Source organism: Paenibacillus sp. sgz302114 (genome assembly GCF_056120345.1).
Genome location: NZ_JBVYOI010000008.1, coordinates 1 through 115,343, shown reverse-complemented (window position 1 = coordinate 115,343; position 115,343 = coordinate 1). Strand labels below are relative to the sequence as shown.

Genomic DNA, 115,343 nt, shown 5'->3' with positions numbered 1-115,343 from the left:
TGCTGAGCAGAGGCGGCTCTCCATCGGTTGTCATTGCCTATGATTCACGCAATAACTCGCCTGAGTTTGCGCTTGATGCTGCGCTCGTGCTGGCTGCGAATGGAGTAACGGCGCATGTGTTCAAGGCGCTTCGTCCGACTCCTCAATTGTCCTACGCGGTGCGCGCGCTTGGCGCGACTAGCGGCATTGTCATTACGGCAAGCCATAACCCGCCCGAATATAACGGCTATAAGGCCTATGGCTCTGATGGCTGTCAGCTCGTACCGGCAGATGCCGAGCAGGTCATTGCTGCGATTCAGCAAATAAGCGGCTTCGATCAAGTTCGGAGGATCAGCCGTGAAGAGGCGGAAGCGAAGGGTTTGCTTAACTGGCTGGGTGAAACAGAGGATCGTGCGTATATTGAGACGGTTGCTGCTCAAAGCTTGAATAGTGAGAGCTTGAAGAACGGCCTCGGCGAGGCGTTGACGGTTGTCTATACGCCGCTGCATGGTGCTGGCAATATGCCGGTACGTGAAGTGCTGAAGCAAGTAGGCTTATCCAATCTACATATTGTAAAGGAGCAGGAACAGCCAGACGGCTATTTCAGCACGGTGAAGTCACCGAATCCGGAGGAGCGCGAAGCCTTCACGTTAGCGATTAAGCTTGGCCAAGAGATCGGCGCCGACATTATTATCGGCACGGATCCAGATTGCGACCGGATGGGCGCGGTTGTCCGTAATAACGAAGGCGAATATGTCGTGCTGACAGGCAACCAGTCTGGTGCGATTATGGTCAATTATTTGCTCAGCTCGCTTAAGGAACGCGGAGAGCTGCCTTCGAACGGCGTTGTGATCAAGACGATCGTAACGAGCGAGATGGGTGCGGATATCGCCGAATCTTACGGAGCGGAAGTCATCAATACATTGACAGGCTTCAAATATATCGGTGAGAAAATGACCCAGTTCGAGCAGAGCGGGGAGCGGACTTTCCTCTTCGGCTATGAGGAGAGCTACGGTTATTTGGCAGGTACTTATGCGCGTGACAAAGACGCGGTTATCGCTTCGATGTTGATTTGCGAAGCAGCTGCTTATTATAAGAGCAAGGGTCTGACATTATATGACGTGTTGAATGAGCTTTATGCGAAGCACGGCAATTACCTCGAGCACCTGGAAAGCCGTACGCTGAAAGGTGTAGACGGGGTACAGCTGATCGCTGCGATTATGGAAGACTGGCGCAGCAATCCGCCGGTTGAGCTGGCGGGCGTTCGAGTGAAGCGGGTACAGGACTATTTGCCAGGCTTAGGCGGCCTGCCGCCGGAGAATGTGCTGAAATATTTGCTTGAGGACGGCTCATGGTTCTGCTTGCGTCCGTCAGGTACGGAGCCGAAGATTAAAGTGTATTTTGCCGTTTGTGCGAGCTCGCAGCCAGAGGCGAAATCAACGGTAGCCCGTCTGGCGCAGCAAGTTATGGAACGCGTAGATCAACAGGCTTAAACAGAGAGATTAAGGAGTGGAAGGTGTGCTTCAAAAGTGGCTTCAATGGAATCGTAAAGCAACATGGGTACTATGCGTGCTAACTATACTGGGCGTTATTTCAGCAGTGCCGATCGGTGCAGAGCGTTGGAAGGTGGAGAACACCTCCAAGCATGTGGAGTTCGTGCTTGACTACAGAGACCTGCTGCAGGTTGCAGCTTATAAGGTTCATCCTCAGCAATACATTCATGATGAATTGAAGAATATCAAAGCAGCCGGCATCAACTCGATGGCTGTGTTCGAAACGTCGCTGCAAGAATTGAGTTGGGCGGGGCATCTCTCGCTCTACTCCTCGACAGGCGTTATGCAGCTGCAAGGCAAGCCTCTGAACGGTGACGAGAACTATACATACATCCTGTTCGCAAGCGAGAAGGATGATGAGGCGCTTCGTTCAGTTATAGAAGCAACGTTCCGCAAGTGGAACATTCCCATCTCCAGTTGGGAATACGCCGGAAACAAAGGCATAGTCCTGGAGACGCCAATTGAGGAAGCCATATTGAAGGCGATGGAGCCAGATCCAAGCGCTCTTGAAATGATTAAGGACGCGGGCCTCAACATCGTACCGCGCTTGTCTGACCGGATTCCGTTCGATGCGGCAGAAGTGGACAAGATGATGGCATCTTATGAAGCGATGGGTGTCGACCGGATCTTGTTCGATGGAGATTCCGTGAAGGGTTATGCGGATAATGCAGAGCTGCATAGCATTAACGCATTCGCGGACATTCTGAACAAACATGGAATTGGAATCGTTACAATTGAGAATTCTAATCCTCAGAAGGGTCTGGCTACTTTAAGTCATCTGACCCACTATAATGTTGTTCGTCTTCTTTCGCTATCGGATGCAAGCGCGTATTCGATGAAGCCAGAGGAGATTACGGATCGCTTCCATCTGGCGGCGAAAGACCGCAGCATTCGGATGTTCTACATTAATGTGTCACCAATAAGCAAGGTGGCGAAGTCGATCATCACTGACCCGATGCAGAACATCTATGATGCGATGCAGAATAAGGACGGCATTCTCGACAAAATGAATGACCTAGGTTTGACGGTCGACCGCGCTCAGCCATTTAAGTATGATTCGCCAGCATGGCATAAGCCGTTTAAAGCGATTACGGCGCTTGGCGCAATTGCCATTATTGCGCTTCTCGTTAGCGCGTATATCCCGGGCTCAGCCATTCCGGTCTTTGCAATTGGACTCGTAGGCAGCGCTGGTTTGTATGTGCTGTCGAAGTCGATGTTCGAGCAAGGCTTGGCGCTCGGCGCAGCGATTAGCGCGCCGACACTCGCGGTTATCTGGGCAATCCGGCGTGTACGGGCGCATACCATTGGCAACCGCAGAGCCGTTAGCGGTACAGTGGACAATGCCCGCAATAACGATGGCGGCATGCGCTGGGTCTTCCCGGGCCTTAGCGCAGGACGCCGCTTCACGATGGCGCTTACGCTCTTCGTGATGACATCTATTATTTCGTTATGCGGCATCGCGTTTATTATTGGCTTGCTCAATAACATTACGTACCAGCTCGTGCTCGAGCAGTTCCGCGGCGTAAGCCTGCTTCATCTGGCTCCAATTGCGCTTGTGGCGATTTATCTGTTCCTGTACACCGGCGAGAGCGTTGTCGGCAACATCCGTAAGCTGCTTTCCATGCAGATTACAGTGCTTTGGGTTGCCGTTGCGGCTGTGCTCGGCGTTATGGCGCTATACTACCTGTCGCGTACGGGCAATGCGGGAACAGCTTCCTCAGCGGAGTTGATGTTCCGCAATGTGCTGGAGAATACATTCGGCGTCCGTCCACGGACGAAAGAGTTCCTCCTGGCGCATCCACTCTTCTTCTTGGGATTGTTCCTGGCGCTTCGTTATCGCGCGGCGTGGGTATTGTTTATTGTAGGGACAATTGGGCAGCTATCCATGGTGGATACTTTCGCGCATATTCATACGCCAATTCCGATCTCGCTTATTCGTGACGTGCTCGGCCTCGTATTAGGCCTGATTATCGGTCTTGTTCTGATTGGTATTTGGCAGGTAGGGGAAGGGGTTTGGAAACGATGGGCACCACGAATCGCGCAGATGAAACAGGGCTACAAGTCCGGCGTATAGTTATTTCCGGTTACTATGGCTTTCGCAATAGCGGCGATGAAGCCGTATTGAAGTCGATCTTGTTCGCGCTCGAGGAAGAAGGCGTGAAGCAAGGACTTCGCATCGTGCCCATCGTGCTGTCTGTCGATCCAGCTTGGACTACTGAGATGTACGGCGTAGAGGCTGTACATCGCATGAAGCTTGGTGAGCTCGTTCGTGCAATTCGCTCGAGCGATGGTCTCATCAGCGGTGGAGGCAGCCTGCTGCAGGATGCAACAGGCGTCAAGTCGATTCCTTATTATACGGGCGTCATGAAGCTGGCTCAGCTTCTAGGCAAGCCCACATTCGCATACGCGCAAGGCATAGGCCCTGTGAATCGCCGGTGGATGGACCGGCTGATTCGCGGCGTCATGCGCCGCAGCGCGTATGTTTCTGTGCGCGACGCCGAATCCGCCGCTTTGCTTGGGCGGATTGGCGTGCCGCGCGACCGGATCAACGTTGTGCCTGATCCGGTCATGGCGCTGCCGCTCCCGGCAGAGGCTGCGCCGCCGCATGAGCGTGCAGCGGCGGAAACGGCGGCAGCAGCGGCTGGGGAGCCTGCTGCTGCGGGCACGCCGGTGCAGCAGGTGATCGGCGTGTCCTTGCGCCACTGGCGCAAGGACAGCGACGATCTGGCGCGCGCAGCGGACGCGCTTGGCGCGCTGGCCCGCAGCCGGGCAGTACGGCTGCGGTTCTTGCCGTTCCACACCCCATCAGACGCGGAGGCGTCGCGATGGGTGATCGAACGGCTCGGCGATCTCGGCGGCGCGAGTGTAGCCGAAATCGCCGAGGCTTGCGACGACCCGCAGCAGATGCTGCTGGAGGTCAGTCGCTGCGATGTTTTGTTCGGCATGCGCTTGCACGCGCTCATCTATGCCGCCAATCAGTCCGTGCCGATGGTTGGGCTGTCATACGATCCGAAGATCGATCAATTCTTGAATCGGCTCGGTCTTGCGCCAGTCGGCACGACAGAAGCGCTTGATTCAGACGCCTTCGTTGCTGCAATTAGCAAGCTGCTCGACGATCCAGCTGCGTGGCTGGCTAAGCACCAAGCTGCGATTGAACAATTAAAACAAGAAGCGCGAGAACCAGCGAAACAAATCGCTTCGATATTACGTTAATCAATATGTAGATATTCTTTCTCCCTGACAGCGTTTGCAGACACGATAGGGCAATAGTCCCGCCGAAAAAGGGTAACAAAGTGCTGTGAGAGAAAGAAAATGTCGGAAAACCACGGCCAAGCAGCCGAAAAGGGCGAAATTTTCCTGAAAACTGCTTGAAAATGGGGATGGTGTTTCTTTTTCAAAGAGCGTATAATTCAATCCGGCGATAGCTATGAAAGGGAGATGGAGATGAGTCAGGTCGTTCTGTATACAATCGGATTTATCATTTCACTGTGTCTTGCACTTGTACTTACCCCGTTCGTGATCAAACTCGCGAACAAGATTGGGGCAATTGACAAGCCGAATCATCGTAAAGTTCATACAAGAATTATGCCGCGACTTGGCGGACTAGGCATATATGGCGCGTTTATTGGAGCATACTTTGCGCTGCAGCCTTTCATTCCGGAAGGTCTCTTGCGCAGCTACGATCTTAAACTAATCAACGCATTGCTGGCTGGCGGTTCGATTATCGTCGTTATCGGCGCACTCGATGACCGTTTCGAGCTCTCTGCGAAAGTAAAGCTGCTCGGTCAAATCATTGCAGCTTGCGTAGTCGTTTTTGGCTTCGGCGTTAAGATCGACCTCGTTAACATCCCGTTCGGGGAAGCCATGCAGCCGGTTGGGGCATGGATCAGCATCCCGCTTACGATTCTCTGGATCGTCGGCGTAACGAATGCAATTAACCTGATTGACGGCTTGGACGGTCTTGCCGCAGGTGTTTCCGGTATTGCAATCGGCACAATTCTCGTTATGGCTGCAATATTGGGCTTTGCACCCGTTATTCTGCTCTGTACGCTTCTGCTTGGCGGAGTCATTGGCTTCCTGGTGTATAACTTCCATCCAGCCAAGATCTTCATGGGCGATACGGGCTCACTGTTCCTTGGGTTTGCCCTAGCAACACTTTCGATGCTTGGCTTCAAGCAGGTGACAATGGTTTCCTTCGTCACGCCGCTACTAATCATTGGTGTACCGCTGTCCGATACGTTCTTCGCAATCGTACGCCGCTGGGTCAACAAGAAACCAATCTTCGCGCCGGACAAGGGTCATCTGCATCACTGTCTGCGTGAACTTGGCTTCAGCCACCGCCGCACAGTTCTGATCATTTACGGAATTGCTTCGATCTTCGGTATTTGCGCGATTCTGCAGTCGACTGTCGTACGGTCTGACGCAGCGAACTGGGTGACGTTCGGTGTTATCCTCGTGCTAGTCTTCGTACTCCAGATCGGCGCAGAGCTGATCGGTATCGTCGACAAGTCCCGTCGTCCGGTTATTCACTTCTTGCAGCGGATTATTCTTCGCACAGAGCAATCTCGTTCGAAATAATATCAGATATGCGTTAAGCCTTGGTTCCAGTCGGAGCCAAGGCTTTTTTTGTTTCCATCTGTTTCCTCGCGTGTAATAGCCTAAACTTTCTTCTGCTTCCGACCGATAACTAAGGTACAGAAATGACTGAAACAGTTCACATTTTGGAGGAGGCTTACCGTGAGTAAGAAACTAGGCATAATACTAATGATGCTCGCACTATTCCTCCAGCTGATTCCATCGCTCGGCACTTCGAAAGTAACCGCAGCACCAGCTGGAAGCTTCGTATTTCCTGATGCAAGTTATGATCCCCTTCACCCGCGTACAACTTCCGACGAACGGATTAATTTAACCGGCTCCATCAATGGGGTTAATCCGACTTCGATAACGTATGGTGTCTATCAGATTACGAAAGGCAATCTGGACCCCAATCTGGAAGATATCACTAACAGACGTGAGAATCTCACAAGTAATCTGTATGTGAACGGCAACAGCATTCAGATTTATAACTTGCAGCTGTTCCCAGGAATTAACCGGATTACGTTCACCGGTATCCAGGGTGGCAGTATCGTATCCAGCTCGATTTATATTGATTATCGGAACGGTCCGCTTTTCTACAACTTGACAGCAAGCCTGGATGGGAACAACTTTCCCATTAAGGAATCAGGGACGACGGTGGTAGAGTCGCAATATTCCCGCGGCCGCTCATCGGCTGACATCAGCATTACCGGTAACGCGCCTAACGCCAGCCAAGTTACGGTAATTGTTAATGATAAGAGTCGTACCTATGCGGTTAACAGCACGAATAATAATTCCTTCGCCGCTTCCCCGATTACGTTGCAGAAAGGGAAGAACCTCGTAACGATTAAGGTTTCGAACCAGAACCAAACGATTGAAACAACGCGCGAAATTGCTTTCTACAACGGTGATGTTACATTCTATGATGTCACCATTGGACAAGACGCGAACGTGAGCGCACTTGAGAAAAGCCCGAAGTTTCTGAAAGGCAAGAACGCATCGACGTCATCGGTAGTTTTCACCGGTAAGGTAATTGTGCCGAACAAACGGTATGAAGTGAATGGAACGATTGAGCCGCATCCGAAACCTGATGATCCGCTTCCTATCACATTCAAGCTGGAGAATCTGGATGCTGATCCTGCTACTCCGGATGTAATTGGTGACAGTGTCAGTGTTGTAGGCACGCTGGTAGGCGTAGCTGATCCGACTGCACCATTCTTTACTTATGAGTTCGCACTTGATGAGAATACACTGGCGCATCCGTTAGACTTTGCCAAGTACAAACTTACGTTCTCGGCAAAGAATGAAGAAAAGACTTACTTGTCGAATTCGGATGTAATAGAAGGAGCGAGCTTCAGATTCGATGTACTTGACGGAAACTCGCCTTACATCTATCAAGTCAACTACCTACCCGGCTATAAGCCTGGTACCGACTACGATAACATTGAAGGCGTTGAATTGAATGGCAAGAGCTTGTACACGATGCCATTTGCTATCGAATTTTTGATTGGCAATGATCAGGGCATAACGCCTGCACTGATGGATATTACGGATGTTAATGGAAAATCTGCCGATGATCTAACCAATGGCTTCCAATGGGCTCCTCTGCCAACCACAGTAACAACCGAAGAAAAGTACATTGACGGTGTGTTGACCTCATTTACGCGTCTCGTTTATGAAGTAACCAAGATGCCGTTTGAAGGCACGCAAACGATGTCCTTTTCATTGGACGGCGGTACTACCATTACAAAAGCAACCCCAACGCTACTGTTTGGCCCATATGTAAGCTACACATCCGCATACGATAACATGAAAATCGAGGACGATACGACGGCTAGCGGTCGCGAGAATGCGATCGTACTCGATAAACTGAGCAACTTGGCAGGCCATATTGAGAACATTAGCAACCTGTCGGATATACACTATGATAACTTGACACAAGGACAGCCGCAGACGATTTTCCTATACGTGAACAATACTCCGATTACGTTGATGCAGAACAGTGAAGCGGATGTTAATGGAGGCACGGCAGCAGACTTTATTCCGGCTGATGCTAACTCTGCACAATACAGCCAGAGCGTCTTCGATGCACTCATGTCTGGCGAGAATACGATTCGGTTTGTTTATCGGGGAACGAAGAGCTCTTACGAGAAGACCATTAAGATTTACTTGAACCCGACGAATCTGCCGGAAATTCCTGCTGAGGATTCGACTTTGGGAGTGTTCCCGTTCAGTGTGGATAGTTTGACGCCTATCGCGGATGATCCTGCTTTCCCGCTTGAAGGCAGTATTTATACGACGAAGAAATCGCAGATGAAGGTTTTTGGTACGTTTGACTTTCTTGATTTGGGTACGGAAGTGGATGCCGCTGCAACTGCGGTAGATTTAATCGACCACGACCTGAGAGCCAATTACATTCTCAAGATCGAAAGCACCATCAATCCAAAAGACGCGATTTATTGGAATCTGACAAACAAGCTCCATATCTATGACAGCACGAAACCTGATGTGGCTCCAGTAGATATAGGTGAGGATTCGGAGGCAGACGGTAAAGTATCAGTAAGTTACGATGTCAATACGCAGACATTCTCGTTCTTGTTGCCAACGCAGGCTCTGCTTCCGAATGGCAGTTCGAGCGTATACAATTTCTACGTATACAACAGCGGGTTGGCTGGTCCGCGTGCTAGCTACCGGTTGGAAGTTGACCCGACAGCATTGCCGTACGATATCATTCGTCCGTTGCTGCCTTCGAAAAGTATCATAAACAAAAACTTTGTTGAAGTTGTCATTAAGGCTCCAAGTGCGGAATCGGTTGTCATTAACAAAGTAACAGCGGAGAAGATCAAGTATGACGCTGATAACAGCGGCGGCGGTGATTACGATGCGTTCCGTGCGACCGTAGAAGGTCTGAAGCCTGGTGTTAACAAGATTAGCTTCACGATTCAGAGCAAGAATGATAAGACAACAGATTACTTCAATATCACGTATTCCCCGACGAATATTCCTGGGGCAGAGCTGATGCAGCTAATGAAGAATTCGCATAAAGTGTTTGACAATGCGTTGTCACTCACGTTCCCGAAAGGCACAACGCTAACTCGCAGAGATTTCAACGTGCCTGATAAGTTTAAGAATCAGATCTATACTGGACATAAGCTGTTGTTCGCCATTGCTAACGGTGAAGATGGAGTCGTGGATCGTCATGAATTCGAAACCTTGCCAAGCAACTTCGACAGAATTCTGGAGAGCTTCGGTACACGCTTCAAATTCTCGTTCCCGACTCGTTTCACCAAAGCAAGCCCGGTTTATTGGATTGATGCTGGTCTGGCAGATGACATGAGCTCGGCTGACAAATATGATCCGCAAACGATGGGCGTGGATCCTTATCAGTTCCCTGGTGCGATTGGCACAAATGGAACGAAGCTTCCTACTTATGACGAGCGCCCGGACGATCGTGAGCTTATTACATCTAAGATTGGTTCGCTGACGCTGTCCTTTGATCCAAGTATGCGAGACTCTGTTGGTACGATTGTTACCGTTTATCGTTATGACGTGAAGAACAAGTACTGGGAGAACCTCGGCGGCGTTGTCGATAACAAGAAGAATACAGTTACAGTTCCGTTCAATCAGTTTGGTTACTATGTTGTTGCGAAGATGGTATATGGATTTAACGATGTGAGCGATCACCCATATGCACGTAACTACATGGAAGCCATGTACGCAAAAGGAATTATGAATTCGGCCGGTCTTGACGAGTTCGGTGCGAACATCTACGTTTCCCGTGGAGAGTTTGCACGGATGCTAGTTAAGGCGCTCGATGTACCGCTCAACTATGAGCTGGGCAAGTCCCACTTCGATGATGTGGCGTCCGTTACGAATCCGGATGCGCTATGGGATTATCGTTACGTAGAAACGGCGGCTCGAGAGGGCATTATTCGAGGGAAACAGCCGCGCACATTCGCACCATCCGATAACTTATCACGCCAAGAAGCGGCAGTTATTCTTGCAAGAGCACTCGACTCGAAGCTTGATACGGACGCGAATAAGATCAATAAAGCGCTAGAGAAGCAGTTCAAGGATTATGGCGAAGTCGATTACTATGCTAGAGCAGCTGTTTCGGCAATTGCCAAGAAGGCTTACATTCAAGGATCCCCTCTTGATTCCAAGGACCCTAAGAAGGGCTTTGCGTTTGAGCCGCAATCGAGTCTTCTGCGCTCCGATGCAGCTATTATTCTAGGTAAAGTACTAGCAGATCTGAAGCGTCTGCCTAAACTGAACTAATATGGTGACATCAGGCTGCTCGGGAAATTCCCGAGCAGTCTTCTTGTTCTTACAAGTGCTTCTATGGATTGCTAGAGTTATCTTTACATGGCAAATGTTCTCTGGTGACGAATCTAGGACATTCGGTCTATAATAAGAGGCGTGGTAGACGAGTTGTCCTAGTTCATGATACATAACGAAAGATTCGGGATCGTAACGTTGCCGGGAAAAATTAAAAACTTTTTTCAAAGACTGCGCAACTTTTCCGAAACTCATGCGTTTAAATACATGAACGTTGCACAACGGAAGCGCTTCTAGCAAGATAAGAGCTTTTGGAACTAATTATGAAATAGCTCTTTACGCTAGAAAACACCCATTGTATAATGTTAAAGTGGTGTTTAGACTCTACCAAAATTTTCTTCTATTCATCAGTTTACAAGTTTCTGCGACAAGTTCCTACAAGGGCGCACTTGCAGACATTATTATACGAACTCTGCTCAACTCGTGAAAGGGGGTGAATCGGCCAATGAGACAAACGAGCAAAACATATTCTAAACAAAACTCTCAAGAACCACAGGTATTTAGAGGAGGAGACAAAAAGGTTATGAAGAAAAGTTTATCCCTTATCGTAGCAGCAGCTATGACACTTACATCTGCATCCGCAGTATTTGCAGACAACGCTCCAGCGTTGGACGCACAAGGCAAGTTTGACGCACTTAAAGCAGCAGGTATCGTTAGCGGTTACCCAGGCGGTTCCGCAGGTCTTGACAAAGAAATGACTCGCGCTGAGTTCGCGAAAGTACTTACACTGGTAGCTGGTCTGACTCCAGACGCAACAGCTGCAACTTACTCCGACGTTCCTGCAGCTCACTGGGCAGCTGGTTACATCGGCGCTGCAACTAAAGCAGGCCTTCTTAACGGTCTTGGCGGCGGCAAATTCGGTCCATCCGGTAAAGTAACAATCGAACAAATCGCTAAAGTAGCTGACCTGTTCGCTAAAGTTGCTATCGATGAGAACGCAACTGTTGCTGGCGCAGTATCTGCATGGGCTAAAGCTTATGTAGCAGCAGCAATCAAAGCTGGTTTCGTTACAGAATCCAGCAACTACAAAGCTAACGCAATCCGCGAACAGCTTGTAAACGTTGCTTACACACTTTACGGCGCTACTCAAGTAGCAGTTAAATCCGCAGTTGTTGTGGATTCCAAGAACATCGAAGTTACGTTCACTGATGGTGGCGTAGTTAAGAAAGCTCTTGACACTGCACTTGTTGCTGGTCAAGCAACTAAAGTATCCGTTGATTACAACGGTAAGTCCTACGAAGTTGAAGTAACTCTTGCAGCTCTTACTGTTGATGCTAAAGCAACTGGCGCTAAGAAGATTACAGTTACTTTCAACCAAGCAGTTGATACTACTAAGGCAGCAATCACGCTTAGCAAAGGCACTGTATCTACAAACGTAGATAAAGTTACTTTCGCTGATGACAAGAAATCTGCAGTAGTTGAAACAGTGTCTAACCTTTCCAAAGGTGACTACACAGTTAAGGTTGCTGGTCTTTCTGAAACTGCAGTAACTAAAGTCGTTGCAGTTGAAGACGTGAAAGTTGCACAAATTAAAGTGTTGACTACAACTGCACCAATGAATGCTGAAGATGCTACATTTGGTGGAGTGAACTACGAAGCGAACGAGTCTGCATTCGTTCAATACGAAGTTGACAACCAATACGGTGAGACAATGTCTAACCAAGGTATCAACTGGACTCAATCCACCGGCGGTAAAATTGCTGATTCCGGCGATGGTAAATTGACGATCGGTAACACAGCTTCTGCTGGCGTTGATTTCATTCCTGGTAACAAAGTATTCATCACTGGTGTTCATACTGCTAGCGGTACTGTTGTAAATGCACAAGTTGAAATTGGTCTGGCTTCCAGAGCTGACGCAGTTACATTCAAAGGCGTATACAACACTGCAACAAGCAAAATCGAGTCCCTGCCAGCTGGATTCGCAGCTGATAAATATGTACTTCTTTATGAAGTAAAAGACCAATATGGCAACAAAATCGGCAACCCTGATTTTGATGACTTGGCTACTACTTCAAACAATCCTTTGTATGTAGCGGCACCGACTACAGCTGGAACAGATGTAGTTGTTGACGATGTAACATACGAAGCTCTTAAATTGGCTCCTGGTACAGCAGTAAACAAAGGCGGTACAGCAACGATCCAATTGATCTCTAAAGTTACTGGTAAGTCTTCGACATACACAGTAACAGCTGAAGCAAAAGCGGCAGTTAAATCCTTCACAATTTCAGCTCCAGAGAAAATTGTTGCTGAAACTGAGAAAGTAGAAATTCCTTTCGCAGCTGCTGACCAATACGGCAATGCAATCACTAAATATGATGATCTAGTAGACAGCGTTACATTTGCAGCTCATCTAGCTCTTGAAGAGCAAGCTGACGGAACAGCGAAGTTGTTCTATACAGCTGATGGCATCAACGCTACTGAATCTGCAGATGCACCAGTTTACCTCACTTCATTGGTAGCTGATGGCGGCAACTTCTCTAGCATCATGATCAACGTTAAAGATCTTGCAGTACCAACTACAATCGTTGGTGTTGATAGCGATGTAGCTACAACGCTTGCAAGAGGCGGCAAAGTTGAAATTAAAGCTGAGAACCTGGCTGTACAAGATCAATACGGTCGCACGGTTGCTGATGCTGACGTTAAAACTTGGGTTGACAACGGCGACAACGCTATCGTAGTAGCAACTGACGCTGCTGCTGCTTCCCCAGTAGATGCTGCAGATGCAGACGAAGATGGTGTAGTAGTACTTGGTGCTAGTGGTGACAAGCTGGTACTTACAGCTAAAACAGAAGGTACTTTGAATGCGTCTGAGAAACTTGTGTTCTCATTGTCGACTGCTGAGGAACCTACTGCAATCGCAACTAGCTCGAAAACAGTTACATTTAAACTTGCTGAGCAATCTGAGTTTAAATCTTATGTAGCTGACGATCTGGGTACTATGTACAACGACACTACTGCTGTAGATGCAGATCACGACAAAACAGTTGCAGTATACGGCGTGAAAGAAGACGGCACGAAAGTTCTTCTTCCAGTTAGCAAGTACACTGTTTCAACAGATGGACTGCTTGAAGTTACAGACAATGTAATCGCTGATGTTACAGCTGATGGTTACACTGACGCTGACTTCAAAGATGCTAACAACGCATACACTGATGTGACAGTTAACGTTCTTATCACTGTAAACGATGATAACGGTGCTGCTGCAGCGATTGTTGAGAAAACACTTCTTGTTTCCAACAAAGCTCCAAAAGTTGCTGTAATCGGCTTGAACGGCGACAACGTAACTAACGGTAAAGCATTCATCGCAAGCGGTGATCTTGCAGCTGCAGATCTGAAAACAAACTACATCAACACTGATGAAGTTAAAGACCAATACGGCGTTGTAATTGTAGCTACTCCAGTTATCACAATTACAAACCTCGTAAAAGTTGACGGTTCTGAACTGAAAGTACTGAGCAACGGAACAGCTGGTGCAAACATCACTGGCGCTAAAGCAGGCGATAAGTTCACAGTAACTTACAAGTATGCAAGCGGCAAAACAGCTACGGTCCAATTCACAGTAACTGCAGTTGAAGCTTAAGTTATCCTAAGCACTAATTAATATCTTCAGAAAACAGGACCGAGCAATCGGTCCTGTTTTTTCTACATGAAACTTTTTGCAGCCGTATTCGTCTATATCAATAGATTCTACAAAAAGGATGATGATTAGATGCGATTGATTCAGCGTACGGGCCTTTTTCTGCTAATAGCTTCAACAGTAATAATCCCAGTGACAGATATTCTTCAGCCCGTTAATGTATTTGCAGCATCGTCGAGCTCGACAGCTTCTGCAAGCGCGATTAAGTCGTTTAGCCTTGGCGGCGGCAGCTACGCGCAGGTTACGGATCTACAATTCTTGTATGGCGATTCAGATAAGACGGCTTACTTTACGGTATCCGTGTATAACAATTCTAATAGCGAATTAGATTTCAGTGATTACTGGGTCGAGATGTGGACCAAGAGTGGAACGAAATATACGATTAAGATGAACGATTCAGATGCTAAGAATAATAAAGTTGTTGCTAAGACAACGACGGAGTATCATTTTACAGCTAAGGTGAACTCAAAGCTGAGCTTGTCTGACTTCTCATTTAAGCTAGTGAAATGGGATTTCAGCCAGCCGGATTACACAAGAACAATCGGACAAGTCTCTGTTCCAACAAGCTATAACCCCGTTATTGCAGCAGGATCAGCTAAAGTCGTGAAATATAATAGTCAGAAGATGAGTAGCGTACTAGCAAGCTCACGCTTTGCCGTAATTGGCGGGCAGCTTGAAGGTGTGCTTGTTTATCGTTTGACCAATTACAGCTCGCAAAATATAGCACTCGGTAATTTGAACTACTACATAAAACGTTCGGGCGGTCTCCTCAGCAAGCTAAATGTCGATGTCTCGCCAGATGAGCAGCTTGCGCCTGGAGCTACGAAAGATATTCAACTCTACGGAAGCCTTCCAATTACGAAGGTGGACCCGAACATGCAGCTAGTCGTAACAGGGGCCGTTGGAGAAGCCAAAACAGAAACTCCTGTTGCCACCTATTCTATTAAACCGGTTATCGCAAGCTCTATCTTTGTAAAGCCGGGTTCTGCAGAGAAGCTAACTATTGATAGTACACCAGTGGATTCGAAGATCCGCGATGTATTCTATAGCCGCGATAATGTGACGCAGTCGGTGTCGATGTATCTTAATTTCAATAACAAAGGCAAGAATTCCGTAACTCTACCGAACTATAGCTACTATCTTATGACGAGCAGCGGTTCGCTCTACCCAGCCAAACAAACACAAGGACAGGCTAGTAGTGTCGATCTATCACCGGGCATTGAGAGTGATCAATACTTGCAATTCTCATTACCATTATCGGTGAAGAGCGATGGCCTCAAGCTTGTTGTTCGTAAAACGAACGATACAAATAAAAAGGGCTACGTGGTTGGTCTTCTCCAAGTTCCTACTCAATCTGGAGGCCAGACAGGACTGAATACGGTTGTACCTGCCGGAACAGGTAAGATTGTTAAATTGGGTAACTTGAAAATGAGCAGTATCGTTGCTCGCTCCCGCTTTAATTTGATCGGCGGACAGCTTGATGGTGTCGTCATTTACAGAGTGACCAATTACAGTACTGAGAGTATTCCACTATCGAACTTGAATTATTACATCAAGCGCACAGGTGGTACTTTGACGAAGTTAGGCGCTGAGATTTCAGCGGATGAGCAGCTTGCACCTGGGGAATCGAAAGAGATTTTACTATATGGGGCATTGCCAATCACAAAGGTTGATCCGAACATGCAACTCGTTGTAACCGGCACGAATCCGGATACGAAGCTTGAAGCGCCAATTGCGAGTTATGTCCTGAAACCACTAGCTGAAGCGAGCACATATGTCAAAGCAGGCGGTGCCGGTAATTTGACTGTTGATAGCATGCCTGTAAAAACGCAGATTAAAAATGCATTCTATGATCAGAACAGCGATACCCACGTACTGTCCATGTATGTGAACTTCAATAACAGCGGAAAATCGACAGTTACACTGCCGAACTACAGCTATTTCTTGATGACAAGCGACGGTGCGCTCTATCCAACGAAGCAAGCGCCGACGACAAATGTAGAGCTATCGCCTGGTATTGAGCGGGAGCAATACTTACAATTCACATTGCCGGAGAAAGCCAACATGACTGGCTTGAAGCTGGTTCTTCGCAAGACAAGCGACACGAATAAGAAGGGCTACGTTACTGCGCTCTTCCAAGTTCCTGCTCAATCGCAGCAAAGCGGAACGGAACGAACAATTCAATATGTTACACAGCAGGGATTATTCGAGTTCTCGGTTCTTCGCGCAGAGCGATTAGCATGGGGCAATCAAGATATGATTAATGCGGTCATCTCTGTTCGCAACCCGCAGTTTGCGACAAAATCTATGCCTAATATCAAAGCATCTATTCAACTAAACGGTTATACTGTCGATGATAAAGATATCCAGCTCATAAAGACTGATCAATCTGTTGCGATCGCAGGCGGAGATTACACACTGTATATTGTAAGCACGAAGGTGCCGTATACATTCGCCTCCAGTGATATTACGATCTCACTCTCTGAAGCAGCAGGTGCTAACGGTGAGGCTTCTACGCCAATCGGCCAATTCCAGATTGGCAGCAATAAAATGCAGCTTCCAGTTGTGAAATCAACGGAGAGCATGAGTGTTAAAGGGGTCGGGCGGTCAGCTACTCTGAAGATTGACCAAGTTGGAACGTACTTGGATGAAGACAATGATTCGAAGCTGCTGTATGCGGAGTTTGATTATTCGAGCACTGAATCGAGGTTCTCTAACCTTGCTAATCTGCAAGCTTATTTCAAGACGAAGGACGGTAACTTTGTTCAAGCGGAGTTCCTGAACGTTAAGGACAAGGCGAGCCCGAACAAGACCTCGCTCGTAATGGCTTACGCAAGCTTCCCTGAGGATTATGATTTAACGGGTGCGCAGCTCGTTGTTGGCCAGGGCATTACGCAGAATCAGTTTACACCATCGGGTGGTACGGCTGATGGCATGGTAGATGCTGTTCAGTACGAGATGCCGTTAGAGCAGACGGCGGTGAAGACGAATTTCGAGAACTTGATGATCAATCCTTACAAGATCTCGGTTCGCAAGCTTGTAGCATCGCTCGCGGATTATCACAAAATCAACTTTGACTTCGAATACGATCTTGCCAAAAACACGGATTATGAGAAAGTGGCGGGAACGCATCATTTGGTATTTGAACTCGTTGACCAAGGTAATAAATTCGAACAAAGCTTTAGTCTGGAAGAAGGAGACAACGCTTTGAAGCTAGGCACTACACTACAAGGATCTGTTTCATTCGATGATGAGTTGCTATTTGGTGCTATTTTCCGAGATACGACCCTCAATATTTATGATGAGTTCCAAGGTCATAAGAAGCTGATTGCGACTCAGAACCGGATGGCGAGCGGGTACTGAAGTTAAGAGGTGAACTGCAGTTTGAAAAAGAGAACAAAACTGGCCGTGCTCAGCTCCGTTGTGGGTATTGGTTTAGTAGTGGTCAGCGTGGTTACTACTCAGGTTAGGGGTGACGGGGACACCGTCGTCCCTGGCTCTGTCAACGACCCTGTCGTAACGAAGAGCTACATTGATAAGAAGGTAAGCGACCTCGTGAAGGCAGAGCTGGCCAAACAGCAGGGCGGGCTGGATGATACGCAGCTGCAGAAGACGCTCGACGAATTCCGTGCCGAGCTCGAGCAGAATAAAGGCGGTCAGAAGGTAGAGGTTGTTTCGGTACCTGTTGGGAAGCGACTCGTGGCGAAGGATGGCGCTGAGTTTATTGTTCGCGCGGGTAAAGCGATGGCTTACAGTGTAGACAGCAATGGCATCTCCGACTTGACAGACGGTACGGATATTACTAACGGCAAGCCTGTACCGAACAACCATCTCATTCTGTTTCCCCGCGGTGGGCGCGGCGTTACAGCGCAGGTTGGGCAGACAAGCGCGTTAACTGTACTTGTTCGCGGTGATTATGAGCTTCAAGCGCAGCAATAGTTATTTTTACCCGAACTGACAACATGTTATCCGCTTCGAATGTACGGACCCGGCACACAATATAAGCATCCCATTAGGAGGTGCTTATCTGATGTCCAGAAGTAATCGCAAAGTTGTTCCTGAATGTGCTGGGGCGCTGAACCAAATGAAATATGAGATCGCAGCTGAGCTTGGCTTAATAGCAGGCGGGTACGCAGCTGGTTCTGGGGATACGGAGTTTGCTTCTGAATTAGGTGGTACGGGTGGATCGAGCGCCAGCGGTCATGTAAACTGGGAGCAAATGGCCACGAGAGATGTCGGCTCGATTGGCGGCAGTATGACAAGGCGTCTGGTAGCGGAAGCCGAGCGCGTGCTTAAAGGTTTGTAAAGCATGGCGCGTATCCATTGACACAAAGCGACAGTTTCGGTATCATACTTTAGAGAGTTATTAATGAGACCTTTTCCAATTGGAAAAGGTTCATTTTTTGGAATCGAAACGTTCAGCGTTAGATCCCGTATGGGACAGACGATTTCTTATAGAGTCCCAGCAAATTGTGCATTATATGCATCATACTTAACAATTTAGAAGCAGTAGGAGGTTGGTATTAGATGTCACTTAAAGGACGTCACTTGTTCACATCGGAGTCGGTTACTGAAGGCCACCCAGATAAGATATGTGACCAAATTTCTGACGCGGTATTGGATGCCTTTCTTGAGGTAGATCCTTACGCGCGCGTAGCATGTGAAGTATCCGTTGCAACAGGCTTGGTACTCGTTATTGGTGAAATCAGCACGAAAGCGGATTATGTCGATATTCCATCGATCGTTCGCCGTACAATCAAGGAAATTGGTTATACTCGTGCCAAATACGGCTTTGACTCCAGCACATGTGCGGTTCTTACATCCCTGAACGAGCAATCCGCGGATATCGCGCAAGGCGTCAACGCAGCGCTTGAATCCCGTGATGGCGTAGACGTTCGCCAAGAGAACGAAGATATCGGTGCAGGCGACCAAGGCTTGATGTTCGGTTTCGCATCGAACGAAACACCTGAGCTTATGCCGCTGCCAATCGCTCTTGCGCACCGCATTTCGCGTCAATTGGCGGAAGTTCGCAAGAATGGCACTTTGGATTACCTCCGTCCGGACGGTAAGACTCAAGTAACTATTGAATACGTAGACGGCAAGCCGGTACGCGTCGATGCAATCGTTGTTTCGACACAGCACGCGGAAGAAATTACGCTTGAGCAAATCCAAGCGGACATCCGTAAGCACGTTATCGCGCCAGTTGTTCCTACAGAGTGGCTGGATGAAGAGACGAAATACTTCATCAACCCAACTGGCCGTTTCGTAATCGGCGGACCGCAAGGTGACGCTGGTCTGACCGGCCGTAAAATCATCGTTGATACGTATGGCGGTTACGCTCGTCACGGCGGCGGTGCTTTCTCCGGTAAGGATCCAACTAAAGTTGACCGTTCTGCAGCGTATGCAGCACGTTATGTGGCGAAGAACATCGTTGCAGCAGGCCTTGCTGACAAATGTGAAATCCAACTTGCTTACGCGATTGGCGTAGCTAACCCGGTTTCCATCAACGTTGACACTTATGGCACGGGCAACGTAGACGAAGAAGTGCTTGTTGAAGTGATCAAGAATAACTTCGATCTTCGTCCTGCAGGCATCATCAAGATGCTTGATCTGCGTCGCCCAATTTATAGCAAAACAGCTGCTTACGGTCACTTCGGCCGCACAGACATCGATGTTCCATGGGAACGCGTTGACAGAGCGGAAAAACTGAAGGCTGACGCACTGCGCTAATTATATCGTTACGATAAACCGTCTCTGCTTGCAGAGGCGGTTTTTTCATGCGAATTTTGACTCATACGTCTTCATTTCGAACCGCTCCTGACCGAAAAATATAGTACGAGTGTCATTTATTGGGGAGTGAATTGGATTGATCCGAAATCGTAGATGGATATCTTTCTTAATTGCAACATTATTAGTGGTACAATTCGCAGTTGGCGGACTCGGAGCTCTGCCTAAGGCATCGGCAGCATCGACCGGACCTGTTATGTTAAGCTCCTCGCCATCGAACAACGCGACCAGTGTGGCTATAAACACGAAGCTGATTTTATCTTTTGATGAGAATGTGAAAAAAGGTACGGGATCAGCTGCCATTCAAATCCATAAGCAGCTCGACAACGCAGTCGTCGCAACGTTTGTTGTCGCAACCGATAGTAAAGTGGTCGTTAGCTCTACCAACCACAGTATCGTTACGGTTACGCCAGCGACGAACATCCTGCAGAAGAACACGAGCTATTACGTGACGATAGACAGCGGCGCGTTTGTGAACGAAGGCAATGGTGCCAACTATGCAGGCTTAACAAGCGCGGTTGATTGGACCTTCGCGACAATTAGCGACGAAGATGCGGATCCTCCGGTCCTGTCCGAGGCGGTAGCGCCGCTAACGCCAGCTCTAGGAGATATGGCGGGTGTGAACACGCCGCTCACGATCGTCTTCAGTAAGCCTGTATTCGCAACGAGCGGCAATATTACGATTCAGAATTTGGCTACTGCTTCGGACAAGCAAAGCATCCCGGTCAACTCGCTGTACGTTACGGGAAGCGGGACAGATACGATTACGGTTCAGCTGCCGAATTCGCTTAAACCTAGCACGGCAGATCGACAAGTGACTTATGAAGTAAGGGTGCCAAACGGTGCTTTCCAAGACGCTTCCGGACATAAATTCGCGGGCATTGGTGCGGATGCGTGGCAGTTTACGACGTCCCAGCCAGCGCTAGGCGATGTATCGTTGCAGCCACATGATAATGAGTTTGGCGTGCCAATCGGCTCGGACTTGGTGCTCAGCTTCTCAGCGCATGTCGTTGTGAATCAGGTAACACCAGCGAAGACGATCAAGATTCAACGCATTTCGGACAATAAATTGATTCAATCGATCAGTGTAAAGTCCAGCAATGTAACGACTGCCGATAATGATAGGGGCGGCACGGATATCATTATTAATCCAACGGATGATCTAGCGCCGAATACGGGGTACTACGTTCTTATCGAATCCGGTGCGTTCATCGATGATTTCGAGTCGTTGTATGAGGGGATAACCGATGCAACGACTTGGAACTTTACAACGAATCCAGGCAATGACGTAACGGCACCAACGCTGAAGACAGCGAGAGAGCCGCTAGCTAATCAGCCATCAACAATCGTTAAGCTAGTAATGAATTTCGATGAGCCGGTTTATCAAGGGAGAGGATTTATTACAATTCGCAACTATCCGTCGGGCTCCGTGTTTGCTTCGTATGATGTGAGATCGAGCAATGTAAGCGGCGGCGGAACAGCGACAATTACAGTAACCGGCGATACTGCGCAGAAGTTTGTAAACGGTCAGACTTATTATGTAGAAATCGACAGCCAAGCCTTTGCTGATGCAAGCGGCAACTACTATAGTGGATTGACAGGCCAGACCGGTTGGAAGTTCAAAGTGACCAATGACAGCGTGAAGCCGTTGATGGTTACGCAGACACCTGCCACCTCGGCCGTGGATGTGCCTGTTGCAGGCGCTAAGTTCGAGCTGCTGTTCAATGAGGCGATTCTGATCGCGAATCCCGATGGAGTTACGATGAAGCGTATCTCGGGAACCGGAAATTCACCGGTAGCGACGTCGCTCTCGATTGATCCGAATAACAATAAGAAGCTGCTGATCACCGTTACCGGATTAATGGCGGTTACGACGAATTATTATGTGGAGATTAAGGCAAATGCCGTGACGGATGTGGCAGGCAACAGCTTCGACGGCATTCTGAATATGTACCAATGGACATTCAAGACATCAACCAGCACGTCAGGCGCGCCTACCGTTTCGAAGGCAGAGATGGTTAACGGCAACAAAATCGCCATCACGTATAATGAGAACTTGGACACGAGCACGGAGACAACTCCAGCTCCGGCGAACTATTTTGTAACCGTGAACGGCACAGGACGAGCAGTTACTAAGGTTTCAATTAGCGGCAAAGTCGTGACTCTGACGCTGCAAAGCAGTGTGTCCTACAGTGAAATCGTTAAACTATCTTATACGCCGGGAGATTCACCAGTTAAGGATTCGACAGGAACGTTGGCTGCGAGCTTATCGAACTATGCGGTAACGAATGTGCCAGATACAACAGTTCCTAAGCAGCTGGAGGGCTCGCTGACCGGCAATATGATTACACTTACGTTCAGCGAAGAGTTAGCCAGCGTCAGCCCTTATTCATACTCGCAGTTCACGGTTAAAGTAGGCGGCGAAACGCGTGCTGTAACGCAAACCGTAGGTGCGGGCAATGTGATGTATTTGACCTATGCCGGGAACACGGCAGCATCTGGCCTTGCTGTGACATTATCGTACTCGTCGGCCGGCTCATACCCTGTGAGGGATGTGGCGGGTAATGCGCTCGTATCATTCAGTAACTTCGCGATTCAGAATGGCGAGGATCTGAGAGCACCGGAGCTGAAGACGATTACGGCATCAGGTACAACCATAACGCTTACCTATGATGAAGAGTTGGATACTTCCAAAATACCGCTGGCATCAGCGTACTACGTAACTGTAGGAGGCGTGCTTCGTCCTGTATCCTATGTACGCATTAGTGGCACGCAAGTCCTACTTACCTTATCCACTGCTACAACGGCAAGCGATAAGGTGCTCGTCACTTACCTGAGCGGTACACCGGCAGTTGTTGATCTTAACGGCAACTATGCCCCGGCGTTTGGCAGCATGGACGTAAACGGCAATACTGGCGCTACAATGACGCTTAACGGTATCATTGCCAAAGGCGGAAGTGTCACAGCGACGTTCAGCGAGTCTCTGAATACATCCTATCAGCCTTCGACCTCGATGTTTGAAGTGAAGGTGAATACGGTGGCACGTCCAGTCTCATCGGCTGAAGTAAGCGGCTCGACCGTCGTGCTGTCGCTTTATACGCCTGTTGCGATCGGCGACACTGTAACGGTGAGCTACAGCTCCAGCAGTGTCGGCATTCGGTCGACGTCAGGCTCGACTGCGCCATCCTTCTCGGGAGTGAGTGCAGCGAACCAGACGACATGGGATGATAACGCGGGCGGCGATTATGCCCCTGATCCAAGCGGCGGCCTCGCCATCAACACGTCAGCAGCAACGACGTCGAGCGGAGTGTCTCCGTCGGGCAGCACAGTGAATCAATTTGCGCTTTCAGCGGAGAAGGTCAACAACGCCTACAATACGATTCGCAAGACAGGCGGCATGGAGCCGAAAGTTGTCTTCACCGTTCCGGATACAGAGAGTGCAGCAATAGTAGCCCTCCCGTTAGCGGCGCTTGAAGATGTGAAGAAGGCGACACCGAATGCATCGTTCGTCATTGCGTTTCAGAATGTGACTTATGAAATTCCGCTTAATGCGCTGAACTATACGCAGCTCGGCCAAATGATGAACGCGGCAAGCGCTGTTGGCCAGTTGGTCGTATCTATTGATACGGATACAGGCACATTGGCGACGGCGCTGAACAATAAGCTAAGCGCTGCGAATGTTCAAACGCTGGTTAGTCCGGTCAGCTTCGATCTCGCGGTGAGCAGTAACGGTCAGACGAAGCATTTTGATGATTTCAGCGGCTATGTGACCCGTACAATCAAGATTTCTGACGTCGTGGATGGCAGACAAATCGCGGTAGTATGGTTAGACCCGCAAACCGGCAAAATCTCTTATGCACCGACGCAGGTGACCACTCATGAGGACGGCCAAAGCGTCGTTAGCTTCAAGCGCAAAGGGAATAGTGTCTATGCCGTTGTGAAAGGCTCCGTGAGTTACACCGATATTACGAAACATTGGGCCCGCAACGATATTCTTCTATTGGCAAACAAATTTATTGTCGAAGGCAATACGCTGACGACCTTCGCGCCGAATAAGGCGATTACACGCGGCGAGTTCGCGATGTTCATTGCGAAGGGGCTTGGCCTCACCGGTGACCGCAGTGCAGCGGCGAAGTTCAAGGACGTGAACACGAACACGATCCTTGCCGCTTACATCGGCGCGGCGAGTAAGGCGGGCATCGTCCAAGGGTCGACGGACGGTACCTTCAAGCCGAACAATCCGGTGACGCGTGAAGAGATGGCTTCCATGATGGTTCGTGCAGCAAGCTCAGCAGGTGTCCAAATCGTACCGCAGCAAACAACAGCGGAGGTGCTGAAGAAGTTTACGGACCGTGCCAAAATCGGTACGTGGGCGCAGACAGATGTAGCGAAGGCTGTTGAAGCGGGCGTCATCAACGGCATGTCCAATGGTGCGTTCGGCGGTAAGAATAACGCGACGCGCGCAGAGGCGGCCGTTATGGTGAAGCGACTGTTGAACTACTTGGAGTTCATTAATATTTAAGGTAATCCAAAGCTATATTCCAAAGCTATTCCAAAGCTATTCGGTCCTTAGGACTCGGATAGCTTTTTTTTGTCGGTCGAATGATGTCGATAGCATTCTTCTATCAAACGTAACTTTCCACTAGTTTCATAGTCTATACGTATAGATAGATTTATAGATGGGAGAGTTGCGGGAAAGATGCACAGGAAAGAGAGACTTACTAGGAAGCCGCAGATGCGCATTAAACGGGAGAAGAAGAACGCGAAGCGGCTGCTTGTACTGTCATTGGGAGCATCACTGCTCATCCAGCCGTTATCCGTCGCTTTGCCTGCATTTGCGCACGCAGCGGGCAGCGATACAGGAGTAACAACGGAACAATCGCAAGCACAACTCGTGCGCCTCGGGGAAGAGATTCTGACGGCAGGCGCGAAACGAGTCGATTATACATGGACAAGCAAGCCTGGCGCAGGCGCGGTTTTGTCGAACGTGCATGTCATAGAAGTAGATTTAACGAATCCGTATGTATTGCTCGATGTCATGAATGGCAAAAGCGGGTCAGTGACGGGCGTAAGCTCTGTTGGCAATATGGTGAAGAACTCCGGTGCAGTAGCCGGTGTGAATGGCGACTATTTCAATACTGCGAGCAGTGGCAAAGGCGCGCCAATTGGTGCAGAAGTATCTGGCGGAACATTGGTTTCGAGCCCATCTAAGCTGACGGGGATGTATGCTTTTGCCGTGACGAAGGACCGCAAGCCGCTCATTGATATGTTTGGCTTCGATGGGCAAGTGAAGGCGGCAGACGGCACGACGTTTGCTCTGACCGGCATTAACAAGGCGGCCTACCGAATGGATCCGGATGATGCGTACAGTCACGTGAATGCGATGTACATCTATACAAGCGCATGGACACAGACGCGGCCTGACAGCACGGATAGCGCGACGACGCCGACAGAGGTGCTCGTGCAGAAGGGTGTTGTCACAAAGTTTGCGGACAATAGCATGATTACAGGCGCGATTCCGGCAGACGGCTACATTCTGCGTACGCACGGCAAGGCAGCCCAATATGCGCGCGAGCATCTTCAAGTCGGCCAGAAGGTAACGGCTAATTATAACCTGGTTGCCCAGTCGACTGGGGAGAAGGTCAACCCGGATTCGCTGCAAATGCTCATCGGCGGTCATACCATTCTCGTGGATCAAGGCGCAGCTGCTGCGTATTCGCGCAATCCAAGCAGCATCAGTCCAAACAGCGACCGTGCACGTACGGCTGTGGGATATTCGAAGGATGGCAAGAAAGTATTTATCATTACTGTCGAAGACAGCACAGCAAGCCAGGGCGTGACACTGCCTGAGCTGCAGCAATTGATGGTGCAGCTGAATGTATGGCGTGGTGTTAATCTCGACGGCGGCGGCTCGACGACGATGATTGACCGGCCTCTGGGGGATACAAGCACGCTGCTTGCGTTCCCGACGGAGTATGGCATAACGCAGCGACAAGTGACGAATGGCCTTGGTGTTTTCACTACCGCGCCGAAAGGACAATTGAAAGGCATTATCGCTAAAGGCAGCAGCGTCCTCTTTATCGGACAGCAGGCGGCATACGATATGACCGCGTATGATACATTCTACAATCCGCTTGATCCAAGTGCATTAACGAAGACATGGAATATAGACGATGCGCTCGGCGCTTTCGCGGGCAATACGTTCACAGCGGCGAAGGCAGGCAAGGCGTCTGTCACGGTGAAGTCCGGCGCGATTAGCGGCAAGCTTCCGCTCGAAATTATCGGGAGCGCGCAGATAGCCTCGATGAGCGTAGATCCAAGCGCAGCCGTTCTTGAGGCAGGCAAGTCACTGTCGGTTCCAGTGCATGTGACACTGGCCGATGGCCGGAAGATGACAGTGCCGGCAGCTTCACTACAATGGGAAATGCGCGGATTTACAGGCACGATGAACGGCGGTACGCTTGCGATCGGCACGGTGAACGCAGCGGCGAAGGCTGGGTATTTGATCGCACGTTATGACGGTTTTTCTGCGATGGCGGTACTCGCTGCGGGCGCCGACAAAAAATTTGAAGATTTTGAAGCAAAGACCTACCCAATTTCGTTCCAAGGTACGAATGGTGTAGTGGGAACTTCTACCGTTGCACCGGGATTGCCAGGCACGAACACGACGAATGTCCTGCAGCTCGCCTATGATTTCACGGGCGGGACCGGTACGAAGGCGGCTTATGCGGTGCTGAATGGCAGCGGGCGCAAGGTAGAAGGCAATCCTTCGTCGATGACGCTCGACGTTATGGGCGACAACAGCTTGAACTGGGTTCGGGCTGAATTCATCGATAGCAAAGGTGCAGCCCAATTAGTAACGATTGCAAAACAGGTCGACTGGACGGGATGGAAGAAGATCAAGGTGTCTCTGCCAGCCGATCAGATGGCGTATCCCATTACCCTCAAGCGTCTTTACGTCGCCTCACTGGCGGACGGTCAGGATGAGCGCGAGCTGACAGGCACGATTGGCTGGGATAATCTATCCTTCCAATACCCTGCGGCCACGCCAGAGCCGGAGCGGGTGCCAATTGAGCTGAAGCTCGGTTCCAAGAGCGCGATGGTGGACAGCAAGCCATACCAATTGGATGTCGCACCGTTGCTGCTGAAAGGAACGACATACCTGCCGCTTCGTTTCATAACGGAAGCAATGGGAGCTCAGGTGAGCTGGGATCCGGCGACGAAGCGCGTATCCGTGCTTCGTGGCGACGAGCTGCTGGAAATGTGGGTTGGTCAAACGGACTTCTTGCTGACTGGCGTTCGCAAGCAGGCAGAAGTAGCGCCGATTACGCGCAGCGGACGGACGCTCATTCCAGTGCGGCTCGTGTCCGAGCAGCTAGGTCTGACGGTCGATTGGGATCAGAAATTGGGCAGGATTACCGTTTCGTAACATGCCCGCCAGTCTACCGTTATGTGGTATGATAGAATTAGTAGAACTTGTAGAAAGTGGGCCGTAAGAACATGGATTACCGCATTAACGACATAGATCGTGTAATTAAAAACGCGGTTCTTGTGATGGAGGACAGCAAATATCAAATCTTCGAAATTTGCGAGTCTGCACGCAAGGAAATGTTTGCCCTAGGCCAAGAATTGAACCAGGTTATTGCTGAAACAGGAGCCGTTATCGATAAGGTTGATAAGCTGGAGCTGGATTATCGTAGAGCGCGAATCCGCTTGACTGAAGTAAGTCGCGACTTTGTCCGATACAAGGAAGAGGACATCAAAGCGGCCTACGAGAAAGCGACGCAGCTACAGCTCGATCTCATGGTATTCCGGGAGAAAGAGACCTACTTGAAGTCTCGCCGCGACGAATTGCAGCAGCGTGTGCGGGGCGTAGAGAAGTCGATTGAGCGAGCGGAATCTATTGCCTCTCAAATCAACGTCGTGCTTGAATATTTGTCGGGTGACCTCACGCAGGTCACTCGCATTCTCGAATCGGCTAAGAACAGGCAGCAAATCGGTTTGAAAATTATTTTGGCACAGGAAGAAGAGCGTAAGCGGATTGCTAGAGAAATTCATGATGGTCCTGCCCAGTCGCTTGCAAATATAGTTCTTAGGGCGGAAATTGCTGAAAGAATGCTAGTTAAGCAGGAATTTCAAATCGTCCAGGAAGAATTAATAGATCTGAAGAGTCAAGTGCGCTCCGGCATCGAAGAAATCCGCAAAATCATTTTCAATCTGCGACCTATGGCTTTAGATGATCTAGGACTTGTGCCAACACTTCGTAAATATATCCAAGATTTTGAGGAAAAAAGCAAAATTCGGACGATGTTCGATACGATCGGCAAAGAGATTCGTCTTCCATCGGCAATGGAAGCTGGCGTATTCCGCTTGGTTCAGGAAGCATTCACGAATGCATTCAAGCATGCGAATCCATCCTTCGTCTCGCTCGAAATTACGTATCAAGGACAAATGATGAAAATCGTCGTAAGAGATAATGGTGTCGGTTTCAATGTCGAAGCGTTGGAGTCGCGGGTAAGCGACAGCAACCACTTCGGGCTGATTGGCATGCGCGAGCGCGTTGAGCTGCTCGAAGGAAGGATGGAGATTGAGTCTAAGAAAGACGATGGCACTAAAGTAATTATTCACATCCCGATGAGTGCGGATCAAAGAAAGGAGTAAATAACGATGGAAAACAATGCTGTAAACGGCAAGCGCAAGATTAAAGTATTGATAGCTGATGACCACCAGCTTTTCCGCGAAGGCTTAAAGCGGATTCTAAATATGGAAGAAGATTTAGAAGTAATCGGCGAGTGCAACGACGGCATCCAGGTGCTTGAATTCTGCAACCAGATCAAGCCGGAAGTCGTCCTGATGGACATTAATATGCCGATTGAGAACGGGGTCGTCGCAACCGAGCGGCTGCGCGATATTTTCCCGGAAGTGAAAGTTATTATTCTATCTATTCATGATGATGAAAGCTACGTATTCGAAACGCTGCGTAAAGGTGCAAGCGGTTATCTGCTGAAGGACATGGAGGCAGAGGCGCTGGCAAATGCCATTCGTTCAGTTGTGAGCGGTTACGCGTACATCCATCCGAAGGTAACGGGCAAGCTGATTAATCAGCTGCGCCGCATGACGTACCTCGATGAAATCGGTGCAACTTCAGGAGCGGCTGCAACACGCGAAGCTGGCGTGAAGTTCGTCGCAGGCGATAACAATCCTCTGACCCGTCGTGAAGCCGAGGTGCTTCGTCTGATGGCAGAAGGCAAGAGCAATAAGATGATCGGCGAGTTCCTGTTCATTAGCGAGAAAACGGTCAAAAACCATGTCAGCAGCATTCTGCAGAAGATGGAAGTAGATGACCGGACGCAAGCCGTTATTAATTCGATTAAACTTGGCTGGGTTACGCTATAAGCTGCCGCATACATAGTAAAGTTAAGAAGCTTCCGCTTGATGGCGGAAGCTTTTTGTATGTCAGCCCCCCAAAAAAAGTTTGCACGGAGTGCAGGGGTAAGCGAGGGCAGAAACGTCTATTCTTCTGTGAGAGGGGGGAGAGAGATTCGAGACGAGGCGTTAATTGCACAAATTAGAGATGGGGATCGGGAGGCGTACAGGGAGCTTGTAGCGCGATACCGGGACGAGCTGTACCGGCTGATCTGGAGCGTGCTGCGGGATAAGGCAGATGCGGAAGATATGCTGCAGGAGGCACTCGTCCGAATCTATCTCTCCCTTGGGAGCTATCGGGGTGAAGGATTTAAGACGTGGGCGGCGCGGATTGCAGTTAATCTTGCGATTGACTGCAAACGGACCAATGCCCGCAAGGCGGAGCTGCTGCAGCGAGAAGCCGCAGCCAGCGCCGGAACGTCGGCGGTTCAGCCTCATGCGCTGCCTGCCGAGACGGAGGCATTGAAGCGTGATCGCAGACGCAGAGTTCGGGCGTTGGTCGGTGCGATGCCCGAGGGCTACCGCAGCGTTGTGCGGTCCTTCTTCTTGGAAGATCGGCCGCAGAAGGAAATTGCCGAGCAAGAGGAATTGCAGATCAAGAGTGTCGAATCGAAGCTGTACCGCGCGAGACAATGGATGCGCAAGCATTGGAAGGAGGAGGATTTGGAATGAACCATCTTGATGAAGCGATCCTAAGTGATTATGCGGAGGATCGGCTGCCGGAGCAGGGGAGACTGGAGACAGAAGTACATTTGGCGGAATGTGAGCTGTGTTTATTGCGCTATATGGACCTGCTGACGAGTTCGGATGCGGATGGCCAGCAAGTGCAAGTCGAGCATTTAAGCGAGCAGGCGGCGGATGCCATTACGGCTCGAGTCATGGAGCAAGTGAGAGCGGTAGAGCCAGTGCCTATGATAATGCCGGCGGTGGAGCTTGCGGCGGTCCATTCCCCTCCCCAGAATCATGCAGGCGAGACCGTTCAACGGCGCAAGAAGGTAAGCAGAAACAGTCGCAGGCAGACGCTCATTCATTATCTCATTGCGGTATGTGTTATGCTGCTGCTCATGTCGGCAGGGGTATTCCAGCGGCTTGCCGATCAGCCAGAGCATTGGGAATCGCAGCAACTTAGCAAGCGTGAACCAGTAACGACGTCAATTATGGAACGGACTTCAGCCGTTATTGACTCTTTTGTAGCAAGACCGGGTAAATAATTATGAAAGTAAAGGAGAGAGCTTTTGTGGTCAAAAATCCAGTTCTGACTCTGTTTCTGGGCTTTCTGCCGGGAATCGGACACTTCAAGGTCGGACGCTCGGCGCGAGGGATGATGTACCTTTTATTATGTATCGGCTTTGTAATCTTTGGAATTGCGGCAGGATTCGCAGACGATGAGGCCTTTCTTGTGTTGGGGCTAATCCTCTCCGCGTTCATTTGGCTCATTAATTTCTTGGATCTCATCATCTATCTCATCCGTCATAGCGGAGCCAATCGGGTTGCCGTTCCGCCGGTGCATCCGATGTATCTATCGGACCAAATTGACGGCGTCATGTATGCAGCCGGGTCCCCTGAGGAGATGGAGAACAGGTCCAGGGAGAAGTTTTACACGATTCTGTTGTCGTTTATACCGGGGCTTGGCCATTTGCAGCTGGGTCTTATGCAGCGTGGGCTGAATCTGATGATAGGCTTCTTCGGATTGTTCGCGATGATCGTATTTGTAGCGGTTTGGGCCGATCAACCGGGATTCCTGACGTTTCTCATAGCGCTGCCGATTATTTGGATCTTTGGCATGTTTGATGCGATTCGCCACGTGCATCTGAAGCAGTCTGGCGTGCCGCTGCAGGATAAGTCCGTTCTTGAAGATTGGGAGGAGCACCGTCAAGGCGGCAAACGCAGCAAATGGCTGTCGACCGTGCTGTCGATTATGCCGGGAGCGGGCCACATGTATCTCGGTCTGCAAAAAAGAGGGCTTCAGCTCATGGCAGGCTTCCTCTTGTCGATCTATCTGCTCGACGTGCTGCAGCTGTCGTTGTTTCTGTTCATCGTACCGATACTTTGGTGCTTCTCGTTCTTTGATGCGCTGCAGCAGCAATCCCGTCTCAACAGCGGGGAAGGCGAGCTTGAGGATGTGCCGATTGTCGATTGGCTTATTCATCAGCAGAAATGGCTTGGCATCGGACTGATGGCGCTTGGCCTGTATTACATCGCCGATCGAATGCTGCTCGAATATGTACAGCGTGTTTGGGGAGATTGGCAGCTTTCCGAGGACATTCGTTATTATTTCAAAACGGGACTAACCGCGCTGCTGCTCATCGGGGCAGGTATTAAGCTGCTCTCGGGCAAGAAAGAGGTGAAGCCGGAATGAGACAATGGCGCGTTGGAACATGGTCGATGGGGACGGCTCTCATCGCAATGGGCGTCATGCTGCTGGCTTCCACTCTTGGCGGTGTGCAGTGGCTGGACCAAGGCATCGTCTGGTGGCCCATGCTTCTTATTTTGCTAGGAATTGAGATCGTCATTTATCTTTGGCGAAGCAAATCCGAGCAGCAGGCAGTGATGCTTCGCTATGACTTGTTCAGCATCATCGTTGTAGCGGCGCTCGGCGGGTGCTGCTTAGTGTTTACGACCGTAAGCGCAGCCGGGCTGCTCGATGATGTTCGAGGCAGCATTGGTGCGCGTCAGGCTCGTGTAGAGGCCCAAGCGGTGTCGGAGCGAATTGCATCTGACGTGAAACGGATCGTGGTGCAAGGAGAGAGCTATTGGAACGGCCGCGTGCATCTTGATGCCGACGGCAGCGGTGCGGGTCGGCTTCAGGCGTTTGGGGCGTGCCGCTACGACCTTCGGAAGGACGCTGCAGCGCCAAGCTCGCCGGAGCTGGTAGAGACGCGTCAGGCAGGAGATACGTTGTACTTAACTGTGAAGCAGCCGACGGTAGAGCGGCATATGCTGGACGATAGCGTGCCTTCCTGTGATCTTACGATTGTGCTGCCGCGCGAGAAGACGGTTCATGTTAGGCCAGAGGCGGGGATCATGCTGCCGCTTGGGTCGAAGCTGCCGGAGGGATGGCAAGTGCTGCGGTAATATTTTTAGGCTGACAGGCAAGCCCCTTTTTGCGACTTGTCCGTGAATGACCGTCACCCCTGGGCGCTTCGCGGCATATGATGTCACAAAAAAGGAGGTGGCTGCCTTGATTCCAGTACTATTATGGATCTTCGGTTGTTACGCCTTGGCAGCGGCTGCCGTGCATGCCGCATACGCGCTTACCTGGAAGCGACAGCGTGTGCAGCATTACGTGCTAATCGCGGGTAACCACCAGCTGCAGATGGAGTGGTATATGCGATCGCTTAGGCGGTTCTCTCATTTTTCCGGCACAGAAGTGAAGGTGACTGTCGTTGACCGCGGTTCACAGGATGATACGATGGGGATCGCGCGATGCTTTGCGAGGATGGGCATGCATGTCGATTTTCACTCCGGTATCGGGCAAAATGAGCATACTGGCACTGTACTGGATACACGTGGAAGGTTCGCACCTGTAAGAGGACGCGCTGCCGCGAGTACAGCCGAAGAGCGTAGTGGGCAGGGAGCATTAAGTTCAAGCGATCCACTGAAAACGGTGCAGACAATTGACATGAATGGGCAGAAGCCTGATACAAGTCACGGGCACGGACTTTCAAAATGGCAACGCTTCCGTGTGAATCTCTGGAAAGCACGCAAACCGAAAGCGAAGAAACAGCCGGCTGCTGTCGAGCCAACGAATCTGTTATGGATGCTCCAGGCTGAAGGCATTGTTTCTTCAAAGGATCATGCGGTATTGATTGATCTGCGGAATCCGGCGGATTTGTCGAAGCTGCCGTATTGACTGAAGGCAGTGTGAAGGAAAGACGAAGACACAGTGCGACGACAGTGCGAAGGCAGCGCGAAGGCAGCGCGAAGGCACAGTGCGACGATAGTGTGAAGGCAACGCGTAGCCAAGATGAAGATACTGTTCCTAAAATGCATTGCTGTGCTGTGAAGCTCAGTGTATAATTTTAACAGATAAATATTGAACGAGTGAAGCACACCCGTAGAAGCTGCCTTGGCAGTTTTGGGGTGTGCTTTTTTGTTGTGGGGATTGGGGTGCGGGGAAGTCGGTTGGGAATTGAGCAAGAAGGGTAACAGGTACGCTACATTGGCGAAATTGGGTTGGAAATTGAGCAAGAGGGGTAACGGGTACGCTACATTGGCGGAATTGGGTTGGAAACTGAGTAAGAGGGGTAACAGATACACTGCATTGGCGAAATAGGATTGGAAATTGAGTAAGAGGGGTAACGGGTACGCTACATTGGCGGAATTGGGTTGGAAATTGAGCAAGAGGGGTAACGGGTACGCTACATTGGCGGAATTGGGTTGGAAATTGAGTAAGAGGGGTAACAGATACACTGCATTGGCGAAATAGGATTGGAAATTGAGCAAGAGGGGTAACAGGTACACTACATTGGCGAAATCAGATTGAAAGGGGTGGTGATGGTATGAAGGTTGTTGTGTATGCGGTATTGGCAGAGGAGGAATCGTGGGCGAGTTGGTCCGTGTCGCCTGAGGTGGATTATGCATACTGGCTGCGAAGCGGGTATAGGGAGGCAGCGGTGCAAGCTGCTTTGCAGCGGGGCGTTGCAGCAGATTGGCACGGAGGAGTCCATACCGAGAAAAAGGTTAGGGAAGCTGGTAATGTACAAGCAGTTATAGCATGGTCGGTGCCGCTACCGCTAGGGCATGCCGTTCAAGTTGCGGAACGGTGGTCCGGCAAAGCTCGGGATGAGCAGGGGCTGCGCGAGGAATTGACGCGCCTCGTTCGAGAAGCATGGGCATTCGATGTCCGCTTAGGCTTGCCGGTTCAGGAGCGGGAGGATGCCTATGCGGTGCAGGCTGCCGCGTCCGGAGGTACGGCGGACGCGATGGAGCTTGCTGCGCGAGCTTGCCGCGCAGCTTCGCTTTTGCAGGGCCGAGCGCTGCTCAGCGGCGAAGCGCTCGCCCTGCTTGGGGCCGCAGGCGCGGCCGAGCCGGCCGGCGCAGCGCCGCAGCCGTGGAGCGCGGCAGCTCCCGCGCTCCAGCTGGCCGCGCTGCTCGGCCTGCTGCGCCTAGGCGGCGCAGTCGCCCCGCAGCCGCAGCCCCGGCTGCTGCGGTGGCGCGCGGCGCTAGGCGCCAGGCCGCGCCTGCGGCTCCGCTGCCAGCGCTGCGGCAGCGGCACGGCGCGCATGCGCCGCACAGCATGCGCGGGATGCGGCCGCGCATGTGCGTACTGCGAGGCGTGCCTCACTATGGGCCGCAGCCGTGAGTGCGGCCTGCTCATCCTTGGCACGCCAAGCTCGCAGGTGAGCAGCGCCGCTAACGCGTCAAGCGCCACCTGCGCGCCAAGCGCAGCCTGGGCGCTAAGCCCCGCCCAGGCCGAGGCGGCAGCCGCAGCGCTGCGTTACATGGCTGCCCCTCCTACACGCCACCGGAGCGCCCAGCGCAAATCCCTGCTATCGTCATTTAAGTGGCTGGCACCGCCTGCCGCCCTTAGCGCCCCACGCAGATTCCTGCTTTGGGCAGTCACCGGAGCAGGCAAGACCGAGATGATCTTCCCGCTTATCCAAGCCGCGCTTCTGCGAGGGGGCAAGGCGTTAATCGCAACTCCTCGTCGAGACGTTGTGCTGGAGCTAGATCCTCGCATTCGCAAAGCGTTCCCAAATGCGAGCGTAGTCACTTTATACGGCGGGAGCAAGCAACGCTGGGAGCAGGGAGACATTACAATTGCAACGACACATCAGCTGTTCCGTTTTCAACAGGGGTTTGATCTGGTCATTATTGATGAAATCGACGCTTTTCCCTATCATAACGATCCGATGCTTCAATATGCCGCCGATAAGGTATGCAAGCCTGGCGGGGTGAATGTGCTGCTCTCGGCAACGCCGCCGGCCGACCTTCGACGCGCGGCAAAGGAAGGTCGGATCGCTCATGCGCGCGTGCCTGCACGGTTTCATCGGCATCCGCTGCCGGTGCCTAAGCAGCATGTCATCCCACCTGTGCATAAGCTTCTTAGCCAGCGCCGCTTCCCACGGAGGCTTGTTCAAGCCATTCAACAATCGCTTAATCGCGGCGCTCAGCTATTCTTTTTCGTTCAGCAGATTCGTGAGGTCGATCCGCTTGTCCGGAAGCTCCGCGCCAGCTTTCCTGGCATTGTCATTGAAGGCACCTCATCCAAAGATGAGGATCGCGCGCAGAAGGTCATTCGGTTTCGTGAACGAACGATAAGGCTGCTCGTCACGACTACGATTCTCGAGCGCGGTGTCACGATACCGAAGAGTGATGTGTTTATTCTAGATGCGGGCGGCAAGCTGTTCGACGATGCTTCTCTTATCCAGATGGCCGGTCGAGCTGGCCGCTCCAGCGACGATCCGGCAGGCAAGGTCTACTTCTTCAACTCCTCCCGAACGCACTCCCAGCAGTCTGCGATCCGGCAGATTAAAGCGATGAACCGAATCGCCCATCGCAAAGGCTACCTACTAACCCCAAAAGAAAGGCGATGATTGCCCTGCCTGGTGTCCTCCCTATTCTCATCCCTGCCAAGCTCCGCACGATCATTACAGCGATGCGGCAGTCGGTTCAGCTGCTCACAGCTACATCCAGCGCTTGTCTAATTTGCGGCAACACAGATAACAGGGCGCGTCACCCGAAGTTCACTTCATTGTGCACGCCTTGTTTTCGCCAAATCCCGTGGATTACCCGCATCGAGTGTCAGGTTTGCGGCCGTCCCGAATATTGTCCGGATTGCCCTCGCCGCAGCGATGCCGCTTTTCTCTGCAACCGTTCTGCCGTGAGATACAACACTCGCATTCGGGAATGGCTCGCGCTTTATAAATATCGGGGGCATGAAGCGCTTGCTCCGTTGTTTGGCGAGATGCTGACAGCTGCATATCACGGTCTCGTGAAGGGGCTTCGTCCCCGGGAGGTCCAAATGTATCCGATCGATGCTTTTATTCCGGTCCCCGTAAGCAGCGAGCGTCTAGCGGAACGCGAGTTCAATCAGGCGGAGAGGCTTGGCGCCTACCTCGCCGAGCGCGTACAGATTCCGCTTCATCCTGTTATGCTGCGAACACGCCATAGCGGTAAGCAGAGCTACAAGACTAGAGGCGCGCGTTTACGCGATACGCATAATCTCTTTACAGCAGATCCGGCACTCACCGCCAGCATGCTAGCAGGACAAAATCAATCCCATATCCGTCTCCTTATTGTCGATGACATTTACACAACGGGAAGTACAGCGAATGCCTGTGCAACTGCACTTGCAGAGGAGATTCGGCGGCAGCGGCCTGCTGACTTCGTGGAACTGTTCATTCTCACGCTTGCGCGCTCATAGGACAATAGAATCATTTTTAGTGCATTACGCCCTAAACTTACTAAAAGATGTCGAAAAAGGTGGTGATATTTGTCCCTTTATGAGTTAATATGAAGTCACCAATGGATGAATGAAGGGAGCAGTGAAACATGGATCTCGGTAATTGTCCTCGCTGCGGGAAGCTATTTGCCAAAAACTTTCGCGATGTATGCGGGAATTGTATAAAAGAAATTGATCAGGAGTATACGCTTTGCTCCGATTATCTTCGTAAAAATAAAGGTACAGATATTAACGAGCTCGCTGATGCAACCGATGTTTCCATCAAGCAGATTACGAAGTTCATTCGTGAGGGCCGTATATCGCTCGTGAATGCTCCGAATTTGATGTACCCTTGCGAAATGTGCGGCATATTGATCCGAGAGCATACGAAGTGTGATAGCTGCAGAGCCAAGTTGCTGACGGAAGTAAACAAATATCGCCAAACTCAGAATGCAGCTGCGACTGCTTCCAAGACACCTGAGAAATCATCAACATCCGCTGCTTCTGCCTACCGGAATTTGGACAGAGGCGAATGATTGCGGTTTACTTTGCAATTCCTATAAAATATTAACGTAATGTGCCGATAATACTCTTAGATAGAGTTATCGGCTTTTTTATTTGTTTGGAGGGATTATGATGAAGATCAATCAAACGCATCGGATTAATGCGGTAAATCCATATCAGAAGCAGAACGACCTGCAGGCAGGAACGGCTAGCCGCAAGCGCAAGACAGATGAGGTGCAAATTTCAGCAGAGGCGCAAGAGATGCTTTCGGTGAGTCGCGTGAGCAACACCGACCGCAGCCAGCTGATTAACAACTTGAAGCAATCGGTAAGCTCCGGCACTTATCATGTGGAATCCGGCAAGATCGCTGAGAAGCTGCTTCCTTTTTTGAAAAACTAACGACAAGATAGGTGAGCATCGTGAATGTAGAAACAATTATCGCAACGCTTGAGCAGCAGGCAGATGTCTACAGTCAATTGCTTGCTCTCGCGAAAGAGAAAACACCGTATCTTGTCCATAACCAAGTGGAGCAGCTTAATGCTGCGATTCAGAAGGAACGGAAGCTGGTCAAGATCGCAGAGGATTTGGAGCAGCAGCGCATGAGACTGTGCGGCCAGTACTTTACGAACCTCGGACTGCTTCGCTATAAGGGCGGCAAGATCAGCGAAATGATTCGGACCGTAACTTCGCATCAAGACAAGAAGCTATTGACCGACCTTCATACAACTTTAACGGGCCTACTGGATGATTTGCAGGTGACAAGCAAGCTGAATCAGCAGCTTATTGAGCAGTCTCTTAAATTTATAGATTACTCCATCGACCTGATGGTGGACGATCCGAACAGTGATGTCGTTTATCAGCATCCTCACAGTCCTGGCTACGGCAACAATATGCGATCTGGTTTATTCAATACAAGGGGATAAGGAGGCACTTAGAGCGCGATGACATCAACCTTTCATTCCATAGAAACAGCTAAACGCAGCTTGTTTGCGCAGCAAACAGCAATTAATACCGTTGGCCATAATATCTCCAACGCCAACACATCGGGCTACTCCCGCCAACGGGTTGCATTAACGGCAAGCAAGCCGATGGAAGCCTATGGAATCAATCGTTCCACATCTGCAGGCCAGTTGGGCACTGGGGTTGAGGCGACGGCAATCAATCGGGTACGGACTTCATTCTTGGACGACCAATTCCGTAATCAGAGTAAGTACGTAGGAACATATTCTGTGCAATCGGACACGCTGAGCAAGCTTGAGTCTATTGTGAACGAGCCCTCCGACTCCGGTATCCGTTCCGTATTGGATAAGTTTTATCAGGCTTGGTCGGATCTTAGCAAAGACCCGGAGAATGTAACTGGCCGCAAAATCGTTCGTGAAACATCGCTGGCACTGACGGACTCCTTCAACCAGACAAGCAAGCAATTGTCTGATCTGAGAGATGATCTGACGAGCAGCATTGAAGTGAAAGCAACGCAGGCGAATACGCTGATGGATACAATCGCTTCCCTGAATACAGAGATTCGCCGAATCGAATCGCTCGGCGATGATGCGAATGACTTGCAAGATCAACGAGATCTGTTGACAGATCAGCTCTCCCAAATTGTAAACGTTCAAGTAACCAAATCACCTGAAGGCTACAATATCTCCATGGGCGATATTAACCTAGTCAGCGGCAGCACTTCAACACCGTTAACACGTGAAGGCTTGGAATCGGCCTATGCAGGCGGTCAGCTCACGAATGGTGAAGTGTTCGGCATGATTTCTTCACGGGATGGTTATGTTGCCGATTATATGAAACAGCTGGATACACTGGCGAATACGCTGGCTAATGGCGAATTTGAAGTTACCGTTCCAGCAGGCTCGGTTCTCCCAGGCACAACAACGCCACTAACGGTGGACACGAAGATGACGGTCAAAGGGATCAACGGCCTTCACAAGCTGGGCTACACGATGGATTCCCCGGCAACCGGCGCAACCGATTTCTTCACCTTTAGTTCAGGTACAGGAATAACGGCAGCGAACATTCAATTGAATCCAGTCATTGCTAGCGATACGAATAAAATCGCAACTTCAATGAGGACAACATCAACCGGCGGAGCATCGACAGTCGTTCAAGGGAACAATAGTCTAGCGCTGCTTATGTCGCAGCTCGGCGACGTGAAGTTCGCATTCGACCAATCCGCAACCGGCAACGGTATTCCGGAATCGACGATTAGCGACTTCTACAGCTCGATGGTTGGCGCACTCGGTGTTCAATCGGAAGAGGCGCAGCGTCAGTATCAGAACTCCGTCGCCCAGTCAGATCAGGTCGAGAGCAGCCGTCAGTCCGTCAGCGGCGTATCGCTTGATGAAGAGATGTCGGATCTTGTTAAATATCAGCATGCCTATAGCGCTGCCGCTCGATTTATGACGACGTTCGACCAATTGCTTGAGAAATTGATTAACGGCACCGGCGTAGTCGGACGCTAAGAATAGGAGCTGACAGACATGTCTTTACGTGTGACGCCAAGTATGATGCATTTGCAGCTGTCGCGTAACTTGAACCGGAATTTGACTCAAATGGACAGCTTGCAGGATCAACTAACGACAGGCCGCAAAATTAACAAACCATCCGACGATCCAGTCGGCATTACATATGCCCTAAGATACCGCACGGAGCTTGCTTCGAACGAACAGTATCAGAAGAATGCAGATTCTGCGCATTCCTGGCTTGATTTTAACGATACAGTGCTTGGTCAAGCGGGCGATGTCCTTCAGCGTGTTAAGGAGCTTACCGTTCAAGGCTCGAATGGAACCAATCCGCAGGTTGCGCTTGATAATATCAATAACGAGCTGACAGAGTTGAAAGGGCAGCTCATTGATATAGCTAACAGTAAGGTTAACGGTAAGTATGTATTCAACGGCCAGACGTTTGATAAATTACCTTACGATAAGAGTGCGCCTGGCTTTGACGCCAAGGCAGTCGTAACGGATTCCGGAGATATAACTTATGCAGTTGGCGTGGGGGTAACCCTTCCTGTGAATGTTTCCGGCAATCAAGTATTCGGCAACCCTGGGGATAAGGATAATGTATTCGCAGTTCTTGACAACATTATTAGTAATTTTGCTAGCGGGGATCAGGCTGCTGCATCTGCTCAAATGGACAACTTAGAGGCCAGTATCAGCAAAATACTGAATGCCCGTTCAGAGGTTGGCGCTAAAGTGAATCGGGTTGAGCTTATGCAGAACCGTCTTGACGATCTCGAAATCAACTTGACGGATATGCAGTCGAAGACGGAGGATGCCGACTTCGACAAGCTGCTTATTGATTCCAAAGTGAATGAGAATATCTACCAGGCTTCCCTTTCTGTCGGGGCGAAAGTCATATCCCCAACCCTTGTTGATTTTCTGAGATAGTAGGTGTGCGTAGATGAAGCTGCCGTATATTCAAGCACAATCTCAAAAAGGGCTTATTGGTATCGAGTCTCGAATGGGTCAATATGATATCCAATCGAAGCCTGCTGATATCGAAGTACATTCAACACCTACCTCCATTAGCGCGCCAACTCCAATGCCGGAGCTGCATCTCAATCAGGATCGGATGTGGGCGGCATTTAACGGGGGAAAGCCGGAGGCATTCATTAATCGGATTTATTCTCAGATGCCATCTATTGCTCAGCAAGGAATCGCTAAGATTGTCGAGAAAGGCAATCAGATGGGCGATTTGCGGATCAAGCAGAATCCGTTTCCGAATATGGCCTTTCGAGAAATTTCGCAAGGGCCTCCACAGGTTCAAGTATTTGGTGCTGCAACGGCTCATAATGTGGATATCGAATTTAAAATTAACCGGCCAGATGTGAAGGTGAATGTCGGAAGCGTGGATATTCAAGTGCAAACGCATAAACCTGAGATTAACTATCAGCGCGGTGACGTAAGTGTCTATATGAAGCAGTATCCGTCCGTTAACTTCAGTGTTGCCGAGATGGACGTGCGTGTATAGATTTACCATAACATTGGATGCTATAGATAGACCGGCTTCGGTTCTTTCTATAGCTTTTTTCTTACAGTAAGCAGTGGAAGTATTCATTTAGGAGGAACAAGTGGGATGGAAATCCAGACAAGCCGATTTGGCGCGCTGTCCATTACGGAAGAGGAAGTTTACACGTTTACGAAAGGATTGCCGGGCTTTGAGGAAGAAAGCTCATTTATTATTGTATCGCCGGAAGAGGACGAGCCATTCTCATTTTTACAATCGACCAGAACGGCTGAGCTCGTATTCATCATTGCAGATCCGTTCCTGTTCTATTCGGAGTACGAGTTTGAGCTGCCCGAATCGGCAGCTTCAGAGCTTGAAATCGAGCATGCGGATCACGTCATCATTCGCTCCATTATTAATATGTCTGGGGATCTCGATGCAGCCACGATTAATCTAGTTGCGCCGGTTATCTTCCATGCCGAGAAACGTAAGGCAAAGCAAGTCGTTTTAGGTCAAACGAAGTACGCCGCAAAGCATCCTTTATTTGCCGCCGCAGGTACGAGGTAGGAGGGAGAACAGACATATGTTAGTGTTGTCGCGTAAAAAAGGCGAATCCATCATCATCCAGGACGACATCGAGATTACGATACTCGAGGTCGGTGCAGACACTATCAAGCTGGGTATCAAAGCTCCTCGGGAAGTCGAAGTGCTGCGTAAGGAGCTTCATTCTATGATAAAGCAGTCTAACCAGGAAGCTGCATCGTCGCATGCAAGCCTGTCGGAGTTGAAAAATAAATTAAAAAAAATGATGAAAAATGATGAGCAGCTATAAACGTATTCCAAATCTCTGCCGATAAACTGAGTATGACCGGTGAAGGGCGGCCGACCTAGACCCGGTAAACCACACGGATGTGGGAACTAACAACCATTTCAAGGAGGAAATATCATGCGTATTAATCACAACATTACAGCTTTGAACACTCACCGTAACATGGGCCTTAACAACGTTGCGGCTGGCAAATCCATGGAGAAACTATCTTCCGGTCTTCGTATCAACCGTGCTGCTGATGACGCTGCAGGTCTTGCGGTTTCCGAAAAAATGCGCGGTCAAATCCGCGGTCTTGAGCAAGCTCAACGTAACGTTCAAGACGGTATCTCCTTCGTACAAACAGCTGAGGGCGCGATGAACGAAGTTAGCTCCATGCTTACTCGTATGAAAGAGCTGAACGTTCAAAAGTCGAACGGAACTTACGGTTCTTCCGACAAAGCGAACATCGACAGCGAGCTTGACGATCTTGGTAAACAAATCGACAGCATCATGACGAACACGAAGTTCAACGGAATTCACATTACTTCCGGTGTAACAATCGCAACTGACGATGCTTCCGGCACAATCGCAATCGACAAGATCGATACAGGTGGCTTCTCCGGTTTGTCGAGCGCATCGACAACAGCTGATATCGAAAAAGCAATCAAAAACACTTCGACTCAACGTGCTATCTTGGGTGCTAAGCAAAACCGTCTGGAATACACTTCCAACAACCTTGGTACTACTGTTGAGAACCTGCAAGCTTCTGAATCCCGTATCCGTGATACAGATATGGCTTCAGAGATGGTTAATCTCACGAAGAACAACATCTTGCTTCAAGCTTCCCAAGCGATGCTGGCGCAAGCAAACTCGCAGCCGCAAGGCGTGCTGTCCCTGCTTCGTTAATTATTGCTATAAGCGAAGAGACCTTAGTTTATCTAAGGTCTCTTTTCTTTTTATTTAAACAAATTTACGTATTGTTCGTTTAAGAACTAATATTGCAAGAAAGAACATCCGATATAAGAGATATGAATATCTTTGAATCGGGGTGGAGAAATTGACAAGCATTTCATCAGTTAGCAATTCATCGCTATCCATGAACAGCACGCCAACACCAGCACCAACGACAACGGGATCAGATGCTGCTGTGGAGCAGATTAAATCCGTATCTGCTTTGCAGAAAGCGGAGCTAAGCGGTAAGAAAGTAATGATCGGTGATGAACAAGTAATTAAGAATATAGAGCGCGCGCTCAAATCCATTCAGGGACCTGATACGATGTTTGAGATGTCCATGCATAAAGAAACGAAAACAATCGTTGTGAAGGTACTGAATAAGGACACTGGTGAATTGATTCGTGAAATTCCGCCTGAGAAAACACTAGACTTGGTTGCGAAGTTTATGGAGATAAATGGGATATTAATTGACGAGAGAGTCTGAGGTGATAAGGTAGATGAGGATTTCAGGTTTAGCATCCGGCATGGACATTGACAGCATGGTTAAGGAACTGATGAAAGGCCGCCGAGCTTCACTTGATACGCTAGTTCAGAAACGTACGGTTGTGCAGTGGCAGCAGGAAGATTATCGTGAAATGAGTACGAAGATCGTTGACTTCCGGAATAACAAAATCGCCAGTTACAATCTGTCTAGCGCAATCAACGCGAAGAGGGCCGAAGTTAGTGATAACGCCAATGCGCTCACTGTTAACGCTACAAGCTCATCAGCGAGCGGATCAATGGATGTCAACGTGCAGCAAGTCGCTCAAGCGGCACGAACGGTGTTTACTTTCGACCCAGACAGTGATGGTGTGGCGGATAGTACGACAGGAAAGACGCTGATCGATTTAGGTTTTGATTCATCGGTCCCGCTGATGGTAAATGGTGCTCAGATCGATTTCGATAGCTCGGATACTATTAAATCGCTAGTGTCGAAAATTAACAACAATAAGAATGCAAAGGTAACTGCGATGTATAACGAGGCCACGGGCCAGCTGTCGATTACGAATTCGCAGGTGGGCAAGGGTATCGGGGTTGACGGATCCAATGCTCCCGATGGTTCGGTTAGCATTACAGGCGGCATGTCAGCGATGTTTACAGAAGCAAAAACAGCAGGCAAGAACGCGATTGCGCAAGTTAACGGCATTACGTATGAACAAACAAGCAACCGCTTTGCTGTGAATGGCATTGATTTTACAGTAAAGGCGGAGTCCGGCACTAGCGGCTCGACGACAGTTTCTGTTACTACGGATACAGACAAGATCCTTAATACCATTAAATCATTCGTTGCGGATTACAACAGTATTGTTGATACCGTGAATGGTAAGATCGGTCAGGAACGTTATCGGAGCTATACCCCTCTCACAGATGATCAGCGGGAAGGGATGACAGATAAGCAGCAAGAGCTTTGGGACGCGAAGTCGCACAGCGGTTTGCTGCGTAATGATACCATCCTAAGCGGAATGCTGAGCGATCTGCGCACAGCTTCAACGTCCAGCTACTCGGGAACGACAAGCATTCAGTCGATTGGTATTACGACAGGCAGCTGGTACGACAAAGGTAAGCTCGTTATTGACGAGAACAAGCTTCGCAGCGCGATTGAAGAGAATCCGGAACAGGTCGTTAATATGTTTAGCAAATCGGGGGATGACTCCAAGCCAACGAACCAGAATGTTGGTATATTTGCTAAAATGTCGAGGATCCTTTCGAATACTCTGAAGTCTCTAAGCGAGAAGGCGGGTACTTCGACAACGAGCACGGATACGACGTTCTCATTCCTGCCGAACTCCATGCTTAGCAGTCAAATTACCGATATGCAAAATAGAGAGAGTAGTATGGCGGATCGCCTTGCAGATGTTGAGAATCAGTACTATAAAACGTTTTCCGCTATGGAAGAGGCGATGAATAAGTACAATTCCCAAGCGTCCAGTCTTTCCAGCTTTAGTTAAAGGAGTGATTGAAATTGTTGAATACGCCGCATCAAGCATATCAGAGAAATTCGGTACAGACCGCTTCTCCTGCTGCGCTTATCTTTATGCTCTATGACGGAGCCATTCGCTTTACGAAGGCGGGTATTGAGGGCATTAAGAGCCGCAAATACGATGTCGCGAATACGAACCTTAAGAAGGCGCAATCTATCGTCCATGAGCTTATTGCTTCGCTCAATTTCGATTATCCGATTTCAAAGAACCTCGCTCAGGTGTATGAATACTTGCTTCATCAATTGATTCAAGCGAACATGAAGAAGGAGCCCAAACACGCTGAGGAAGTGCTAGCTCATCTGGAAGGCTTGCGTGATACCTGGAAACAGGTAGCCGGCAAAACAGGCGCCCCTACAGAGCTTGCGTCGATAGGTCGCTAAGGATGAGTGTTCAGCTGCAGGAGCTGTACAAGGCTACGAGCGAGTTGGTAGCACAGTTGCACGATGCGAATCAAGAGCAGTTTGAGCGGCTTCTGGCTATGAGAGAACTGGTTATTGAAGGGCTTCGCACCTCGGAAGCAATTAGCGCTGAAGATAAGCGATTAATTGGAGAGCTCAGTACATTTGATAAGGTTATTCGCGAGCGAATGACTGATATCAAGGAGGAAGCGAGAGAGGGCATTCAGAGGCTAAATCAATCTAAAATGCAGAAGAACGGTTATGAACAAAGCTATTCGGCCGGCAGTTATTTCATAGACAAGAAGAAATAAAGTGAAAATAGGTCGAATTTTGTATATGATTACCGCTAGGATTATTTTCCTAGCGGTATTTTCTTATTGTTTTTGTCGAAAATTCCGATATATTAGATAAGGAATTTAAGGGGGAATCATCGTGTCGGGACAAGCTATACAAACGACGGAAACTATTGAAGAGGTTAAACTATTTTTACCTCGTCTTATACAAGCATGCGATTCCATCTCGGAGCTTTTTTATGTAGCCATTACCGATGAAACTTGGCAGCTGTTCGGAGAGCTTGTTCAAGGGATGGATGATTTATATAGAACGTTAAAGTCAGTGGTCAGCACTGCTTCTACTGATGAGCAGAAGATGGTCATGCTTGCAATTATGGAGCGAACTATCGTTACTTTCGAGAACGCATTTGCAGAGCTCAACAGCTATATGGATCAGGAGCTTTACGTTGCGGCTGGCGACTGCATCCGCTATGAATTAACCAATCTGTTCAAAGAGCTTGCGACACATCTTGGTGAAGAAACGAGCTTGAAAGAAGAGCGTTTTGCAGCGAACATGCAATTCTTGGAACGAGAATATGCAAACCTGTATACACAGCTCAAAAACATCAAAATCGACGAGCAGAACTATGAGTCGGTTTATGCGACTAATGGCGCTCCCAATCTGATTGTGCATCGCGACACAGCAGATTCAGTCTATCTGTACAGCACCTATGATCCGTTCTTTGAGGCTGAGCGATGGGTCGAGTCGCTTGTTGACACTGTCAGCGGTAAATCAAATATCGTGATGTACGGATTCGCATTTGGTTATCACGTCAATCGACTTGCCGAGATTTATCCCGAACAGATGCTATACATTTATGAGCCGAATGAACAGATCTTTCTAAAGATGATGCATGAGATAAGTTTGGAGAAGATGTGTACCAGACTGAATATCCAGGATATCGTAGTGGGCACAGGAAAAGCGATGAGAGATCAATTCTTCTACAGGATGTTGAAAAAAATTAAAGGTGAGACAGCTATCGTCTCCTTATCCGTTTACGATCGAATGGATCTGCAAGCGAAGAAGGAATTTGCCGAAGATGCTAAGGCGGCTATATTGACATACGCCTCTTCTAGAAGCATCTATAACAGATTCGGAATCCAATGGACACGAAACCAGCTGTTCAATACGGCATTCAACATTACAACTCCTTCGCTTAAAGGGTTGAAGGGCAAATTCGAGCATTTGCCTGCTGTCATCGTTGGCGCAGGTCCGTCCCTGGAGCACGATATTGAAAACTTAAAGCAAATCAAGCAGCGTGCACTCATTATTGCTGCAGGCTCCAGTATTCAATCGTTGACCCATTATGGAATTGAGCCGCATTTAATTGTTTCGATGGATGGAGGAAGCGGCAATCATCATGCGTTTAAGAGCGTAGAGACTTCGCACATTCCATTCTTATATATTCCACAAATCGATTACCGTGTCGTAGATAAACAGGCGACCAATCTTATTCATGCTTATTTTAACAATGATATTATTTCGAGATATGTAATGGGTGTGTCCGGTATAGAGGATCCTGTATTCGATTCCAACTTGTCGGTAACAGGTACAGCCGTTCAAGCAGCGCTATATTTGGGTTGTAAGGAGATTATTTTTACAGGCCAGGATTTATCTTATCCGGATGACAGCGTCTACGCTACCGGCGCTCAGCATGCAAGTGACAACTATAAATCGAAAGTGTTAAAGGCTGCAACGTTAACGGTAGAGAATGTTAATGGCACTAGAAATCGGACGACTAACGGATTGAAACAAACGTTGATTGATATTGAGGAAACGATAGAGAAATATCCATCCGTTCGCTTTATTAATACGTCTAAGCTCGGTGCCAGAATCAAGCATACGGAGTCGCTTCCAATGGAAGAGGTTTGTTTGCAGCTGAAGGATTGGAAGCTTGCGCCGGATGTGTTCAGGGAAGCTGTTCATCTACATTTGAGTCTACTTGAAGATTCACGGATATTGGAGTCCATGGATAAAATATCCAAGCTTCAAAACGAGCTTAATCAGGTTGATGAGAAAGTGAAACGAATCCAGAGAACGCTCAATAAGCTGCCTGAATTAAGCCGGACGAAGCCGCTGAAATGTCTTAATGCCATGGTCGACATTGAGGAGGATTGGGCAGTCATTACCCAAACCGTTGCGTTTAACACGATCTATATGACAGCTGTTAAGAATGAAATTCTGGAGTTTGACCGGAAGCGTTCCGAGCTAGCCGATGAGAACAATGTCATGATCAAATCCGAGCTATTTGGCGACGTGCTCGGTACATTAGTAAATGCGATTAAAGAACAGAGTCCGAAGCTGAAAGAAATCATGGATGAAGCACAGGAACGGATTCGGGTAAGTCGCAGCAGAAGCTTGTCTGAGCAGCTAGGTTAACTAGAGGGAGTCGAGGAATGTGAAAGGTTTCTATACGAATAAGAAGATATTGATTACAGGTGGCACAGGTACGATCGGACAAGCCCTTGTCAGACAGCTTCTGCTCGATAATCCATCCGTCATTCGGATCTTTAGCCGGGACGAGTACAAACAATTTGAGATGCAGCAGTCACTTAGCGAATATGCAGGATCTCTTCGTTATCTGATAGGCGATGTGAGAGATGCAGATCGAGTTTCTCGTGCAATGGAAGGGATAGACATTGTTTTCCACTTGGCCGGTATGAAGCATGTACCTGCTTGTGAATATAATCCTTTCGAAGCGGTACAAACGAATGTGATTGGAACTCAGAATATCATTCAGGCTGCACTTCGAGCTAATGTAGGGAAAGTGCTTTTCACGAGTACAGATAAAGCGGTATCCCCGGCCAATACGTATGGTGCGACGAAGTTAACGGCTGAACGACTCATCTCTGCGGCAGGCTATCAGAAAGGGTCGAAATCAACGATTTTTGCTTCGGTACGCTTCGGTAACGTGATGGGCTCACGCGGCTCGGTCATTCCGTTATTCAAGACTCAAATTTTGGAGCGAGGCAAGATTAGCGTTACGGATATGCAAATGACCCGTTTTATGATGACGCCTCTCCAGGCAATCAGCCTCATGCTTGAAGCGAATGAAATCTCCAAGGGCGGAGAGGTTTTTGTTCTTAAGATGCCGCTCGTTAAGCTGTCGGATTTGGTTGAAGTTATTATAGAAGAAGTGACCAGCCGCCATCAATTGATGGGGGAGGTAGGGGTTGAGGAAATTGGATTGCGTCGAGGCGAGAAGATGGACGAAGAGCTGATGACGACTGATGAACGACATAAGATGCTGGAGAAAGATTATATGTACATCATTCCGCCTATTTATACGGGTTCGAAGCTGATCTATGAAGCCTCTAAGTATAATAGCGTGCATGGGGACGATGACATTGGCTATCGCTCAAATGAAGTCATTGGTAAGGAAAAATTGCGAAAGTGGCTTATAAATGAGGAGCTGCTATAGCGATAGCGAGTGGGGGATACAATGAGATATCAAATACCGGAGCCAGTCAAGCAATTGAGCGGTCCGATTGTCATATATGGTACCGGAGAGATCGCGGAGCAGTACTATGAAGAACTGAGAGCGTTGTCGATGCAAGAGCAAATTGCATTCTTCATGAATACCTCGCCGTCCATTACTGAGTTCAAAGGCAAGCCAGTATATGCGCTGGAAGAAGTTTGGCAGATGCCGCAACGAGGCGAGTATACGTATCTGATTGCTTCGTATGGGACGGCGATGGTGCTTGCTGAGAATTTGTATGCGATAGGTATGACGAGCAGCTCCGTCCATTTCCCTGTGCCGGTTGCGCTTTCGGAGGAAGAAAGCTTTCTTCCTTTGCTTACGAAGCCGGTAACACATATTTGCTTCTATCCTCCGGTAGAAGACTCCGCTGTTTTAGAAGATTTGCAGGCGCGTGTCCACTGGTATCTTCCGAACTATAATGACCTTACAATACTGCTGCCAGAAGCGGCGAATTGTAGCAAAGCGGAGCTGGCCTCAAACTTAAAGAAGTGCGATTTGCTGCTGGTATGGAATAAGGCGAATCTTGCTGATGAAGCCATAAGAGAGTACAAGTTTAAGATGGCATGCGTAGATCCTAAATATTTCGTGACAAGAGATGCGGATATTTATCGGAGGCTCTACTATTGGACATTGTCGGCTCAGGATAAGAAAGGTTATGTTGAGCAGTCGGAAAGCAACTTTGCTTCCATGCTGAAGAGAAATGCGGATAAGAAAAAAGCTTGTGTGTTCGGCACGGGGCCATCGCTTCAAACGGTATATCAGTATAAGTTTGATGATTGCTTCAAGGTCGTCGTCAATGGAGCGGTAAAAAGCAAAGAACTGCTTGCTCATATTGAACCCGATATTCTAGCAACCTCTGATGCGCTTAACTTCAGCTATTGCAAATTCGGAGAAGTATTCAGACAGAATGCGATGTCGTTAATGCAGCAAGACAAGGTGTACACAGTCATTCCTGATATTTGTGTGCCGCTCATGTCTGTGCATTACCCACAAATGAAACATAAATTCATTGGGCTTGCGATGTCGAGCGATCTGTACCATTTCCCGGCAACGGATAAGCTAAGTGTCAAAGAAACTTGGAATGTAGTAACTAGATTTGCCATTCCGATTGCATCGGCCGTCGCTCAAGAGATTTATATTATGGGTTGTGACGGAACAGACAAGTTCGAAGAGAAGGTCTGGGAGCATAGTAAAAATGTCGAGCATGACGAGCTTCTAAAGGTTGCTTATGACGCTCATACTTCGCATTTCGAAATGCATACCTCGCTTAAAGCGTATTTTGATAATCACTGCCGAATGATGAACGAGCTTCTTACGTACGGCGAGAGCTGTGGTAAAAAGTACCTCTCTCTTACGGCATCACATATTCCTGCATTAGCTCTTAGATATGATAAGCTCGAAGAGCAGCAAGTGAATTTCTAAAAATTGATACATAAGGGCGAGGCTATTATGCTTGATACATCTAACATGATTCCGATTATTGTAGTTACGGATGACAACTATGCTCAACACTTAGGGGTTATGCTAACGTCTTTGTTTGAGAATTCTGTTCAGTCCGAGCGTGTTCAAATACATGTCATTACTGCGGGTCTCTCCGATAATAATAGGTCTAAATTGCTGGAGATTACAGGATTGTATGGGGCGAATATCGAGTTTCTGACCGTGGATCCGGCGCTCTATTCCGGGTTTGGCGTACGTAACCGAATGAGCCATGCAGCTTATTACAAGCTTGCAATCCCAGAGTTGTTTAGTGCTCGGTTTGAAAAGTGCATTTTTCTAGACTGTGACATCATCATTAAAGCGGATATTGAAGAGTTATGGAATACAGATGTGTCTGGCACAGCGGTTGCTGCGGTTAAACAGCCGTTCTTCACTCGTCACGATCAGCTTAATATTCCGGATGGCACCAGCACGTTCAACTCCGGTGTTATGGTCATTAATTTGCGACAATGGGTCGAGAGTCGTGTGAAAGAGCGTGCTATAGAATTCCTCAAATATAACTCGCATCGTATTGTTTTTCATGATCAAGATGCCTTAAACGCCGTGTTAAACGATAACTGGACCGAGGTCCATCCAAGATGGAATCAGTTAACATCCTTCCTATATGCAAATCACGAGGAGTTGGGCTGGTCGCCGGAGCAGTGGAGCGAGGTATTTAATTCTCCTGCCATTGTTCACTATTCCAGTACAAAGCCTTGGTATTACCTTAACGATCATCCCTACAAGCAAGATTATTATGACTACTTAATAAAGACTCCATGGAGTAACTATATCCCGCCGGATCAAGAGCCGGCGCTCCAATTGATGAATAAAAAAACAATTGTCGTATACGGAACGGGTAGCGGGGGAGACCGTGTGCATGCTCTGTTAAAAGAGCGCGGACGTTCCATTTCTTACTTTGTGGATAGCGATTCGACCAAATGGGGGCAATCGTTTCACGAGAAGACGGTATGCTCGCCAGAAACACTATTAAAAGAAGATCTCTCAGATTTGGCGATCTTTATTGCAAGTTATAGCTACTACACGGAAATCTCCAATTCACTTAAAAGTATGGGATTCCTTGAGAACGAACATTATCTTGCAGGTTTCGGCAGACGATAGAGAGGGGCATACATCGTATGAAGGTCATCATACTAGCCGCAGGGATTGGTTCCCGCTTAGGCAAACCCCATCCCAAGGCACTAACATTGCTGAGTAATGGACGCAGCATCATGCAGAATCAAATAAAAGCATTACTGCGATATGTAAGCATCGATGATATTACCGTCGTGGTGGGCTTTAAGAAAGAGTTGATTATGGAGGCATTTCCAGAGCTGCTCTTTGTCTATAATGATTACTTCGATACGACCAATACCTCTAAGAGCTTGCTCCGCGGACTGAAGAAAGCAAGAGGTCATGATGTCATATGGATCAACGGTGATGTTGTGTTTGATCATGTTGTGCTGGATCGGCTCATTCGCGAGAAACACTCTTGCATGGCGGTTAATACGGCGGTCGTTGGTGAAGAAGAGGTAAAATATACGATGCAAGAGAACGGCTATATTGCGGAAGTATCGAAACTGGTGACCAATCCGGTCGGAGAAGCTGTTGGCATTAATAAAGTAAGCCAGGAGGATGCCGCTCTGCTGCTCGAAATGCTAGAGCAGTGCGGAGATATGGACTACTTTGAGAAGGCGATTGAAATGGCAATCCCGAGCGGAATGAACGTCGTTCCTGTTGATATCTCTGACGTTATCTGCACGGAAATTGACTTCGAGGAAGACTTAAGGCGAGTTAATGAACTGTTAGGGAAGTGAAGTGTACGATGCTCGCAGCACTTATAAATCGTTATAAGCGATTCAAAAGCAAATATGTCGTAAGGCAGAGAAGGCAGCATGAGTACTTGATAAACAGGTACTACGCACATCTCATTGATCCGTTCTTTACGAAGCTTGTTTATGATTTAGGAATGAGTCCTAACGTGGTAACGGTAATAACAGGGGCGCTCGGCGTATTCGTCGGGATTTCGTTCCTCCTGCACCAATGGGTGATTGGGGCTATATTGCTGCAGCTGCATCACTTCTTTGATGGAGCAGATGGGAATTTGGCTCGCCTAACGAACCGCTGTACTCCTTTTGGCGCGAAACTGGATCAATTCTGTGATCAAATTGTACGGTTGGTGTTGTTCATTAGTTTGCCTATCGCTGTAGAGTCACCGCTCTGGGCGAAGCTAGCATTGCCAGCAACCATGTTGTTTGATGTGTGGGTCATCCATAATGTTGTGCTTCCTTTTGCCAGAAAACATGGACTGCATCGAGCCCGGTGGAAGCAATGGGTACTTGCCCGAGGAATTATTCCTGGCGTCGATATTTTTACAATCTTCTTTATTATTTCAGTAGCGGCATTAAGCGGCTGGTTAGCGCAAGCGGTCTTTATTATCATCGCACTAAAAAATCTCGATTGGATGTACCGGGTATGGGAATGCGTGAAAACGGATATTCGGCGTAGAAGCCTTAAAGGCAACGAGGAGGAACTAACTCGGACATGAGCAAACTGAATATTACAGTGATCGGAACGGGTTATGTAGGACTTGTATCGGGTACTTGCTACGCCGATCTTGGTCACCACGTTACTTGTGTGGACAAAGACTCCTCGAAGATTCAAGTGCTTAATGAGGGAGGCGTTCCCATCTACGAGCCAGGGCTTGCAGATGTGGTGGAGCGCAATATTAGAGCGGGAAGGCTGCACTTTACGACTGATCTTTCTTCCGGCGTACAGGCAGCTGATTTTATTATACTGGCGGTAGGAACGCCTTCGATGCCCAGCGGCGAGGCAAATTTAAGTTTTATTGAAGAAGCAGCCATTGAGATCGCTCCTTGCTTGAAGCGAGATGCCATCGTGGCTATCAAGAGTACGGTACCTGTAGGAACAAATGAACGAATCAGGAAAGTCATTCTTCAGCATACGAAGCAGCCGTTCTATACCGTATCGCTTCCTGAGTTTCTTCGTGAAGGTACGGCGCTTCAAGATACGTTTCACCCGGATCGGATTATCATTGGAACTGAGAACGAGCATGCTGCTGCTCTTATGACCGAGCTTCATAAGCCGCTCGCTACACAAATTATAGTCACGGACATTCGGAGCGCAGAGATGATTAAGTATGCATCCAACGCCTTCTTGGCAACCAAGATTTCATTTATTAATGAAATTGCCAACATATGTGAGAAGGTGGGGGCTGATGTGAATGAGGTCGCCAAAGGGATGGGCCTCGATAAACGGATAGGGCCGTCCTTCCTTCAAGCAGGTATTGGGTATGGCGGTTCCTGTTTCCCTAAAGATACCGATGCGCTAATTCAGATTGCTGGAAACGTTGAATATGATTTTAAGCTTCTAAAGTCTGTCGTTGAAGTGAACCAAATGCAGCGGTGGGGCGTCATTGATAAACTCTCACATGCGCTTGGTTCTCTGAAAGATAGAAGAATTGCTATTTGGGGGCTCTCCTTTAAGCCGGGAACGGATGATGTGAGAGAGGCGCCTTCCTTGCAAATCGTAAATAGGCTTCTGGAGATGGGGGCGAGCTTACACTTATATGACCCTATTGCCATGCAAAATTTCAGTCAGCATATTACACATCCGAATATCGCTTGGTGCCAGAGTGCGATGGAGGCCATCAAGCAATGTGATGCGGTTTGTCTGCTGACAGAATGGGATGAATTTGTTCATATCGATTTAAGCAAAGCTTCACAACAAATGAACCGCCACCCGGTCTTAATTGATGGACGTAATGTGTATCGTTCTCATACCGTTGTACAGGCGGGATTTGATTATTATCCAGTCGGCCGTTCATACTCCAAATCAGAGGTAATGAGATGATAAAGATCATTATGTATGGTGAGGACCTGAATGATCGCGAGCAGATTGAGGCAGCCCTTGACTTGCACCGTGTCCAAGTAGTCGGCTATGCAACGGTACCTGATGATGAGCAGCTGCTTGATCCTCAGATTGATTATATTGTGGTCTCCCAAAGGCCGCTAGGGACATTATTTGAACAGCTAATTGCTTTTGGTGTAGACAGAATGAAGATCGTTAGTGCTTGGAATATCTACAAGAGCTTCTCTGCCATTAGCCAAATACGGACAAGAGGTTGCATAGACACAATCATTACAGGGCTTTCTTATACGGTTGGCATAAGAGAACAATTATTGCCGAATGCTGCATTAAACTTAGCCTTCTCAAGTCAGGATTTGCTGCTTGATTATTGCATCGCCCGGTATGTCATTCATCAAAGGGCAGAACAGTTGCCGAAGTTCGCCATTATCGGAATAGCTAGCTACAGCTTCAATTATGAGTTTATGATGACAAGAGGTTCGCAGGACAGCAATGCGATGAAGAGTAGAATGATAAACTGGCCTGGACTCATCGGCAGGTTCTCGCGGTTATTGGATTATAACGACACTGTCGTCCAGACTGACTTGAAAGAGCATGCTCTAGAAGAGGTTGGCCACTACATGAAGCAAACCGAATTATTCCAGTCACCGTTGGGGCCAGCAAGCTATGAGCAGATGGTCAATTTAAGCGCTGCTCAGCGAGGAGGCATCGTGAAGCGGGTTATACCCGCTGAAGGGCCCAAACACGTCGCTGAGAAAGTGTCTATGAAGTACTATGCGGGCTCAACGGATAGAAATTCGAAGATACTGCACAGCTATTTAGAACTGCTGACTACGCATAAAATCAAACCGATTCTAGTCGTTCATCCGCAACATCCGGAATATGTGCGCCATTTCTCGCCGGCATTGCGAGCGCAATTTCATGAAATCATCGGAGAGCTTCGCGAGCAGTTTGAGTTTCAGCTCATGGATTGCTTTGATTCCGAGCTAGCCGGAGTCGGTGATTTTAGAGATCAGGATCATCTGGATACGGATGCGGAAGACCGGTTTGTTGAATATTTAAATCAAACCATTGATTGGCAGGTGTGGAAGTGACGCGTACAATACTTTTTACTTCCATAGGGAGAAGGGTTCAGCTGGTCCGCCACTTCATTGAGAATGGCTGGGATGTGATCGGGGCGGATGCCGATCCATCTGAAAGCGCGGCGAGCCACTTCGTTCGAAATGTATATAAAGTACCGTTATTCCGGGAGCCAGGTTACTTCGAGGCATTACGCGAGCTATGTATTCGCGAGAAGGTTAGCGTCTTGGTGCCGCTGTATGAGCCAGAGTTAATCGGCATGGCGCAGCGCAAAGAAAGCTTCCGGGAAATCGGAGTTCAAGTGCTGGTATCGGATGAAGCTGCATTGGCACGATGCCTGGATAAATACGAGCTTGCTCGGTTTTTAACCAGTAACGGAATTGCTACGCCAGCAACTTACCCAGATCTCTCTCGCGTTGACAGTGAGTCGAAATGGGTAGTAAAGCCGCGCACGGGCATGGGGAGTAAAGATGTTTATATTACCGATGCTCAGGATGCAGCATCCTGTTATAACAAAGTAAAAGATCCGATCGTACAGCGATTTGTGCAGGGGCAGGAATATAGTATTGATGCTTTCGTCAATGAGCAAGGACAGATCTTGTCTATCGTTCCAAGGAAGAGGCTGGATGTTCGGGCTGGCGAAGTGGCGAAGTCGGTTACAGTCGCTGATGATGAGCTAACACGTCTAACTGCGGAGCTGCTCGGTCACCTGCAATTAATAGGGCCATTAACCATTCAAGGCATTAAAGAAGCATCGACAGGGACGTTTTTCTTTATCGAAGTCAATCCGCGGTTTGGCGGAGGCGTTCCGCTGACGATCCAATCTGGTATTCCTTACTCCCATTTTATTGCTGGTCATTATCCTTCTGAGACGGTGGGCTTGCAGCCCTATCAAGCGGGATTGAAGATGCTTCGTTATGATGAAGCTGTATTTGTAACCGAGTAAGGCAGGGTGAGACTTTGAAGAATGTACTGGTGTTTCCGTGCGGTACCGATGAAGCGTTAGAGATCAATCGGGCACTCGGACCAATGAGGCAGTTTCAATTATTCGGTGCGGGAGCGCAGTCTGATGATAGGGGGGCTCTCGTGTATGCCAATTATATCGGTGAGCTTGATGTCACATTACCCCAATTTATTCGTGATTTGGAGCGATTCGTAGACGAGTATCAAATCGATCATATATTCCCCGCGAGTCAAGAGGCGATGAGGACCTTATCGAGGTATGAGGGCATTCACAATGCTGTAGTGGCAGCTCCTGATAATCGGGCGTGGTTGATAGCCGACAATCCGGATGAGTTGTTTCGCGAAATAGATTCTATGTCATTGCAAGAGAATGAGGCTGCAGCGGTTCCGACTAGCGCTTTCAAGTACCGTATTCATTGTTTTACGGATCATGCGGGTGTGCTGAAGTATGTAGGCATCCTAGACTGTTCAGCCAAAAGCGAGATCGCGCTGGTTATTCCCGAAGTGGTGCAAAATAGCATGGGAAACCTTGCAAATGCCATTAATGAGCGCTTGCACGCGCGAGGTGCTTGGTCGTTCGCGGCTCAGCTGAATAGCGAGGGGATATGGAGCCTCGATGATTTACGGTTGGGCATTTCGCCTGAGATGGCAGTCCACCGTAACAAAAACGTTAATCTCGCCGCTTTAAGCCTATTTGATCGTATGGGACATGCTATTGAGGTGAAAGAGAGCCCAATCGTGCTTTCTCTAAAACCTGATTTTGCAGCCAACCGATATCGATGCCATTACGAGTACGATGTCGTTTACGTCGATTTGGATGATACGATTATCATTCATAATCAGATCAATCCCATGATGATTGCCTTTCTCTATCAGTGTCGTAATCAAGGGAAGAAGATTCATCTCATTACGAAGCATGCCTATCAGTTAGATAAGACACTAGAGAAGTTTAGATTAAATGCGATTTTTGATTCCGTAATCTGGTTGGACCGGGCGGATGAGAAATATAAACATATGACACCGCATAAAGCGATCTTTATTGACGATGCATACTTGGAGCGCAAGCAGGTCGCTGAACGTCTTGGCATACCAGCTCTCGATGTGACGGCGGTAGAGAGTCTTCTTGATTGGAGACTATAAGGCAAACGTAAGCGCGTGAACCGAATTCTTAAATAAGGGAGCATACCTATGAAACAACAATTCCAAATTGCCGGCCGGCTTATCGGCAGCAATCATAAACCGTTCGTTATTGCGGAAATGTCGGGCAACCACAATCAATCATTGGAGCGGGCGCTCGCCATTGTCGATGCTGCAGCGGACGCCGGCGTTGACGCCTTGAAGCTGCAGACGTACACGGCGGACACAATGACGCTTGATATCAGTGAGGGAGATTTCTTCATCAGCGACTCTGCAAGTCTATGGAAGGGCGCTTCCTTGTATAAGCTCTATCAAGAAGCGTATACGCCCTGGGAGTGGCATGAACCGATCTTCAATCGCTGCAGAGAACGCGGAATCATTCCATTCAGCACGCCGTTTGATGAAACGGCTGTTGATTTCCTGGAAAGCTTGGATGTGCCAGCTTACAAAATCGCATCCTTTGAGAATACGGATCTTCCTCTCATTCGCAAGGCAGCGAGCACAGGCAAACCGCTTATTATCTCGACAGGAATGGCTTCGATTGCGGAACTGGACGAGACGGTGAGAGCTGCTCGTGAAGCGGGCTGCGAGAATATCGTACTGCTGAAATGTACAAGCACGTACCCGGCATCTGCATCCAACTCGAATCTAATGACGATGCCTCATTTGAGCGAGCTATTCAATTGCCACGTGGGCATCTCTGATCATACGCTTGGCATCGGGGTCAGTGTCGCAAGTGTAGCGCTTGGCGGTTGTGTCATTGAGAAGCACTTCACTCTCTCCCGCGCGGAAGGCGGCGTTGACTCCGCATTCTCACTCGAACCTGCGGAGATGAAGCTGCTGGCCTTGGAGTCTGAGCAGGCGTGGATGAGCTTGGGCAAAGTTCAATATGGTGCGACCGAGGCTGAGAAGCCTTCGATGAAGCATAGACGTTCCCTTTATATCGTGAAAGATATGAAAGCTGGGGAAGTGCTGAGTAAAGAATGCGTGCGCGCGATTCGTCCCGGTGCCGGCATGGCTCCGAAATATTTCGATTTAATACTAGGCAAAGCTGTAAAACAAGACGTGAAGCAAGGGACGCCTCTTCATTGGGAGCTGCTTCTTTAATTGCTTGTTTGGATGAACAAACTATTTCGTTAGGGGAAGCCCGTACATGAAGATAGCAATTATTATACAAGCCCGAATGGGCTCCTCCCGTCTACCAGGTAAAGTATTAATGCCGCTCGGGAATAGCTGCGTGCTTGATTATGTGGTGAGTCGTTGTAGACAAGTTGAAGGCAGTGTGGAAGTCATTGTCGCAACTTCAAGACTTGAGCAGGATGATGTGATCGAGAGATGGTGTGACGAGCATGAAGTGGCTTGTTACCGTGGATCAGAAGACGATGTACTGTCTCGATATGTTGAAGCTGCCGCATCATCGATGCCGACCTATGTAATGCGGGTGACGTCCGATTGTCCTTTCGTTGATTTCCATCTTGCAAATGGAGTCATTGCTGAGATGGCTGCTCAGCCTTCGGATCTCGTCGTTGTAAAGGGGAGCTTACCGCGGGGGTTGGTTGTTGAGCTTATCTCCTATGAAGCATTGTTGCGTATTCATGAAGTTGGTCTAGAGTCTCGCCATCGTGAGCATGTTACTTACTATGCCTATGAATACCCGGGAGAATTCACTCGCACCGAGTACGAGGCAGAACGAGCGATTCGCTATCCTGAGCTGCGCATTACATTGGATACGGAAGAGGATTATGAATTGTGCAAGGCAGTTGCGAACGCGTTCGAGGGTGATAAGCTGGTACCTTCGAGAGAAGTGGTAGCCTATCTGAACCAGAACCATGAAGTTGCCAAGCTTAACGCGCATATTGAGCAAAAAGCGGTGGTGTAAAACAGTGAAACAGATCGTGTTTCGTGTAGATGCTTCTTCTGCCATTGGTACAGGTCATATGATGCGCTGTCTGACGCTTGCGGATGAGCTTAGCAAGGCCAGCTACAACTGCCGCTCTCTATTTATTTGCCGCCGTTTGGAGGGTCATCTTGGAGCTTATCTGTTGCAGCGCGGCCACGAGGTAGAATGGATTGATGATGAGCGGGCTCTCCAAGCCCAATCTTGGGCAGATGACGCAGACCGTACGATCCATGTTCTGAAACAACGGGATGCGGATTGGCTGGTCGTTGACCATTATGGAATCGACAGTCGCTGGGAGGAGGCCGTAAGGCCATACGTCAAGCGGGTTCTGGTTCTAGACGATCTTGCTAACCGCCCCCACTGCTGCGACTTGCTGCTTGATCAGAATGCTTATGTCGATATGTATACGAGGTATGAGAATCTGGTGGAGCCGGAGTGCAGACTTCTGCTCGGACCGAAGTATTTGCTGCTTCGCCCTATGTTCTATACCATGCGGCGATCCATGCGGGAGAGAACGGGTAAGGTGCAGAGATTGCTTCTATTCTTCGGAGGCAGTGATCCTACCAATGAAACCGTAAAGGCGCTGAAGGCTGTCGATGACCTCAGGCTGAGGGAATTGCAGATCGATGTTGTCATTGGCGAAGCAAATCTGTTTAGACAAGAAGTCATCGGGCGGTGTGACAGCATCCCGAACGTAACTTTACATGTTCAAGTGGAGAATATGGCCGAGCTCCTGGTTGGGGCCGATTTCGCGCTAGGGGCGGGAGGAATCGCAATGTGGGAACGCTGCTACCTTGGATTGCCTTCCGCCGTGACGGTTGTTGCGGATAATCAGATCGACAGCGTTGAAACGGCAGAACAAGCCGGGGCTATATGGGCTGCCGGGGGCCATGAACAAACATCTGCGGCCCTTTATGCCGATATGATACATAAGGCCAGGCATTCGCCTGAAGAGCTTCTAGCCATGAGTCGCCAAGCTTTCGGGCTAACCGAGAGCCGAACCGATATTTCTGGCAATCAGGCCGCTTCAGTCATGATGAATCATGGCGAATGACATTCATGGCATGACTACGAAATACTTACATTAGGGGTGTAGCAGTTGAATATCCTACTTACCGGCGGGGCCGGCTTTATTGGCAGATGGGTTGCGAAGCAGTTGCTCGAGGATGGACATCAGGTATGGATACTTGATGATCTATCGAATGGACGAGAAGAGAATATTGAAGAGCTCCGGAATCATCCGGGCTTGAAATCCTTCATTGAAGGCACCATCTTGAATGAGTCGCTTCTGGAAGAGCTGTTCGATGCACATCGTTTTGATATCTGCTACCACTTGGGTGCTTCTATTAATGTACAGGATTCCATTGATGATCCAGGCACAACTTTTAATAACGACACAATCGGTACGTTTTATATATTGGAGCAATGCCGCAAGCATCGTACGAAAGTCGTGTTTATGAGCACATGTATGGTCTATGACCGCTGTACCGATGCTTCCGGGATTACGGAGGCGCACCCGATTAAGCCTGCCTCTCCATATGCAGGTGCTAAGATTGCCGCGGAGAATATGGTGCTTTCTTATTACCACGCCTATGGATTGCCGGCGGTTGTCATTCGTCCATTCAATACGTATGGTCCGTTTCAAAAAACAGGTGGCGAAGGCGGCGTAGTCGCAATCTTTATTAAAAATAAATTGGCAGGCCGTCCGTTAGCGATCTATGGTGAAGGTACGCAGACGAGAGATCTGCTTTACGTATCCGATTGTGCCCGTTTCGTGGTGCAAAGCGGATATACGGATCGTGTAGACGGTGAAATCGTGAACGCGGGTTTAGGCCGTGATATTACGATAAACGACTTGGCAAAAACCATTGTAGGTGACGAGTCGCGAATCGTTCATGTGGAGCATATCCACCCGCAGAGCGAAATTCAGAAGCTGCTTTGCAATTCAGATAAAGCCAATCGCTTGCTGGATTGGACCCCAACTGTTTCGCTCGAAGAGGGCATTCAGTTGACCGAGGAATGGATTCGTACGACAAACTTAATTTAAAGGGATCAAACAGGCGCAGCCGCTTCATGAAGTGGCTGCGCCTGCTATACAATGCTTAAGTGAATTCGGCGTAATAGTCGTTGAAGCGGCCTGAAGGTAATGGATGAAAGGTGGATCTTACAATGAGTGAAAGCTTACCAACCCGGGAAACATTATTGCCGTATGGCAAACAGTGGCTGGAAGATGATGATATAGAAGCAGTCATAAATGTGCTAAAGAGCGATTTCATTACACAGGGCCCACAGATCGAGCGATTCGAGCGAAAGGTTGCCGATTATGTAGGAGTCAAATATGCGGTTGCATTCTGTAACGGCACAGCTGCACTTCACGGAGCGTGCTTTGCTGCCGATATTAAACCTATGGATGAAGTCATTACAACACCAGTTACCTTCTTAGCTAGCAGCAACTGTGTGTTATATATGGGAGGGAAGCCGGTATTTGCTGACATTGACTCGCAGACCTACAATCTTGATCCGGCTCAAATTGAAGCAAAACTGACAGATCGGACAAAAGCCATTATTGCGGTTGACTTCACGGGGCAGCCAGCCGAGATGGATCGTATCGAAATGATAGCAAGAGATCACGGCTTAACCATCATTCATGATGCCGCACATTCGCTCGGGGCCTCCTATCAGGGGCGTAAAGTAGGCAGCTTCGGCGATATGACCATGTTTAGCTTTCATCCGGTCAAGCATATTACGACCGGCGAAGGCGGCATGATTGTAACCGATAATGAGAAGCTGTATAAACGTCTTCTCTTGTTCCGTAATCATGGCATGACTCGTGATGCTGCTATGCTAGAGAAGAATGATGGTCCATGGTATTACGAAATGCAAGAGCTAGGGTTTAATTACCGGATGACGGATATCCAGGCGGCTCTAGGTGTATCGCAGATGGATAAGCTTGATCAGTTCGTTGCAAGAAGAAGAGAAATTGCCGAGCAATATCAGGTGGCTTTTGGTGAGATGGAGGGACTAATCATTCCGAAGCAGCACGAAGCTGCAAGCTCGAGCTGGCATCTCTACGTGCTTCGCTTTCACTTAAACCAATTTAAAGTGGGTCGCAAAGAGCTCTTCGAAGCGCTCCGAGCAGCGAATATCGGGGTTAATGTCCACTATATACCCGTCTATAAACAGCCGTATTATCAGAAGCATGGTTATTCGGAAACATATTGCTCCAATGCCGAAAGTTACTATAATACGACGATTTCGTTACCTCTTTTTCCGAAGATGACAAGAGAAGATGTAGAGAGCGTTATAGCAGCGGTGCTGAACGTGTATGAGAAGTATAAAGCTTAATGGCTAGCATCGCGGCCCGTTGCCAAATACTTCCCGTTAATGACCGCAAGGTCTAGTGCTATACTCGGTTCATAGGCCCTTAAGGAGGAGCGATTTCACTGAATACAGCATGTTACTTATGCCATAAGGAACAGATTGTTCAACGACATGACAGAGTTCGTGACAGTGCGGATATTAAAGTCATGGAATGTCAAAGCTGCGGACTCGTTTTTTTATCTTCCTTTAATCATATTAACGATCAATTCTATGAAGATTCTTCTATGCTAGGGGGATCCGTCGATTTAAGGAAATATAGAATTAATTCATCCAATGATGATTTAAGAAGATACCAAGCGCTTAAAGAATCGATCTTGAATAAGCGAGTGCTGGACTTCGGCTGCGGTGGGGGAGGATTCCTGAAACTTGCGCAGGAGATTAGCCAGTCCGTTAGCGGGGTCGAGTTGGATAGCACCATTCGGCAGGCATTGAATGAAGTCGATCAAATTCAAACGTTTAGATCAGTGGAAGAAATAACGGGCGAATACGATTTGATCACACTGTTTCATGTATTGGAGCATCTGCCTGATCCAGTGGCAATGCTTAAACGATTGAAAGAGTCTCTTTCAGCCAATGGGAAGCTGATTATCGAAGTGCCAAGTGCGAACGATGCTTTACTTACGCTATTTGATTCGAAACCGTTCGCCGATTTCACATACTGGAGCTGCCATTTATTCTTATTTACACCGGAAACCTTGAGTAAAGTGGCTGAGCTTGCCGGGTATAAAGTTCATTACATTAAACAAGTACAGCGGTATCCATTGTCCAACCATCTGCACTGGCTGTCGGAGAATAAGCCAGGCGGACATCAGGTTTGGGATTTTATGAATGCCCCTGAGTTACATAGCGCTTATGAGAAGCAACTGGCAAGCGCGGGTATGTGCGATACGCTATTTGCATGTATAACACGATAAATCACCTTGCTAGTACACTATCTTAAAGGAGAATTTTTATGCGACCTAGAGTAATTGCAGAGATCGGATGTAATCATAAAGGTGATATGGAGATCGCGAAGGAATTAATTATGACCGCTGCTGTCTTCTGTAAAGTGGATGCGGTTAAGTTTCAAAAGAGAAACAATAAAGAGCTGCTAACGGCAGAACAATACAATGCTCCACATCCTAATCCACATCAATCATATGGTTCCACTTACGGGCAGCACCGTGAATTTTTGGAGTTTGATGTCGATCAGCATAAGCAATTAAAGGCTTGGTGCGAGCAGTACGAGCTTGCGTACAGCACCTCTGTTTGGGATTTAACTTCAGCGCAAGAAATTGCTGCATTGAAGCCGCAATTCATTAAGATCCCATCCGCATTGAACTTGCATTTCGATATGCTGGGTTATCTATGCAGCGAGTATGAAGGAGAGATTCACCTCTCTCTGGGGATGACGACAAAGCAGGAAGAGAGAGATATTATAGACTTCTTCGTTAAGAATAAGCGGGCGAAGGACGTTGTGCTCTACAGCTGTACTTCCGGTTATCCTGTCCCATTTGAAGATATTTGTTTAAGAGAGATTTCTAGACTCCGTGAGTCCTATGGAAGCATTGTGAAAGAAATTGGATTCTCTGGTCATCACAATGGAATTTCAGTAGATATTGCTGCGTATACGCTTGGTGCGACAACCATTGAGAGACATTATACATTGAATAGAACCTGGAAAGGTACGGACCACGCAGCTAGCTTGGAGCCAGACGGCTTGCGTAGATTAGCAAGAGACTTGCGTGCGGTTCAAAAATCGCTTACTTATAAAGAACAAGATTTACTGGAGATTGAAATCGAACAAAGGGACAAATTAAAATGGAGAAACCACTAGGAACGGTAGCCTTTATTCCTGTAAGAGGCGGTAGTAAAAGTATTCCGCTCAAAAATATTAAGCCGTTTTGTGGGAAGCCGTTAGTCTATTGGACCGTGGCGGCTGCCGCTGAATGCGAAGAAATTGACTGTGTATACGTTGCAACTGATGATAGCCAGATTCGAGAAGCCGTAGAAAGCTTCGGTTTCTCGAAGGTCGTTGTAATTGGTCGGAGTGCTGAAAGCGCCCATGATACGGCATCGACGGAGATCGCTTTGCTAGAGTTTGCCGAGAATACGAACGCAGAGCGCATCATCCTTGTGCAAGCGACATCTCCGTTGCTGGAATCGAAGGATTTGCAAGGCGCACTGCATAAACTCGCTCAGTCGCAAGCAGATAGTCTGGTTTCTGTCGTCCGACAGAAGCGGTTTATATGGTCAGAGGAGTCGGGGCATGCTGCGCCTGTTAACTATGATCCGAATCAGCGGCCTCGCAGGCAGGATTGGGATGGTTACTTGGTGGAGAATGGCGCATTTTATATGACCAGTCGGGAAAATCTGCTTACTTCTCAGTGCAGAATTTCAGGGGATATCACGGTATACGAGATGGCTGAGGAATCCTACTTTGAGCTGGATGAGCCAACGGACTGGATCATTGGCGAACAATTGAAGTTGCTGCAGCTCAAGAAAAAGTTATCGGATGAAGAGTCGGGAATGGATAACATAAATCTTCTGATCTCGGATGTTGATGGTGTACTAACCGATGCTGGTATGTACTATTCAACAGATGGACAGGAGCTGAAGAAGTTTAATACACGTGATGGCAAAGGTATTGAACTGGTAAAGCAAACCGGAATGAAAGTAATGCTTCTAACCGCAGAGGACATCGAGGTCGTTCGGGCAAGAGGCTTGAAATTGAAAGTCGATTATCTGTTTATGGGTGTTAAAGATAAGAAAGCATTTTTGGATTCATTTTTCCGGGATAACCCGCAATTCTCCTTCCGATCAACAGCATATATCGGCGATGATGTCAACGATTTGGATTGCTTACTTGAAGCCGCAGTATCGGCATCACCGAAGGATGCACATCCAGATGTACGTACAAGAGTATCATACGTTTGCGAGCTTGGTGGAGGCCAGGGCTGCGTGAGAGAGCTATGCGACCTTCTCCTTAAAACAAAACAATTATCGGCATAATTCAGAATAAGCCTATTATTTTGCTGGGATGAGCAAATAATAGGCTTATTTTAATTAGAAGCGGGTCAGCATTACAGTGGGAATAGTCAGTAGAGAAGATTGCAGAACATATGGAAGAGTTAAAATGTATTCGCTTACAAAACAACTATTGACAATATTGTGAATGCGATGGTATATTCGATTTGTAGGCCACGCCTAGTGATCCTACAGCTATTTGAAGATGAAGGGAATGTTCTGAATGCAAGGTAAAGTTAAATGGTTCAACGCTGAGAAGGGTTATGGTTTCATCGAGACTGAGCAAGGCGGCGACGTATTTGTTCACTTCTCCGCAATCCAATCCGAAGGCTTCAAAACACTTGAAGAAGGCCAATCCGTTGAGTTCGATATCGTCGAAGGCGCACGTGGTCCTCAAGCAGCAAACGTAACTAAACTGTAATCATCCCGCTGTTAAGCGGCCACATTATAATTGGTTTTCGCTTAACCGAATGTGAACAGCAACAGCCCCGGGCAACCGGGGCTTTTTGTTGTTTCAAGCCACAACAGCTTCTCTCATTTTATCTAGCATTCGCCGATTCTACCAAAATAATTAAATATTCAAAATAAACTGAAAATATCTTTGAGATTGGGTTAATAGAGTGTTATAATAAGAACATGTAAAAGGAGGAATGCCACATGAGATACAACATTCGAGGTCAACACATCTTGGTGACTGACGCCTTGCGCGATTATGCTGAGAAGAAACTTAACCGCCTGGAAAAGTATTTTGAAGAGCCGATTACCTCCGAAACAAATGTTACAATGTCCGTCACGAAAGGCAAGCATGTAATAGAAGTGATGATCCCGCTAGCGAGCGTTATACTTAGAGCCGAGGAGAAGAGCGAGGATATGTACGCTTCGATTGATTTGGTTGTGGACAAACTCGACCGGCAAATTCGGAAACATAAAACGAAATTAAACAATAAATTCCGCAGGGAAAGCGGTATACGCACGTTGTTCAAGGACGACGGCGCAGCAGTTCGCGTACTTGATGAGGAAGAGGAATACGAGCTTGTAAGGACGAAGCGCTTCTTATTGAAGCCGATGGATGTTGAGGAAGCCATTCTTCAGATGAATATGGTTGGACATTCCTTCTTCATGTTCGCCAATTCCGAGACGAAGGAAGTGAATGTCGTCTACAAACGCAGTGACGGCAAATACGGATTGATTGCAGCGGATTAGGACAAGTCACAGACCCTGGGCAACTGGGGTCTTTTTCTTTATATCGGTAAGCATTCGCGCAATTTGGCAAATTTGACTAACCCAGCTTCTCCCTAAGGGGGCCAACATTGCGAGAACTGCCGCAAACTGATACAATTTATGCAAACAGGCGTTACACACGAAAGGGGAAGACCATGCTCGGACTTGTTAAAAAATTATTCGGAGACGCCAACGAACGAGAGATTAAGCGTCTTATGCGAACTGTTGAGGAAATAAATGGGCTGGAGCCGCAAATCTCACAATTATCGGACGAAGGGCTTCGAGATAAGACAGCTGAATTTAAAGCTCGTCTTGAACAAGGAGAAGATATTGACTCCCTGCTCCCTGAAGCGTTCGCTGTTTGTAGAGAGGCATCCAAGCGGGTGCTGGACAAGCGTCATTATGACGTTCAATTGGTTGGCGGTATGGTGCTGCATGAAGGCCAAATCGCTGAAATGAAAACGGGTGAAGGTAAAACGTTAGTTGCAACCCTTGCGACTTATTTGAACGCACTTCAAGGTAAAGGCGTTCACGTTGTTACTGTCAATGACTATCTGGCGACTCGTGACAGCGAGCAAATGGGCCAGCTATATAGGTTTCTCGGCTTGACTGTAGGTTGTAACCTGCACGGTCTTTCGCATGAACAGAAGCAAGAGGCATATGCTTGCGATATCACTTACGGAACGAACAATGAATTCGGTTTCGATTATCTGCGTGACAACATGGTGCTGTATAAGGAACAGATGGTACAGCGACCGCTTTATTATGCCATTATTGATGAAGTTGACTCCATTCTCGTCGATGAGGCGCGTACACCGCTTATTATTTCCGGTCAAGCTGCGAAATCGACGGAGCTGTATTTTGCTGCGGATCGTTTCGTACAGCGTATGAAAGAAGAAGAGGATTACACCGTTGATATTAAACTTCGCACAGTAACGATGACTGAAGCTGGCGTGGAGAAGGCGGAGAAAGCATTCAGCATCGAGAACTTGTTCGATCACGTGAATGTAACGCTCAATCATCACATTCAACAAGCACTCAAAGCGCATATTATTATGAAGCGCGATGTGGACTACGTTGTACAGGACGAAGAAGTAGTTATCGTTGACGAGTTCACAGGCCGTCTGATGGCTGGACGCCGCTACAGCGATGGACTTCACCAAGCTATTGAAGCAAAAGAACAGATCAAGGTGCAGAACGAGAGCATGACGCTCGCGACAATCACCTTCCAGAACTACTTCCGGATGTACCGCAAGCTGTCTGGTATGACAGGTACAGCGAAGACAGAGGAAGAAGAGTTCAAGAAGATCTACGGTCTTGAAGTTATTACAGTACCGACGAACAAGAAGAACGTTCGTGAAGATATCGCGGATGTTGTCTATAAGACGGAGAACGGTAAGTTCAAGGCAGTTGTTGAGGAAATCGTCAAGCGCCATAAGAACAATCAACCGGTGCTTGTCGGTACGGTTTCCATCGAGAACTCCGAGAAGCTCTCTGAGCTCCTGAAGAAGAAAGGCGTCCAGCACAAGGTCCTCAACGCGAAGTACCATGCAGAGGAAGCGGAAATCATCTCGCGTGCGGGTCAAGCAAACGCAGTTACGATTGCGACGAACATGGCTGGCCGTGGTACAGATATTTTGCTCGGCGAATCGGTTAGCGGATTAGGCGGTTTGCACATTATCGGTACGGAGCGTCATGAGAGCCGTCGGATCGATAACCAGCTGCGTGGTCGTGCGGGACGCCAAGGCGACCCGGGTTCATCGCAGTTCTATCTATCGCTTGAAGACGAACTGATGCGCCGTTTCGGATCTGAGAACATTATGGGCATGATGGAGCGTCTGGGCTTCGAGGAAGACCAGCCGATTGAGAGCCGTCTCATCTCCCGTGCCATTGAATCCGCTCAGAAGCGGGTTGAGGGCAACAACTTCGACCAACGGAAGATCGTTCTTCAATATGATGACGTTATGAACCAACAGCGTGAAATTATCTACAAGCAGCGCCGCGAAGTATTGTTCTCTGAGAACATTCGCGAGATCGTACTTGAGATGATTAAGCCGGTCATTACGAAGATCGTTGAAGCACACTGTCCGACGGATGACGTTCCAGAGAACTGGGAGCTTCAAGAAATCGTCGACTACGCGGAAGGGAACTTCCTGCATGAAGATATGATCACGAAGGATGATCTATGGGGCAAAGAGCCTAACGAGATCATCGAGTTCCTGTTCGAGAAGGTCGTTGCGCTATACGATCAGCGTGAAGAAGATATCGGTGCAGAGACAATGCGTGAATTCGAGAAGGTTGTCGTGCTGCGTGCCGTAGACAGCAAGTGGATGGATCATATTGATGCGATGGATCAGCTTCGCCAAGGTATTCACCTTCGTGCATACGGCGGTACGGATCCGCTTCGCGAATATCAATTCGAAGGCTTCGAAATGTTCAAGGAAATGATTGAGCATATTCAAGAGGAAATCACGAAATATATCATGAAGGCGCATGTCGAGAACAACCTGGAGCGTCAAGAGGTTGCCAAAGGCCAAACCGAATCCGGTGGCAGCAGTGAAATGGCACAGAAGCGTCCAGTTGTTAAAGAAGAGCGCGTTCGCCGGAACGATCCATGCCCTTGCGGTAGCGGTAAGAAATATAAGCAGTGTCACGGACAATAGGACCGCTATCTGCATAAGGTAGGGCAACGAACTTATTTTGAGGTGAGCGACAGTCATGATAGATACAGAGGTCAAACAAGACCTGCGTGAAATGGCGAAGCGTCTCCAAGAACTCAGGGGGTCTCTTTGACTTAGATATTAAGCAAGAGATGATCGCGAACTTCGAGGAGCGCATGAGCGCGCCGGACTTCTGGGATAACAACGAGCGGGCGCAAAGCACCATTGCAGAGCTAAATGCCGTGAAATCCGTCGTCGACCAGTATACGCGGATGCAAAGCGAGCAAGAGGATTTGCAAACGATGCTGGAATTGGCGGAAGATGAGGACGACGATGAGGAGCTGGCTGCGGAGTTGAAGAAGAGCGTATCCGAGCTTATGGGCAAGGTGAGCGAATTCGAGCTGCAGCTGCTGCTGAGCGAGCCATATGACAAGCTCAACGCCATTCTGGAGCTTCATCCAGGCGCTGGCGGCACCGAGTCGCAAGACTGGGGCCAAATGCTGTACCGGATGTATACCCGCTGGGCAGAGAAGCACGGCTTCAAGGTCGAGCTGCTCGACTACTTGGCAGGCGATGAGGCGGGCATTAAGAGCGTATCCTTGTCGATTAAAGGCCATAACGCATATGGCTATTTGAAAGCCGAGAAAGGCGTGCACCGCTTGGTGCGCATCTCGCCCTTCGACGCTTCTGGCCGTCGCCATACGTCCTTCGTATCATGCGACATTATGCCGGAGATCGACGACGACATCGAGATTGACATTCGTTCCGAGGATTTGAAGGTGGACACGTACCGGGCCAGCGGCGCGGGCGGTCAGCATATCAATAAGACGGAATCGGCGATTCGAATCACGCATGTCCCATCGGGAATCGTGGTATCGTGCCAAACGCAGCGCTCTCAGATTCAGAACCGCGAGCGAGCGATGCAGATGCTCCGTTCCAAGCTCTACGAACGCAAGATCGAAGAGCAGCAGAAGCATCTGGCAGAGATCCGCGGCGAACAATCGGACATTGCATGGGGCAGCCAGATCCGCTCCTATGTCTTCCATCCGTACAGCATGGTCAAGGACCATCGCACATCGGTGGAAACAGGCAATGTCGGCGCAGTGATGGATGGCGATATCGATATGTTTATCGACGGCTATCTGCGCAGTAAAATTCGCCATGAAGAACAATGAAGTTAAGGCTGCTTGCATAGCCTAGGGAAAGAGTTCCTACACTGAATGTGTTGGAACTCTTTTTTGCGATCATTATAAAGGAAATGACATACATACACAGAGGACGGATCACACAATGAAAAAACATCAAGAACAGCATTCATTTGCGAAGCATAAGCCAAATAGCCGCACGAGAAAGCCGATGGGGGCGAAGGCAGAGAACGCAATCAGTGTAGCGCTGCTGCTCATTGGTTCATTTCTTATTGCGATCAGCTTTAACTTATTTCTAGTACCGCTTGGCATCGCGTCCGGCGGCGTATCCGGCATCTCTATTCTCGTTCAGCACGAATGGGGCATTACACCGGCGTATACGCAATGGGCGCTGAATATACCGCTATTCCTGCTAGGCCTTTGGCTGCTTGGGAAGAAGTTTGCACTGAAGACAGCGCTCGGCTCATTCCTGTTGCCGCTGCTTGTCCTGTTCACTTCGCACTGGCATGCTCCAACCGATAATGCGATGCTCGCTTCTATTTATGGCGGTATTGGCGTAGGCGCTGGACTTGGCCTCGTATTCCGCGGCAAGGCGTCGACAGGCGGCCTTGATCTAGCGGCGCAGCTGCTGCATCGGTTCACGGGCATACGGCTCGGCTTAGCTGTAGCATGCTTCGACGGGGCGGTTATCGCAGCAGCGGGTATCCTAATTGCGCCGGAGAATGCTCTCTATGCGCTGGTCGGCTTGTTCGTGACGAGCAAGACGATTGATTTTGTCCAGACAGGACTTGCGACTTCGAGGGTGGCGTTCATTATATCGGACAAGCCTGTGGAAATTACGAACGTCGTGCTGCATGATTTGGACCGGGGCCTCACGAAGCTCGACGGCCATGGCGGGTATACAGGAGAAGCGCGAACCGTACTGATGGTAGTCGTTGGACAGAACGAAGTATCGAAGCTGAAGAGCCTCGTGCGGTCAGCGGATCCGTATGCTTTTGTCATTATTAGCGAGACGGCAGAGGTGCTTGGAGAAGGGTTCAAATTGCCTTAAAAACGTTCGAAAAATCCACAAATTTTGCGTTGTATTTATATGAATACGTATGTATAATAATACAAAGTGTTATCTATTTCCTCTATCCTCCTGTTCGTGTAAAATGGATAGTTAGGAAATAAAGGATGGGAGAGAACAGGTATGAGTACATCAGTAAAGGCAGCAATTATCGGGTCAACCGGATACGGCGGCGTTGAGCTCATAAGGCTACTAGCCAGCCATCCGAAGGTGGAAGTGACCTCGGTTATTTCATCTTCCAGCGCGGGAGCGCCGATTGCGGAAGGGTTTCCGCATCTGACAGAAATTCGCACAGATCTACTTGATGATGTCGACCCGGCTTTGATCAAGAGCAAAGCGGATGTCGTATTTATAGCTACACCAGCAGGCATTGCAACAAAGCTAACGCCTTCCCTGCTCGCGGCAGGCCTGAAGGTTATTGATATTTCTGGCGATCACCGGCTGAAATCTCGCGCGGAGTACGAGACTTGGTACAAGAAAGAGGCTGCAGAGCAGCAATACTTGGATCAAGCGGTGTATGGTCTTGCGGAAGTGTACGGGGATGCCGTACGCGGCGTGGATCTCATATCCAATCCTGGCTGCTTCCCGACAGCGACGCTGCTCGGACTGATTCCGGCGGTGAAGGAAGGATACATAGATCCGGCAACGATTATAATCGATTCGAAGTCCGGTGTATCCGGCGCAGGCCGCGGCGCGAGCCTCGGCACGCATTACTCCGAGCTGAATGAAAACTTTAAAGCTTACAAAATCAACAAGCATCAGCATATTCCGGAAATCGAGCAGGTGCTGACGGACGTAGCTGGCAAGAAGGTTGTCACAACGTTCACGACGCATCTTGTACCGATGACGCGCGGCATTATGAGCACGATGTATGCAACCGTTACGGGCGATCATAAGCTCGAAGATTTCATTTCGCTATACCGCAATTATTATGAGGGTCGTCCGTTCGTCCGCATTCGCAGCAATGGCACATGGCCGGCGACGAAGGAAGTTTACGGCTCCAACTACTGCGATATCGGATTTGCCGTCGATGAGCGCACAGGGCGGATCACGATTATCTCGGTTATTGATAACCTCGTGAAGGGCGCTGCTGGGCAAGCGATCCAGAACTTGAATCTAATGATGGGCTGGGACGAGACGGAAGGCTTGAAGTTCGTGCCGGTATATCCATAACAAGTGATGCGAAGAGTGCCGGAGGACGGTATGGAGTCGGAACAGCGTTAGCGGACGCCTAGGCGAAATGATAGGCGTTGCCACAGCTACGCATATCATTTGCGCCTTTGTAGCTGGATTTCATCCAATTCAATGTCTATAAAATCAAAGAAATCCAGATACAACAGCGAGTGAAGACCCATGCCGTCCGTAGGTGCGCTTCCCGCCACACTTTTACTAATAAGGAGACGCGATTGAACGATGGGACAGGGGAACATTGCAGCAACTTATACGGTCGTACCGGATGGCTCCGTCACGACACCACAAGGCTTTAAAGCAGCGGGCTTGCACTGCGGCTTGAAGAAGACGACGCGCCATGATCTTGGCGCTATCGTGTGTGAAGTGCCCGCGGCAGCAGCAGGCGTGTACACGACGAATGTATTCCAAGCGGCACCGATTCATGTGACGCGCGAGAGCATCGGCGCGAGCGGCAAGCTGCGCGCAGTGATCGTGAACAGCGGCAACGCGAATGCTTGCACAGGCAAGCAGGGCGAAGCTGACGCGTATGAGATGCGCAGCGCGTTCGCGGAAGCGATCGGCGTGCCGGCGGAGCAGGTTGCAGTCGCGTCGACAGGCGTCATCGGCGAGCTGCTCAAGATGGACCGCGTGCTCGGAGGCATCGCGGAATTGCCGGCGCGGCTCGGCTCCTCGTATGAAGCGGCGGATGATTTCTGCCAAGCGATTCTGACGACGGACCTCGTGAAGAAAGAAGTGTGCGTCTCCGTTGTAATCGACGGCAAGACGGTACATATCGCCGGCGCTTCCAAAGGAAGCGGCATGATTCATCCAAACATGGCGACGATGCTCGGCTTCGTAACGACGGATGCGGCGATCGGAAGCGAAGCGCTGCACACGCTTCTCCGTCAAGTGACGGACCTCACGTTCAACATGATTACCGTTGATGGCGATACAAGCACGAACGACATGCTCGTCGCGATGGCGAGCGGATTCGCGGGCAACTCCGAATTGCATGCTGCTCATCCGGATTACGCAGCATTCGCGGAAGGCCTTCGCTATGTATGCGAAGTGTTGGCGAAAGCAATCGCGCGCGACGGCGAAGGCGCGACGAAGCTTGTGGAAGTACAAGTGCGCGGCGCAGAGTCGGATGCATCCGCACAGGCGATTGCGAAGACGGTTATCGGCTCTTCGCTCGTGAAGTCCGCCGTATTCGGCGCAGACGCGAACTGGGGCCGAATCATTGCGGCGGTCGGACGCGCAGGCGTGGCCGTCAACCCAGAGACAGTCGATATTGCGCTGGGTGACATCGTGACGCTGACACAGTCGCGTCCGGTCGCTTTTGACGAAGAGGCTGCACTGGCGTATTTGAAAGGCGACACGGTCGTCATTTATGTGGATTTGCATATGGGCGAGGGCTCCGCTACGGCGTGGGGCTGCGACCTGACGTATGACTATGTCCGCATCAACGCGGCATACCGCACATAAGAGACAGCGGCAGACTAACGCCGCTTTCGGATAGAAGGAGAACGGACGAACGATGGAACAGCGGTTTGTAATGAAATGCGGAGGCAGCACCTTAGCGGCGCTGCCGGCCTCTTTCTTCGAGGATTTGCGCGACCTGCAGGAGCGCGGAGTGAAGGCGGTTATCGTCCATGGCGGCGGTCCGGCGATCTCCGAGACACTCAGCAAGCTCGGCATTGCCAGCGAGTTCGTGAATGGGCTGCGCAAGACGAGTGATGAAGTGCTTGATGTTGTCGAGATGGTGCTCGCAGGGCGAATCAATAAGGAGATCGTTAGACGCATCCAGCAAAGCGGCGCGAAGTCGCTTGGACTGTCCGGTGTGGACGGTGAGCTCATTAAGGCACAGCCGGTTGCGAACGCAGATGAGATCGGTTTCGTCGGCGATGTGACGGATGTGAACGCGGAGATTATCGAAGGCGTGATGGGCATGGGCTACATTCCGGTCATTGCACCGATCGGTATTGACGCGGCAGGCCAGAGGTACAACATTAACGCGGATACGGCGGCAGGCGCTGTCGCATCTCACCTTGGTGTGGAGCGGATGATTGTCGTCACCGACGTGCCGGGCATTATGAACGGACAGAAGCAAGTGCTGCCGACGGTTACTGTAGCAGAGATCGAAGCGATGATTGCAAGCGGTGAAATCTACGGCGGCATGATTCCGAAGGTGCGCGCAGCGATTGCCTGCATCCACGGACAGGTGAAGGAAGTTGTTATCGTGAATGGCGATGTGCCTGGCGTACTGAGCAAAGCAGTTCTCGAAGGCGGCATCGGCACGCGTATTGTGCAAGCTTAATACCATTACTATTTAGCGGGGTGAACGAATGATGAGCGATATGAACAAAGTGGCAGAAACAGCAAGCAGCTCTCTTTTTCCAACGTATGCAAGATACCCGATTGCGCTCGTGAAGGGCGAAGGCAGTTGGTTGTGGGATGATCAAGGAAACAAATATTTGGACTTTATGTGCGGCCTTGCCGTTACGAACCTTGGCCACGCGCCGAAGCAAGTGAAGGAAGCGCTCGTGAAGCAGCTTGATGAGCTGTGGCATGTATCCAACCTGTTCCACATTCCGAATCAGGAGGCGGCGGCGAAGCTGCTGACCGATAACAGCCATGCAGACGCGGTGTTCTTCTGCAGCACCGGCGCGGAGGCGAATGAAGCGGCAATTAAGCTGGCCCGCCGTTACCATCAGAAAGTGAAGGGGAACGGTCGCAACGAGATCATCACGTTCGCCCAATCGTTCCATGGACGTACGCTCGCAACGCTGACGGCAACAGGCCAGGAGAAGGTAAAAGAAGGCTTCGGTCCACTGCCGGAAGGCTTCCGCTACATTCCTCTGCATGACTACGAGGCACTCGAAGCGGCGATTACTGACAAGACGGCGGCGATCATGATCGAGATGATTCAAGCCGAAGGCGGCGTGATCCCTGTAGAGCCTGCATTCGTGCAGCATTTGGCGAAGGTATGCAGGGAGCGCGGCGTGCTTCTCATTATTGATGAAATTCAAACAGGGATGGGCCGTACGGGCAAACTGTTTGGTTTTGAGCATTACGGCATTGAGCCGGATATCTTTACGCTGGCAAAAGGACTAGGAAGCGGCTTCCCGGTCGGCGCAATGCTTGCAAAAGGCGAGCTGGCCGAAGCGTTCAATGCAGGCAGCCACGGCTCGACGTTTGGCGGAACCCCGATTGCTACAGCTGTCGTGAAAGCGACGATTGAAACGCTGCTCGAAGAAAAAGCGGCAGAACGCGCTGCTGAGACGGGCGAATATCTCATGAGCCAGCTGCGCGAGAAGCTTGCCGGCAACCCATTCGTGCAAGAGATTCGCGGCAAAGGACTTATGATCGGTATCGTATGCAACGGCCCGGTTGGTAACATTATTGCGGAAGGCCAGAAGCGCGGCTTGCTCGTTGTAACGGCTGGCCCGGATGTGGTGCGTCTGCTGCCTAGCTTGCTCATCTCGCGCGAGGAAGCAGATCTTGGGGTGAGCATTCTGGCTTCGATTTTTGCGGACCAAACGGCTCCGGTATAGATAGCTGTAGAAGAAAGGGAGAACAAACTTATGACGAATCTGTTAACGGAAGAAATGGCGCTTAGCCTAAAAGGCCGCGACTTTATTGGGCTCGCGGACTATTCGCCTGCTGAGGTGCGCTATCTGATCGATCTTGCGATTGATCTGAAGCGCAAGCAGAAGGCTGGCGAAGTATATCACCCGCTGAAGGGCAAGACGCTCGGCATGATTTTTGAGAAATCATCGACGCGTACTCGTGTTTCGTTCGAGGTGGGCATGTACCAGCTCGGCGGACATGCGCTGTTCCTGAGCCGCAATGATCTGCAAATCGGCCGCGGCGAGCCGATCTCCGACACGGCGCAGGTCATGTCGCGCTATGTGGACGGGATTATGATTCGTACATTTGCACACCGCACAGTCATTGAGCTAGCGCGTGCTGCAACGATTCCGGTCATTAACGGCCTTACAGATCTGTCTCACCCTTGTCAGGCGCTCTGCGACTACCAAACGGTACTTGAGCATAAGGGCCGCCTTGAAGGGTTGAAAGTTGCGTACATCGGCGACGGCAACAATATGGTCCACTCCTTGATGATGGGCGCTGCCAAGCTTGGCATGCACATCTCGGTGGCAACGCCGGAAGGCTACGAGCCGGACGATGAGATCATTCGCTTGTCGAAGGAGAATGCAGCGGAGACGGGCTCGCGCATCGTCGTTTGCCGTGATCCGAAGGAAGCGATTGCGGATGCGGATGTTGTTTACACGGACGTATGGGCGAGCATGGGCTTCGAAGCGGAGCAAAAGGAGCGTGAGCTTGCTTTTGCAAACTTCCAGGTGAATGAAGAGCTTGCGCGTTATGCGAAGAGCGATTACTTGTTCATGCACTGTCTGCCTGCGCATCGCGGTGAAGAAGTGAGCGAAGGCGTTATCGACGGTAAGCATTCGATTATATTCGATCAGGCGGAAAACCGTCTGCACGCACAGAAAGCGATTATGGCTGCCATCATGTAATGGCGTTAAATAACTGAAATTATAAATAAGGAGCGTTAACGAACTCATGGCGAAGGAAAAAATCGTACTTGCATACTCGGGCGGTCTGGACACGTCCGTTATTTTGAAATGGCTGAAAGAAACGTATGATGCGGAGATCATCGCATTCACGGCAGATATCGGACAGAAGGATGAGCTTGACGGCCTGGAAGAGAAAGCACTGGCGACAGGCGCTTCCAAAGTATATATCGATGACCTGCGCGATGAGTTTGCACAGGACTTTATTTATCCGATGTTCCAATCCGGCGCGCTGTATGAAGGGCAGTACCTGCTCGGCACGTCGATTGCGCGTCCACTGATTGCGAAGCGGATGGTTGATATCGCTCGCGCGGAAGGCGCTACTGCAATTGCGCATGGCGCAACTGGCAAAGGCAACGACCAAGTGCGCTTCGAGCTGACGGCTGCAGCACTTGCGCCGGACATCGCGGTTATTGCGCCATGGCGGCTCGAAGAGTTCCGCGAGCAATTCCCGGGACGTGCAGAGATGATCGCGTACGCGGAGAAGCATAACATTCCAGTGCAAGCATCGGCTGCGAAGCCATACTCGATGGATCGTAACCTGCTGCACATTAGCTTTGAGAGCGGCATGCTGGAAGATCCGTGGTTCGATCCGAGCAGCGATGAGAACAAAGGCATGTTCGTTCTGTCCGTATCCCCTGAGGATGCGCCGGATCAATCCGAATATGTAGAGCTGACGTTCGAGGGCGGTAACTGTACGGCAGTTAACGGCAAAGCGCTTAGCCCGCTCGAAGTGATGGAGAAGCTGAACGAGCTTGGCGGCAAGCACGGTATCGGCCGCGTCGATATGGTCGAGAACCGTTTCGTCGGCATGAAGAGCCGTGGCGTATACGAGACGCCAGGCGGTACAATTCTGTTCACCGCGCACCGCAAGATGGAATCGCTCACGATGGACCGCGACGTCATGCATCTGCGTGATTCGCTCATTTCCAAATACGCATCGCTCGTATACAACGGCTTCTGGTTCGCGCCTGAGCGTCTTGCTCTGCAAGCGTTGGTGCTGGAAAGCCAGAAGAACGTAACAGGCGTCGTTCGTCTGAAGCTGTACAAAGGTAATGTCATCGGCGCTGGGGTGAAGAGCCCAGTCAGCCTGTACAACCCAGATATCGCGACGATGGAAGCAGATCCGTCCAAAGCGTACGATCAAGGCGATGCAACCGGCTTTATCCGCCTCAACGCGCTGCGTCTGAAGGTATCCTCCGGTGTGGAGCAAAGCAAGAAGCAATAAGAGAGCGACTACAGAGCGACCTCTTGCGAAAAATAAAGGAGTGCACCTACTGTGAGTAAATTGTGGGGCGGCCGGTTCACGAAGAAAACCGACCAACTGGTAGAAGAATATACGGCATCGATTATGTTTGATAAAGAGCTTGCTGAAGAAGATATTCAAGGCAGCTTGGCGCATGTCACGATGCTCGGCAAGCAGGGCATTCTGCCGCTTGATGATGTGGAGAAGATCAAGGATGGCCTGCACCGCGTCCTTCAGCGCATCAAGCGCGACGATATTGAATTCTCCATCTCCGATGAAGATATTCATATGAACATCGAGAAGACGCTGATCGACGATATCGGTTCGGTCGGCGGCAAGCTTCATACCGGCCGCAGCCGGAACGATCAGGTTGCAACCGATATGCACTTGTACCTGCGCAAGCGCGTCGTCGAGTTCGTCGACTTGCTGCAGAAGCTGCAAGCAGCGCTCGTGGAGCAGGCGAAAGCCAATGTCGACACGATCCTGCCGGGCTATACGCATCTGCAGCGTGCGCAGCCGATTCTGTTCGCGCACCATATGATGGCGTATGTGTCCATGTTCGGCCGCGATATCGAGCGTCTGCAAGATAGCTATAAGCGCGTGAACACGCTGCCGCTTGGCGCAGGCGCGCTTGCGGGAACGACGTTCCCGATTGACCGCCATTTTGTAGCGAGCCAGCTGAAGTTTGACCGCGTGTACGAGAACAGCCTTGATGCCGTCAGCGACCGCGACTTCATCTTGGAGTTCCTGTCGCACGCGTCGATCATCATGATGCATCTGTCGCGCCTCAGCGAAGAGTTCATCATGTGGTCGAGCACAGAGTTCCACTTCGTCGAGCTCGATGATGCGTTCTGCACAGGCAGCAGCATTATGCCGCAGAAGAAGAACCCGGACGTTCCGGAGCTTGTTCGCGGTAAGACAGGTCGTGTCTACGGCAATCTTGTCGGCCTCTTGACGGTACTGAAGTCGCTGCCGCTTGCGTACAACAAGGACATGCAAGAAGACAAAGAAGGTATGTTCGATACCGTGAAGACGCTGCAAGGCGCGCTTCAATTGTTCGCGCCGATGGTAGCGACAATGAAGGTAAACAAGGAGCGGATGCGCCAAGCGGTCAACCAGGATTTCTCCAATGCGACAGACATTGCAGACTTCCTCGTGAACAAAGGCTTGCCTTTCCGCCAAGCGCACGAAGTCATTGGCAAGACCGTATTGTACTGCATCCAGCAGGACAAATATTTGCTCGATCTGACGCTGGACGAGTTCAAACAGTTCTCTACGCTGTTTGACGATCGCATCTATGCCGTTCTGCAGCCGGAGCAGGTCGTTAACGCCCGCAACGTCTACGGCGGCACTGCGAAGCCGCAAGTGACGGAAGCAATTGCTCGCGCTGAAGTGGAGCTTGCTGCGACAGCGGCATGGGTCACGGAATACGTGGAGCGCAGCCTCTAATAAGTGAAAGCCCGTTCGAGTCTCACCGCTGATCGATGATCAGCAGTGGGGCGCGAACGGGCTTTTTTTGGTCCTACTGCCCAACCCCATCCTCCAGCAGCGGCTTCTCCTTGTCGGCCCCGCCGCCATGCAGCTTCGCTTGCTCTGGCGACACTGCATAGACGACCGGCTGCGCCTTGTACACATCCCGCGAGATTCGCGTGCGGGACACTTGATTGCCGCCGGCCTTCTTGATGCGGTACGTCTCGACGACATAGCCGGGCTTGCCTTCGGTCAAGAGTTGACGCTCACCGCGTACAAGTCCCACCTTAGCAATTTCCTTCACCGGCGGCACAACGGTGCCGATCGTCGCTGACTCCAGCGAGTAGGACACGCCCTGCGGCATCGTGCCGAACAGCTTCACCGTCAGCTTGCGCCCTTCCACCACGGTGCGGATGAGCAGATGTTTGCCGGTCGTGTTCTTGAAACGGAAGTTTATCGCATCATCCGCGTAAGTCGCATCACGCCCCAAGGGCAGGTAGGCGACCGGCAGCGAATGGTTGCGGCGCTCAACCATATCGAGCCCTGCCAGCAGCGCTGCATTATAGAGCGTGCTCGACACCTGGCAGATGCCGCCGCCAATGCCAGGCACGAATGCGCCGTTCAGAATGACCGGCGCCTGGCGGTATTTATACTGCTTGTTCGTCTGCTTAATTACGGTGCTGTAATCGAAGACCTCACCAGGCGCCAAATCCCAGTCGTTTAGCGTACGCGCTGTCATCGTCACATTATAAGCACGTCCCGCGCCGCTGGTCGCAAACTCTGTCGTGAAGGCGACAAGCAACCGGTCGACACCTTCGCCTTTCAGCCGGTCGATCGTCACATCGGGGTGCACCGTCTTTAGAGCGAGCGGCCAAGTCATCGGCTTCATTGGAGCCGTCCCGCCGTTAGTGCTCCAATTATCGCGCAGCGCCTGCTCAACTGCTGCAACCGCAGCCAAGGACATTTTATCCGTATCCAGTCTGTACACATCTTTATGCGGCCAATAGACGACCTCGTCCTGAGTCGTAATCGTCCGCTTTGCGTTGACCGGCTCGCCCGTATTGAGATAACCCCACTGGCTCAGTACCCGCTGCACAAACTTCGACCGATCGAAAGCCACTCGAATCGAGAGCTCCCTCGGAAAATGCCACCGGTAGCGTGCGCGCTCCCACATGCTGCCTTGCTTCAGCTTCTCAATGGCACTCTGAGCATCCGCTATACTCACCGAAATCCCCAGTTCGGCTAACGTCCATGTCCGCTTTTTTTCCGCCTTCGTCTTGCCGCTGCCATCCTTCATTACGCCCCCGCCGTTAATCGTCACCGCAAGCTGTTCCAGCGCCTGCTTCCGGGAGGCAAGCAGCTGCAGCGCCTCCGTTTCCTTCATTCCGCCAGCAACGAGAGCGAAGTCGCTCTTCAGCAGCGTCTGATGCTTCGAAAGTCCTGTGCCGTCCTTCGCAAGCACAATGCTCACCTGCTTCGGAATCGTCTTCTGCGAAGTATAGGTCCATACAAAGCCTGAGCCGATAGAGAGCAAAAGCAAGCACACCGCAATAGCGGTCCAGACCAAATGCAGCCGTGTTAATTTCATAACGCTAATCACCTCGGACAAGGATTCCTACATGTATATGCGCCGGGAATGAAATTTTGCCTATGAATTGTCCACTGCCGAACCATTGTCGAAAAATATGACCTCTTTTCGGATGTCTCGTCGCAAATTTGCACCATGAGAAATATGAAAAATGCAGAAAACGGTACTTTGGTAGAGGATTTGCCGAAAACATGTCGAATAGTAATAAGCTGACTACCTACAGGATGTGATATTGTGATTGAACTGCAAGACATTTGGAAGACGTACGTTGATGGCACTCACGCGCTTCGCGGCGTATCCGTTCGTATAGACCGCAACGAATTTGTATATTTGGTCGGGCCTTCCGGGGCCGGGAAATCGACATTCATGAAACTCATCTACCGTGAAGAAATTCCGACTAAAGGTCAAATTTCCGTTAACGGTTTTAATATCGGCAAGCTGAAGCCACGTAAGATCCCATATGTACGACGCAACATCGGCGTTATTTTCCAAGATTACAGACTTCTTCCTAAGCTGACTGTGTACGAGAATATTGCGTTCGCAATGGAAGTTATCGAAGCACCGCGCCGCATCATTAAGAAGCGGACGATGGAGGTGCTCGAGCTTGTTGGCTTGCGCGGCAAGCATGCCAGCCTGCCTCAGCAGCTGTCCGGCGGCGAGCAGCAGCGGGTCGCGATTGCACGGGCAATTGTGAACAACCCGGCAGTCATTGTAGCGGACGAGCCTACGGGGAACCTCGACCCCGAGACCTCATGGGGCATTATGAATTTGCTCGAAGAAATTAATTTCCGCGGCACCACCATCATCATGGCCACGCATAACAAAGAGATCGTCAATACGCTCCGCAAACGTGTCATCGCCATTGAGAACGGAATGATTGTGCGCGATGAACTGAGAGGAGAGTACGGGTATGAAAGTTAGTACCGTGATCCGCCACTTGCGGGAAGGGCTCAAAAATGTGGTGCGTAACGGATGGATGACGTTCGCTTCTGTCAGTTCAATCGTCATCTCCCTCTTTATTTTAGGGGTATTTCTATTGCTTGCTATGAACGTCAACAACTTGGCGAACCAAATTGAGAGCCAGGTTGAAATTCGCGTATACCTGCAGCTGAACACCGATCAAGCGAAGATTAGCGAGCTTAAAAATGCGATCGGCAACATTCCGGAAGTGAAGAGCGTCGAGTTCGTCTCGAAGGATCAAGGACTTGAACTGCTTCGGAAGAGCATCGGTGCTGACGGCGCCGAGCTGCTGGAAGGCTATGATGCGACGAACAACCCGCTGCCGGACTCTTTCACGGTTGAAGTGTTCGAGCCGCAGAAGATTGCTTTCGCGGCAAAGCAGATCGATGCGATCAGCAAAGCGGACGAAACCAAGCCGATAACGAGCGTCAAGTACGGCAAAGGCACCGTCGAAACGCTGTTTAAGATTACGAATGCCGTCCGCAATATCGGTCTAGTTATCGTAGCGGGACTGGGGCTCACAGCGATGTTCCTGATTTCGAATACGATCAAGATGACAATTCTCGCAAGACGCCGTGAGATCGGCATTATGAAGCTAGTAGGCGCGACGAACAATTTCATTCGTTGGCCGTTCTTTATCGAAGGTGCTCTGATTGGATTAATCGGTTCCTTGTTAACCATTGCGATTCTGTTATTTGGCTATTCCCGCCTCGTGGAAGTGTCCCAGTTTGAGCTTGGGCTTATGATGATTAAGCTCGTGACGCTGAAGGAAGCTGGCTTTTACGTATCCTTGCTTATTCTTGGCTTAGGTACATTGATCGGCATTTGGGGCAGCACATTGTCTGTGCGCAAATTTTTGAAAGTGTAGGTGACTGTGAGCGTGAATGCAAGCGTGAGGAAGGGGCTTATTTTCCTAGTTGTCATCGTATTCGCCGGCTTTATCTTCCAGCCTTATCAAGGCGAAGCTGCCTCGCAGATCGATAAGATCAACCGAGAACTTGCACAGGTTCGTAAAGAAATGGGCGCTGCTACCCATAATCGCAATCAAGCGGCCAAGGACAAAGAATATGTGCTTTCGATGAAGGCGAAGACGGCGAAGTCGGTCGATGAGGTTTTGAAGCAAATTAATGATGTGAGCACGCAGCTTACGAGTGTGCAGACTCAGATTGAGACGACGGAATCGAATCTGCAGCAGGCCGGGACGGATTTAGAGGCGGCTGAGAAGAGATTGAACACGCGGGACAAGCTGCTCAAGTCGCGCATTCGTCTTATGTACACGAACGGTGTCGTTTCTTACTTGGACGTACTGCTCAGTGCGACAAGCTTTGGCGATTTCATCGATCGGATGGATTCGCTGAAATCGATTCTTAGCCAGGATCAGGACATACTGGAGAATCACAAGAAGGATAAAGCGACAATCGCTGCCAAGAAGAAAGAAATCGAGAAGTCTCTTGGCGATGTGAAACAGATGTACGGCAAGCTGGCTGACTATCATGACCTCTTGAAGGACAAAGAGAATGAGAAGGAAGTCATGGTGCAGAAGTATAGCGAGCAGGCCGAGGAACTCGAAGAAATTAGCGACGACCAGGAAGAGATGCTCATTAAGCTGGCAAAGAAAGTATCGGATCTTGAGTCGCAGAAGCGCAAAATCAAAGTCTATTACACAGGCGGAAAGCTGGGCATGCCTCTTCATGTGAGCTATCATCTATCCTCGCCGTTCGGTTACCGGATTCATCCGATCTCGGGCAAACGGAAGCTGCATACCGGTATGGATATGGCAGCGCCAAAAGGCACGTCGATCTATGCGGCGGAGTCGGGTATCGTTCTCGTTGCACAGTGGATGGGCGAGTACGGCAACTGCGTAATCATTGATCACGGCGGCGGCCTATGGACGATCTACGGACATATTCGAAATGGCGGCATTTCGGTCGAGAAAGGCCAGTCGGTTAAGCGAGGCCAGAAAATTGCAGAGGTTGGAAGCACGGGCAATTCAACGGGCAATCATTTGCATTTCGAAGTGCGCAAGAATGAAGAAGCTGTCAATCCAGCGCCTTATTTGAGATAAATAGCGGAGGGGAGCATGTCTGCGCGGGCAGCGGCTCCATTCGAATAGACAACGCCGTACCTGATGCAAATAATTGGGTACGGCTTGTCGTATACTAGGGAAGATGTTCCGCTCATATAATGAGCATGCTACAGTGGCAGAAAGGAGTGTTCATGTGCAGTTCAAAGGACGGACAGTGGCGGCGTTTATAGTGCTCACGATGGCGGCTTCAACACTAGTAACGTTGACGGTTGCCGACCAATTCTTCACAATCGAGAGCAGCCGTACAGCTGGTGCGGCGTCATCGGAATCGTCCATGAGTAACAGTGGATTATCCGCGAAGGAGCTCCAGAAATTTAACACGGTGCTCGGATTAATTGAGAACAAATATTTTCGCCAAGTGGATCGGACAAAGGTGCTCGACGGTGCTGTGAACGGGATGATGGAGGCGCTCGGAGATCCCTATTCGGTTTATATGAAGAAAGAAGTTGCGCAGCATTTCTCGGAGTCGATTGAAGGATCGTTCACTGGAATTGGAGCGGGCGTGCAGCTGAAGGACGGCAAAATCACGGTAGAATCCGCGATTAAAGGCTCCCCGGCGGAGAAAGCAGGCGTGCTGCCAAACGATGTGCTGCGCTCGGTGAACGGAGTATCGCTGAACGGCTTATCGTTGAACGATGCGGTAACGAAGATCCGCGGGCCGAAGGGTTCGAAGGTCAAGCTCGTCATCGAACGGGCAGGGCATGCACAGCCGCTGCAGCTGACGATTGTGCGGGATGATATCGACTACGAGACGGTCTATGCGCATCTGCGTAGCGATGGCATCGGCATCATTGAGATTCGCCAATTCTCGCTCAATACGGGCGATCGCTTCGCGGAAGAATTGGCCAAGCTCGAGAAGCAGCATTTGAAGGGGCTCATCATCGACGTGCGCGGCAATCCCGGCGGTGTATTGCCGGTCGTCGTATCGGTTGCGCAGCCGTTCGTGCCGAAAGGCGAGCCAATCGTGCAGGTCGAAGATAAGACCGGCCATCGTGAGAAGACGCTCTCGAGCGGGACAGGCAAGAGCTATCCGGTTGCGGTGCTGATGAACAAAGGGAGCGCAAGCGCATCGGAGGTGCTCGCAGGCGCGCTGAAGGAAGAGGCGCATGCGGTGCTTGTCGGCGAGACGTCCTTCGGCAAAGGGACGGTTCAAGTGAGCTATGACAAGGTGCTGACAGACGGCAGCTTGGTGAAGATGACGATTGCGAAGTGGCTGACACCGCTAGGCAATTGGGTGCATGAGAAAGGGCTGAAGCCAGACGTTGAAGTGCTTCCGCCGGATTATTACACGGTCGCACGTCTGGATAAGACGAAGACGCTTGCGCCGGATACGATCGACGAGAATACGAAGAGCCTGCAAATTATGCTCTCGGGTCTTGGGTACAAGGTGGATCGTAAAGATGGCTATTACAGCAAAGTTACTCAGCAGAGCGTGCAAGCTTTCCAGCAGAAAGCAGGTCTGCCTGTGACCGGATTTACCGATAAGGCGACGGCGGAGAAGCTGGAAGAGCTGCTCGTTCAGAAGGTTCGCGATGAAGCAAGCGATACGCAGCTGCAAAAGGCGGTTAGCGTCTTGGAGCAGAAGCTCGGTATAGCCAATTAAAGGGTTTGCAGGAGATTGCGGGTTAGGCGTCGAATAGAAAGAAGGTTAGCTCCGATAGTTGGATGCAACCTTCTTTTTTCATGTTAAGGGAGTGATAAGCGTTGGAAGCAGCATTACAATTACTTCGACTGGCAGGGTCGGCGGCGGCCGGACTTTTGCTTTCCCCATTCTATTATGTAGCTGTGCTGCTCATCATGCTTCAATATATGCGTCAAACGAGGCTGGAACGAAAGCTGTTCCATGTCCGTTTGCGAGCTTGGCCGAATCAACTGGCCCGAACGATGCTGGCAGGTCTCGCGGTCGGAGTCGTTATGTCCCTTGCAGGACTGTTTCTCGGTGTAACGATAACAGGAGAAGCGGTATTGTGGATGTGGGGGACGGCGGCGGTGCTCGTTCTTGTGCGTGTGCGATATTTATGCTTCGCGTACAGTGTAGGCGTGCTTGGGGTGCTGCAGTGGATTATCGGCTGGACGCCGCTGGCTGACCGGTCGGACTGGCTTGGTACTGTGGCGGCTTCCATGGCAGGACTCGATATTCCAGGCCTGCTGGTGCTCGTCGCGCTCATGCATGTGGCGGAGGCGCTGCTCGTACGCTGGCAGGGGGATCGCTTCGCGAGCCCGCTATTCTTGGAAGGTAAGCGTGGCAAAATTGTCGGCGGCTACACGCTGCAAGGCTATTGGCCGGTACCGATGCTGATGCTGGTACCAGCTGCGGCGGGCAGCGGCACGGATATGTCGCTGCCGTGGACGATGCTGTTAGACGGCAGTGCCAACTGGAGCAGTGGTCTTACGATGATCGGCTTCCCGATGATGATCGGTTTCAGTGAATTAACGCGCAGCCTGCTGCCTGCGGCGAAAGCGCGCAGCGCCTCGAAGGGGCTGCTGATTTACGGACTAGGCGTTGGCATTACCGCCGTGCTCGCTTCATTCTGGCCGCCGCTCACCTTGGCAGCTGCGCTCGGCGCGTTGCTGCTGCATGAGGCGCTCGTTGCGATCAGCTATTTTACGGAGGAACAAAGCTCGCCGTATTATGTGCATACGGATCAAGGCTTGCGGGTGCTGGCGGTTATTCCAGGCACGCCGGCCGAGGCGATGGGAATACAGACAGGTGAAATTCTGCATAAAGTAAATGGCGTTAAAATTCGCACGAAAGAAGAGCTTTACGCGGCGCTGCACGTCAATTCCGCTTTCTGCAAGCTTGAGGTGCTGAATCACGAGGGGCAAATCAAATTCATTCAGCGGGCGCGGTATGCAGGCGAACACCATCAGCTTGGCGTCGTGCTATCGCCGGATGATAAGGCGGATGTGTACGCGATCGCGGCGCCGGCCTCGCTCTTCGATCTGCTTCGTCAGAAGCGTGCTTCGAAATCACGGCAGACGGGCGTGTCGACGACTACAACGACACCGTTATAAATGTATGATGTTGATGGATGGAACATCCCAGAGGACCGCTGCATGTCTAGCGGCGCTGGGGTGTTTTTTTGTTTAATTCCAGACAAGGAGCTGTAACCTTTCATTGCATCGGGTGCGCTGAATCGGTATAATAAATACATTATGGGAACACATATTCTTATGCGCTAAGGTAAGGTGAAATTTGCAGGGTAATCTATTTTTTACGCGTATATTGGGCATACATTTAATAGAACTTATTCATAGAAAACGTAGGATTGGGGTGTAGGAAGAGATGAATGAGCATCAAAGCGGGAGCAAGCTCTTCGAGCTGAAGTCGGAGTACCGGCCGCAGGGCGATCAGCCTAAGGCGATTCGGCAGCTTCTTGAGGGCATCGAGGCTGGTGTCCGGCATCAGACGCTGCTTGGCGCAACCGGAACAGGGAAGACCTATACGATTGCGAATACCATTGAGAAGCTGAACCGGCCGACGCTCGTCATTGCGCATAACAAGACGCTTGCCGCGCAGCTATGCAGCGAGTTCAAGGAATTTTTCCCGGACAACGCGGTTTCTTATTTCGTCAGCTATTATGATTATTATCAGCCGGAAGCCTACATCCCGTCCTCAGATACATTTATCGAGAAAGATTCGAGCATCAACGATGAGATTGATAAGCTGCGCCACTCGGCGACGAGCTCCTTGTTCGAGCGTCGGGACGTCATTATCGTAGCGAGCGTATCCTGCATTTACGGCCTCGGTTCTCCGATGGAGTATGGAAAGCTCGTGCTGAGCTTGCGGGTAGGGATGGAGAAGTCGCGGGACGAAATTCTTCATAAGCTTGTCGATATTCAGTACCAGCGCAATGATATTAATTTCATTCGAGGGACTTTCCGCGTGCGCGGCGATATTATCGAGATTTTCCCGGTTGCGAATAACGAGCGCGCGATGCGTGTCGAGCTGTTCGGCGACGAGATTGAACGGATTACGGAGATCGATGTGCTGACCGGCGAGGTCATCGGAGAACGCGATCATGTCGCAATTTTCCCGGCATCTCACTTCGTTACGCATGAAGATACGATGAAGGTAGCGCTTAAGCACATTGAAGCAGAGCTGGAAGAGCGCCTTGCAGAGCTCCATGAACAGGGCAAGCTGCTTGAGGCGCAGCGTTTGGAACAACGGACGAGGTACGATCTGGAAATGATGGCGGAGATGGGCTTCTGCAGCGGCATTGAGAACTACTCGGGGCCGCTGACATTCCGTGAGCGTGGCGCGACGCCATATACGCTGATGGACTATTTCCCTGATGATCTTCTGATCATCATCGATGAGTCGCATGTTACGATTCCGCAGATTCGGGCGATGTATAACGGTGACCGTGCGCGCAAGGAAGTGCTCGTGGATCACGGCTTCCGTCTGCCGTCCGCGATGGACAATCGGCCGCTTCGCTTCGAGGAGTTCGAAGACAAAGTGAAGCAGGTCGTCTATGTATCGGCAACGCCGGGACCCTACGAGCTGGAGCACTGCCCGACGATGGTCGAGCAGATTATTCGTCCGACCGGCTTGGTTGATCCGACTATCGAGGTACGCAAGACGAAAGGGCAGATCGATGATTTGCTAGTCGAGATCCGAGATCGGATCGCTAAGGATGAGCGCGTGCTGGTGACGACGCTGACGAAGAAGATGTCAGAGGATCTTACTGATTATTTGAAGGATGTCGGGATTAAGGTCCGCTACTTGCACTCGGACATTAAGACACTGGAGCGCCTTGCGATATTGCGTGACCTGCGTATGGGCGTTTTCCATGTCCTTGTCGGCATTAATTTGCTGCGGGAGGGTCTCGACTTGCCGGAAGTTTCGCTTGTGGCGATTCTCGATGCGGATAAGGAAGGGTTCCTTCGCTCCGAACGGTCGCTTATCCAAACGATGGGCCGTGCAGCGCGTAACTCCGAAGGCCGCGTTATTATGTATGCGGATAGGATCACTGATTCAATGGAGAAAGCGATCGGCGAGACCGAGCGCCGCCGAACCATTCAAATCGCCTATAATGAAGAGCATGGCATTACACCGCAGACGATTCGCAAGAAAGTGCATGACGTCATCGAGGCGACGAAGGTTGCCGAGCAGAAGAGCGACTATCTCACAGGCGTAGGCGTCGAGAAGATGTCGAAGAAAGAACGCCAGTCGCTGGTGCAGCGCTTGGAAGCGGAGATGAAGGAAGCTGCGAAGGGCTTGCAGTTCGAACGAGCCGCGGAGCTGCGCGATGCGCTGCTTGAGCTGAAGGCGGAGCTCGGGATGTAGCGATTATTGATAGATTTCATTCACTTGAGGTTTCCTTTAGGAGGATTAAATAAATGGCCAATGATTCAATCGTCATTAAAGGGGCGCGAGCCCATAATTTAAAGAACATCGATGTGACGATTCCGCGTGATAAGTTCGTCGTTCTGACAGGGCTTAGCGGCTCGGGCAAGTCGTCGCTCGCTTTTGACACGATCTATGCAGAGGGGCAGCGCCGGTACGTCGAGTCACTCTCCGCCTATGCGCGTCAGTTTCTCGGACAGATGGAGAAGCCTGATGTCGATTCCATTGAAGGCCTGTCGCCGGCGATTTCCATCGACCAGAAGACAACGAGCCGTAACCCGCGTTCTACCGTCGGTACGGTAACGGAGATTTATGACTATTTGCGGCTGTTGTTCGCGCGTGTCGGTACGCCGCACTGCCCGGAACACGGCATAGCGATTACATCCCAGACGGTTCAACAGATGGTGGATCGGATTATGGAATATCCAGAGCGGACGAAGCTGCAAATTCTCGCTCCTATCGTGTCAGGCCGCAAGGGCGAGCATACGAAGCTGCTGGCTGATGTGCAGAAGCAGGGCTTTGTGCGTGTCCGCGTGAACGGCGAGCTGCGCGAGCTTAGCGAGAAGATTGAGCTTGAGAAGAATAAGAAGCATAACGTCGAGGTTGTCGTTGACCGGATCGTCGTGAAGAGCGACATCCACAGCCGTCTTGCGGACTCCCTGGAGACTGCGACGAAGCTGTCAGGCGGCCAAGTCATCGTCGATGTGATGGAGAAGGAGGAGCTGCTGTTCAGCTCCAACCTGGCATGTCCGGTGTGCGGCTTCAGTATTGATGAGCTGGCACCGCGGATGTTCTCGTTTAACAGTCCTTACGGCGCTTGCCCGGATTGTGACGGCCTAGGCGCGAAGATGATCGTTGACCCTGATCTTCTCGTTCCAGACGGCTCGAAGTCGATTGAAGAAGGCGCTTTTGAAGCGTGGGCGGGCAGCACATCGAACTACTATCCTCAGTTTCTCGAGTCGGTATGCCTCCATTATGGAATTCCCCGTAATGTGCCGGTTAGCGAGCTATCGTCTGAGCATATGAAGAAGCTGCTCTATGGAACGGGCGGCGAGCGAGTCCGCTTCCGTTACGAGAACGACTTCGGCCATTCCAAGGAAGCACATGTGCCTTTCGAAGGTATCGTGAACAACCTGGAGCGCCGTTACCGGGAAACGGGCTCCGACGGCATCCGCGATCATATTGAACAGTACATGAGCGCGAAGCCTTGCGGCGGCTGTAAAGGCCATCGTTTGCGTAAAGAAAGCCTTGCTGTCACAATCGGCAGCCAGAATATCTCGCATGTGACGGCCCTCTCCATCGGTGAAGCAGAGCGTTTCTTCAATGGGCTGAACCTGACGGAGAAGGAGCGCTTAATCGCTCATCTCATATTGAAAGAAATCAACAGCCGTCTTGGCTTCCTGGTCAACGTCGGCTTGGAATACTTGTCGTTGAACCGTGCAGCAGGCACGCTCTCCGGCGGTGAAGCGCAGCGAATTCGTCTAGCGACTCAGATCGGCTCGAGCCTGATGGGCGTTCTGTACATTCTAGATGAACCGAGCATCGGCTTGCATCAGCGCGATAACGATAAGCTCATTCAGACACTTGAGCATATGCGCGATCTAGGCAATACGCTAATTGTCGTCGAGCATGATGAAGACACGATGCTCGCATCCGACTTCATTATTGATATCGGACCAGGCGCCGGCGTTCACGGCGGTCAAGTAGTCTCCATGGGGACACCGGCAGAGGTAATGGCGGACGAGCAATCGCTCACAGGCGCTTATCTCAGCGGTCGCAAGTTTATTCCGGTGCCGCTGAAGCGCCGTGAGACGAGCGACAAGTGGCTGGAGGTTCGCGGTGCGAAGGAGAATAATCTGCGCGGTGTGAACGCGAAGATTCCGCTTGGCGTATTTACAGCGGTAACTGGCGTTTCTGGCTCCGGCAAGTCTACGCTCGTGAACGAGATTTTGTACAAGACGCTTGCCCGCGACTTGAACAAAGCAAAGGTTCGCCCAGGTGAGCACAAGGAGATTCGCGGACTCGAGCATATCGAGAAGGTCATTGATATCGACCAATCGCCGATCGGGCGTACCCCGCGCTCGAACCCAGCGACGTATACCGGCGTATTTGATGATATCCGTGATCTATACGCATCGACGAACGAAGCGAAGGTGCGCGGCTATAAGAAGGGTCGCTTCAGCTTCAACGTGAAGGGCGGACGCTGTGAGTCGTGCCGCGGCGACGGCATTATTAAGATTGAAATGCACTTCTTGCCAGACGTCTACGTGCCGTGCGAGATTTGCAAAGGCAAACGCTATAACCGCGAGACGCTGGATGTGAAATATAAAGGCAAGAGCATCGCGGAGCTGCTCGAGATGACGATCGAGAACGCCTGCGAGTTCTTCCGCAACGTGCCGCGCATCCACCGCAAGCTGCAGACGCTGCTTGATGTTGGTCTTGGCTACATGAACCTCGGCCAACCGGCAACGACGTTGTCAGGAGGCGAAGCGCAGCGCGTGAAGCTGGCGGCAGAGCTATACCGCCGCAGCACTGGCAAGATGCTCTACATCCTCGACGAGCCGACAACCGGTCTCCACGTCGATGATATCGACCGTCTGCTCGTCGTGCTGCACCGACTAGTCGACTCCGGCGAGTCAGTGCTAGTTATCGAGCATAACCTCGATGTCATCAAGACAGCCGACTATCTGCTCGATCTTGGGCCGGAAGGCGGTAACGGTGGCGGGATGATAGTGGCAACAGGCACGCCTGAGTCTGTCGTTAAAGTTGACGGCTCCTACACTGGCCGCTACTTGAAGCCGGTCCTCGAGCGTGACCGTGAACGCACTATTGCGAAGCAGCGCGAAGTCGAAAGCGTCGCGGCTGCTGGCATCGAGAACTAACAATATAGCCCTTCTGGACATCGAAGACTTATGTCTTCGATGTCCGAAGGGCTTTTTTCATTGCTGAACATAAACCTTTTGTGTAGAGAGACCGTCAAGCAGCAGTGACAAGCCAAATAGAAGGGCGGAACCATTCGATGAAACGACAATTTCAATCGCTATGTACAGCAGCAGTAATAGCGCTAGCCTGTTTCGCTTCCAACATCCCGTCGGCACAGGCTTCGAATAAAGCAGAGCCGATTACGATCCATTATCCGGATGGATACAATATGGTACTGGATAACAAAGAGCAGCAAGGGGACAACAATCAGCATTCAGAGCATCTATAAGTAATCACCAAACAAAAAAAGGGGCTGAACCATCCATGAGGATGTTCAGCCCCTTCATTATTAGCTAGCTAAAATTTCAGTCAAACGTTCTTGGAACGCCGGCACGCCAACACGGTTCACATAGTTATGGAACGTTTCGCCAGGCTCACGGCCCTCTTTGTAGAAGTTGATCAGCTTCACGAGCACGTAGCCAAGGTCATCGCCTTTGACACGGCCTTTAAGCGATTCGTTGAACTTCGCGCCAGGACCGAGGATGCCGCCAACTGCGATATCGAAGGCGTCAACCATGCCCTCAGGCGTCTTAACCAAGGCGCCTTGCAGACCGATATCGGCAATGTGCTTCTGGCCGCAAGCGTTCGGGCAGCCGATGAAGTGGATACGGATCCGCTCATCCAGCTCGATATGGTCGTCCAGGAAGTCGGCAACGCGGCGAGCGCGTTCCTTCGTTTCAACAACGGCAAGGTTGCAGAACTCGTTGCCTGTGCAGGAAACCGTACGGCTCATGAACGGTCTTGCTTTAGGAGAGAGGCGCTTCAATACAGGAAGAGCAAGCGCTTCTTCAACTTTATCATCAGGAATGCCGCTCAGTATGATGTTTTGCGACATCGTCGTGCGGATCTTACCATCGCCGAACTGATCCGCTGCATCAGCAAGCTGCTCAAGCTCATCCGAGTTTGTACGGCCAACAGGCACGTTCAATCCGATAAAGTTTAAGCCCGCTTCGTTCTGCGGGTAAACGCCATCGTAGTAAACGGCATTCCAGCCAACGACTTTGTTCTCGCCTGCAGAAGGCATGTCCCCGATAATTTCCTTCAGCTTCTCGAGGAACTTCTCTGGACCCCAGTCAGCGACAAGGAACTTGAGGCGCGCTTGGTGACGCTTCTCACGGTAGCCGTAGTCACGGAAGATCGTTGTAACGCCGATGGAGACCTTCAGTACCTCTTCTGGACGAACGAACATGTCGAGCTCTTTCGCCATGTGAGGCTTTGCAGACAAGCCGCCACCAACATAAGCGTGGAAGCCGATCACTTCTTCGCCGTCAATCACTTTCGTTGCAGGAACGAACGCAAGGTCATTAATCTCGGCATTCGCATTGTTATAGATGTTTGCAGAAATGGACATTTTATATTTGCGAGGCAAATTGGAGAAATCACGGTTCATCAGGTAGAAATCATTCACTTGCTCAACGATCTCGCGAGTATCCATCAGCTCATCGCGATCAATGCCGGCAAGCGGATTGCCTACAATGGTACGCGGGCAGTCGCCGCAAGCTTCATAGGAATACAAGCCAACCGCTTCAAGGCGGTTAAAGATGTCCGGCAGGTCTTCGACTTTCAGCCAGTGATACTGAATCGCTTGACGTGTTGTAACGTCGATGAGATCACGACCGTAATCGCGGCCGATTGAAGCGATTGCACGCGCTTGCGCAGAAGTAATGATACCGGTATTGATTCGGATCCGCATCATGAAGTAGCCGTCTTTAGGCTTCTGTTCGTAGACGCCAGCCCACTTGAACCGGTTCATGTCATCCTCGGGAATGGAGGCATAGCCTTCCTTCGAATACTTGTCGATAATGGTGCGAATGACATCGAGTCCGTCTTTTTCCATTTTAATAAATTCGAATTTATTTAGTTTGGTTGGGTCATTCATCCATACGGCTTCATAGGGCATTGCTCGTTCCTCCTAAGGATGTTATGCTCAGAATATCGAGTTGATTTACGAAAATCCGACGATTTTCGTATGAATACTACACAGAATCGTACCACACTTCAGTCCTAGCGACAATGAGTTGTATCCATGCAATTATAAGGATTTATTATAATTAATGAAGGGTCTGGTTATATAAGAGTCCTTTCTCCAAATGGTGACAAACTTGTTACGATTCTCGATTGTGACTTGCATCGGGACCGTGATGAGGCTAACATAACTAATATAGGCTACGTGCGAAAATAAGGAGGTCAACACCCATGTTTCTTGCTGAACAAGCAGCCAATACCCTTACAAAGTTTGATCCAATGGATATTATGATGCTGCTGTTTACAATTGTAATTTTCATCGGTTGGGTTCGTTTAATCATGGCTCGCCCGAAGAAGAATGTATTCGCAATCGGATTTACAACTGTTTCGCTTCTTGTATTCGCGTTTGCGAACTACGTGATGATTTTCAAAGTTTGGTTGCAGTAATTTCCAATAATAATGACTGAACGGATATGCCAGAATCTTGAGATCTCAAGATTCTGGCATTTTTTTTCGATATATGATGTAAAACGCGTGAAGGAGTGATGTAGAAATCATGGGGAAGAGAAGAACAGTCGTAACAGCAACCATTTTATTAGGCTTATTATCGGCTACTGTTTCATCGGTAAGTGCAGAGAGTAATCCGCAATCCGTAGAAGCCATTACTGTCAATCGGTCTAAAGAAGAGATCATGAGCAAATGGCAGCAATACAAGCCGATGGGTTTCACGTTCAACTATATGGACGGTAAGGATATCTATGAAGAGCAGCCTAGTTTGACCGCTCCGTTCAAGGCAGGGAAGCTGAAGCAGGCTTACATGGAGGATGGGTTGAAAGCGTTGAACTTCGTCAGGTATGCGGCAGGACTGCCGGATGATGTGACGCTCGATATGAGCAAGGAATTGCAAGAGCAGACAGGTGCGCTCATTAATGCGCTCAATCTACAGTTGTCTCATACGCCGAACAAGCCTGAAGGCATGGATGAAGAGCAATACCAGCTAGGTTATGCAGGTACGAGCAGCAGCAATCTGTATGCCGGCGACCCAACGCTGTACAGCAATGTGCTTGGCTATATGGCGGATAGCGATCCTTCGAATATCTCAAGGGTCGGACACCGCCGCTGGATCATTAATCCAACCATGAAGAAGACCATGTTCGGGTTTGTTCAGACGACATCGAAATATGGATACGCCTATCCGTACGCTTCCTTATATGCATTCAACCGAGAACGGCCTGTCAGTGAAGTGAGCTATAGCTATGTAAGCTGGCCTTCCGCTGGCTACTTCCCGTCTGAGTTGTTTGCGCCGCAGGATGCATGGTCCGTTTCACTGAATCCGGATAAGTATGATCGGGAGCGCACATCGGATATTCGCGTAACCTTAACGCGTACAAGCGATCAGAAGAGCTGGAGCTTTGATCCAACGAAAACGGACACGGAGGGTCGCTACATCAATGTCGAAACAAGCGGTTACGGAATTCCGTTCAGTATCATTTTCCGACCTGAGGGGATTATTTCGTTTCCTGAGAATGAGCAGTTCCACGTCAAGATTGAGGGGCTCTACAATAAAAGCGGCTCTGAAACATCGTTATCGTTCGATACAACGTTCTTTCCACTTGTTCAGCCGATTAAGTTACGAAACAGCTTCATGCAGTTAACTGTTGGCGAGCAGCTGCAGCTGAAGACCTATCAGGGCAGCGTAGCGCTCGCGAGCTCTGGCGCTGCATTTGGATCGGATCACCCGGAGATTGTGTCGGTGGATCGTGCCGGTCATCTAAAAGCGTTAAAGACAGGTGACGCCGAAATTACGCTCAATAATTATTTTCAAATACCGCAAAGCGTGAATATTCATGTTGAAGCACCGAATTCTGCTGCTCGCGTAAGCAAATGGGCAGAGGGTACGTATCGTGCCGCAAAGGAGAACGGGATCGTCACTTCGATGCTTGATCACGATTACCAGCAGGCGATGAGCCGAATTGCATTCGCAGATGCGGCAGTCGCGCTCGTGGAGAATATCTATGGTCAGCCGCTCATGGGGATGACGACTCCGTTTACGGACATCGTGGATGATAATATCGGCAAAGCGCTGAAGAACGGGCTAATCTCGGGTACATCCGCCACGACTTTTTCTCCATGGCGGACGATATCCAGACAAGAGGCGGCCTCGCTGCTGATTCGGTTAGTTAACAAGCTGCAGGAGCTTGTGCCATCAGCGGTCGGGAAGGAGAGCAATCGTGCAGCACAGGAGCATGTAACGGCGTTTGCAGACGATGCCGGAATAGCGGCTTGGGCGAAGCCGAACGTGTACAAGGCGGTAGAGCTCGGGCTGCTGAGTGGCGTAGGCCAAAGTAAATTCGACCCCCGCGGTCAGCTGACAGCCGAACAGACGATCACAATTCTTGAGCATCTGTTCGAGCGGTTCGTTCCCGCTTCATAACAGCAAGACATACAAAAACCTCCGACCCATAAGGGTTGGAGGTTTTCGCTTATTGCATATTCGGGTATTATACCCACCACATCTCGCCGAGCGGCTCTTTGATGAGGATGGATTGCAGGTTTTGAACAGCTTTCGTGAAGCCTTCGTCTACAGACATCAGACCGTCTTCGTGCTCAATGCTTACGACGTAGTCGTAGCCAACAAGGCGAAGCGCGCTGATGATGTCAGCCCAAATCTTCATGTCGTGACCGTAGCCGACAGTACGGAACTGCCAAGCGCGATCAAGCATCAGTGCATAAGACTGCATATCTGTTACGCCGTGCTTATTCACGTTGACTGGATCAATTGTTGTATCCTTCGCATGGAAGTGGTGGATTGCGCCTGCGCGGCCAAGAATATGGATCGCTTGTACAGGGTCAATACCTTGCCACCACATGTGGCTTGGATCAAGGTTAGCGCCGATTGCATCGCCGCAAGCTTCACGCAAGCGAAGCAATGTTGCCGGGCTGTGTACGGAGAAGCCGCCGTGCAATTCAAGACCGATCTTCACGTTGCTTTCAGTTGCAAGCTTCGCGATTTCGCTCCAGTACGGAATAACTTTCTCTTCCCACTGCCATTTCAGAATGTCTTGGAAATCGTTCGGCCATGGAGCAACCGGCCAGTTCGGATATTTCGCATCCTCATGGTCGCCTGGGCAGCCGGAGAATGTATTTACTACAGATACGCCGAGCTTGGAAGCAAGCTCAATCGTTTTACGTAGGACAGCGTCATGCTCGCTAGCAATTGCTTTTTGCGGGTGGAGCGGGTTTCCATGGCAGCTAAGCGCGCTGATTGTTAAGCCGCGAGCGTCAACTGCATCCTTGAATGCTTTTAGCTTGCTCTCGTCAGCAAGCAGTACCGCTGGATCGCAATGTGCGTTGCCAGGGTAGGCGCCTGTGCCGATCTCGATTGCGTCCAAACCTTTGGATGCAATGTAGTCGAGTGCGTCTTCAAATGATTTCTGGGCGAAGAGTACAGAGAATACACCGAGTTTCATACGTGTATAGTTACCTCCTAAATGGGATATGTATTGCGCGTAGCCTTACCTATTATAACATGAGCAAATAGCAAGGTTAAGATTCAATAAGGCCAATGCCAAAAAAGCATATGAAGTGGACAAATCTAGTTTTTTAACGATAACAGATTGATATGTCACATTTACCCAGTTATAGTAGATTGGACCTATTAGTCTAGCAAAATATTGTAAATATCTATTATTGAATGGAGGAGCAGTGAAGAGGAGCAGTGTGAGGCAAAAGGGTTTACGTCTAGTGCTAGTCATCATAGCCGGTGCGCTCTTCATGACAGGGACCGCTTTAGCGGCCGGAAGTTCGGGCGATGCAAAGCTCGATGCAAGGGTAATTAACGGAGAGGTTTACGTCAAGGCAAGCTCGCTTACCAAGACGCTCGGCGGCTCGGGAGTGTACGATGCCAAGACACAAAGCTACAATTATACGCCTAAGTCTGAAGTTCCGGACGTTGTGAAGAAAATATCCCCTTCAGTAGTCGGCATTATCGGTAAGCCGTCTGAGTATGGGGACAACCGGTTTGCACTGGCGCACGGGACAGGTGTGATCTGGAAGGCAGACGGTTGGATCGTAACGAATGCCCACGTCGTGAAAGACATGAATCATATCGTTGTCGTCACTTCGGATGGGAAGCAGTACGAGGGCAAACGTGTCAACATTGACGAAACAAGCGACCTTGCGCTTGTGAAGATTAACGCAACCAATTTGAAGCCGGCTGCATTCGCACCTGTGCCGCTACAGCTGGAAGTAGGCGAGACGGCCGTTGCAATTGGCACGCCAGTCTCATTCTGGCTTCGCAACACAGCGACGACGGGCATCTTGAGCGGCATGAACCGTTCGATCTCCTCCTACTACAAGCTGCTTCAAACAGACGCGGCGATTAACCCAGGCAACAGCGGCGGCCGCCTTGTTAGTTTGAAAGGCGAGGTCATTGGAATAAATTCGATGAAATTTGTCAGCGACGGCGTTGAGAGCTTAGGCTTTTCCATTCCCGCGGACACCGTCCGTTATGTAGTGAATCAATTTTTCAAGTATGGCAAAGTGAAGCGGCCGTCGCTTGGCGTGGAGCTGGAAGAGAGCTGGTCAGCACTCGTTGGATTGCCTACTACAGAGCCGCTTGAAGTGAAGTCGGTTTGGGGTTCTGGCGCGAAGCAAGCGAATTTGCATGTAGGCGACCAAATTTACTCCATTGGCGGCCAACAAGTATCTTCGATTGTTGAAGTTAACGAGTTGCTGAAGGCCTACCTGCCTGGCCAGCAAATTGAAGTGATGGTGCAGTCTGAGGGCGACCTCGTTACGAAGAAACTGACATTGTCTGAAGCAAACTAAGAAGAGTTCGAGGAGAGAGAAATCATCATGAAGAACAAGCTGTTAGCTCTACTCATTACGGTTTGTATGATATTTGCACTTATGCCTGCAGTTGCAGGAGCCTCCGATATGGCGGTTGAAGTGAAGTCGGTCGAAATCAAATTGGCTATTGGCAGTCCAACGCTGACAGTGAACGGTACGACGTCGACGATTCAGAAGCCGTACAAACAGAACGGCACAACGATGGTGCCGCTAAGCGTCATTACGAAAGCATTCGGTGCAGGGCTGAAGCTGGAGAATAACAAAATCATCACGCTGACGTACAACAAAACGACAGTTGTGCTTACAATTGGCAGCAAGACGGTAAAGGTCGACGGTTCGCCAATCACCCTTACGGCTGAGCCTAAGATTGTGAACAGTGTAACGATGGTGCCGTTGCGTGTTATCGTATCGGCGTTCGGTGCAACACTTGCACTGAATGGCAATGATATTACGATTAAAGGACTCATGGCGGCAGCACCAGGTACTTCGACTGGCAATAACACAGGCGGCATTAATTCCGATGCAGGCAAAACACAGGTCGGCGACAGTTATTACAACTGGTCGATGAAGTATCCTTCGGACTTAGTATTGAACGCGTGAAGAACTCCGCGAGCATATGATGAGCTATTTCGATGAGAACGAGTTTATCATGGAGAAGAAAACAGTTACTATGGGTGATCTGAGCTTTGAGAAAATCGTCAGTAAAGATCGTGACGGTTGGTTCTATGATAATCGTGCGATTCAAGTCGGCGATCGGATCTATGTCATTATGGCAGGCATTAAATCGGACTCGCGTGATAAATTGGCCGTGTACGATGACATACTCAGCAGCTTCAAGCTTTCTTTTGCCAAGAATGATTTGACATTGAAGGATATTACGAAAGTGCATAACGGTTACTATACAGCGACGGATAAGGATTACGGCTTGTCTGTGGAGCTGCCTGTTGACTGGGTTCGTATAAAGGATATTCAATTCCCGATCTTTGTTAATGAGAATGGACTCATGAGCTTTGAAATCAGCTCGCTTAATGATAAGGATAATGCGACGGATTGGATGCACCGTGCACGCCAGAAGGCCGAGAACGCCTATGCATCAGGGTATCTCCGTAACGTCGCGGAATCGACACTGACACTGGCCGACGGTGTAGCTCAAGTGCTAAGTTATGAGTACTCGTCTGACAAAGAAGAGTGGAATAAGGAATACAATGTGTTTTTCTCTGTCGGCGCGCAAAAGTATGAAGTGGATTTTTATTATTTAGAAGACAATACTGCTACTGGTGAAACGTTATTTAATAACATTGTGAGCACGCTTGATGTCGATACCGACTATGTAGAGAAGAACTTTAGCGAGTTGGATGACGCTGAAGCGCTGGCGGACCAAACAGTAACGAAGTCCAGCAATACTTACGGTTACTCCATCGTGCTTCCGGAATCATGGACCGGTGTGGAGAAGGACTTCGAAGAAGACTCGGTCACTTATAGCCTACCTTATGGCCAATTTAGCATCGGAATTGTCGAGGATGAGAGTGCGAATGAATTCGTCAACGATTTCAGAAACTACATCAATAATAGCGACGATATGAAGAAGCTCGGAGCCGTTATTAAAGAGAACACGACTGCAACAGTGGGCAGCGGAATAATAGCTACGAAGATGGTCGTTGAATACCCGGAAGACAAGGTTCCTACGACTTTGGTATACTATATTTTCGAGAAGAACGGTAAGTTGTATTTGATCAGCTATGGATTCAATCAAGCCAACTTTACGGACAGCAATCGCGCTGCGGTAGAGAAAGTTATTGGATCCTTCACATTCACAAGCTAGTGATTCACAAGGCGCTGCGCCGCTTCAACCCGGAAATATTTCGGGAAGAAGCGGCGTTTGTGCTGTGGCGCGGCTTTCGTTTGGTCGTCTGCAATGGTACACTGTAGGGAAATAAGTGAACGAGGATAAGGATGGCGTTAATTGAAGATGGGTATGATGAAACGACAAGATGTCGAGTTGCTGGCACCTGCTGGTGATTGGGAGTGTATGCGGGCGGCAGTGGCCAATGGGGCCGATGCTGTTTTTTTTGGTGTGGAGAAATTCAATGCTAGAGCAAGAGCGAATAACTTTCATACGGACGAGCTGCCGGAGATTATGGCTTTTCTTCATAGCTACGGCGTTAAAGGGTTCCTCACGTTTAATATCCTTGTATTCGAGGAAGAACTCGGCGAAGCCAAAGCACTGATAGAAGCTTGTATCGACGCAGGAGTTGACGCGGTTATCGTTCAAGATCTTGGGCTCGTGAAGCTCATTCGTGAGATGTCTCCGGACTTTCCGATTCACGGCTCGACGCAGATGACGATTACGTCGCCAGAGGCGGTTGAGTTTACGAAGCCCTTTGATATCGAACGGGTCGTGCTTGGACGCGAAAACAATCTCAAACAAATTAAAACGATCGGCGAGCAGGCGAAGCTGCCGATGGAAGTGTTCGTGCATGGCGCACTGTGCGTCTCTTACTCAGGCCAGTGTCTGACGAGCGAAATGTGGGGCGGTCGTTCCGCCAACCGCGGCGAATGCGCGCAAGCATGCCGTCTCCCGTATGACTTGATGGTCGATGGCGAGCAGAAGCCGATGGGCGATGTGACATACCTGCTATCGCCGAAGGACCTTGCTGCTGTGGAGCTTGTGCCTGAGCTGATCGAAGCGGGCGTCACGTCCTTCAAGATTGAGGGACGACTAAAGAGCCCGGAATATGTCGCGAATGTAGTTAGCAAGTACCGCCGCGCGATTGATAAATATTTCGATGGCGACCGTTCTGCTCCGTCGAAGGAAGAGATGCGCGAGCTGCAGCAAAGCTTCTCGCGTGGATTTACACACGGTTTCCTTGATGGCACGAACAACAAGATGCTCGTGGAAGGGACTTTCCCGAAGAGCCGCGGCGTTTACCTGGGCCGTGTCGAGAAGATTCTGCGCGATGCGGTTGTTTGCCGGATCGAAGTGCCGGTGAAGCGCGGCGACGGTATTGTGTTCGACGCTGGCGACCCGACGAAGAAGGAAGAGGGCGGCCGCATCTACGACATCCGCCGCCAAGGCACGAAGCTGGAAGGCGAAGCGCAAGAAGGGCTTGTCATTGAGCTTGTTCCAGGGCGAAATGACGTAGATCTGCGCCGTGTGCATGTCGGCGACCGCGTATGGAAAACAAGTGATCCTGCTCTAGATCGGCGCTTGCGCGCTTCGTTCGAGACAGAGAAGCCGTACCGAGTCTTCCCGCTGCATGTGAAAGTGACAGGAGAGCTCGGACAGCCGCTTCATACCGTATGGACGGATGTGGAGAAGGGCAATACGGTAGAGATCAGCTCCGAGCTGGAGCTCGAACAGGCTCAAAAGCGCCCAATGGATAGCGCTATTCTGGAAGAGCAGCTCGGTCGTCTTGGCGGCACTGTCTATCAGCTGGAGTCGCTTGACGTGGAGCTGAACGGAGATCTAATCGTGCCGATGCGCGAATTGAACCGGATGCGCCGCGAAGCGGTAGAAGCATTGGCTGGCGAGCGTCCGAAGCCTCCGGTATATATTAAACACGAAGTCGATATCAATGACGACGCTCGCGGTAGCGAGATCAGGCCGCAGCAGCCGTCGAATGCAGCAAAGGCGAAGCTGACAGTGCTCTGCCGTAGCCTTCCTCAGCTGGAGGCCGCTGTGAAGTCCGATAAAGTTGACATGGTATACGCCGACTTTGAATTTATTAAGCAGCTGCCGGCTGCGATGGAGCTGGCGCGGAGTGCTGGCAAGTCAATCGGCCTTGTAACGCCGCGGATTCATATGCCGAATGAGAACGGCTACCATGCGAACATCCTGAAGCTGAAGCCGGATGCGGTGCTCGTTCGCAACACAGGCGCGCTCTATTACTACTTGCGCGCAAGAGCTGCGAAGCCGAATGAGACATTCCCGGAGCTGATCGGCGATTTCTCGCTGAACATTGCGAACCATAAGGCGGCGAATCTGTTCCTGGATGCAGGCTGCAGCCTCGTCACCCCTTCATATGATTTAAATGTGCAGCAAATGTTCGACCTGTTGCGCCGCAGCGAAACGTCGAGGATGGAAGTCGTCATCCATCAGCATTTGCCGATGTTCCACACGGAGCATTGTGTCTATTGCACCTTCCTTAGCGAAGGCACGGACTTCACGAACTGCGGACGTCCGTGTGAAGAGCATAATGTCTCGCTGCAGGATCGGATCGGCATGTCGCATCCGGTTCGCGTCGACGAAGGCTGCCGCAATACGGTGTACAATGCGATCGAGCAGTCTGGCGCGGAGTACATGAAGCAGTTCGGCGAGCTGGGCATAGCGTCGTTCCGGATTGAATTCCTGGAAGAGACCGCTGATAAAGTGAACGAAGTTATTGATTTATACAGCGATGCGCTCGCAGGGCGTATTGGCGGAACGCAAGTATGGCGCAGCTTGAAAGCCATCAATCAGCTTGGTGTCACACGAGGCCAACTGGTTAAATAATGGACAGAACTAGAGGGGCCGATTATTCGGCTCCTCTTTTTTGCAACCCGGCAGGCGCGGCAATTTCTAGCAACAGGGAGGGATTTAGGAGATTGAAGGCGAATAGGTAGTAAAGGTTAACGTCATATAATGTCTATACCCTAAAGCATTATTTTGGACGTGAGGCTGCCTGAAATCGCTTGGCAGCTTAACAAAGAAGCATGGTGAGGAATGACCAATGAATCAAAAAAACGATGGAACAACGATTGTGAAGCAGGATAATTGGCTTATTGAGGTGCTTAAGGCGGAGCAGGCGATACTGGATGGAAACATGCCCGCCACACAGCTTTTGCAGGCCATTCCGGCCGATATACGAATGAAATCTCCGCTGCTGCTTCGCGCAGAATGCGAGGAGGGCTTATTGAATGGCCGCTTGATCGAGACGAAGCAGATGCTGGAAACGGCGCTGCGAGGCTTCGCTGCGCAAGCGGATGAGTCAGCGATGCTGACGATGATGGCGATGCTCGGCCTGCTGTACATGCAAGTCGGCGACCGGCAAGAAGCGGGGCTGTTCATGGCTCAGCTTGCCGAGGAGTGGCACCGCACGCCAGAGCAGTGCAGCGGCTTTGTGCCGTGGGCGCTGGCCCGCGCCGCGGCTTCGATTGAACGGGTTACAGCGGAGTACGCTGCTGAAGCGAATCGCTTGTTCCAGGCATCGGCTGAGCGGTTTCGCGACGAGGGCAAGCAGGACTGGGTGGGCTTTGTGCTGCTGGAACGGAAGCTGTTCGACGGATCAGCAAGCGAGCAAGCGGATTGGCAGCTATGGATGAGCTGGCTCACGCGCCACGCATCTGATAATTCGCATGGCGCGGCTGTCGCCCGCGTGCTGACCGCAGCTGAGCTGAGCGAGTCCTTGTGCAGCAAGCTGCCGGCTCGCTACGCCTACTTGAGTCAAGCTATTCTGTTGGATTCGCCGCCGGAGCTGCCGCCAGCGCTAGCGGCTGACCTCGAATGCTGCATCTATGCGGCAGGTGCGAGGATCAGGCAGATGCTGCAGGATCGCCAGCTAGTACAGGCGGAGCAAGCATTCGGACAGATGGACCACATGCGCAAGCTCATGTCCACGCCTTCTATTGAACAGCTGACAGTGCAGCTGGCAGCCTCTCTCGCAGCGGCTGGTTTAGCAGAAGTAGCAGCGCCGACAGTGACCGAGGAACTCATCGATAACCACATTGCTATCGAAGCGCGAGAGGAAACGGCAAAGTGGCGTGTGCGGCTGTTTAACGGTATTAACTTTACAGCGATGGATGGCAATGTATTCGAGCCAAGCTGGAAGCGTCGCAAGGCGGGAGAACTGTTCGTCTATCTGCTCCTACAACCCAACTACCGCGCAAACCGTGAGCAAGTCATTGATCGAGTTTTCGGCGAAGGCGATCTATCCAAGCGCTCCAATCAGCTGTATGTGACGCTTCATGATTTACGCTCATCGCTGAAGGAGCAGGGCATGCCGGAGGACATCGTCTTTGCGAAGCGGGGCATTATCGGCATGGCCGAGTACGCTCTTGAAGCGAATGATGTGGAGGATTACAATACGCTGGCCAGAATCGGCGATCAGCTGTGGATGGATGACCGTGAAGAAGCTAGCCGATTATACGAGAAGGCTAGAGTGCTCTATGGACTGCTTGGCACGGAGCTTCCTCACGCAGAATGGCTTGAGCGCGTGCGGGAGCAGCTGCTGGACCGGCAGACGAATATGATTAAGCGGCTTGCCGCTTATTATGGCGAGCTGCTTGACGAGGCACGGGTAGAGCAGTGCCTCGCGGATTGGATCGCGCTTCGTCCTGATCAGGAAGAAGCGTACGAGGCAATGATTATTCACTGCTTACGCGGGGAACGGAGAATCGAAGCGATCGGCTGGTACCGGCGGCTGGAGCGGATTTGCAAGGAAGAGCTGGGCAGCGAGCCGCTAGAGGACGTCAGGAAACTGCTATGGATATGACGGGCAAGGACCAAGTTCACCAGGTTCACCAAGGGGCAACTGTCGGCAAGCCGCGCTACAGCGGCTATATGCTGCTAAGAAGGCTGCTGTTCGTCTATGGCATTGTGCTGCTAGGCGGACTAATTATTTTGCAGGCGGAAACAATGTTGGTAGATCCATCGACTTCTGCCGGTCTTCGTATTCCGCAGCTGGGCAATCTGGCTTTCGCCGTACTGCTGGCAATCGTGATGGCGGGATACTCGGCTTGGCGGATGAAGCCAGTCATGAAGGAGCTCGATCAGCAATGTAAGATGGGCTGCACCGGATTGACGAATAAGTCGCTTCACCGGCTGTACCGGATGCCATACGAGCTGCTCATCAGCATAGCTGTCATCGGCGTAATGTACTCCGGCTTGTACCATGCAGGAGAACTTCAAGGCGGAGGCATATGGTTGCAACTGCTTGGTCAAATGGCAGGGGAACAAAGCTTGTTCATCTCGCTGGCGATTGTGCTCTTTACTACAACGAGGCGCATATTCAGGCCAGTCATGCGCTTGCAGCCGCTGCCGGATCGGTTTGACGGGCGAACCTCAATCGCCCAGCCGATCATTCTGACCTTCGCGTGTACGATGCTGGTGACAATCTTCAGCTTGCTGCAGCTGGTGTTCATGACAGCGAGGCCCCAAGAAACAATCGACCCATACAAGCTCGGCTTAATCGCTGCGTTTTATTTTATAATGAGTGTCGCTTTATTCAGCTACGTGACGATGCAGTTCAGACAAGAGCTGCGCGGCCTTATCCGCGACATTCGCGGGCTAGTGGCTGGACAAGGCTTGCCTGGAGGCGTGGTGCCTGCCATTTTGCATGATGAAGCAGGTGAGCTAGCCGTTGCATACAACGAGCTGCAGAACCGCATCAGCCGCGAATACGAATCGCTGGAACGCGAACTGAAGATGGCTTACAATGTACAGCAGAAGCTGCTCCCTCCGGGGGATCTAACCATTGGCGCTTACAGAATTACAGCGCGTTGCCAGTCGTACCGTGAGGTTGGCGGCGATTTCTTCGACGTCGTTTCGCTCAGTCCAAACCGTTTTGCCGTCATGATTGGCGATGTCTCTGGCAAAGGGCTGCCTGCAGCGCTTATTATGTCTGCTCAGCTCCTTATTTTCCGATCGGAAATTCGCCGTAACGGCAGTCCATCCGAAGTGCTCGCGCGAATGAACAGGCAGCTGTGCGAAGCGATGGGGGAAGAGGGCTCCGTCTCTATCGGCGTTGGTGTTATTGATCTAACGACAAATGAAGTGCAATATGCGAGCGCGGGGCACTTATCGCCTTATATCATTACGCAAGATGGCCGCGTTCAAGCAGTGGCATGCAGCTCGCTTCCAATCGGTATAGCCCCGGACGCTGCATACGAGGAGATCTGTTTCCAACTGAACAATCGCGACCGCTTCCTTCTGTACACGGATGGATTAATTGAGGCCATTAATGAAGAAGGACACATGTACAGCTTCGACGGATTAGAGGCGGAGCTTGCGACATGGAAGCCTGAGGAGGACTTAACGGATATCGTGGACAATTGGCTTGTCCGAATGGATCGCGAATGCGGCTCTGGCATGGATGACCGGACGGTCGTTGTGCTGGAGCTGGCCGGCGAGTACCGCAGTTCACTGGCGTCCGCAGCTTCCTTTGATAACCCGTTTATGTCCCGAGAATGGGCCATTCGCAGCAAGCTCGGCGACGAGAGGCTCGTGGCGCTCAAGGTGGGCGATTGGATAAAGGAAAGATGGCCGAATTCCGATATATATGAAGATGTGCAAAGCGCCGTGTGCGAAGCGATGATTAATGCCATTGAACATGGCAACAAAATGCAGCCAAATGCGTATGTAACTGTAATCGCACAAATTGGCGGCATGCTCATGGTGTGCCGGGTGTACGATGAAGGCGGCGGCTTTTACCCGAAATTATCGCGGGATGAGGATGAGATGCGCAAGAAGCTGGAATCCGAGGACCCTCGCGGGTGGGGGCTTGTCATGATCGATACGCTTGCGGATTACTGGACGACCGGACGGGATGAGCGGGGCTTCTATACGGAGCTTTATTTCATGAGAAAATCACATCAAGATTCCGAAGAAGAGCAGGCTGCGCAGAAAGGAGATTGAATATGGCGGACCAGCCGTTTTCGATAGCATTACATAAGTTCCCCGGAGGCCTCGCGCTGAAGCTGGAAGGGGATTTGAGCAAATCGGCGGAAGCGAAGCTGCTTAGCGGTTTCGAAGGAGAGATGGAGCTTGGTAAGAGCATCCGTTTCCTGACGCTTGACCTGACGAAGGTCGATTACATAAACAGCGGTGGAATGGCCGTATTGATTCGGCTTGCCCGCATGGGCAGCAAAGCGGGGGTGCATACTTTCGCCTGGGGGATTACCCCGCACTACGAGAAACTGTTTCGCATGGTTGGCTTGACGGAATATATGATGATATATCCGAACGAGTTTGCCGTCATGCAGCGGATCGAAGCGCTTGGGCAATAGTCCGGGTGCGAAGGATAGATTTAGAAGGCGGAGGGCATTATGGAATTGCAATCGGCAATATTTAAGGAGTGGCGGCATCTGTTCAAGCTTGACCCGGACCGCGAGATTAGCGACGAGCGGCTCGATGCGATCTGCATGTCTGGCACGGATGCGATTATTGTAGGCGGTTCGAGCGGCATCACGTTCGATAACACGGTGGACTTAATGTCGCGTATTCGCCGGTATGAAGTGCCGTGCGCACTGGAAGTATCGAATGAAGAGGCGGCCGTACCGGGCTTCGATCATTATTTTATACCGCTCGTCCTGAACACCGATAAGGCAGAATGGATGGCTGGCCGGCAAATTCAAGCTTTGCGAAAGTTCGGGGCGTTCATTCCGTGGGAAAATACTTCGGCAGAAGGCTATCTCATCTTGAATGCGGACGCGGAAGCGGCCAAGCTGACCAGCGCAACGTCGTCACTTGATGCAGAAGGCGTGACCGCGCATATTTATATGGCGGATCGGCTCATGCGTCTGCCTGTAATTTATATGGAATACAGCGGGAAGTTCGGCGACATGGAGCTTGTGAAGCGAGCGAGAAGCTTGGTCACTGGGGCAAGAGTATTTTACGGCGGTGGCATCGACAACGCGGACAAAGCTCGAGCGGCGGCGGATGCGGCCCACACGGTCATCGTAGGCAATATTATTTATGACGATTTGGAAGCGGCGCTCTCAACTGTAGAGGCAGTTCGTAGTGTCCAGCAAAAATAAATCAGAAGAACGGCTTCGTCAGCGAATCGCATCAATCGTGCAGTTCGCTCACAGGAGGCCGTTTTTATTTCGCTTAACCGGCCGGAATGTAATTGACACTGCCCGGTCGGTTGTCTAGACTTAGAGACAGGCGAACAAATGCGAACAAAGGAGCTTATTTACCTTATGTTGAATGAATTTAGCATCGACCAGGCTGTTCAGAAGCTGAACCCTCCGCAGCGCGCGGCCGTTCAAGCGACAGATGGTCCGCTGCTCATTATGGCAGGAGCGGGAAGCGGCAAGACACGCGTGTTGACGCACCGTATTGCTTACTTAATCCAGAAGAAGCGTGTAGCGCCATGGAGTATCCTGGCGATTACCTTTACGAATAAAGCAGCACGAGAGATGCAGCAGCGGGTGAGCGCGCTTGTCGGCAATTCCGGACAAGATATTTGGGTCTCGACGTTCCACTCGATGTGTGTGCGGATTCTGCGCAGAGATGTTAGCCGAATCGGCTTTTCGAACAATTTCTCCATTCTGGATTCGGCAGATCAGCTGTCGGTAATCCGCAACTGTATGAAGGATCTTAATATTGATACGAAAAAGTTCGAGCCCAAGAGTGTGCAGGCGGCGCTTGGTGGCGCGAAGAACGAGCTCATTACGCCGGAGCAATTCGAGCTGAAGATTGGCGATTACTTCGACGGTATCGTTGCTAAAGTGTACACTGCGTACCAGAAGCGGCTGAAGAACAACAACTCGCTCGACTTTGACGATCTCATCATGAAGACGATCGAGCTGTTCAAGGAAGAGCCTGATGTGTTGGCGTTCTATCAGAACAAGTTCCGTTATATTCACGTCGATGAGTATCAAGATACGAACAGAGCGCAATATATGCTTTGCAATATGCTTGCCAGCAAGCATCACAATATCTGCGTCGTCGGTGACAGCGATCAGTCAATCTACCGCTGGCGCGGCGCGGATATCACCAATATTCTAAACTTCGAGGAAGACTATCCGGAAGCGAAGACGATACTGCTCGAGCAGAACTACCGCTCGACGTCGAATATCCTTAACGCCGCTAATGCTGTCATTAAGCTGAATAGCAGCCGCAAGGATAAGAAGCTGTGGACTGATCAAGGCGAAGGTGACGCGATAACGATCTATCAGGCGGATACAGAGCATGACGAAGGCTATTTCGTCACAGGCGAGATTCGCCAGCAGGTGAACAAAGGGCGCAAGTTCGGCGATCATGCAATTCTGTACCGGACGAATGCCCAGTCTCGTGTTATCGAGGAAACGCTAATCAAGTCTGATATTCCGTACCAAATCGTCGGCGGCGTAAAGTTCTACGACCGCAAAGAGATTAAGGACATTCTCGCTTACCTGCGCCTGATCTCGAACCCTGACGATGACATATGCTTCCAGCGGATTGTTAACGTGCCTAAACGCGGCATCGGTGACACGACGGTTGCGAAGCTCGCGGATGAAGCGGGATTGCGCGGCATCTCCGTCTTTGCCCTGCTTGAGCAGATAGACTGGCTCGATGTGACAGGCCGCGCTCGTACGGCGCTGACCGAATTCCGCGATATGATTGATAACTTGACGCGCATGGTGGAGTACTTGTCCGTAACGGAGTTGACCGAGAAGATACTCGAGCTGAGCGGCTACCGCGAGGAGCTGCACCGCGAGAATACGCTGGAATCGAAAGCTCGCCTCGAGAACATCGACGAGTTCCTATCTGTTACGCAGGAGTTTGAGAATCGCAATGAGGACAAGTCGCTGGTTTCCTTCCTGACCGACCTCGCGCTAATCGCTGATATCGACTCCATGGATAAGGAAGAGTCTGAGAACGAAGTGAAGGACGCGGTCGTCCTCATGACGATGCACAGCGCGAAGGGCCTCGAGTTTCCGATCGTCTTTATCATCGGAATGGAGGAAGGCATATTCCCGCACAGCCGAGCGCTCAATGATAACGATGAGCTGGAGGAAGAGCGTCGTCTCGCTTATGTTGGGATTACGCGTGCGGAGAAGCGGCTCTTCCTCACATGCGCGCGGATGCGCACGCTGTTCGGGCGCACAAGCGCGAACATGCCGTCACGCTTCCTGCGCGAAGTGCCGGACGAGTTGAAGACGGAAGCCGGCCGCGGAGCGCGTTCAAGCGGCGGTGGCGGCATTGGCTTTGGCTCCGGCAGCCGTTTCGGTAGCAGCAGTAGCAGCGGCGGTTCTAGCTCGGGCAGCGGCTTTGGCTTCCGCAGCGGTAGCGGCGGTGGCGGTGCAGCGCCGCGTTCTGGCGCAGCAGCAAGCAGCAGCGGCGTACGCGTCAGCACGCCGATGGATGCCGCGCGTGCGGCTGGCGGAGGCGGAGCTGCTGCTGGTTCAAGCGGTGCGGCCGGTGGCGGGGATTTCGCGGCAGGCGATAAAGTGTCGCATGGCAAATGGGGCACCGGCACGATCGTGTCCGTGCGCGGTACAGGCAATGATAAGGAGCTGCAAATTGCGTTCCCAGCTCCGGTCGGGCTGAAGAAGCTGCTTGCAAGCTTCGCTCCGATTACGAAAGTATAAGCGACGAGAGGCGAGAGAGGGAGGGCGACAATGGCCACTGCCAAGGAAACGGGACAGAATGCGCGGATGCGCGAGCTTGTGGACCTCATTGCGGAGCATAATTATAACTATTACACGTTGGATAAACCGACAATCAGCGATATACAGTGGGACGAGCTCTATGATGAGCTAGTTCAGCTGGAGAAGGAGACGGGGCTTATTTTGCCGTATTCCCCGACTCAGCGCGTTGGCGGCGATATTTTGAAAGGCTTTGAGCCTCACCGTCATCTTGCTCGCCTGTGGAGTCTCGATAAGGCACAGGACAATGAAGATTTACTGGCATGGAATGCTCGCGTTATCAAAGCGGTTGCCGATTATAATGCGAAGAATCCGGACGTTACGCCATTGCCCGATCCAAGCTATGTCATTGAGCTGAAGTTCGACGGCCTCACGCTCAACCTCACCTATGACGGAGGTAATCTGGTGCAGGCGTCTACACGGGGCAACGGCGTCGTTGGCGAAGGGATTTTGGCGCAGGTCAAGACGATTCGTTCCATTCCGCTCACTATTCCGTTCACAGATGGACTGATTGAGGTACAGGGCGAAGGAATTATGAATCTGTCCGTTCTTGAAGCTTACAATGTGACAGCAGCAGAGCCGCTTAAGAATGCCCGGAATGCGGCAGCAGGCGCGCTGCGCAACCAGAATCCGCGAATTACGGCAGAGCGGAAGCTAAACGCGTTCTTCTATAATGTCGGCTATGCGGATGGAGTTTCTTTCGAGAATCATGAGCAGCTGCTCCAGTTCTTGCGAGATAACCGCTTCAAAGTGAATCCCTATGCCGCGTATTGTTCTACTATTGAGGAAGTGCAAGCGGAGCTTGAGCGCGTTGCTGCCGGCCGTAGCGAGCATGATTTCTTGATAGATGGCGCGGTAGTGAAGCTGACCGACATGCGTACGCGCGAAGCGCTAGGCTATACGGATAAGTTCCCGCGCTGGGCGGTTGCGTTTAAGTTCGAGGCGGAAGAAACGACGACGATTCTCGAATCGGTTTCCTGGGAAGTGGGCCGCACCGGCAAAATCACCCCGGTAGCGCGAGTCGAAGCAGTCGATCTTGCCGGCGTAACGGTACAGAACTGTACGCTCAACAATATGGGCGATATCGAGCGGAAGAATCTGAAGTTCGCTCTAGGCACCCATGTGTTCATTCGCCGCTCCAACGATGTTATTCCGGAAATTCTGGGCAAAGTGGATGAAGAGCCAGGCGGCGAGATCGTGACACCGACAGAATGCCCATCATGTGGAACTGCGCTTGAGCTTCGCGGCGCGCACTTGTTCTGCAACAACAAGCTCGGCTGCAAACCGCAGACGATTGGGCGCATAACGCACTTCTCCTCTCGTGACGCGATGGATATCGAATCGTTCAGCGCTATGACGGCGGAGCAGCTGTTTGATGAGTGCGAGGTGCGTGATCCAGCTGATCTCTATGCGCTAAAATATGAGCAACTGATCGATCTGGACCGTTTCGGCGATCGGAAAGCGAAGAAGCTGCTTGAAGCTCTCGATAAGTCTAAGGATCGCGACCTGGCAGCCTTCCTGTTTGCGCTTGGTATCCCGAATACGGGCAAAGCGACAACCAAGATGCTGGCTGATCATTATGGCAGCTTGAGCGCTATTCGTGAGGCAACTGTCGAGGAGCTAGTTGGCTTGCCTGACGTTGGTGGCATCGTAGCTGAGAGTATCTACAGCTACTTCAGAGACCCGGTGGCGGCGGACAGCATTGATCGGATGCTCGCACTTGGTGTGAAGGCAGAGGCGGAGCAGCAAGCACCAGTTCGTACAGACAGTATCTTCAGCGGCAAGACCGTTGTATTGACGGGCACGCTCTCAAGCATGACGCGCGATGAGGCGGCGAAGAAGCTGGAGGCAGTCGGAGCGAAGATTAGCGGAAGCGTATCGAAGAAGACCGACTTTGTTATTGCTGGCGAGAGCGCAGGCAGCAAGCTGACCAAAGCGCGCGATCTCGGAGTGACGGTTATTGAAGACGAAGTAGAGCTGCATCGATTGCTGGGCGAATAGATAGATATTATATAGAGGACTGTGACTGGCTGTGATGTCGGTGCAGTCCTTTGTCATTTTTTACAAGTTGCATCGTGCTTGTGGATGTGTTAAATTATTTCTTGTCGCTTCGAAAGACACACGCCAATACCAAACAACATTCGACAGAATGTGAAATTAAGTGTTGACATGGTCGACAAGAGCTGATAAGATGTAAAACTGTCACCGAGATAAACGTGACGGACAAGTTCTTTGAAAACTGAACATATGGATCACGTCAGATTCAACAATGATATACAAGCTAGTTTTTTGAATGAGCTAACAAGCGAATTCATTTGGCGCGAATGGCTCTGCCATTTCGCCTTTTATGGAGAGTTTGATCCTGGCTCAGGACGAACGCTGGCGGCGTGCCTAATACATGCAAGTCGAGCGGACCTTGTCCTTCGGGACAAGGTTAGCGGCGGACGGGTGAGTAACACGTAGGCAACCTGCCTGTAAGATCGGGATAACATTCGGAAACGGATGCTAATACCGGATAAACAATTCAGCTGCATGGCTGAGTTGGGAAAGACGGCGCAAGCTGTCACTTACAGATGGGCCTGCGGTGCATTAGCTAGTTGGTGGGGTAACGGCTCACCAAGGCGACGATGCATAGCCGACCTGAGAGGGTGATCGGCCACACTGGGACTGAGACACGGCC

Annotated in this window: 87 protein-coding genes and 1 rRNA gene (1 of these 88 running past the window's edge); 85 read left to right on the top strand and 3 right to left on the bottom strand. The window is 50.4% G+C overall.

Annotation, left to right across the window (positions count from 1 at the left end):
* From AC0LWF_RS19810 to argH, 64 genes are all read left to right on the top strand, one after another.
* On the top strand, positions 1 to 1,472 hold the 3' portion of the coding sequence (locus tag AC0LWF_RS19810; RefSeq protein ID WP_474653266.1) for a phospho-sugar mutase. Its footprint begins 232 nt before the window's first position; only the last 1,472 of its 1,704 coding nucleotides appear in the window; its start codon lies beyond the left edge, outside the window; its stop codon occupies positions 1,470 to 1,472.
* A 25-nt stretch (positions 1,473 to 1,497) separates the two neighbouring features.
* Positions 1,498 to 3,606 carry a DUF5693 family protein gene (locus tag AC0LWF_RS19805; RefSeq protein WP_474653265.1) on the top strand — a complete coding sequence of 703 codons (2,109 nt, stop codon included), beginning with the start codon at positions 1,498 to 1,500 and terminating at the stop codon, positions 3,604 to 3,606.
* On the top strand, positions 3,555 to 4,745 hold the full coding sequence (csaB, locus tag AC0LWF_RS19800; RefSeq protein ID WP_474653264.1) for a polysaccharide pyruvyl transferase CsaB: 1,191 nt from the start codon (positions 3,555 to 3,557) through the stop codon (positions 4,743 to 4,745). Before AC0LWF_RS19805 ends, csaB begins: the two co-directional genes overlap by 52 nt.
* A gap of 231 nt (positions 4,746 to 4,976) precedes the next feature.
* Positions 4,977 to 6,110, top strand: coding sequence for a glycosyltransferase family 4 protein (locus AC0LWF_RS19795; protein WP_474653263.1), 1,134 nt, complete (start codon positions 4,977 to 4,979; stop codon positions 6,108 to 6,110).
* A gap of 159 nt (positions 6,111 to 6,269) precedes the next feature.
* On the top strand, positions 6,270 to 10,385 hold the full coding sequence (locus AC0LWF_RS19790; RefSeq protein WP_474653262.1) for an S-layer homology domain-containing protein: 4,116 nt from the start codon (positions 6,270 to 6,272) through the stop codon (positions 10,383 to 10,385).
* Positions 10,386 to 10,890: 505 nt separating this feature from the next.
* On the top strand, positions 10,891 to 14,025 hold the full coding sequence (locus AC0LWF_RS19785; protein ID WP_474653261.1) for an S-layer homology domain-containing protein: 3,135 nt from the start codon (positions 10,891 to 10,893) through the stop codon (positions 14,023 to 14,025).
* Between the two features lie 129 nt (positions 14,026 to 14,154).
* Entirely contained in the window at positions 14,155 to 17,445 is a 3,291-nt protein-coding gene (locus AC0LWF_RS19780; protein ID WP_474653260.1) for a hypothetical protein, read from the top strand.
* A gap of 21 nt (positions 17,446 to 17,466) precedes the next feature.
* Positions 17,467 to 18,021, top strand: coding sequence for a hypothetical protein (locus AC0LWF_RS19775; protein WP_474653259.1), 555 nt, complete (start codon positions 17,467 to 17,469; stop codon positions 18,019 to 18,021).
* A gap of 91 nt (positions 18,022 to 18,112) precedes the next feature.
* The gene (locus AC0LWF_RS19770; protein ID WP_474653258.1) at positions 18,113 to 18,388 is read left to right on the top strand and encodes an alpha/beta-type small acid-soluble spore protein; all 276 of its coding nucleotides are present in this window, start codon (positions 18,113 to 18,115) and stop codon (positions 18,386 to 18,388) included.
* 221 nt (positions 18,389 to 18,609) lie between these two features.
* Positions 18,610 to 19,812: a methionine adenosyltransferase gene (gene metK, locus AC0LWF_RS19765; protein WP_474653257.1), complete on the top strand. Its 1,203-nt coding sequence runs from the start codon at positions 18,610 to 18,612 to the stop codon at positions 19,810 to 19,812.
* Between the two features lie 136 nt (positions 19,813 to 19,948).
* Positions 19,949 to 24,391: an Ig-like domain-containing protein gene (locus tag AC0LWF_RS19760; RefSeq protein WP_474653256.1), complete on the top strand. Its 4,443-nt coding sequence runs from the start codon at positions 19,949 to 19,951 to the stop codon at positions 24,389 to 24,391.
* A gap of 213 nt (positions 24,392 to 24,604) precedes the next feature.
* Positions 24,605 to 27,298 carry a stalk domain-containing protein gene (locus AC0LWF_RS19755; RefSeq protein ID WP_474653255.1) on the top strand — a complete coding sequence of 898 codons (2,694 nt, stop codon included), beginning with the start codon at positions 24,605 to 24,607 and terminating at the stop codon, positions 27,296 to 27,298.
* Positions 27,299 to 27,369: 71 nt separating this feature from the next.
* The gene (locus AC0LWF_RS19750) at positions 27,370 to 28,530 is read left to right on the top strand and encodes a sensor histidine kinase (protein ID WP_474653254.1); all 1,161 of its coding nucleotides are present in this window, start codon (positions 27,370 to 27,372) and stop codon (positions 28,528 to 28,530) included.
* 6 nt (positions 28,531 to 28,536) lie between these two features.
* Positions 28,537 to 29,265, top strand: coding sequence for a response regulator (locus AC0LWF_RS19745; RefSeq protein ID WP_474653253.1), 729 nt, complete (start codon positions 28,537 to 28,539; stop codon positions 29,263 to 29,265).
* 57 nt (positions 29,266 to 29,322) lie between these two features.
* Positions 29,323 to 29,967, top strand: a complete 645-nt coding sequence (locus tag AC0LWF_RS19740) for an RNA polymerase sigma factor (protein WP_474653252.1) — start codon at positions 29,323 to 29,325, stop codon at positions 29,965 to 29,967.
* Complete coding sequence (locus AC0LWF_RS19735) at positions 29,964 to 30,506, top strand: anti-sigma factor (protein WP_474653251.1); 543 nt, start codon at positions 29,964 to 29,966, stop codon at positions 30,504 to 30,506. The genes AC0LWF_RS19740 and AC0LWF_RS19735 overlap by 4 nt, the downstream gene beginning before the upstream one ends.
* 26 nt (positions 30,507 to 30,532) lie before the next feature.
* Positions 30,533 to 31,654, top strand: a complete 1,122-nt coding sequence (locus AC0LWF_RS19730; RefSeq protein ID WP_474653250.1) for a hypothetical protein — start codon at positions 30,533 to 30,535, stop codon at positions 31,652 to 31,654.
* Complete coding sequence (locus AC0LWF_RS19725; protein ID WP_474653249.1) at positions 31,651 to 32,370, top strand: LiaI-LiaF-like domain-containing protein; 720 nt, start codon at positions 31,651 to 31,653, stop codon at positions 32,368 to 32,370. The genes AC0LWF_RS19730 and AC0LWF_RS19725 overlap by 4 nt, the downstream gene beginning before the upstream one ends.
* Before the next feature lie 106 nt (positions 32,371 to 32,476).
* On the top strand, positions 32,477 to 33,148 hold the full coding sequence (locus tag AC0LWF_RS19720; RefSeq protein WP_474653248.1) for a hypothetical protein: 672 nt from the start codon (positions 32,477 to 32,479) through the stop codon (positions 33,146 to 33,148).
* A 649-nt stretch (positions 33,149 to 33,797) separates the two neighbouring features.
* On the top strand, positions 33,798 to 35,834 hold the full coding sequence (locus tag AC0LWF_RS19715) for an ATP-dependent helicase ComFA (protein WP_474653247.1): 2,037 nt from the start codon (positions 33,798 to 33,800) through the stop codon (positions 35,832 to 35,834).
* Positions 35,831 to 36,664 carry a ComFC family protein gene (locus AC0LWF_RS19710; RefSeq protein WP_474653246.1) on the top strand — a complete coding sequence of 278 codons (834 nt, stop codon included), beginning with the start codon at positions 35,831 to 35,833 and terminating at the stop codon, positions 36,662 to 36,664. Before AC0LWF_RS19715 ends, AC0LWF_RS19710 begins: the two co-directional genes overlap by 4 nt.
* Before the next feature lie 128 nt (positions 36,665 to 36,792).
* A complete protein-coding gene (locus AC0LWF_RS19705; RefSeq protein ID WP_474653245.1) occupies positions 36,793 to 37,218 on the top strand; it encodes a flagellar protein in 426 nt (141 codons plus the stop codon).
* A gap of 100 nt (positions 37,219 to 37,318) precedes the next feature.
* Positions 37,319 to 37,585: a flagellar biosynthesis anti-sigma factor FlgM gene (gene flgM / locus AC0LWF_RS19700; protein ID WP_474653339.1), complete on the top strand. Its 267-nt coding sequence runs from the start codon at positions 37,319 to 37,321 to the stop codon at positions 37,583 to 37,585.
* 20 nt (positions 37,586 to 37,605) lie between these two features.
* A complete protein-coding gene (locus tag AC0LWF_RS19695) occupies positions 37,606 to 38,109 on the top strand; it encodes a flagellar protein FlgN (protein WP_474653244.1) in 504 nt (167 codons plus the stop codon).
* An 18-nt stretch (positions 38,110 to 38,127) separates the two neighbouring features.
* Positions 38,128 to 39,657 carry a flagellar hook-associated protein FlgK gene (gene flgK / locus AC0LWF_RS19690; protein WP_474653243.1) on the top strand — a complete coding sequence of 510 codons (1,530 nt, stop codon included), beginning with the start codon at positions 38,128 to 38,130 and terminating at the stop codon, positions 39,655 to 39,657.
* Between the two features lie 18 nt (positions 39,658 to 39,675).
* On the top strand, positions 39,676 to 40,584 hold the full coding sequence (flgL, locus tag AC0LWF_RS19685; RefSeq protein WP_474653242.1) for a flagellar hook-associated protein FlgL: 909 nt from the start codon (positions 39,676 to 39,678) through the stop codon (positions 40,582 to 40,584).
* A 13-nt stretch (positions 40,585 to 40,597) separates the two neighbouring features.
* The gene (locus AC0LWF_RS19680; RefSeq protein WP_474653241.1) at positions 40,598 to 41,167 is read left to right on the top strand and encodes a DUF6470 family protein; all 570 of its coding nucleotides are present in this window, start codon (positions 40,598 to 40,600) and stop codon (positions 41,165 to 41,167) included.
* A gap of 105 nt (positions 41,168 to 41,272) precedes the next feature.
* The gene (gene fliW, locus AC0LWF_RS19675) at positions 41,273 to 41,710 is read left to right on the top strand and encodes a flagellar assembly protein FliW (RefSeq protein WP_474653240.1); all 438 of its coding nucleotides are present in this window, start codon (positions 41,273 to 41,275) and stop codon (positions 41,708 to 41,710) included.
* Between the two features lie 16 nt (positions 41,711 to 41,726).
* A complete protein-coding gene (gene csrA / locus AC0LWF_RS19670) occupies positions 41,727 to 41,975 on the top strand; it encodes a carbon storage regulator CsrA (RefSeq protein ID WP_474653239.1) in 249 nt (82 codons plus the stop codon).
* Positions 41,976 to 42,089: 114 nt separating this feature from the next.
* A complete protein-coding gene (locus AC0LWF_RS19665; protein ID WP_474653238.1) occupies positions 42,090 to 42,857 on the top strand; it encodes a flagellin N-terminal helical domain-containing protein in 768 nt (255 codons plus the stop codon).
* Positions 42,858 to 43,008: 151 nt separating this feature from the next.
* A complete protein-coding gene (locus AC0LWF_RS19660) occupies positions 43,009 to 43,389 on the top strand; it encodes a flagellar protein FlaG (protein ID WP_474653237.1) in 381 nt (126 codons plus the stop codon).
* 13 nt (positions 43,390 to 43,402) lie between these two features.
* Positions 43,403 to 44,893: a flagellar filament capping protein FliD gene (gene fliD / locus AC0LWF_RS19655; protein ID WP_474653236.1), complete on the top strand. Its 1,491-nt coding sequence runs from the start codon at positions 43,403 to 43,405 to the stop codon at positions 44,891 to 44,893.
* Positions 44,894 to 44,907: 14 nt separating this feature from the next.
* Positions 44,908 to 45,306 carry a flagellar export chaperone FliS gene (fliS, locus tag AC0LWF_RS19650; RefSeq protein WP_474653235.1) on the top strand — a complete coding sequence of 133 codons (399 nt, stop codon included), beginning with the start codon at positions 44,908 to 44,910 and terminating at the stop codon, positions 45,304 to 45,306.
* 2 nt (positions 45,307 to 45,308) lie between these two features.
* Positions 45,309 to 45,635 (top strand): hypothetical protein, encoded by a 327-nt coding sequence (locus AC0LWF_RS19645; RefSeq protein ID WP_474653234.1) that lies wholly within the window; start codon positions 45,309 to 45,311, stop codon positions 45,633 to 45,635.
* A gap of 121 nt (positions 45,636 to 45,756) precedes the next feature.
* Entirely contained in the window at positions 45,757 to 48,036 is a 2,280-nt protein-coding gene (locus AC0LWF_RS19640; RefSeq protein WP_474653233.1) for a motility associated factor glycosyltransferase family protein, read from the top strand.
* Positions 48,037 to 48,055: 19 nt separating this feature from the next.
* Entirely contained in the window at positions 48,056 to 49,078 is a 1,023-nt protein-coding gene (locus AC0LWF_RS19635; RefSeq protein ID WP_474653232.1) for an SDR family NAD(P)-dependent oxidoreductase, read from the top strand.
* Positions 49,079 to 49,099: 21 nt separating this feature from the next.
* On the top strand, positions 49,100 to 50,560 hold the full coding sequence (locus AC0LWF_RS19630; protein ID WP_474653231.1) for a hypothetical protein: 1,461 nt from the start codon (positions 49,100 to 49,102) through the stop codon (positions 50,558 to 50,560).
* Positions 50,561 to 50,587: 27 nt separating this feature from the next.
* A complete protein-coding gene (locus tag AC0LWF_RS19625) occupies positions 50,588 to 51,739 on the top strand; it encodes a glycosyltransferase family 8 protein (RefSeq protein WP_474653230.1) in 1,152 nt (383 codons plus the stop codon).
* 17 nt (positions 51,740 to 51,756) lie between these two features.
* Positions 51,757 to 52,434 carry a phosphocholine cytidylyltransferase family protein gene (locus AC0LWF_RS19620; protein WP_474653229.1) on the top strand — a complete coding sequence of 226 codons (678 nt, stop codon included), beginning with the start codon at positions 51,757 to 51,759 and terminating at the stop codon, positions 52,432 to 52,434.
* An 86-nt stretch (positions 52,435 to 52,520) separates the two neighbouring features.
* The gene (locus AC0LWF_RS19615; protein WP_474653228.1) at positions 52,521 to 53,165 is read left to right on the top strand and encodes a CDP-alcohol phosphatidyltransferase family protein; all 645 of its coding nucleotides are present in this window, start codon (positions 52,521 to 52,523) and stop codon (positions 53,163 to 53,165) included.
* Positions 53,166 to 53,170: 5 nt separating this feature from the next.
* Positions 53,171 to 54,490: a UDP-glucose dehydrogenase family protein gene (locus tag AC0LWF_RS19610; protein ID WP_474653338.1), complete on the top strand. Its 1,320-nt coding sequence runs from the start codon at positions 53,171 to 53,173 to the stop codon at positions 54,488 to 54,490.
* Complete coding sequence (locus AC0LWF_RS19605) at positions 54,487 to 55,599, top strand: hypothetical protein (protein WP_474653227.1); 1,113 nt, start codon at positions 54,487 to 54,489, stop codon at positions 55,597 to 55,599. Before AC0LWF_RS19610 ends, AC0LWF_RS19605 begins: the two co-directional genes overlap by 4 nt.
* A complete protein-coding gene (locus AC0LWF_RS19600; protein ID WP_474653226.1) occupies positions 55,596 to 56,531 on the top strand; it encodes an ATP-grasp domain-containing protein in 936 nt (311 codons plus the stop codon). The genes AC0LWF_RS19605 and AC0LWF_RS19600 overlap by 4 nt, the downstream gene beginning before the upstream one ends.
* 14 nt (positions 56,532 to 56,545) lie before the next feature.
* Complete coding sequence (locus AC0LWF_RS19595; RefSeq protein ID WP_474653225.1) at positions 56,546 to 57,688, top strand: hypothetical protein; 1,143 nt, start codon at positions 56,546 to 56,548, stop codon at positions 57,686 to 57,688.
* Between the two features lie 48 nt (positions 57,689 to 57,736).
* Positions 57,737 to 58,792 carry a pseudaminic acid synthase gene (pseI, locus tag AC0LWF_RS19590; RefSeq protein ID WP_474653224.1) on the top strand — a complete coding sequence of 352 codons (1,056 nt, stop codon included), beginning with the start codon at positions 57,737 to 57,739 and terminating at the stop codon, positions 58,790 to 58,792.
* A 46-nt stretch (positions 58,793 to 58,838) separates the two neighbouring features.
* Positions 58,839 to 59,564: a cytidylyltransferase domain-containing protein gene (locus AC0LWF_RS19585; RefSeq protein WP_474653223.1), complete on the top strand. Its 726-nt coding sequence runs from the start codon at positions 58,839 to 58,841 to the stop codon at positions 59,562 to 59,564.
* A gap of 4 nt (positions 59,565 to 59,568) precedes the next feature.
* On the top strand, positions 59,569 to 60,639 hold the full coding sequence (gene pseG / locus AC0LWF_RS19580) for a UDP-2,4-diacetamido-2,4,6-trideoxy-beta-L-altropyranose hydrolase (protein WP_474653222.1): 1,071 nt from the start codon (positions 59,569 to 59,571) through the stop codon (positions 60,637 to 60,639).
* A gap of 45 nt (positions 60,640 to 60,684) precedes the next feature.
* Positions 60,685 to 61,632, top strand: a complete 948-nt coding sequence (locus tag AC0LWF_RS19575) for a dTDP-glucose 4,6-dehydratase (RefSeq protein WP_474653221.1) — start codon at positions 60,685 to 60,687, stop codon at positions 61,630 to 61,632.
* 122 nt (positions 61,633 to 61,754) lie between these two features.
* Entirely contained in the window at positions 61,755 to 62,930 is a 1,176-nt protein-coding gene (gene pseC / locus AC0LWF_RS19570; protein ID WP_474653220.1) for a UDP-4-amino-4,6-dideoxy-N-acetyl-beta-L-altrosamine transaminase, read from the top strand.
* Between the two features lie 182 nt (positions 62,931 to 63,112).
* Positions 63,113 to 63,880, top strand: coding sequence for a class I SAM-dependent methyltransferase (locus AC0LWF_RS19565; RefSeq protein WP_474653219.1), 768 nt, complete (start codon positions 63,113 to 63,115; stop codon positions 63,878 to 63,880).
* Between the two features lie 38 nt (positions 63,881 to 63,918).
* Positions 63,919 to 64,782 carry an N-acetylneuraminate synthase family protein gene (locus AC0LWF_RS19560; protein ID WP_474653218.1) on the top strand — a complete coding sequence of 288 codons (864 nt, stop codon included), beginning with the start codon at positions 63,919 to 63,921 and terminating at the stop codon, positions 64,780 to 64,782.
* Positions 64,767 to 65,957: a cytidylyltransferase domain-containing protein gene (locus AC0LWF_RS19555; protein WP_474653217.1), complete on the top strand. Its 1,191-nt coding sequence runs from the start codon at positions 64,767 to 64,769 to the stop codon at positions 65,955 to 65,957. Before AC0LWF_RS19560 ends, AC0LWF_RS19555 begins: the two co-directional genes overlap by 16 nt.
* Before the next feature lie 238 nt (positions 65,958 to 66,195).
* Complete coding sequence (locus AC0LWF_RS19550; RefSeq protein WP_090575545.1) at positions 66,196 to 66,393, top strand: cold shock domain-containing protein; 198 nt, start codon at positions 66,196 to 66,198, stop codon at positions 66,391 to 66,393.
* A 236-nt stretch (positions 66,394 to 66,629) separates the two neighbouring features.
* Positions 66,630 to 67,175: a ribosome hibernation-promoting factor, HPF/YfiA family gene (gene hpf, locus AC0LWF_RS19545; RefSeq protein ID WP_474653216.1), complete on the top strand. Its 546-nt coding sequence runs from the start codon at positions 66,630 to 66,632 to the stop codon at positions 67,173 to 67,175.
* Between the two features lie 173 nt (positions 67,176 to 67,348).
* Positions 67,349 to 69,856, top strand: coding sequence for a preprotein translocase subunit SecA (secA, locus tag AC0LWF_RS19540; protein ID WP_474653215.1), 2,508 nt, complete (start codon positions 67,349 to 67,351; stop codon positions 69,854 to 69,856).
* Positions 69,857 to 69,911: 55 nt separating this feature from the next.
* Positions 69,912 to 71,028 (top strand): peptide chain release factor 2 gene (prfB, locus tag AC0LWF_RS19535; protein WP_474653214.1). Its coding sequence is split into 2 segments (ribosomal slippage): positions 69,912 to 69,983 and positions 69,985 to 71,028, totalling 1,116 coding nucleotides; the frame shifts between segments, so codons are not numbered across the junction.
* Positions 71,029 to 71,143: 115 nt separating this feature from the next.
* Positions 71,144 to 72,049: a YitT family protein gene (locus tag AC0LWF_RS19530; protein ID WP_474653213.1), complete on the top strand. Its 906-nt coding sequence runs from the start codon at positions 71,144 to 71,146 to the stop codon at positions 72,047 to 72,049.
* A gap of 141 nt (positions 72,050 to 72,190) precedes the next feature.
* Complete coding sequence (argC, locus tag AC0LWF_RS19525; RefSeq protein ID WP_474653212.1) at positions 72,191 to 73,240, top strand: N-acetyl-gamma-glutamyl-phosphate reductase; 1,050 nt, start codon at positions 72,191 to 72,193, stop codon at positions 73,238 to 73,240.
* 240 nt (positions 73,241 to 73,480) lie between these two features.
* A complete protein-coding gene (gene argJ, locus AC0LWF_RS19520) occupies positions 73,481 to 74,722 on the top strand; it encodes a bifunctional glutamate N-acetyltransferase/amino-acid acetyltransferase ArgJ (RefSeq protein WP_474653211.1) in 1,242 nt (413 codons plus the stop codon).
* 52 nt (positions 74,723 to 74,774) lie between these two features.
* The gene (argB, locus tag AC0LWF_RS19515; protein WP_474653210.1) at positions 74,775 to 75,554 is read left to right on the top strand and encodes an acetylglutamate kinase; all 780 of its coding nucleotides are present in this window, start codon (positions 74,775 to 74,777) and stop codon (positions 75,552 to 75,554) included.
* Positions 75,555 to 75,582: 28 nt separating this feature from the next.
* Positions 75,583 to 76,791, top strand: a complete 1,209-nt coding sequence (argD, locus tag AC0LWF_RS19510) for an acetylornithine transaminase (protein WP_474653209.1) — start codon at positions 75,583 to 75,585, stop codon at positions 76,789 to 76,791.
* A gap of 30 nt (positions 76,792 to 76,821) precedes the next feature.
* Positions 76,822 to 77,778, top strand: coding sequence for an ornithine carbamoyltransferase (gene argF, locus AC0LWF_RS19505; RefSeq protein ID WP_474653208.1), 957 nt, complete (start codon positions 76,822 to 76,824; stop codon positions 77,776 to 77,778).
* A gap of 46 nt (positions 77,779 to 77,824) precedes the next feature.
* Positions 77,825 to 79,063: an argininosuccinate synthase gene (locus AC0LWF_RS19500; RefSeq protein WP_126011634.1), complete on the top strand. Its 1,239-nt coding sequence runs from the start codon at positions 77,825 to 77,827 to the stop codon at positions 79,061 to 79,063.
* A 51-nt stretch (positions 79,064 to 79,114) separates the two neighbouring features.
* Positions 79,115 to 80,530 carry an argininosuccinate lyase gene (gene argH, locus AC0LWF_RS19495; protein ID WP_474653207.1) on the top strand — a complete coding sequence of 472 codons (1,416 nt, stop codon included), beginning with the start codon at positions 79,115 to 79,117 and terminating at the stop codon, positions 80,528 to 80,530.
* 73 nt (positions 80,531 to 80,603) lie between these two features.
* Here argH and AC0LWF_RS19490 read toward each other — a convergent pair whose 3' ends face one another.
* Positions 80,604 to 82,139, bottom strand: coding sequence for a VanW family protein (locus AC0LWF_RS19490; protein ID WP_474653206.1), 1,536 nt, complete (start codon positions 82,137 to 82,139; stop codon positions 80,604 to 80,606).
* A 234-nt stretch (positions 82,140 to 82,373) separates the two neighbouring features.
* On the opposite strand from AC0LWF_RS19490, the gene ftsE reads away from it, so the two are divergent.
* The 8 genes from ftsE to AC0LWF_RS19450 all read left to right on the top strand — a co-directional run bounded on the left by ftsE (position 82,374) and on the right by AC0LWF_RS19450 (position 93,746).
* Complete coding sequence (ftsE, locus tag AC0LWF_RS19485) at positions 82,374 to 83,060, top strand: cell division ATP-binding protein FtsE (protein ID WP_474653205.1); 687 nt, start codon at positions 82,374 to 82,376, stop codon at positions 83,058 to 83,060.
* A complete protein-coding gene (gene ftsX / locus AC0LWF_RS19480) occupies positions 83,050 to 83,967 on the top strand; it encodes a permease-like cell division protein FtsX (protein ID WP_474653204.1) in 918 nt (305 codons plus the stop codon). The genes ftsE and ftsX overlap by 11 nt, the downstream gene beginning before the upstream one ends.
* A 12-nt stretch (positions 83,968 to 83,979) precedes the next feature.
* The gene (locus AC0LWF_RS19475; RefSeq protein WP_474653203.1) at positions 83,980 to 85,164 is read left to right on the top strand and encodes a murein hydrolase activator EnvC family protein; all 1,185 of its coding nucleotides are present in this window, start codon (positions 83,980 to 83,982) and stop codon (positions 85,162 to 85,164) included.
* Between the two features lie 199 nt (positions 85,165 to 85,363).
* The gene (locus AC0LWF_RS19470; protein WP_474653337.1) at positions 85,364 to 86,788 is read left to right on the top strand and encodes a S41 family peptidase; all 1,425 of its coding nucleotides are present in this window, start codon (positions 85,364 to 85,366) and stop codon (positions 86,786 to 86,788) included.
* A gap of 101 nt (positions 86,789 to 86,889) precedes the next feature.
* Positions 86,890 to 88,200 (top strand): PDZ domain-containing protein, encoded by a 1,311-nt coding sequence (locus tag AC0LWF_RS19465; RefSeq protein ID WP_474653202.1) that lies wholly within the window; start codon positions 86,890 to 86,892, stop codon positions 88,198 to 88,200.
* Positions 88,201 to 88,471: 271 nt separating this feature from the next.
* The gene (gene uvrB / locus AC0LWF_RS19460; protein WP_474653201.1) at positions 88,472 to 90,475 is read left to right on the top strand and encodes an excinuclease ABC subunit UvrB; all 2,004 of its coding nucleotides are present in this window, start codon (positions 88,472 to 88,474) and stop codon (positions 90,473 to 90,475) included.
* 53 nt (positions 90,476 to 90,528) lie between these two features.
* Positions 90,529 to 93,417: an excinuclease ABC subunit UvrA gene (uvrA, locus tag AC0LWF_RS19455; protein WP_474653200.1), complete on the top strand. Its 2,889-nt coding sequence runs from the start codon at positions 90,529 to 90,531 to the stop codon at positions 93,415 to 93,417.
* A gap of 137 nt (positions 93,418 to 93,554) precedes the next feature.
* Positions 93,555 to 93,746, top strand: a complete 192-nt coding sequence (locus AC0LWF_RS19450) for a hypothetical protein (RefSeq protein ID WP_474653199.1) — start codon at positions 93,555 to 93,557, stop codon at positions 93,744 to 93,746.
* A 60-nt stretch (positions 93,747 to 93,806) separates the two neighbouring features.
* Here the strand turns inward: AC0LWF_RS19450 and AC0LWF_RS19445 are convergent, their stop codons facing one another.
* Entirely contained in the window at positions 93,807 to 95,417 is a 1,611-nt protein-coding gene (locus tag AC0LWF_RS19445; protein WP_474653198.1) for a nitrite/sulfite reductase, read from the bottom strand.
* A gap of 296 nt (positions 95,418 to 95,713) precedes the next feature.
* Between AC0LWF_RS19445 and AC0LWF_RS19440 the strand changes: the two genes are divergently transcribed.
* Both AC0LWF_RS19440 and AC0LWF_RS19435 read left to right on the top strand, forming a co-directional pair.
* A complete protein-coding gene (locus AC0LWF_RS19440) occupies positions 95,714 to 95,929 on the top strand; it encodes a hypothetical protein (RefSeq protein ID WP_474653197.1) in 216 nt (71 codons plus the stop codon).
* 109 nt (positions 95,930 to 96,038) lie between these two features.
* A complete protein-coding gene (locus AC0LWF_RS19435; RefSeq protein ID WP_474653196.1) occupies positions 96,039 to 97,916 on the top strand; it encodes an S-layer homology domain-containing protein in 1,878 nt (625 codons plus the stop codon).
* Between the two features lie 67 nt (positions 97,917 to 97,983).
* Here AC0LWF_RS19435 and AC0LWF_RS19430 read toward each other — a convergent pair whose 3' ends face one another.
* Positions 97,984 to 98,952: a sugar phosphate isomerase/epimerase family protein gene (locus AC0LWF_RS19430; protein WP_474653195.1), complete on the bottom strand. Its 969-nt coding sequence runs from the start codon at positions 98,950 to 98,952 to the stop codon at positions 97,984 to 97,986.
* Positions 98,953 to 99,226: 274 nt separating this feature from the next.
* On the opposite strand from AC0LWF_RS19430, the gene AC0LWF_RS19425 reads away from it, so the two are divergent.
* The 11 genes from AC0LWF_RS19425 to AC0LWF_RS19375 form a co-directional block, all read left to right on the top strand.
* The gene (locus tag AC0LWF_RS19425) at positions 99,227 to 100,312 is read left to right on the top strand and encodes a S1C family serine protease (protein WP_474653194.1); all 1,086 of its coding nucleotides are present in this window, start codon (positions 99,227 to 99,229) and stop codon (positions 100,310 to 100,312) included.
* 27 nt (positions 100,313 to 100,339) lie between these two features.
* Positions 100,340 to 100,933, top strand: a complete 594-nt coding sequence (locus AC0LWF_RS19420; protein ID WP_474653193.1) for a stalk domain-containing protein — start codon at positions 100,340 to 100,342, stop codon at positions 100,931 to 100,933.
* Between the two features lie 49 nt (positions 100,934 to 100,982).
* Positions 100,983 to 102,155 carry a hypothetical protein gene (locus AC0LWF_RS19415; RefSeq protein ID WP_474653192.1) on the top strand — a complete coding sequence of 391 codons (1,173 nt, stop codon included), beginning with the start codon at positions 100,983 to 100,985 and terminating at the stop codon, positions 102,153 to 102,155.
* Between the two features lie 147 nt (positions 102,156 to 102,302).
* Positions 102,303 to 104,825: a U32 family peptidase gene (locus AC0LWF_RS19410; protein WP_474653336.1), complete on the top strand. Its 2,523-nt coding sequence runs from the start codon at positions 102,303 to 102,305 to the stop codon at positions 104,823 to 104,825.
* Positions 104,826 to 105,042: 217 nt separating this feature from the next.
* Positions 105,043 to 106,803 (top strand): AfsR/SARP family transcriptional regulator, encoded by a 1,761-nt coding sequence (locus AC0LWF_RS19405; protein ID WP_474653191.1) that lies wholly within the window; start codon positions 105,043 to 105,045, stop codon positions 106,801 to 106,803.
* A complete protein-coding gene (locus AC0LWF_RS19400) occupies positions 106,794 to 108,944 on the top strand; it encodes an ATP-binding SpoIIE family protein phosphatase (protein ID WP_474653190.1) in 2,151 nt (716 codons plus the stop codon). Before AC0LWF_RS19405 ends, AC0LWF_RS19400 begins: the two co-directional genes overlap by 10 nt.
* Before the next feature lie 2 nt (positions 108,945 to 108,946).
* Positions 108,947 to 109,315 (top strand): STAS domain-containing protein, encoded by a 369-nt coding sequence (locus AC0LWF_RS19395; RefSeq protein ID WP_474653189.1) that lies wholly within the window; start codon positions 108,947 to 108,949, stop codon positions 109,313 to 109,315.
* A 39-nt stretch (positions 109,316 to 109,354) separates the two neighbouring features.
* Positions 109,355 to 110,065: a heptaprenylglyceryl phosphate synthase gene (gene pcrB, locus AC0LWF_RS19390; protein ID WP_474653188.1), complete on the top strand. Its 711-nt coding sequence runs from the start codon at positions 109,355 to 109,357 to the stop codon at positions 110,063 to 110,065.
* Between the two features lie 165 nt (positions 110,066 to 110,230).
* The gene (gene pcrA, locus AC0LWF_RS19385; RefSeq protein ID WP_474653187.1) at positions 110,231 to 112,606 is read left to right on the top strand and encodes a DNA helicase PcrA; all 2,376 of its coding nucleotides are present in this window, start codon (positions 110,231 to 110,233) and stop codon (positions 112,604 to 112,606) included.
* Between the two features lie 30 nt (positions 112,607 to 112,636).
* The gene (gene ligA / locus AC0LWF_RS19380) at positions 112,637 to 114,664 is read left to right on the top strand and encodes an NAD-dependent DNA ligase LigA (RefSeq protein WP_474653186.1); all 2,028 of its coding nucleotides are present in this window, start codon (positions 112,637 to 112,639) and stop codon (positions 114,662 to 114,664) included.
* Positions 114,665 to 115,007: 343 nt separating this feature from the next.
* Positions 115,008 to 115,343, top strand: a 16S ribosomal RNA gene (locus AC0LWF_RS19375); the annotation flags it as partial.

Excerpts from the sequence above, each read along its gene's own strand:
- csaB (WP_474653264.1), top strand. The coding sequence starts at position 3,555 with ATGGGCACCACGAATCGCGCAGATGAAACAGGGCTACAAGTCCGGCGT.
- AC0LWF_RS19795 (WP_474653263.1), top strand. The coding sequence starts at position 4,977 with ATGAGTCAGGTCGTTCTGTATACAATCGGATTTATCATTTCACTGTGT.
- AC0LWF_RS19785 (WP_474653261.1), top strand. The coding sequence starts at position 10,891 with ATGAGACAAACGAGCAAAACATATTCTAAACAAAACTCTCAAGAACCA.
- AC0LWF_RS19780 (WP_474653260.1), top strand. The coding sequence starts at position 14,155 with ATGCGATTGATTCAGCGTACGGGCCTTTTTCTGCTAATAGCTTCAACA.
- AC0LWF_RS19770 (WP_474653258.1), top strand. The coding sequence starts at position 18,113 with ATGTCCAGAAGTAATCGCAAAGTTGTTCCTGAATGTGCTGGGGCGCTG.
- metK (WP_474653257.1), top strand. The coding sequence starts at position 18,610 with ATGTCACTTAAAGGACGTCACTTGTTCACATCGGAGTCGGTTACTGAA.
- AC0LWF_RS19755 (WP_474653255.1), top strand. The coding sequence starts at position 24,605 with ATGCGCATTAAACGGGAGAAGAAGAACGCGAAGCGGCTGCTTGTACTG.
- AC0LWF_RS19750 (WP_474653254.1), top strand. The coding sequence starts at position 27,370 with ATGGATTACCGCATTAACGACATAGATCGTGTAATTAAAAACGCGGTT.
- AC0LWF_RS19745 (WP_474653253.1), top strand. The coding sequence starts at position 28,537 with ATGGAAAACAATGCTGTAAACGGCAAGCGCAAGATTAAAGTATTGATA.
- AC0LWF_RS19740 (WP_474653252.1), top strand. The coding sequence starts at position 29,323 with ATGTCAGCCCCCCAAAAAAAGTTTGCACGGAGTGCAGGGGTAAGCGAG.
- AC0LWF_RS19735 (WP_474653251.1), top strand. The coding sequence starts at position 29,964 with ATGAACCATCTTGATGAAGCGATCCTAAGTGATTATGCGGAGGATCGG.
- AC0LWF_RS19725 (WP_474653249.1), top strand. The coding sequence starts at position 31,651 with ATGAGACAATGGCGCGTTGGAACATGGTCGATGGGGACGGCTCTCATC.
- AC0LWF_RS19715 (WP_474653247.1), top strand. The coding sequence starts at position 33,798 with ATGAAGGTTGTTGTGTATGCGGTATTGGCAGAGGAGGAATCGTGGGCG.
- AC0LWF_RS19710 (WP_474653246.1), top strand. The coding sequence starts at position 35,831 with ATGATTGCCCTGCCTGGTGTCCTCCCTATTCTCATCCCTGCCAAGCTC.
- AC0LWF_RS19705 (WP_474653245.1), top strand. The coding sequence starts at position 36,793 with ATGGATCTCGGTAATTGTCCTCGCTGCGGGAAGCTATTTGCCAAAAAC.
- flgM (WP_474653339.1), top strand. The coding sequence starts at position 37,319 with ATGAAGATCAATCAAACGCATCGGATTAATGCGGTAAATCCATATCAG.
- flgK (WP_474653243.1), top strand. The coding sequence starts at position 38,128 with ATGACATCAACCTTTCATTCCATAGAAACAGCTAAACGCAGCTTGTTT.
- flgL (WP_474653242.1), top strand. The coding sequence starts at position 39,676 with ATGTCTTTACGTGTGACGCCAAGTATGATGCATTTGCAGCTGTCGCGT.
- AC0LWF_RS19680 (WP_474653241.1), top strand. The coding sequence starts at position 40,598 with ATGAAGCTGCCGTATATTCAAGCACAATCTCAAAAAGGGCTTATTGGT.
- fliW (WP_474653240.1), top strand. The coding sequence starts at position 41,273 with ATGGAAATCCAGACAAGCCGATTTGGCGCGCTGTCCATTACGGAAGAG.
- csrA (WP_474653239.1), top strand. The coding sequence starts at position 41,727 with ATGTTAGTGTTGTCGCGTAAAAAAGGCGAATCCATCATCATCCAGGAC.
- AC0LWF_RS19665 (WP_474653238.1), top strand. The coding sequence starts at position 42,090 with ATGCGTATTAATCACAACATTACAGCTTTGAACACTCACCGTAACATG.
- fliD (WP_474653236.1), top strand. The coding sequence starts at position 43,403 with ATGAGGATTTCAGGTTTAGCATCCGGCATGGACATTGACAGCATGGTT.
- AC0LWF_RS19645 (WP_474653234.1), top strand. The coding sequence starts at position 45,309 with ATGAGTGTTCAGCTGCAGGAGCTGTACAAGGCTACGAGCGAGTTGGTA.
- AC0LWF_RS19630 (WP_474653231.1), top strand. The coding sequence starts at position 49,100 with ATGAGATATCAAATACCGGAGCCAGTCAAGCAATTGAGCGGTCCGATT.
- AC0LWF_RS19625 (WP_474653230.1), top strand. The coding sequence starts at position 50,588 with ATGCTTGATACATCTAACATGATTCCGATTATTGTAGTTACGGATGAC.
- AC0LWF_RS19620 (WP_474653229.1), top strand. The coding sequence starts at position 51,757 with ATGAAGGTCATCATACTAGCCGCAGGGATTGGTTCCCGCTTAGGCAAA.
- AC0LWF_RS19605 (WP_474653227.1), top strand. The coding sequence starts at position 54,487 with ATGATAAAGATCATTATGTATGGTGAGGACCTGAATGATCGCGAGCAG.
- pseI (WP_474653224.1), top strand. The coding sequence starts at position 57,737 with ATGAAACAACAATTCCAAATTGCCGGCCGGCTTATCGGCAGCAATCAT.
- AC0LWF_RS19585 (WP_474653223.1), top strand. The coding sequence starts at position 58,839 with ATGAAGATAGCAATTATTATACAAGCCCGAATGGGCTCCTCCCGTCTA.
- pseC (WP_474653220.1), top strand. The coding sequence starts at position 61,755 with ATGAGTGAAAGCTTACCAACCCGGGAAACATTATTGCCGTATGGCAAA.
- AC0LWF_RS19565 (WP_474653219.1), top strand. The coding sequence starts at position 63,113 with ATGGAATGTCAAAGCTGCGGACTCGTTTTTTTATCTTCCTTTAATCAT.
- AC0LWF_RS19560 (WP_474653218.1), top strand. The coding sequence starts at position 63,919 with ATGCGACCTAGAGTAATTGCAGAGATCGGATGTAATCATAAAGGTGAT.
- AC0LWF_RS19555 (WP_474653217.1), top strand. The coding sequence starts at position 64,767 with ATGGAGAAACCACTAGGAACGGTAGCCTTTATTCCTGTAAGAGGCGGT.
- AC0LWF_RS19550 (WP_090575545.1), top strand. The coding sequence starts at position 66,196 with ATGCAAGGTAAAGTTAAATGGTTCAACGCTGAGAAGGGTTATGGTTTC.
- hpf (WP_474653216.1), top strand. The coding sequence starts at position 66,630 with ATGAGATACAACATTCGAGGTCAACACATCTTGGTGACTGACGCCTTG.
- secA (WP_474653215.1), top strand. The coding sequence starts at position 67,349 with ATGCTCGGACTTGTTAAAAAATTATTCGGAGACGCCAACGAACGAGAG.
- AC0LWF_RS19530 (WP_474653213.1), top strand. The coding sequence starts at position 71,144 with ATGAAAAAACATCAAGAACAGCATTCATTTGCGAAGCATAAGCCAAAT.
- argC (WP_474653212.1), top strand. The coding sequence starts at position 72,191 with ATGAGTACATCAGTAAAGGCAGCAATTATCGGGTCAACCGGATACGGC.
- argJ (WP_474653211.1), top strand. The coding sequence starts at position 73,481 with ATGGGACAGGGGAACATTGCAGCAACTTATACGGTCGTACCGGATGGC.
- argB (WP_474653210.1), top strand. The coding sequence starts at position 74,775 with ATGGAACAGCGGTTTGTAATGAAATGCGGAGGCAGCACCTTAGCGGCG.
- argD (WP_474653209.1), top strand. The coding sequence starts at position 75,583 with ATGATGAGCGATATGAACAAAGTGGCAGAAACAGCAAGCAGCTCTCTT.
- argF (WP_474653208.1), top strand. The coding sequence starts at position 76,822 with ATGACGAATCTGTTAACGGAAGAAATGGCGCTTAGCCTAAAAGGCCGC.
- AC0LWF_RS19500 (WP_126011634.1), top strand. The coding sequence starts at position 77,825 with ATGGCGAAGGAAAAAATCGTACTTGCATACTCGGGCGGTCTGGACACG.
- AC0LWF_RS19490 (WP_474653206.1), bottom strand. The coding sequence starts at position 82,139 with ATGAAATTAACACGGCTGCATTTGGTCTGGACCGCTATTGCGGTGTGC.
- ftsX (WP_474653204.1), top strand. The coding sequence starts at position 83,050 with ATGAAAGTTAGTACCGTGATCCGCCACTTGCGGGAAGGGCTCAAAAAT.
- AC0LWF_RS19470 (WP_474653337.1), top strand. The coding sequence starts at position 85,364 with ATGGCGGCTTCAACACTAGTAACGTTGACGGTTGCCGACCAATTCTTC.
- uvrB (WP_474653201.1), top strand. The coding sequence starts at position 88,472 with ATGAATGAGCATCAAAGCGGGAGCAAGCTCTTCGAGCTGAAGTCGGAG.
- uvrA (WP_474653200.1), top strand. The coding sequence starts at position 90,529 with ATGGCCAATGATTCAATCGTCATTAAAGGGGCGCGAGCCCATAATTTA.
- AC0LWF_RS19450 (WP_474653199.1), top strand. The coding sequence starts at position 93,555 with ATGAAACGACAATTTCAATCGCTATGTACAGCAGCAGTAATAGCGCTA.
- AC0LWF_RS19445 (WP_474653198.1), bottom strand. The coding sequence starts at position 95,417 with ATGCCCTATGAAGCCGTATGGATGAATGACCCAACCAAACTAAATAAA.
- AC0LWF_RS19440 (WP_474653197.1), top strand. The coding sequence starts at position 95,714 with ATGTTTCTTGCTGAACAAGCAGCCAATACCCTTACAAAGTTTGATCCA.
- AC0LWF_RS19435 (WP_474653196.1), top strand. The coding sequence starts at position 96,039 with ATGGGGAAGAGAAGAACAGTCGTAACAGCAACCATTTTATTAGGCTTA.
- AC0LWF_RS19430 (WP_474653195.1), bottom strand. The coding sequence starts at position 98,952 with ATGAAACTCGGTGTATTCTCTGTACTCTTCGCCCAGAAATCATTTGAA.
- AC0LWF_RS19420 (WP_474653193.1), top strand. The coding sequence starts at position 100,340 with ATGAAGAACAAGCTGTTAGCTCTACTCATTACGGTTTGTATGATATTT.
- AC0LWF_RS19415 (WP_474653192.1), top strand. The coding sequence starts at position 100,983 with ATGGAGAAGAAAACAGTTACTATGGGTGATCTGAGCTTTGAGAAAATC.
- AC0LWF_RS19410 (WP_474653336.1), top strand. The coding sequence starts at position 102,303 with ATGGGTATGATGAAACGACAAGATGTCGAGTTGCTGGCACCTGCTGGT.
- AC0LWF_RS19405 (WP_474653191.1), top strand. The coding sequence starts at position 105,043 with ATGAATCAAAAAAACGATGGAACAACGATTGTGAAGCAGGATAATTGG.
- AC0LWF_RS19400 (WP_474653190.1), top strand. The coding sequence starts at position 106,794 with ATGGATATGACGGGCAAGGACCAAGTTCACCAGGTTCACCAAGGGGCA.
- AC0LWF_RS19395 (WP_474653189.1), top strand. The coding sequence starts at position 108,947 with ATGGCGGACCAGCCGTTTTCGATAGCATTACATAAGTTCCCCGGAGGC.
- pcrB (WP_474653188.1), top strand. The coding sequence starts at position 109,355 with ATGGAATTGCAATCGGCAATATTTAAGGAGTGGCGGCATCTGTTCAAG.
- pcrA (WP_474653187.1), top strand. The coding sequence starts at position 110,231 with ATGTTGAATGAATTTAGCATCGACCAGGCTGTTCAGAAGCTGAACCCT.
- ligA (WP_474653186.1), top strand. The coding sequence starts at position 112,637 with ATGGCCACTGCCAAGGAAACGGGACAGAATGCGCGGATGCGCGAGCTT.